Origin of the sequence: Salmonella sp. SAL00670 (assembly GCF_046552235.1) — a bacterium.
Classification (GTDB): domain Bacteria; phylum Pseudomonadota; class Gammaproteobacteria; order Enterobacterales; family Enterobacteriaceae; genus Salmonella; species Salmonella enterica.
In genome coordinates, this window is record NZ_JBGDUO010000005.1 from 171,272 (window position 1) to 286,614 (window position 115,343).

General features: G+C 54.0%; 99 protein-coding genes, 1 tRNA gene, 1 other RNA gene and 1 pseudogene (1 of these 102 cut by a window edge). 65 read left to right on the top strand and 37 right to left on the bottom strand.

What is annotated here, in order from left to right:
* Positions 1 to 18: 18 nt before the first annotated feature.
* A complete protein-coding gene (gene ghrB, locus ACLJRS_RS17130) occupies positions 19 to 993 on the bottom strand; it encodes a glyoxylate/hydroxypyruvate reductase GhrB (protein ID WP_000804692.1) in 975 nt (324 codons plus the stop codon).
* Between the two features lie 218 nt (positions 994 to 1,211).
* Positions 1,212 to 1,874 carry an OmpA family lipoprotein gene (locus ACLJRS_RS17135; RefSeq protein ID WP_000747548.1) on the bottom strand — a complete coding sequence of 221 codons (663 nt, stop codon included), beginning with the start codon at positions 1,872 to 1,874 and terminating at the stop codon, positions 1,212 to 1,214.
* A 152-nt stretch (positions 1,875 to 2,026) separates the two neighbouring features.
* On the opposite strand from ACLJRS_RS17135, the gene ACLJRS_RS17140 reads away from it, so the two are divergent.
* Positions 2,027 to 4,360 (top strand): molybdopterin guanine dinucleotide-containing S/N-oxide reductase, encoded by a 2,334-nt coding sequence (locus ACLJRS_RS17140; protein ID WP_000148465.1) that lies wholly within the window; start codon positions 2,027 to 2,029, stop codon positions 4,358 to 4,360.
* Here the strand turns inward: ACLJRS_RS17140 and ACLJRS_RS17145 are convergent.
* Both ACLJRS_RS17145 and tag read right to left on the bottom strand, forming a co-directional pair.
* Positions 4,329 to 4,769, bottom strand: a complete 441-nt coding sequence (locus tag ACLJRS_RS17145) for an N-acetyltransferase (RefSeq protein WP_000619905.1) — start codon at positions 4,767 to 4,769, stop codon at positions 4,329 to 4,331. The genes ACLJRS_RS17140 and ACLJRS_RS17145 overlap by 32 nt on opposite strands.
* Complete coding sequence (gene tag / locus ACLJRS_RS17150; protein ID WP_001188426.1) at positions 4,747 to 5,328, bottom strand: DNA-3-methyladenine glycosylase I; 582 nt, start codon at positions 5,326 to 5,328, stop codon at positions 4,747 to 4,749. Before tag ends, ACLJRS_RS17145 begins: the two co-directional genes overlap by 23 nt.
* 156 nt (positions 5,329 to 5,484) lie before the next feature.
* Between tag and ACLJRS_RS17155 the strand changes: the two genes are divergently transcribed.
* The 9 genes from ACLJRS_RS17155 (at position 5,485) to ACLJRS_RS17195 (ending at position 14,355) form a co-directional block, all read left to right on the top strand.
* Positions 5,485 to 6,189 (top strand): autotransporter outer membrane beta-barrel domain-containing protein, encoded by a 705-nt coding sequence (locus ACLJRS_RS17155; protein ID WP_000637072.1) that lies wholly within the window; start codon positions 5,485 to 5,487, stop codon positions 6,187 to 6,189.
* 432 nt (positions 6,190 to 6,621) lie between these two features.
* Positions 6,622 to 7,146, top strand: a complete 525-nt coding sequence (gene lpfA, locus ACLJRS_RS17160) for a long polar fimbria major subunit LpfA (protein WP_001519917.1) — start codon at positions 6,622 to 6,624, stop codon at positions 7,144 to 7,146.
* Between the two features lie 84 nt (positions 7,147 to 7,230).
* A complete protein-coding gene (gene lpfB / locus ACLJRS_RS17165) occupies positions 7,231 to 7,929 on the top strand; it encodes a long polar fimbrial chaperone LpfB (protein ID WP_001082123.1) in 699 nt (232 codons plus the stop codon).
* Positions 7,930 to 7,951: 22 nt separating this feature from the next.
* Positions 7,952 to 10,480, top strand: coding sequence for an outer membrane usher protein LpfC (gene lpfC, locus ACLJRS_RS17170; protein ID WP_000220311.1), 2,529 nt, complete (start codon positions 7,952 to 7,954; stop codon positions 10,478 to 10,480).
* A 17-nt stretch (positions 10,481 to 10,497) separates the two neighbouring features.
* Positions 10,498 to 11,577: a long polar fimbrial protein LpfD gene (gene lpfD / locus ACLJRS_RS17175; protein ID WP_000914255.1), complete on the top strand. Its 1,080-nt coding sequence runs from the start codon at positions 10,498 to 10,500 to the stop codon at positions 11,575 to 11,577.
* Between the two features lie 5 nt (positions 11,578 to 11,582).
* Positions 11,583 to 12,110, top strand: a complete 528-nt coding sequence (gene lpfE, locus ACLJRS_RS17180; protein WP_000792957.1) for a long polar fimbrial protein LpfE — start codon at positions 11,583 to 11,585, stop codon at positions 12,108 to 12,110.
* Positions 12,111 to 12,327: 217 nt separating this feature from the next.
* Positions 12,328 to 14,019 (top strand): kdo(2)-lipid A phosphoethanolamine 7''-transferase, encoded by a 1,692-nt coding sequence (eptB, locus tag ACLJRS_RS17185; protein WP_001269258.1) that lies wholly within the window; start codon positions 12,328 to 12,330, stop codon positions 14,017 to 14,019.
* Between the two features lie 90 nt (positions 14,020 to 14,109).
* Positions 14,110 to 14,186 (top strand) — tRNA-Pro (locus ACLJRS_RS17190).
* A gap of 35 nt (positions 14,187 to 14,221) precedes the next feature.
* Positions 14,222 to 14,355: non-coding RNA, RtT sRNA (locus ACLJRS_RS17195), on the top strand.
* Here the strand turns inward: ACLJRS_RS17195 and ACLJRS_RS17200 are convergent.
* Entirely contained in the window at positions 14,346 to 15,353 is a 1,008-nt protein-coding gene (locus ACLJRS_RS17200; protein WP_000290710.1) for a substrate-binding domain-containing protein, read from the bottom strand. The two genes, ACLJRS_RS17195 and ACLJRS_RS17200, sit on opposite strands and share 10 nt — an antisense overlap.
* A 148-nt stretch (positions 15,354 to 15,501) precedes the next feature.
* Here ACLJRS_RS17200 and ACLJRS_RS17205 point away from each other — a divergent pair, with 148 nt between their 5' ends.
* The 7 genes from ACLJRS_RS17205 to dppF all read left to right on the top strand — a co-directional run bounded on the left by ACLJRS_RS17205 (position 15,502) and on the right by dppF (position 24,264).
* A complete protein-coding gene (locus ACLJRS_RS17205) occupies positions 15,502 to 16,626 on the top strand; it encodes an aryl-sulfate sulfotransferase (protein WP_000940821.1) in 1,125 nt (374 codons plus the stop codon).
* A gap of 57 nt (positions 16,627 to 16,683) precedes the next feature.
* On the top strand, positions 16,684 to 18,009 hold the full coding sequence (locus tag ACLJRS_RS17210) for a uracil-xanthine permease family protein (RefSeq protein WP_001136079.1): 1,326 nt from the start codon (positions 16,684 to 16,686) through the stop codon (positions 18,007 to 18,009).
* A 555-nt stretch (positions 18,010 to 18,564) separates the two neighbouring features.
* Positions 18,565 to 20,172 (top strand): dipeptide ABC transporter periplasmic-binding protein DppA, encoded by a 1,608-nt coding sequence (gene dppA, locus ACLJRS_RS17215; protein WP_000028047.1) that lies wholly within the window; start codon positions 18,565 to 18,567, stop codon positions 20,170 to 20,172.
* A 156-nt stretch (positions 20,173 to 20,328) separates the two neighbouring features.
* Positions 20,329 to 21,348, top strand: coding sequence for a dipeptide ABC transporter permease DppB (gene dppB, locus ACLJRS_RS17220; protein ID WP_000938843.1), 1,020 nt, complete (start codon positions 20,329 to 20,331; stop codon positions 21,346 to 21,348).
* Between the two features lie 9 nt (positions 21,349 to 21,357).
* Positions 21,358 to 22,260, top strand: a complete 903-nt coding sequence (gene dppC, locus ACLJRS_RS17225; protein WP_000084690.1) for a dipeptide ABC transporter permease DppC — start codon at positions 21,358 to 21,360, stop codon at positions 22,258 to 22,260.
* 10 nt (positions 22,261 to 22,270) lie between these two features.
* A complete protein-coding gene (dppD, locus tag ACLJRS_RS17230) occupies positions 22,271 to 23,254 on the top strand; it encodes a dipeptide ABC transporter ATP-binding protein (protein WP_001196509.1) in 984 nt (327 codons plus the stop codon).
* Positions 23,251 to 24,264: a dipeptide ABC transporter ATP-binding subunit DppF gene (dppF, locus tag ACLJRS_RS17235; RefSeq protein ID WP_000103563.1), complete on the top strand. Its 1,014-nt coding sequence runs from the start codon at positions 23,251 to 23,253 to the stop codon at positions 24,262 to 24,264. Before dppD ends, dppF begins: the two co-directional genes overlap by 4 nt.
* Positions 24,265 to 24,364: 100 nt before the next feature.
* Here the strand turns inward: dppF and ACLJRS_RS17240 are convergent, their stop codons facing one another.
* On the bottom strand, positions 24,365 to 25,663 hold the full coding sequence (locus ACLJRS_RS17240) for an aromatic amino acid transport family protein (protein WP_001150173.1): 1,299 nt from the start codon (positions 25,661 to 25,663) through the stop codon (positions 24,365 to 24,367).
* 117 nt (positions 25,664 to 25,780) lie between these two features.
* Positions 25,781 to 25,933: pseudogene (locus tag ACLJRS_RS17245) on the bottom strand (PLP-dependent transferase); the annotation flags it as partial.
* A gap of 372 nt (positions 25,934 to 26,305) precedes the next feature.
* Here ACLJRS_RS17245 and ACLJRS_RS17250 point away from each other — a divergent pair.
* Positions 26,306 to 26,413 carry a type I toxin-antitoxin system toxin Ldr family protein gene (locus ACLJRS_RS17250; RefSeq protein ID WP_001537650.1) on the top strand — a complete coding sequence of 36 codons (108 nt, stop codon included), beginning with the start codon at positions 26,306 to 26,308 and terminating at the stop codon, positions 26,411 to 26,413.
* A gap of 81 nt (positions 26,414 to 26,494) precedes the next feature.
* Here the strand turns inward: ACLJRS_RS17250 and bcsG are convergent, their stop codons facing one another.
* The 3 genes from bcsG to bcsE are packed head-to-tail and all read right to left on the bottom strand — an operon-like array spanning position 26,495 to position 29,930.
* A complete protein-coding gene (gene bcsG / locus ACLJRS_RS17255) occupies positions 26,495 to 28,174 on the bottom strand; it encodes a cellulose biosynthesis protein BcsG (protein ID WP_000192026.1) in 1,680 nt (559 codons plus the stop codon).
* On the bottom strand, positions 28,171 to 28,362 hold the full coding sequence (gene bcsF, locus ACLJRS_RS17260) for a cellulose biosynthesis protein BcsF (RefSeq protein ID WP_000988321.1): 192 nt from the start codon (positions 28,360 to 28,362) through the stop codon (positions 28,171 to 28,173). Before bcsF ends, bcsG begins: the two co-directional genes overlap by 4 nt.
* Entirely contained in the window at positions 28,359 to 29,930 is a 1,572-nt protein-coding gene (bcsE, locus tag ACLJRS_RS17265) for a cellulose biosynthesis c-di-GMP-binding protein BcsE (RefSeq protein WP_001205776.1), read from the bottom strand. The genes bcsF and bcsE overlap by 4 nt, the downstream gene beginning before the upstream one ends.
* A 244-nt stretch (positions 29,931 to 30,174) precedes the next feature.
* Here bcsE and bcsR point away from each other — a divergent pair, with 244 nt between their 5' ends.
* From bcsR to ACLJRS_RS17310, 9 genes are all read left to right on the top strand, one after another.
* Positions 30,175 to 30,378, top strand: a complete 204-nt coding sequence (bcsR, locus tag ACLJRS_RS17270; protein ID WP_000282614.1) for a cellulose biosynthesis protein BcsR — start codon at positions 30,175 to 30,177, stop codon at positions 30,376 to 30,378.
* Positions 30,379 to 31,131 carry a cellulose biosynthesis protein BcsQ gene (bcsQ, locus tag ACLJRS_RS17275; protein WP_000996121.1) on the top strand — a complete coding sequence of 251 codons (753 nt, stop codon included), beginning with the start codon at positions 30,379 to 30,381 and terminating at the stop codon, positions 31,129 to 31,131.
* Positions 31,128 to 33,752: a UDP-forming cellulose synthase catalytic subunit gene (gene bcsA, locus ACLJRS_RS17280; RefSeq protein WP_001275337.1), complete on the top strand. Its 2,625-nt coding sequence runs from the start codon at positions 31,128 to 31,130 to the stop codon at positions 33,750 to 33,752. Before bcsQ ends, bcsA begins: the two co-directional genes overlap by 4 nt.
* Before the next feature lie 10 nt (positions 33,753 to 33,762).
* Complete coding sequence (bcsB, locus tag ACLJRS_RS17285; RefSeq protein ID WP_000823818.1) at positions 33,763 to 36,063, top strand: cellulose biosynthesis cyclic di-GMP-binding regulatory protein BcsB; 2,301 nt, start codon at positions 33,763 to 33,765, stop codon at positions 36,061 to 36,063.
* 3 nt (positions 36,064 to 36,066) lie between these two features.
* Positions 36,067 to 37,176, top strand: coding sequence for a cellulose synthase complex periplasmic endoglucanase BcsZ (gene bcsZ, locus ACLJRS_RS17290; RefSeq protein WP_000988799.1), 1,110 nt, complete (start codon positions 36,067 to 36,069; stop codon positions 37,174 to 37,176).
* Complete coding sequence (bcsC, locus tag ACLJRS_RS17295; RefSeq protein ID WP_001225189.1) at positions 37,158 to 40,700, top strand: cellulose synthase complex outer membrane protein BcsC; 3,543 nt, start codon at positions 37,158 to 37,160, stop codon at positions 40,698 to 40,700. The genes bcsZ and bcsC overlap by 19 nt, the downstream gene beginning before the upstream one ends.
* Before the next feature lie 173 nt (positions 40,701 to 40,873).
* Positions 40,874 to 42,880: a biofilm formation regulator HmsP gene (gene hmsP, locus ACLJRS_RS17300; RefSeq protein WP_001266360.1), complete on the top strand. Its 2,007-nt coding sequence runs from the start codon at positions 40,874 to 40,876 to the stop codon at positions 42,878 to 42,880.
* 157 nt (positions 42,881 to 43,037) lie between these two features.
* Positions 43,038 to 44,324 carry a C4-dicarboxylate transporter DctC gene (gene dctA, locus ACLJRS_RS17305; protein ID WP_000858228.1) on the top strand — a complete coding sequence of 429 codons (1,287 nt, stop codon included), beginning with the start codon at positions 43,038 to 43,040 and terminating at the stop codon, positions 44,322 to 44,324.
* Positions 44,325 to 44,543: 219 nt separating this feature from the next.
* On the top strand, positions 44,544 to 46,031 hold the full coding sequence (locus ACLJRS_RS17310; protein WP_001163180.1) for a M16 family metallopeptidase: 1,488 nt from the start codon (positions 44,544 to 44,546) through the stop codon (positions 46,029 to 46,031).
* A gap of 53 nt (positions 46,032 to 46,084) precedes the next feature.
* On the opposite strand, the gene ACLJRS_RS17315 is transcribed toward ACLJRS_RS17310, so the two are convergent.
* Positions 46,085 to 47,014: a sugar kinase gene (locus tag ACLJRS_RS17315; RefSeq protein ID WP_000037573.1), complete on the bottom strand. Its 930-nt coding sequence runs from the start codon at positions 47,012 to 47,014 to the stop codon at positions 46,085 to 46,087.
* Positions 47,015 to 47,242: 228 nt separating this feature from the next.
* Between ACLJRS_RS17315 and pdeH the strand changes: the two genes are divergently transcribed.
* The gene (pdeH, locus tag ACLJRS_RS17320; protein WP_000595628.1) at positions 47,243 to 48,010 is read left to right on the top strand and encodes a cyclic-guanylate-specific phosphodiesterase; all 768 of its coding nucleotides are present in this window, start codon (positions 47,243 to 47,245) and stop codon (positions 48,008 to 48,010) included.
* 109 nt (positions 48,011 to 48,119) lie between these two features.
* Entirely contained in the window at positions 48,120 to 50,180 is a 2,061-nt protein-coding gene (locus ACLJRS_RS17325) for an AsmA family protein (RefSeq protein WP_000158666.1), read from the top strand.
* Positions 50,181 to 50,219: 39 nt separating this feature from the next.
* Here the strand turns inward: ACLJRS_RS17325 and ACLJRS_RS17330 are convergent, their stop codons facing one another.
* The 3 genes from ACLJRS_RS17330 to ACLJRS_RS17340 form a co-directional block, all read right to left on the bottom strand.
* Positions 50,220 to 51,542, bottom strand: coding sequence for an MFS transporter (locus tag ACLJRS_RS17330; RefSeq protein ID WP_001148981.1), 1,323 nt, complete (start codon positions 51,540 to 51,542; stop codon positions 50,220 to 50,222).
* 350 nt (positions 51,543 to 51,892) lie between these two features.
* Positions 51,893 to 52,921 carry an inner membrane protein YhjD gene (yhjD, locus tag ACLJRS_RS17335; protein ID WP_000191231.1) on the bottom strand — a complete coding sequence of 343 codons (1,029 nt, stop codon included), beginning with the start codon at positions 52,919 to 52,921 and terminating at the stop codon, positions 51,893 to 51,895.
* A gap of 72 nt (positions 52,922 to 52,993) precedes the next feature.
* A complete protein-coding gene (locus ACLJRS_RS17340; RefSeq protein ID WP_000358042.1) occupies positions 52,994 to 53,893 on the bottom strand; it encodes a LysR family transcriptional regulator in 900 nt (299 codons plus the stop codon).
* Between the two features lie 630 nt (positions 53,894 to 54,523).
* Here ACLJRS_RS17340 and ACLJRS_RS17345 point away from each other — a divergent pair.
* The gene (locus ACLJRS_RS17345; protein WP_001196080.1) at positions 54,524 to 55,126 is read left to right on the top strand and encodes a helix-turn-helix transcriptional regulator; all 603 of its coding nucleotides are present in this window, start codon (positions 54,524 to 54,526) and stop codon (positions 55,124 to 55,126) included.
* 5 nt (positions 55,127 to 55,131) lie between these two features.
* Here the strand turns inward: ACLJRS_RS17345 and ACLJRS_RS17350 are convergent, their stop codons facing one another.
* Positions 55,132 to 55,488: a glycoside hydrolase family protein gene (locus ACLJRS_RS17350; protein WP_001120251.1), complete on the bottom strand. Its 357-nt coding sequence runs from the start codon at positions 55,486 to 55,488 to the stop codon at positions 55,132 to 55,134.
* Positions 55,489 to 55,768: 280 nt separating this feature from the next.
* Between ACLJRS_RS17350 and ACLJRS_RS17355 the strand changes: the two genes are divergently transcribed.
* On the top strand, positions 55,769 to 57,358 hold the full coding sequence (locus ACLJRS_RS17355; protein ID WP_000185011.1) for an STY4199 family HEPN domain-containing protein: 1,590 nt from the start codon (positions 55,769 to 55,771) through the stop codon (positions 57,356 to 57,358).
* Positions 57,359 to 57,370: 12 nt separating this feature from the next.
* On the opposite strand, the gene ACLJRS_RS17360 is transcribed toward ACLJRS_RS17355, so the two are convergent.
* Complete coding sequence (locus ACLJRS_RS17360) at positions 57,371 to 59,020, bottom strand: alpha,alpha-trehalase (protein ID WP_000934257.1); 1,650 nt, start codon at positions 59,018 to 59,020, stop codon at positions 57,371 to 57,373.
* Between the two features lie 325 nt (positions 59,021 to 59,345).
* Here ACLJRS_RS17360 and ACLJRS_RS17365 point away from each other — a divergent pair, with 325 nt between their 5' ends.
* The 5 genes from ACLJRS_RS17365 (at position 59,346) to fraE (ending at position 64,602) form a co-directional block, all read left to right on the top strand.
* Positions 59,346 to 60,065 (top strand): GntR family transcriptional regulator, encoded by a 720-nt coding sequence (locus ACLJRS_RS17365; RefSeq protein WP_000572570.1) that lies wholly within the window; start codon positions 59,346 to 59,348, stop codon positions 60,063 to 60,065.
* 175 nt (positions 60,066 to 60,240) lie between these two features.
* Complete coding sequence (gene fraB, locus ACLJRS_RS17370; RefSeq protein ID WP_077906483.1) at positions 60,241 to 61,218, top strand: 6-phosphofructose-aspartate deglycase; 978 nt, start codon at positions 60,241 to 60,243, stop codon at positions 61,216 to 61,218.
* 63 nt (positions 61,219 to 61,281) lie between these two features.
* On the top strand, positions 61,282 to 62,127 hold the full coding sequence (gene fraD, locus ACLJRS_RS17375; RefSeq protein ID WP_000028446.1) for a fructose-aspartate kinase: 846 nt from the start codon (positions 61,282 to 61,284) through the stop codon (positions 62,125 to 62,127).
* A 53-nt stretch (positions 62,128 to 62,180) separates the two neighbouring features.
* Complete coding sequence (locus ACLJRS_RS17380; RefSeq protein WP_000498939.1) at positions 62,181 to 63,500, top strand: anaerobic C4-dicarboxylate transporter family protein; 1,320 nt, start codon at positions 62,181 to 62,183, stop codon at positions 63,498 to 63,500.
* A gap of 58 nt (positions 63,501 to 63,558) precedes the next feature.
* Positions 63,559 to 64,602, top strand: coding sequence for a fructose-asparagine asparaginase (fraE, locus tag ACLJRS_RS17385; protein WP_000702755.1), 1,044 nt, complete (start codon positions 63,559 to 63,561; stop codon positions 64,600 to 64,602).
* 46 nt (positions 64,603 to 64,648) lie between these two features.
* Here the strand turns inward: fraE and gorA are convergent, their stop codons facing one another.
* The 3 genes from gorA to ACLJRS_RS17400 all read right to left on the bottom strand — a co-directional run bounded on the left by gorA (position 64,649) and on the right by ACLJRS_RS17400 (position 67,512).
* Positions 64,649 to 66,001: a glutathione-disulfide reductase gene (gene gorA / locus ACLJRS_RS17390; protein ID WP_000160778.1), complete on the bottom strand. Its 1,353-nt coding sequence runs from the start codon at positions 65,999 to 66,001 to the stop codon at positions 64,649 to 64,651.
* A 104-nt stretch (positions 66,002 to 66,105) separates the two neighbouring features.
* Positions 66,106 to 66,948, bottom strand: coding sequence for a 23S rRNA (adenine(2030)-N(6))-methyltransferase RlmJ (locus tag ACLJRS_RS17395; RefSeq protein ID WP_000954235.1), 843 nt, complete (start codon positions 66,946 to 66,948; stop codon positions 66,106 to 66,108).
* Positions 66,949 to 67,068: 120 nt separating this feature from the next.
* A complete protein-coding gene (locus tag ACLJRS_RS17400; protein ID WP_000209571.1) occupies positions 67,069 to 67,512 on the bottom strand; it encodes a hypothetical protein in 444 nt (147 codons plus the stop codon).
* A gap of 277 nt (positions 67,513 to 67,789) precedes the next feature.
* Here ACLJRS_RS17400 and ACLJRS_RS17405 point away from each other — a divergent pair, with 277 nt between their 5' ends.
* The 3 genes from ACLJRS_RS17405 to rsmJ all read left to right on the top strand — a co-directional run bounded on the left by ACLJRS_RS17405 (position 67,790) and on the right by rsmJ (position 71,413).
* On the top strand, positions 67,790 to 68,443 hold the full coding sequence (locus ACLJRS_RS17405) for a hypothetical protein (RefSeq protein ID WP_000469194.1): 654 nt from the start codon (positions 67,790 to 67,792) through the stop codon (positions 68,441 to 68,443).
* Between the two features lie 162 nt (positions 68,444 to 68,605).
* Positions 68,606 to 70,648 (top strand): oligopeptidase A, encoded by a 2,043-nt coding sequence (gene prlC / locus ACLJRS_RS17410; RefSeq protein WP_000184178.1) that lies wholly within the window; start codon positions 68,606 to 68,608, stop codon positions 70,646 to 70,648.
* Between the two features lie 6 nt (positions 70,649 to 70,654).
* Complete coding sequence (rsmJ, locus tag ACLJRS_RS17415) at positions 70,655 to 71,413, top strand: 16S rRNA (guanine(1516)-N(2))-methyltransferase RsmJ (protein ID WP_001165132.1); 759 nt, start codon at positions 70,655 to 70,657, stop codon at positions 71,411 to 71,413.
* A 91-nt stretch (positions 71,414 to 71,504) separates the two neighbouring features.
* Here rsmJ and dtpB read toward each other — a convergent pair whose 3' ends face one another.
* A complete protein-coding gene (dtpB, locus tag ACLJRS_RS17420; protein WP_001098275.1) occupies positions 71,505 to 72,977 on the bottom strand; it encodes a dipeptide/tripeptide permease DtpB in 1,473 nt (490 codons plus the stop codon).
* A 324-nt stretch (positions 72,978 to 73,301) separates the two neighbouring features.
* Positions 73,302 to 73,736 (bottom strand): universal stress protein UspA, encoded by a 435-nt coding sequence (uspA, locus tag ACLJRS_RS17425; protein WP_000323565.1) that lies wholly within the window; start codon positions 73,734 to 73,736, stop codon positions 73,302 to 73,304.
* 387 nt (positions 73,737 to 74,123) lie between these two features.
* On the opposite strand from uspA, the gene uspB reads away from it, so the two are divergent.
* Positions 74,124 to 74,459, top strand: coding sequence for a universal stress protein UspB (uspB, locus tag ACLJRS_RS17430; protein WP_410957867.1), 336 nt, complete (start codon positions 74,124 to 74,126; stop codon positions 74,457 to 74,459).
* Between the two features lie 139 nt (positions 74,460 to 74,598).
* On the opposite strand, the gene pitA is transcribed toward uspB, so the two are convergent.
* On the bottom strand, positions 74,599 to 76,095 hold the full coding sequence (pitA, locus tag ACLJRS_RS17435; RefSeq protein WP_410957868.1) for an inorganic phosphate transporter PitA: 1,497 nt from the start codon (positions 76,093 to 76,095) through the stop codon (positions 74,599 to 74,601).
* A gap of 230 nt (positions 76,096 to 76,325) precedes the next feature.
* Here pitA and ACLJRS_RS17440 point away from each other — a divergent pair, with 230 nt between their 5' ends.
* From ACLJRS_RS17440 to ACLJRS_RS17455, 4 genes are all read left to right on the top strand, one after another.
* A complete protein-coding gene (locus ACLJRS_RS17440) occupies positions 76,326 to 77,522 on the top strand; it encodes an NAD(P)/FAD-dependent oxidoreductase (RefSeq protein WP_000439220.1) in 1,197 nt (398 codons plus the stop codon).
* Between the two features lie 305 nt (positions 77,523 to 77,827).
* Positions 77,828 to 78,895, top strand: coding sequence for an HlyD family secretion protein (locus tag ACLJRS_RS17445; RefSeq protein WP_000359835.1), 1,068 nt, complete (start codon positions 77,828 to 77,830; stop codon positions 78,893 to 78,895).
* Positions 78,892 to 81,633: a ribosome-associated ATPase/putative transporter RbbA gene (gene rbbA / locus ACLJRS_RS17450; RefSeq protein WP_000202926.1), complete on the top strand. Its 2,742-nt coding sequence runs from the start codon at positions 78,892 to 78,894 to the stop codon at positions 81,631 to 81,633. Before ACLJRS_RS17445 ends, rbbA begins: the two co-directional genes overlap by 4 nt.
* Positions 81,633 to 82,757, top strand: a complete 1,125-nt coding sequence (locus ACLJRS_RS17455) for an ABC transporter permease (RefSeq protein WP_001214746.1) — start codon at positions 81,633 to 81,635, stop codon at positions 82,755 to 82,757. Before rbbA ends, ACLJRS_RS17455 begins: the two co-directional genes overlap by 1 nt.
* 89 nt (positions 82,758 to 82,846) lie before the next feature.
* On the opposite strand, the gene nikR is transcribed toward ACLJRS_RS17455, so the two are convergent.
* From nikR to ACLJRS_RS17470, 3 genes are all read right to left on the bottom strand, one after another.
* Positions 82,847 to 83,248: a nickel-responsive transcriptional regulator NikR gene (gene nikR / locus ACLJRS_RS17460; protein ID WP_001190057.1), complete on the bottom strand. Its 402-nt coding sequence runs from the start codon at positions 83,246 to 83,248 to the stop codon at positions 82,847 to 82,849.
* A 91-nt stretch (positions 83,249 to 83,339) separates the two neighbouring features.
* The gene (acpT, locus tag ACLJRS_RS17465) at positions 83,340 to 83,918 is read right to left on the bottom strand and encodes a 4'-phosphopantetheinyl transferase AcpT (protein ID WP_000285380.1); all 579 of its coding nucleotides are present in this window, start codon (positions 83,916 to 83,918) and stop codon (positions 83,340 to 83,342) included.
* A 51-nt stretch (positions 83,919 to 83,969) separates the two neighbouring features.
* Complete coding sequence (locus tag ACLJRS_RS17470; protein WP_000179589.1) at positions 83,970 to 85,019, bottom strand: AI-2E family transporter; 1,050 nt, start codon at positions 85,017 to 85,019, stop codon at positions 83,970 to 83,972.
* 89 nt (positions 85,020 to 85,108) lie between these two features.
* Here ACLJRS_RS17470 and ACLJRS_RS17475 point away from each other — a divergent pair, with 89 nt between their 5' ends.
* On the top strand, positions 85,109 to 86,368 hold the full coding sequence (locus ACLJRS_RS17475; RefSeq protein WP_077906106.1) for an MFS transporter: 1,260 nt from the start codon (positions 85,109 to 85,111) through the stop codon (positions 86,366 to 86,368).
* Positions 86,369 to 86,371: 3 nt separating this feature from the next.
* On the opposite strand, the gene ACLJRS_RS17480 is transcribed toward ACLJRS_RS17475, so the two are convergent.
* Positions 86,372 to 86,929, bottom strand: a complete 558-nt coding sequence (locus ACLJRS_RS17480) for a DcrB family lipoprotein (RefSeq protein ID WP_001245277.1) — start codon at positions 86,927 to 86,929, stop codon at positions 86,372 to 86,374.
* A gap of 72 nt (positions 86,930 to 87,001) precedes the next feature.
* Complete coding sequence (locus tag ACLJRS_RS17485; RefSeq protein ID WP_001519906.1) at positions 87,002 to 87,667, bottom strand: 7-cyano-7-deazaguanine/7-aminomethyl-7-deazaguanine transporter; 666 nt, start codon at positions 87,665 to 87,667, stop codon at positions 87,002 to 87,004.
* Between the two features lie 169 nt (positions 87,668 to 87,836).
* Here ACLJRS_RS17485 and tusA point away from each other — a divergent pair, with 169 nt between their 5' ends.
* Positions 87,837 to 88,082: a sulfurtransferase TusA gene (tusA, locus tag ACLJRS_RS17490; protein WP_001541054.1), complete on the top strand. Its 246-nt coding sequence runs from the start codon at positions 87,837 to 87,839 to the stop codon at positions 88,080 to 88,082.
* Positions 88,083 to 88,105: 23 nt separating this feature from the next.
* Here the strand turns inward: tusA and tcp are convergent, their stop codons facing one another.
* From tcp to ACLJRS_RS17505, 3 genes are all read right to left on the bottom strand, one after another.
* Complete coding sequence (tcp, locus tag ACLJRS_RS17495; RefSeq protein ID WP_000789681.1) at positions 88,106 to 89,749, bottom strand: methyl-accepting chemotaxis citrate transducer; 1,644 nt, start codon at positions 89,747 to 89,749, stop codon at positions 88,106 to 88,108.
* Between the two features lie 199 nt (positions 89,750 to 89,948).
* Positions 89,949 to 92,147 (bottom strand): Zn(II)/Cd(II)/Pb(II) translocating P-type ATPase ZntA, encoded by a 2,199-nt coding sequence (zntA, locus tag ACLJRS_RS17500; protein WP_000106643.1) that lies wholly within the window; start codon positions 92,145 to 92,147, stop codon positions 89,949 to 89,951.
* An 80-nt stretch (positions 92,148 to 92,227) separates the two neighbouring features.
* Complete coding sequence (locus ACLJRS_RS17505; protein WP_000964735.1) at positions 92,228 to 92,854, bottom strand: lysoplasmalogenase; 627 nt, start codon at positions 92,852 to 92,854, stop codon at positions 92,228 to 92,230.
* 141 nt (positions 92,855 to 92,995) lie between these two features.
* Between ACLJRS_RS17505 and ACLJRS_RS17510 the strand changes: the two genes are divergently transcribed.
* Entirely contained in the window at positions 92,996 to 93,367 is a 372-nt protein-coding gene (locus ACLJRS_RS17510) for a DUF2500 domain-containing protein (protein WP_000042857.1), read from the top strand.
* Between the two features lie 21 nt (positions 93,368 to 93,388).
* Here ACLJRS_RS17510 and ACLJRS_RS17515 read toward each other — a convergent pair whose 3' ends face one another.
* The gene (locus ACLJRS_RS17515) at positions 93,389 to 93,658 is read right to left on the bottom strand and encodes a DUF1145 family protein (protein WP_000906759.1); all 270 of its coding nucleotides are present in this window, start codon (positions 93,656 to 93,658) and stop codon (positions 93,389 to 93,391) included.
* The gene (rsmD, locus tag ACLJRS_RS17520) at positions 93,648 to 94,244 is read right to left on the bottom strand and encodes a 16S rRNA (guanine(966)-N(2))-methyltransferase (RefSeq protein WP_000743275.1); all 597 of its coding nucleotides are present in this window, start codon (positions 94,242 to 94,244) and stop codon (positions 93,648 to 93,650) included. The genes ACLJRS_RS17515 and rsmD overlap by 11 nt, the downstream gene beginning before the upstream one ends.
* A gap of 125 nt (positions 94,245 to 94,369) precedes the next feature.
* On the opposite strand from rsmD, the gene ftsY reads away from it, so the two are divergent.
* From ftsY to livJ, 5 genes are all read left to right on the top strand, one after another.
* Positions 94,370 to 95,845, top strand: coding sequence for a signal recognition particle-docking protein FtsY (gene ftsY / locus ACLJRS_RS17525; protein WP_001118694.1), 1,476 nt, complete (start codon positions 94,370 to 94,372; stop codon positions 95,843 to 95,845).
* A 2-nt stretch (positions 95,846 to 95,847) separates the two neighbouring features.
* The gene (ftsE, locus tag ACLJRS_RS17530; protein WP_000617729.1) at positions 95,848 to 96,516 is read left to right on the top strand and encodes a cell division ATP-binding protein FtsE; all 669 of its coding nucleotides are present in this window, start codon (positions 95,848 to 95,850) and stop codon (positions 96,514 to 96,516) included.
* Positions 96,509 to 97,564 (top strand): permease-like cell division protein FtsX, encoded by a 1,056-nt coding sequence (gene ftsX / locus ACLJRS_RS17535; RefSeq protein ID WP_001081707.1) that lies wholly within the window; start codon positions 96,509 to 96,511, stop codon positions 97,562 to 97,564. The genes ftsE and ftsX overlap by 8 nt, the downstream gene beginning before the upstream one ends.
* A 245-nt stretch (positions 97,565 to 97,809) precedes the next feature.
* Complete coding sequence (gene rpoH / locus ACLJRS_RS17540; protein ID WP_000159621.1) at positions 97,810 to 98,664, top strand: RNA polymerase sigma factor RpoH; 855 nt, start codon at positions 97,810 to 97,812, stop codon at positions 98,662 to 98,664.
* Positions 98,665 to 98,985: 321 nt separating this feature from the next.
* Positions 98,986 to 100,089 (top strand): branched chain amino acid ABC transporter substrate-binding protein LivJ, encoded by a 1,104-nt coding sequence (livJ, locus tag ACLJRS_RS17545; protein WP_001528146.1) that lies wholly within the window; start codon positions 98,986 to 98,988, stop codon positions 100,087 to 100,089.
* Between the two features lie 83 nt (positions 100,090 to 100,172).
* Here livJ and ACLJRS_RS17550 read toward each other — a convergent pair whose 3' ends face one another.
* Both ACLJRS_RS17550 and panM read right to left on the bottom strand, forming a co-directional pair.
* Positions 100,173 to 100,307: a hypothetical protein gene (locus ACLJRS_RS17550; RefSeq protein ID WP_012219321.1), complete on the bottom strand. Its 135-nt coding sequence runs from the start codon at positions 100,305 to 100,307 to the stop codon at positions 100,173 to 100,175.
* The gene (gene panM / locus ACLJRS_RS17555; RefSeq protein ID WP_000778873.1) at positions 100,285 to 100,668 is read right to left on the bottom strand and encodes an aspartate 1-decarboxylase autocleavage activator PanM; all 384 of its coding nucleotides are present in this window, start codon (positions 100,666 to 100,668) and stop codon (positions 100,285 to 100,287) included. Before panM ends, ACLJRS_RS17550 begins: the two co-directional genes overlap by 23 nt.
* Positions 100,669 to 101,089: 421 nt before the next feature.
* Here panM and livK point away from each other — a divergent pair, with 421 nt between their 5' ends.
* From livK to ugpQ, 12 genes are all read left to right on the top strand, one after another.
* On the top strand, positions 101,090 to 102,199 hold the full coding sequence (gene livK / locus ACLJRS_RS17560; protein WP_000822976.1) for a high-affinity branched-chain amino acid ABC transporter substrate-binding protein LivK: 1,110 nt from the start codon (positions 101,090 to 101,092) through the stop codon (positions 102,197 to 102,199).
* A gap of 59 nt (positions 102,200 to 102,258) precedes the next feature.
* Positions 102,259 to 103,185 (top strand): high-affinity branched-chain amino acid ABC transporter permease LivH, encoded by a 927-nt coding sequence (gene livH / locus ACLJRS_RS17565; protein ID WP_000003007.1) that lies wholly within the window; start codon positions 102,259 to 102,261, stop codon positions 103,183 to 103,185.
* Positions 103,182 to 104,459, top strand: coding sequence for a branched chain amino acid ABC transporter permease LivM (gene livM / locus ACLJRS_RS17570; RefSeq protein WP_000803766.1), 1,278 nt, complete (start codon positions 103,182 to 103,184; stop codon positions 104,457 to 104,459). The genes livH and livM overlap by 4 nt, the downstream gene beginning before the upstream one ends.
* Positions 104,456 to 105,223 (top strand): high-affinity branched-chain amino acid ABC transporter ATP-binding protein LivG, encoded by a 768-nt coding sequence (gene livG / locus ACLJRS_RS17575; RefSeq protein WP_000082083.1) that lies wholly within the window; start codon positions 104,456 to 104,458, stop codon positions 105,221 to 105,223. The genes livM and livG overlap by 4 nt, the downstream gene beginning before the upstream one ends.
* 1 nt (position 105,224) lies before the next feature.
* Entirely contained in the window at positions 105,225 to 105,938 is a 714-nt protein-coding gene (gene livF / locus ACLJRS_RS17580) for a high-affinity branched-chain amino acid ABC transporter ATP-binding protein LivF (protein ID WP_000416114.1), read from the top strand.
* A gap of 132 nt (positions 105,939 to 106,070) precedes the next feature.
* Positions 106,071 to 106,292, top strand: coding sequence for a type II toxin-antitoxin system Phd/YefM family antitoxin (locus ACLJRS_RS17585; protein ID WP_001535398.1), 222 nt, complete (start codon positions 106,071 to 106,073; stop codon positions 106,290 to 106,292).
* Positions 106,289 to 106,657, top strand: a complete 369-nt coding sequence (locus tag ACLJRS_RS17590; protein WP_000174966.1) for a type II toxin-antitoxin system death-on-curing family toxin — start codon at positions 106,289 to 106,291, stop codon at positions 106,655 to 106,657. The genes ACLJRS_RS17585 and ACLJRS_RS17590 overlap by 4 nt, the downstream gene beginning before the upstream one ends.
* Positions 106,658 to 106,915: 258 nt before the next feature.
* Positions 106,916 to 108,232, top strand: a complete 1,317-nt coding sequence (gene ugpB / locus ACLJRS_RS17595; protein ID WP_000624747.1) for a sn-glycerol-3-phosphate ABC transporter substrate-binding protein UgpB — start codon at positions 106,916 to 106,918, stop codon at positions 108,230 to 108,232.
* A gap of 104 nt (positions 108,233 to 108,336) precedes the next feature.
* On the top strand, positions 108,337 to 109,224 hold the full coding sequence (gene ugpA, locus ACLJRS_RS17600; RefSeq protein ID WP_000099303.1) for a sn-glycerol-3-phosphate ABC transporter permease UgpA: 888 nt from the start codon (positions 108,337 to 108,339) through the stop codon (positions 109,222 to 109,224).
* Positions 109,221 to 110,066 carry a sn-glycerol-3-phosphate ABC transporter permease UgpE gene (gene ugpE / locus ACLJRS_RS17605; RefSeq protein ID WP_000572196.1) on the top strand — a complete coding sequence of 282 codons (846 nt, stop codon included), beginning with the start codon at positions 109,221 to 109,223 and terminating at the stop codon, positions 110,064 to 110,066. Before ugpA ends, ugpE begins: the two co-directional genes overlap by 4 nt.
* Positions 110,067 to 110,068: 2 nt before the next feature.
* Positions 110,069 to 111,139 (top strand): sn-glycerol-3-phosphate import ATP-binding protein UgpC, encoded by a 1,071-nt coding sequence (locus tag ACLJRS_RS17610; RefSeq protein WP_000907845.1) that lies wholly within the window; start codon positions 110,069 to 110,071, stop codon positions 111,137 to 111,139.
* Positions 111,136 to 111,876, top strand: coding sequence for a glycerophosphodiester phosphodiesterase (gene ugpQ, locus ACLJRS_RS17615; RefSeq protein ID WP_000073547.1), 741 nt, complete (start codon positions 111,136 to 111,138; stop codon positions 111,874 to 111,876). The genes ACLJRS_RS17610 and ugpQ overlap by 4 nt, the downstream gene beginning before the upstream one ends.
* 12 nt (positions 111,877 to 111,888) lie before the next feature.
* On the opposite strand, the gene ACLJRS_RS17620 is transcribed toward ugpQ, so the two are convergent.
* Positions 111,889 to 112,305: a DUF2756 family protein gene (locus ACLJRS_RS17620; RefSeq protein WP_000826046.1), complete on the bottom strand. Its 417-nt coding sequence runs from the start codon at positions 112,303 to 112,305 to the stop codon at positions 111,889 to 111,891.
* Positions 112,306 to 112,430: 125 nt separating this feature from the next.
* Here ACLJRS_RS17620 and ggt point away from each other — a divergent pair, with 125 nt between their 5' ends.
* Positions 112,431 to 114,173, top strand: a complete 1,743-nt coding sequence (gene ggt, locus ACLJRS_RS17625; protein WP_000805094.1) for a gamma-glutamyltransferase — start codon at positions 112,431 to 112,433, stop codon at positions 114,171 to 114,173.
* 44 nt (positions 114,174 to 114,217) lie between these two features.
* On the opposite strand, the gene ACLJRS_RS17630 is transcribed toward ggt, so the two are convergent.
* Entirely contained in the window at positions 114,218 to 115,252 is a 1,035-nt protein-coding gene (locus ACLJRS_RS17630) for a phosphotriesterase (protein ID WP_000675710.1), read from the bottom strand.
* A protein-coding gene (locus ACLJRS_RS17635; RefSeq protein WP_001038949.1) for a DMT family transporter crosses the window boundary here: on the bottom strand, positions 115,249 to 115,343 show its final stretch. The gene runs 877 nt beyond the window's last position; the window shows 95 of its 972 coding nt (coding positions 878-972); its start codon lies beyond the right edge, outside the window; its stop codon occupies positions 115,249 to 115,251. Before ACLJRS_RS17635 ends, ACLJRS_RS17630 begins: the two co-directional genes overlap by 4 nt.

Here is a 115,343-nt window from a genome sequence, read left to right on the forward strand (position 1 = left end):
CTTATCGGGCCTGTAGCGTTATCCCGCCGCTTGCGGATTGACGCAGTTCTTCTCTATTTTTCCCTGCAGCGCATCAATCAAATTATCCACCGCACAGGCCATCATGTTGTAGCGCGTCTCATGCGTTGCCGAGCCAATATGCGGCACCGCGACGACATTAGACATGTTCAGCAGGGGCGAATCCACAGATAGCGGTTCCTGTTCAAAGACATCCAGACCTGCCGCATATATTTCACCGTTTTGCAGCGCGGCAATCAGCGCGTTTTCATCGACCACCGGGCCGCGTCCGGCATTAATAAAAATGGCGGACGATTTCATTCTGGCAAACTGTGTTGCGCCAAACAGATGTCGCGTTTCTGCCGTTAGCGGCAGGATCACGCAGACAAAATCAGCCTCCTGCAACAACGTATCCAGATCGCAGTAGCGGGCGTTAAACCGGTCTTCCGCCTCCTGATGCCGCCGACGGGCGTGATAGAGAACCGGCATGGTAAACCCAAAGTGCGCTCGCTGCGCCAGCGCCATCCCGATACGCCCCATCCCAACGATACCGAGTGTTTTGTGATGCACATCGACGCCAAACCATGCCGGGCCAATGCTTTCCGTCCATTCACCCGCCTTAACCCGTTCTGCGACGTCCACCACGCGGCGGGCAGTGGCCAGCATCAACGCCATCACCGTATCGGCAACGGTTTCCGTCAAAACGGTAGGCGTGTGCATCAGGACTATTTTGCGGGCAGTAAGGGCGTCCACCTCGACATTATCGTATCCCACCGAGATGGTCGACGCCGCGCGTAGCGCCGGCATTTTTTCCAGCAGCGCGCGGTTAACGGTTTCGCTGGTGCCCAGAAGGCCTTGCGCGCTGGCAAATGCCTGCGCGTGTCGCGCGACCGTTTCCGGATGCAGGTTCGGTACCTGGGTGACGGTAAAATGCGCCTCCAGGCGATGCAGCAAATCATCAGGCAGGGTTTTGTAGAGAATGATGGACGGCTTCATGCGACTCTCCATAAATCAAAAGGTAAGCGCGGCATGCGCCAACCGGAACAGGCTTATTATTAACCCGCTTAGCAATAATCGACCAGCCGATTTTCCCGTTGTCGGCAGCCGTATCGTGGTAAATGGTGAATGAATACCGAATAATGCGAGGTGTATCCGGTCTGGCGAGGGAATAATGCAGGCCGGGTAAAGCATGCCGCCTTACCCGGTACGGTAGTTTACTGCAATGGACTCAAGGTAATTTCGACGCGGCGGTTTTGCGCTTTACCTTCTGCCGTACTGTTGCTGGCGATCGGGTTCGCCGGACCCATTCCGCTGGTACGGATACGGCTGGCGTCGACGCCCTGGGTGATCAGCGAGCTGGCGACGGAGTCAGCACGCTGCTGCGACAGACGCATATTCAGATCGTGGCTACCGGTACTGTCGGTGTAGCCCACCACATTGACGGCGGTCTTGGGATACTCTTTTAGCACCATCGCCACGCCGGTCAGCGTGTTAGCGCCTGCCGGTTTCAGCGTCGCGCTGCTGCTGTCGAAGGTGACATTATTCGGCATATTCAGAATGATATTATCGCCGCTTCGCGTCACGCTAACACCTGTGCCCCGCATTTTGTCACGCAGTTTCGCTTCCTGTACGTCCATGTAGTAACCCACGCCGCCGCCCAGCGCCGCGCCAGCCGCCGCGCCAATCAGCGCGCCTTTACCGCGATCTTTTTTGGAGGAGGAGAGCGCGCCGATGCCTGCGCCGACCAGCGATCCAATACCCGCGCCAATGCCGGATTTACCTGCTTCGCGTTCGCCGGTGTAAGGGTTTGTTGTGCAGCCAGATACTGCCAGGGCGCCGCTCACGATGGCAGCAATCACAAATACACGTTTTTTCATCTTAAATCCTTATCACTTTTTTATTTTTACCACAGCGACCGTGGCGGTTGATTATGACGTCTGCACATGAAGAAAATTCCAGGGAAAACTCTGAAATTTGTAAGTAACATTGATCGGCAAAATAAATAATCCCAATAATTCAGGAGCGAACCTTGACCCACGCACCATCGCGTCATTCGGTATTGACCGCCGCACACTGGGGGCCAGTCCGCGTTGAAACCGACGGAGAACGCATTTTTGCCTCGTATGGCGAACTCCCGACGGCACACCAGAACTCCCTGCAAACCGTTGTGCATGACCAGGTGCACAGTAAAACGCGGGTTCGCTTCCCGATGGTGCGTAAAGGGTTCCTGGCTTCTCCCGATAAGCCGCAAGGCATACGCGGGCAGGATGAGTTTGTTCGCGTAAGTTGGGATGACGCGCTGGACCTGATCCACGCTCAGCACAAACGTATTCGCGAAAGTTATGGGCCATCGTCCATCTTCGCCGGCTCCTACGGTTGGCGTTCGAACGGCGTATTGCATAAAGCGGCTACACTATTGCAGCGTTACATGGCGCTGGCGGGAGGGTATACCGGCCATCTTGGCGATTATTCCACCGGCGCGGCGCAGGCTATCATGCCTTATGTGGTGGGTGGCAACGAGGTTTACCAGCAGCAGACTAGCTGGCCGGTGGTGCTGGAACATAGCGAGGTGGTGGTGCTCTGGAGCGCGAACCCGCTGAATACTCTGAAAATTGCCTGGAACGCCTCGGATGAACAGGGGCTCGACTATTTTGCGGCGTTGCGACAAAGCGGCAAACGCCTGATCTGCATCGATCCAATGCGATCGGAAAGTGTCGACTTTTTTGGCGATAAGATGGAGTGGATCGCCCCACATATGGGCACCGATGTGGCGTTAATGCTGGGGATCGCCCATACGCTGGTGGAAAACGGTTGGCAGGATGAAACGTTCCTTGCCCGCTGCACGACGGGTTATGACCGCTTCGCCGACTATCTTTTGGGCACGACCGACGGCACGGCCAAAACAGCGGAATGGGCGGCAGAAATTTGCGGCGTTTCTGCGGTGAAAATCCGCGAACTGGCGGAAATATTTCATCATAACACCACCATGTTGATGGCCGGTTGGGGAATGCAGCGTCAGCAGTTCGGCGAGCAAAAGCACTGGATGATCGTTACGCTGGCCGCAATGCTGGGGCAAATTGGTACGCCTGGCGGCGGGTTTGGTTTTTCTTATCATTTTGCTAACGGCGGAAACCCGACGCGCCGCGCCGCCGTGTTAGCGTCGATGCAGGGAAGCATCCCTGGCGGGGTCGATGCGGTAGATAAAATACCGGTGGCGCGTATTGTCGAGGCGCTGGAAAACCCCGGTGGGTTTTACCAACACAATGGGATGGATCGCCGCTTCCCGGATATTCGTTTTATCTGGTGGGCGGGCGGCGCGAACTTTACCCATCATCAGGATACCAACCGTCTGATTCGCGCGTGGCAAAAACCGGAACTGGTCGTTATCTCGGAATGTTTCTGGACGGCCGCCACGAAACACGCGGATATTGTTCTGCCTGCGACCACCAGCTATGAGCGCAACGATTTAACCATGACCGGCGACTATAGCAATCAGCATTTGGCGCCGATGAAGCAGGTCGTGTCGCCCCGGTGGGAGGCGCGGAATGATTTTGACGTTTTTGCTGAACTGAGCGAACGGTGGGAAGCCGGCGGTTACGCTCGGTTCACCGAAGGAAAAAGCGAGCTGGCGTGGCTGGAGACTTTCTACAATATTGCCGCCCAGCGTGGCGCCAGCCAGGGGGTGACGCTGCCGCCATTTGCCGCATTCTGGCAGGCTAACCGTTTACTGGAGATGCCGGAAAATCCCGCCAACGCGCAGTTTGTGCGCTTCGCGGATTTTCGCCGCGATCCTGATAACCATCCGCTAAAAACGGCCAGCGGCAAAATCGAAATCTATTCTGCGCGCATTGCCAGCTATGGTTATGCGGATTGTCCCGGTCATCCGATGTGGCTGGCGCCGGATGAGTGGCACGGGAACGCCGATGCGGGGCAGGTTCAGCTACTTTCCGCGCATCCGGCGCACCGTCTGCATAGCCAGCTTAACTACAGTTCGTTACGGGAGCGGTATGCGGTGGCCGGACGCGAACCGGTGACGATTCATCCGCAGGATGCGACAACGCGCGGAATCGTCGATGGCGATACGGTACGCGTCTGGAATCATCGCGGGCAGGTTCTGGCGGGCGCGGTCGTTACCGACGGAATTCGGCCTGGCGTTATCTGTATTCACGAAGGCGCATGGCCGGACCCTGAACCTACCGCAGGCGGCATATGCAAAAACGGCGCGGTAAACGTCCTGACAAAAGATCTTCCCAGTTCCCGGCTGGGGAACGGTTGTGCGGGCAACACCGCGCTGGTCTGGTTTGAGAAATATACCGGCCCGGCGCTACCGCTTACGGCGTTTGATCCGCCTGCCAACTCATAATCCAGGTGGGATGGGCGGTATCCTCCTGCCAGGCGCTATCTTCAATACGAAAACCAAGCGCATGGTAGAAGTTTACGGCGGATTGATTTTTCTGGTAAACCTCAAGGCTCAGCAGAGGAAAACGTTGCTGGACATATTCCAGAAGCGCTTTGCCAATGCCCTGTCTTAACGCGTCGGGGGCGACAAACAGCGCCCCGACAAAACGGGCTTCCAGTACGCTGACGAAGCCTTTCAGTTGTCCATTTTCCTCCCATACCCAGGTTTGCGCGGCGGGTAAATAGACGTCGCGTACAATTGCTTCGCTCTCGTGCCAGTAACGTTCTTCGATAAAGGGATGGGCATAAATGGTACTTTTCATCCACAGCGCCAGAATAGACGCCATGTCTTCACTCTGGGATTTGCGAATCATGTTTTTCTCCCGGATGGCAAAAACAGCCGGTAATATGGTCGTTGACCAGTCCGCACGCCTGCATAAAGGAGTAACAGATAGTCGTACCGACAAACTTGAAACCGCGTTTTTTCAATGCCTTAGCAAGCGCATCGGACGCAGGTGTTGAGGTGGGGATCTTATCCAGGCTGGCCGCCTGGGTGATCTGCGGCTGGCCATCAACGAATGACCAGACAAAATCGGCGAAAGACTCGCCGTTTTGCTCCATCGCAAGCCAGGCGCGGGCGTTACTGATAATGGCCTGAATTTTACCGCGATGTCGTATGATGCCCGTGTTCTGCAGCAGGCGTTCAACCTCCTCCTCCTGCATAGCTGCGATGCGTACCGGGTCAAACTGATGAAAACAGGCGCGGTAGTTCTCCCTCTTTTTAAGCACGGTGATCCAGGATAAACCGGCCTGTTGACCTTCAAGACAGAGCATTTCAAACAGCTTTCTGCTATCGGTTTCCGGCACGCCCCACTCGTTATCATGATAGGCAATATAAAGGGGGTCCTGGCTGACCCAGTCGCAACGCTGCATAGACTTCCTCGTTATTGTGGTTACCGCGAAAATTTCCTTCAACCCGCCTTGACGGGCCCGCTAAAAGGACAATAGTTAATACAGGGCTGATGCCCGACATCCTTCATTCAATGACAATAATATCGCCGAATTCGGCTCTACTCTGGAGTCGCGTTGATGATTGTAAGAAAACGCCGTGGTCGCCGGACATTGCGTTGTCTGGCGGGCCTTATGGCCTGCTCGTTTTTTATCAATACCACGTATGCCTGGCAACAAGAATATATCGCTGAAGCGGCTCCGGGGCATACGACGGAACGCTATACCTGGGACAGCGATCACCAACCGAATTACAACGACATACTGGCCGAACGTATTCAGTCTACGCAAAATACGGTGGGGCCGGTGCTTAGCCTGGCGGATGAAACCCCGCTTGATGCGACCAGCGGTATCAGTATGGGCTGGAATTTTCCGCTTTCCCGACGCGTAACCACTGGGCCGGTCGCGGCGCTGCATTACGACGGTTCGACGTCATCAATGTATAACGAATATGGCGATAGCGCGACGACATTAGCGCTTACCGATCCGTTATGGCACGCCAGCGTCAGTACGTTAGGCTGGCGGGTAAACTCGCAGTTCGGCGATGTCCGTCCCTGGGCGCAAATCAGCTATAACCAACAGTTTGGGGAGAATATCTGGAAAGCGCAGTCCGGGTTGAGTCGTATGACCGCAGGAAATCAGGCTGGAAACTGGCTGGATGTCACCGTAGGCGCGGACGTGTTACTTAACCCGCACCTGGCGGCGTATGCGGCGTTTTCCCAGGCGGAAAATAGCGCTACGGATAGCGATTATTTGTATACCCTGGGGGTGAGCGCCAGGTTTTAACTTAAAAATTACCATCGAAACGCAGTGATAACAGCTCTTGTGGCGGGAGGGGGTTAGCGAAGCGTCTGCGTAACACATGCAACACCAGGCGTACAGCGCGCCCATTTGGTGCCCTTTTTTTTATTTAGCACAAATACCTAATCAATTGTAGTTAAAAAAACGTCTAATAAATAAGGAAGACATTTAACTTATTTATGAATAGGAAGAAATAATATATTAATTATATTAATTTATTCTTAATAAAAAATTACATTTATGTACGTTGCATTTGTAACATATTGATTTCTATTCTTTTTAAGATTAACTAACAATTATTTTTATATATACTAATTATAGTATCCAATACCCACCTCTATACACTCCATTTCCTCACAGAATGCAGATAATCCTAAGGATGCGTTCTGTTATCTACCGTCATAAATGGAGTTTTTAATGAAAAAGGTTGTTTTTGCTCTGTCTGCTCTCGCTGTAGTTTCCACTTCTGCTTTCGCTGCTGAATCTGGTGACGGCACCATTAAATTCACCGGTGAAATCGTTGACGCGCCATGCGTCGTTTCTACTGACTCTCAGAACCAGGAAGTTGTGCTGGGTCAGGTTAAGAAAAATATCTTCAAAGCCATTGGCGACAAGTCTTCTTCTAAGCCTTTCCAGATCAAACTGGAAGACTGTGACATCACCTCTAATACCAAAGTTAACGTAAGCTTCAATGGCGTTGGTGATACAGACGATGCGACACTGGTTTCTGTTAACACTGAAGCAGGTGCGGCAACTGGCGTGGGCATCGGTATCTACGACAACGCTAACAAGCTTGTTGAAATGAACACCGGTAAATCCACCACTACGTTGGCTGCTGGTCAGACCGTGCTGTACTACACCGCTAACTACGTTGCAACAAAAGATACTGTAACCACTGGTTACGGTAACGCAGAAGTGGACTTCAACCTGTCCTACGAATAATCGAATTTTCGTTAATACAGACAATCATAATGGCAACGGAAATCCCGTTGCCATTTTTTCCAGCGGAGGCTCAGGAAGAGAATCATGAACCGCTCACGTTTGATATCTTGCACAGCACTGGTGCTGGCGTTGATTGCTCAAAACAGTTTTGCCGGAGGCGTGGCATTAAGCAGCACGCGTGTTATTTATGACGGTAGTAGAAAGGAAGCTTCTCTTACGGTAAATAATAAAAGCACCACGGATGAATTTCTCATTCAGTCATGGATTGATGATGCTAACGGTAATAAAAAGACGCCCTTTATCATCACTCCACCGTTATTTAAATTAAGCCCGACTAAAAATAACGTTTTACGTATTGTTAATACGACGAACACGTTACCGCAGGATCGCGAGTCCGTTTATTGGATTAACGTAAAAGCTATTCCTGCCAAAAGTGAAGACGCGGAAGCTAAAAACGTACTGCAGATCGCCGTACGTACCCGCTTAAAACTGTTCTATCGCCCGGCGGGCCTGAAAGGCAATAGCATGGACGGCTGGAACAAACTGCAGTTCACCAGCGCAGGGGCTAACCAGATCAAAGTGGAAAACCCATCTGCCTTTAACCTGACGTTTAATAAATTTTATGCCAACGGCCGTGATATTGAAAAAACGGGAATGGTTCCGGCAAAAGGCTCATTGAATATTGAACTGCCAGCCGGCACCGGCAAGGTAAGCGAAGTTAAATACAACATTATTAATGACTTTGGCACGGCTGGCGACATGTTGACACAGCGCGTTAACTAACACGTTTTAAAGGATTATTACTATGACATGGACGCATCTTCCTCTGGGCAATAAGACCTCGCGTTTCACGCAGTCTGCGCTTGCGCTGATGATAGCGGGTACGCTCCCCGCGTATGCGGGAACATTTAACCCGCGCTTTCTGGAGGATGTGCCGGGTATTGATCAGCACGTTGACCTTTCAATGTATGAATCCAATAAAGCTGAACACCTGCCAGGTAAATACCGCGTCTCGGTGGTGGTCAACGAAAAAAAAATGGAGTCTCGCACCCTGGAGTTTAAGGCAGCGACAGAGGCGCAGCGCGCAAAAATGGGTGAATCCCTGGTGCCGTGCTTAAGCCGCGTGCAGCTTGAAGATATGGGCGTGCGTATTGATAGCTTCCCGGCTCTGAAAATGGCCCCGCCTGAAGCCTGTGTTGCTTTTGACGACATTATTCCCCAGGCCGCCAGCCATTTCGACTTTGCAGACCAGACCCTGATCATGAGCTTCCCGCAGGCTGCGATGAAGCAGACAGCGCGCGGTACGGTGCCAGAATCGCAGTGGGACGAAGGGGTGAATGCCCTGCTGGTGGATTATAACTTTTCCGGCAGCAACGCCAGCTATGACGCACACGACAGTGAAACCAGCTACAACAGCGACAGCTACTATCTGAATCTGCGCAGCGGTATGAACCTGGGGGCATGGCGGTTACGTAACTATAGCACCTGGACGCGAAACGACGGTAACAACACATGGGATAACATTGGCACATCTCTAAGCCGTGCCATTGTGCCGCTGAAATCACAGCTGACGTTGGGGGATACCTCCACCGCCGGTGATATTTTTGACAGCGTTCAGATGCGCGGTGTGCAGTTAACTTCCGACGAAGAGATGCTGCCTGACAGCCAGCGCGGGTTTGCGCCCGTCATCCGGGGTATTGCCAAAAGTAACGCCGAAGTTACCGTTGAGCAGAACAACTACGTTATTTACCGTACGTTTGTTCAGCCGGGTGCGTTTGAAATTAACGACCTGTATCCAACCTCAAACAGCGGCGACCTGACGGTCACCATTAAAGAATCGGACGGCAGTGAGCAGAAGTTCGTTCAGCCGTTCTCCTCGGTGGCGCTCCTCCAGCGTGAAGGCCATCTCAAATACAGCCTTTCCGCCGGGGAATACCGTGCCGGGAACTATAACAGCGCCGAGCCGAAATTCGGGCAGCTTGATGCCATGTACGGCCTGCCGTATGGCTTTACCGTTTACGGTGGTGCGATCTTCTCTGACGACTATTACTCGCTGGCGGGAGGATTAGGTAAAAACTTCGGTTATATCGGCGCGATCTCCATCGATGTAACCCAGGCAAAAAGCAAGCTGGCAAATGAGGAGAATTCGGAAGGTCAGTCTTATCGTTTCCTCTACTCCAAGAGCTTTAACAGCGGTACAGATTTCCGTCTGCTGGGTTACAAGTATTCGACCAGCGGCTATTACACCTTCCAGGAAGCGACGGATGTGCGCAGCGATGCGGACAGCTCTTATAGCCAGTACCACAAACGTAGTCAGATTCAGGGCAACGTGACGCAGCAACTGGGCGCCTGGGGCTCGGTCTATTTTAACGTCACGCAGCAGGACTACTGGAACGATGAAGGTAAACAGCGTTCGCTGAATGCCGGTTATAACGGCCGTATTGGCCGCGTGAACTACAGCGTTGCTTACACCTGGACGAAAAGCCCGGAGTGGGATGAGAGCGATCGTTTACTGTCATTCTCCATGTCGATTCCACTGGGACGCGTGTGGAGTAACTACCACCTCACGACCGATCAGCATGGCCGAACCAACCAGCAGTTAGGGGTGAGCGGCACCGCGCTGGAAGACCACAACCTGAACTATAGTGTGCAGGAAGGCTACGGCAGCAACGGCGTGGGTAACAGCGGCAGCGTGAACCTGGATTACCAGGGCGGCGTGGGTAGCGCCAGCCTGGGTTACAACTACAACCGTGACGGCCAGCAGGTGAACTACGGTTTGCGCGGCGGTGTGATAGCCCATAGCGAAGGTATCACTCTTTCTCAACCGCTGGGTGAATCCATGGCCATTATCTCCGCGCCGGGCGCGCGCGGCGCGCACGTGATCAACAACGGTGGTGTGGAAGTGGACTGGATGGGTAATGCGGTCGTGCCTTACCTTACTCCGTACCGTGAAACGGAAGTCTCACTGCGAAGCGACAGCCTGAACAACCAGGTTGACCTGGATACCGCCTCCGTCAACGTAGTGCCGACACGCGGCGCGATTGTTCGTGCCCGCTTCGATACCCGAGTGGGCTATCGCGTGCTGATGAATCTGACGCAGGCCAATGGCAAAGCGGTGCCGTTTGGTGCTACCGCCACGCTGCTGGATACCACAAAAGAGTTCAGCAGCATTGTGGGTGAAGACGGTCAGCTTTATATCAGCGGGATGCCGGAGAAAGGTGCCCTTCAGGTGAACTGGGGTAAAGACCAGGCACAGCAATGCCGCGTGGCGTTTACGCTGCCGGAACAACAGGATAATACCGGCGTGGTGATGGCGAATGCCGTCTGCCGGTAACAGGGAAGGAAACGATTATGTTGAAAAAGTTGATAATGTTTACGGGCCTGTTGGGCGGGTCGGTGCTGTTTTCGGGGCAGGCGCTGGCAGCGGCAGATTTTGGACCATGTACTCCTGAAGGTGGAACACATATCTTCAGTGCCACCATAAATAAAACAGTTTCAGATACGTCAAAGAACACAACGGGTGCGACCTTCGTAGATTTCGATAGCTGGAATTTAGGTGGAACCTATGCGATGTCCTGTGAATGCCCTGATGATACCTCTCTTATAAATGACACCTTATTTAAGGCTGTGGTTCCTCTGGCCTTTGTTACGAATATAGAGAGTCGCTCCTATTACCAGATCAATAATAATATTGCCATTGCGAGCGATGTACTGATTTCGGGGGGACGAGGAGAATACGTTAACACACCGTTTGAGAATGTAGGTAACCTGACAAACAACCGCTCTCAGTGTTCGCAAAATGCAAGTAGTAAAGATGCAATATGGACATCCGGTGGCAAAGGTCACTTATCGCTCTATATTCTCCATCCGTTTGTGGGTGAAAGTATTATACCTAGCACCAAAATAATGGACCTTTTTGTGACAAAGAAACCCAGTGTATATGGCAGTATACCTGCGTCGTCTGTATATATCAGTGGTTCAATTACGGTACCTCAGGGCTGTGAACTCTCCAGCGGCAGCACGCTGGAAATTCCGTTTGGGGAATTTAAGGCCACTGATTTTAAAGATCGCAAAGGACAAGTTGCAAAGAACGCCACGAAATTCACCAAAGAGCTGCAGTTTAAATGCACCAATATTTCCGATGGCGTAAAGATCTTCCTGCGTATTGAGGGAATGCCAAACGCTAATGATTCGAATGCCATCGACATGGGCAACCCGGATATCGGTGCCGTCATTGAGGGCGCTAACGGTAAAATTTTGGTGCCAAATGACGCCAGTGTTAATCAGGAGCTGAGCGTATCGGGTCTTGTTGACGACACGCACCGTACCGCCTCAACGACCATTTCGGCTTACCCCATCAGTACCACCGGCAAATTGCCGGCCGCCGGGGATTTCGAGGGAATTGCCACCATGCGTATTGATGTGGAGTAAGCAGGATGAAAAACCTTCATGCTTTGATGCCAGCGTGTTTACTGCTTACCGCTTCCGCGATGGCGGCACCGTCGAATATCGGTTCTGCTGGTGATATCCACTTTACCATTACTATTAAGGCGGCTACCTGTGAACTGGAAAACGACAGTATCGACGTCAATATGGAGACCGTGGTGCTTCAGCGCCCGGTAAAAGTGGGTAAAGAGCTGAACCAGAAAAACTTTAGCATCGGCTTAAAAGATTGCGCGTATGCCACAAAGGCCAGCGTTACGATGGACGGTTCTCCGGACCCGACTGACCCCTCGCTTTTTGCCCTGGATAGCGGCGGCGCGACGGGCGTGGCGTTAAAAATTAAAACATCTGGTGGGGAGCAACAATATCCCTCCAGTACCGACTCTACGCCTGTCGAACACACTGTCTGGTTTGATGGTACGAACAAGCTGAACTATATCGCCAGCTATGTGCCTGTTAAGCCGGATGCCACCGTTGGCACAGCGAATGCGACGGTGAATTTTAGCGTCACATACGAATAATCACTGAGGGCCAGTTCGCTGGCCCTTTTCCATTTTTAGTGATTTTTTGTAAAAATCTTCTCCGATCACACTCTCCGTTGCCACTTTCCCCTCTGCTTGTGGTCTACTTAACCGTGCTTGTAGACTTTCTTACATCTGCGTTAGCCGCATATTTACCTGTTTGATTACAGAATCGTTGTACAGGTCGTTTTTATCCCGATTCCCAGGGTTTGTTTGCATGAGATACATTAAATCGATGACGCAACAGAAACTTAGTTTCTTGCTTGCGCTCTATATCGGTCTGTTTATGAATTGCGCCGTGTTTTACCGCCGTTTCGGCAGTTATGCACAAGAATTTACCATTTGGAAAGGCCTCTCCGCAGTTGTCGAACTGGGCGCCACGGTGCTGGTCACTTTCTTCTTACTTCGTCTTCTTTCACTGTTTGGCCGACGCGTCTGGCGTGTGCTGGCCACGCTGGTGGTGCTGTTTTCCGCTGGCGCCAGTTATTACATGACCTTCCTGAACGTGGTGATTGGCTACGGCATTATTGCGTCTGTTATGACCACCGATATCGATCTCTCGAAAGAGGTGGTGGGGCTGCACTTTGTATTGTGGCTGATTGCCGTGAGCGTGCTTCCGCTCATCTTTATCTGGAGTAACCACTGTCGCTACACGTTGTTGCGCCAGCTACGTACGCCGGGGCAGCGTTTTCGCAGCGCCGCTGTAGTGGTACTCGCAGGCGTAATGGTGTGGGCGCCTATCCGCCTGCTGGATATACAGCAAAAAAAGGTTGAACGGGCGACAGGCATCGACTTACCCAGCTATGGCGGCGTGGTGGCGAACTCCTACCTGCCCTCAAACTGGTTATCTGCGTTAGGGCTGTATGCCTGGGCGCAGGTAGATGAGTCGTCAGACAATAATTCGTTAATAAACCCGGCCAGGAAATTTACCTATGTTGCGCCGAAGGATGGGGATGACACCTACGTCGTTTTCATTATCGGTGAGACGACCCGTTGGGATCACATGGGGATTTTCGGCTACGAGCGTAATACCACGCCGAAGCTGGCGCAGGAAAAAAATCTGGCGGCATTCCGCGGCTATTCCTGCGATACCGCGACGAAGCTTTCTTTACGCTGTATGTTTGTACGGGAAGGTGGGGCGGATAATAACCCGCAGCGTACCTTAAAAGAGCAGAATGTTTTTGCCGTACTCAAACAGCTCGGATTCAGTTCCGATCTGTACGCCATGCAGAGCGAGATGTGGTTCTATAGCAATACCATGGCGGATAATATCTCCTACCGCGAGCAGATCGGCGCCGAGCCGCGTAACCGCGGTAAAACGGTTGATGACATGCTGTTGATTGATGAGATGCAGAACTCGCTTGCCCAGAACCCGGAGGGTAAGCATCTGATTATCCTGCATACTAAGGGGTCGCATTTTAACTATACGCAACGTTATCCGCGCAGCTACGCTCAGTGGAAGCCCGAATGTATTGGGGTCGATAGCGGCTGCACGAAAGCGCAGATGATCAACTCTTACGATAACTCCGTGACCTATGTGGATCACTTTATTACCAGTGTGTTCGATCAGCTACGTGATAAAAAAGCGATTGTGTTCTACGCGGCTGACCACGGCGAGTCGATTAACGAACGCGAACATTTGCACGGTACGCCGCGCAATATGGCGCCGCCGGAGCAATTCCGTGTTCCGATGCTGGTATGGATGTCGGATAAATATCTTGCCAGTCCGCAACATGCGCAGATGTTCGCTCACCTGAAACAGCAGGCGGAGATCAAAGTGCCGCGTCGTCATGTGGAGCTGTACGATACGATAATGGGCTGCCTGGGGTATACATCGCCGAATGGCGGCATTAACCAGAACAACAACTGGTGCCATATTCCCGATGCGCAGAAAGTCGCCGCGAAGTAGGTTGTCTGCCGACTTTCTCGCCGATTGAATTGTATTTTGCGACTAAGGGATTGACGGGCGTGCGCCTGAGCAGTAAGATGCGCCCGCATTCGGTGATTGGCGCAGCCTGGTAGCGCACTTCGTTCGGGACGAAGGGGTCGGAGGTTCGAATCCTCTATCACCGACCAAATTCAGAAACCCTGCTCAATGAGCAGGGTTTTTTTGTATCTGAAGTCTGACGAGGATGAGAACCTCCGGGGGCAAGAGGTTCGACTCGAGCGAAGCGAGAGAACGTTGCGCCAGCAACGGCCCGCAGGGCGAGCCACGCAGTGGCGAGTCATCCTCTATCACCGGCAGGTTGACGCTCGCACCACCAGTTCAGGCATGATCCCGTCGCTGTGACTGACCTTCTTGCCCGCCAGCAAATCAAATAATAGTGTGATTGCCTGTCGCGCCACCTCATCAAGATGCATATTCACTGCCGTCAGCGGCGGCAGCGATTCGCGCGCGCGGATACCGTCATAGCGAGTAACCACCCGCATTTGTTCAGGTATGGCGATGTCTTGTTCCTGGAAAGCCCGTACCGCGCCGCTGGCAAAGGTATCGATCAGCACCAGCACGCCGTCAACGTCGGGATGCGCCTGTAATAGCTGCTGCGCGGTCTGGTAGCCGGCATTTTCACCCTCGCTTTCATTGAGAGAGTAGACGACGGGGTCCTGGCGCCCCGCGCACCAGCGCTGGTAAGCCGCTTCGCTCTCCAGAACTGATGTTCGCCGTGTGTTACCGACAAATAACGCACATTTGCTGGCGCCGGAGGCCTCCAGATGCGTTAGCAGAAGTTGTGCTGTTGCCGCCGAGTGCAGCTCAACCCACGGCACAGGCGTGTCGGTCCCCGGCGTGCGGCCAATGGTGACACAGGGAATGCCCGCTTGCGCCAGCGCCTGGAGCTGCGGGTCGTTCTCCGCCGGCTCAATCAGGATCGCCGCGTCAAAGCTGACGGCATCCAGTGGATTTGCTCCCGGCGGCACCAGAATCAGCGCATGCTGCTTTTCCAGCGCCATCATCGCGGACGTTAACGCCACCTCCATCATAAATCCCAGTCGTGATGCGCCGGAGGCAATCGCCAGGGGCACCGAAGAGAGCAAGGCAATGGTATTGGTTTTGCCGGTTCGTAACTGGCGGGCGCGAATATTCGGCGTGTAGTTGAGCGCAACAATGGCCTCTTCAATACGCCGTCGCGTCTGCGGCTCGACAAAGCGGGTGTTGTGCAATGCATTGGATACCGTCCCTGGCGATACGCCTGCATGGCGGGCAACATCAATCAACTTTGCGCGTTTTTTATTTTGAACAGCCATCTGCTTCCTGACCTGCGAAAATTTGCGCACAGGGTAGCATATTTACCAGACGGTAACGTTTGCTTTTTTCGGTGAGGATCGTAAAAAACTCTTCATTAAAACGTTTTAATGGGGTATTTTGGCGCAAATTTATTCCTCAGGAGGCGATGTGGCACACTTAACTCAGGATTCGACTTTTACCCTTGGACGCCGTCCGGCGGGCCTTATCTACGCTGATAAGGCGAAGAGCTTTGGCGGCTATACGCTTTTTGCGCCGCAAACCGCCGAAGGGCGGGTTTACCTGGTGGACGAGCAGGGCGAAGTCGCGCATCAGTGGCAGCTTCCGGTTCGCGCCGGGCGTGATGCAGTGCTGCTGCCGAACGGTAATCTGGGTTATAACGGCAGCCACCGCACTTCAGCGAACCTCTATCCGGCGTGGGATCTCTGGCACGGCGGCGACTTCTACGAAGTGACGCCGGATAACGAAATCGTCTGGCATTACGAAGATATTTACCATCACCATGATGCGCAATGGTTGGCGAACGGTAATCTGCTGTATACCGCCGCGTCGCCGTTGCCTGCCGATATCGCCGCCCGTGTTACCGGCGGCGACCCGCGACGTGATGCGCCGGACGGCGTGATTCAGAGCGACGTCGTCAAAGAGGTCAATCGCGACGGTGACGTGGTCTGGGAATGGCGTGCCTGGGAGCATTTGAATCCGGAAGATTTCCCGATTCATGATATTTTCGACCGCCGCCACTGGCCGATGATTAACGGCCTGTCCGTCACCCGTGATGGCCTGGTACTGATGAGCCTGCGTACCACTTCCGGCGTCATTGCCGTGGATAAAGAGAGCGGGAAGGTTATCTGGCATGCAGGGCCGGAAGTGGTAGCGCAGCAGCACACGCCGGTTGAGATGGAGAACGGGTCGATTCTGGTTTTCGATAATGGCAACCTGCGTCCCGGCGTCACCTCGCCGCATTCCACGGTGCTGGAGTTCGATCCGCAGACCAAAGCGATTACCTGGCAGTATCGCGATATCTTCCCGCCGGCGTTTTTCTCGCCGTATATGGGGAGCGCGCAGCGGTTGGCGAACGGCAACACCTTTATCTGTGAATCGGCGTTTGGCCGCCTGTTTGAAGTCACCCCCGAAGGCGAAACGGTATGGGAATATATCATTCCGTTCTTTAATGAATATCCGGAGCACCTCAGTAAAGGCATTATTCCTGGAAAACAGAACAGCGCCTTCCGTGCGCATCGCTATGCCGCTGATGCCATTAGTTGGTTGAAATAATGCAGACCGCCAGCCCGCGCTGGCGGTTATTTTTTTGATGTTTTATGGGAGTTAATCATGCCGCAGCCTGGCCTTACTACGCCGGATAACGATGCATTACCCTGGCAAACCACCTTACTTTTGGCGCTTCAGCATGTGCTGGTCGTTGCCGCCACCCCCATTACCTCCGTCTTTCTGATCGCCAAAGCGCTCCACTTTACCGATACGGTGACCGCCTCGGTACTTAGCGCAACCTTTCTGATGTGCGGTCTGGGCGCTATTTTGCAAAGCCTGGGTGTGAAAGGGGTGGGCGCGCGTTTGCCGTTTATTATGGTACCGGGGGGCGCGCCGATTGCGATTTTCGTTGCGATCGCTTTACAGACCAATATCCAGACCGCGATTGGCGCCGTAATTCTGACTTCGCTGTTCTACTTTATCGCGTTGCCGATTTTCCGCCGCTGCCTGCACCATTTTCCCCCTTTTATCATCGGCATCATGCTGCTAATGGTGTCGATTAACCTTATTCGCCTGTACGGCGGGTTGATCATTGGCCAGCCAGGGAGCGCCGACTTCGCTCATCCAACCAGTATCATTTTATCGCTGGGGACTATTCTGATAACGCTGATTTTCGCGCTGGCGTTTAGCGGTATTTTGCGCCAGCTGGCGGTGATGTTCGGCCTTTTAGCGGGAACGCTGCTGGGAATGGCGCTGGGCAGCACCGATTTTAGCGGTGTTAGTCACGGGCCGCTGTTTAGTTTCCCACAGCTTTTGCCGTTCGGCTGGCCGATTTTTGATCTCTCCGCCTCGCTGCCGTTACTGATTTACGCGGTCATCTCTATGGCTGAAGCAACCGGGCAAACGATTGCGACCGCGGAAATAGTCAATTCCACGCAAAATGTGCAGCAGGCGATTCCACGTACCATTCGTGGTGATGCGGTAATGTCGCTGCTGGGGGGGATTTTTGGCACCTCCTTAATTATCACCTCCGGCGAAAATATTGGGGTGGTACGCACCACTAATGTGAAATCACGTTTCGTGACTGCGGCTGCCGGAGGATTGTTAATCCTGATTGCCATATTCGCACCGTTGGTACGTCTGGCGACCTGTCTGCCAGGTTCGGTGGTGTGCGGTACGGCGGTGATTGTCTTCAGCATTATCGGGGTTATCGGTATTGATATGATTGCGCGTGAGCCACTGCATACGCCGGGTAAAACCTACGCGCTGGCGATGGGGCTGGCCATGGGAATGCTACCTATACTGGTACCCGGCCTGTATCAGAATTTCCCGGCGGGCGTACAGATGGTCTTTGGCAACGGCATGGCAGCGGGGACGTTGACGGCGATTCTGGTGAACTCGTTGTTTAACTGGAGCGAAAAGCGCACGCAGGCCAGGGTCAAAAGTTAGTTTTTGTGATCGCGGTAGGCCGCACGACGGCCTACTTATTTACAATTTTGTGACATATTCGATGGTGTTTTTCAATGTCCGTATAACTCTTTTTTGCACACGGCTTATGGATAACCTCAGCATTTTCGCCTGTGCGTTTTAGCGTTAGTGGTATTAATCGCTCAGATAATCAACATATCGAAAGAAATTTTTCAATTAATGTCTAATTGTTAATCACTAACTGTTGCAAAATATTAAGTGAATAACTCTGCCTTTCTGCCTATAGCACAAATTTCCCTGCTGAAAATACCCTTCTGAACTTTTTTTAATCTTTGTTTGTTAATTCTCACCGTTGTTGTAAAAGCTGGTTACCTGTATTGACGTTTTGACATTCTATTGACAGATTGTAGGGAATGAGGGGCATTTTATGGAGAATCCGCACTGCAACTCAGTCGATTATGCGAACGGAATCCCCACCTCTCACTACTGACCTGACCAGGTAAAAAACAAAAAAGGCCGGGCGGTAAAAGCCTTTGCAAAGGGCAAAACAACATACATCACAATTGGAGCAGAAGAATGAGTATTTCCTTGAAGAAGTCAGGGATGCTGAAGCTTGGTTTGAGCCTGGTGGCCATGACCGTTGCAGCAAGCGTGCAGGCCAAAACCCTGGTTTATTGTTCAGAAGGCTCGCCGGAAGGCTTTAACCCACAGCTCTTTACGTCTGGCACCACCTATGATGCCAGCTCCGTACCTATCTATAACCGTCTGGTTGAATTCAAAACCGGCACCACGGAAGTGATCCCGGGTCTTGCTGAGAAGTGGGATATCAGCGAAGACGGTAAAACCTATACGTTCCACCTACGTAAAGGGGTGAAATGGCAATCCAGCAAGGATTTCAAACCCACGCGCGAGCTGAACGCCGATGATGTCGTGTTCTCTTTTGACCGGCAGAAAAACGAGCAGAACCCGTACCATAAAGTGTCTGGCGGCAGCTATGAATACTTTGAAGGCATGGGGCTGCCGGATCTGATTAGCGAAGTGAAGAAGGTAGACGATCACACGGTGCAGTTTGTGCTGACGCGTCCGGAAGCGCCGTTCCTTGCCGATTTAGCCATGGACTTCGCCTCTATTCTTTCCAAAGAATATGCTGACAACATGCTGAAAGCCGGTACGCCGGAAAAAGTGGATCTGAACCCGGTCGGCACTGGCCCGTTCCAACTGGTGCAATATCAGAAAGACTCCCGCATTCTCTACAAAGCCTTTGACGGCTACTGGGGCACGAAGCCGCAGATTGACCGTCTGGTCTTCTCCATCACGCCTGACGCCTCTGTGCGTTACGCCAAACTGCAGAAGAACGAATGTCAGGTGATGCCGTATCCGAACCCGGCGGATATTGCGCGCATGAAAGAAGATAAAAACATCAACCTGATGGAGCAGGCCGGTCTGAACGTGGGTTATCTCTCCTATAACGTGCAGAAAAAACCGCTGGATGATGTCAAAGTTCGCCAGGCGTTGACCTATGCCGTGAATAAAGAGGCCATCATCAAAGCCGTTTATCAGGGCGCGGGCGTTGCGGCGAAAAACCTGATCCCGCCGACAATGTGGGGCTACAACGACGATATTAAAGACTATGGCTACGATCCGGAAAAAGCGAAGGCGCTGCTGAAAGAAGCCGGTCTGGAAAAAGGCTTCACCATCGATCTGTGGGCGATGCCGGTACAGCGTCCCTATAACCCGAATGCGCGTCGTATGGCGGAAATGATCCAGGCGGATTGGGCGAAGATTGGCGTTCAGGCCAAAATTGTCACCTATGAATGGGGCGAATACCTCAAGCGCGCTAAAGATGGCGAGCACCAGACGGTGATGATGGGCTGGACCGGCGATAATGGCGATCCGGATAACTTCTTCGCCACGCTGTTCAGCTGCGATGCCGCCCAGCAAGGCTCCAACTATTCAAAATGGTGCTACAAGCCGTTTGAAGACCTGATTCAGCCTGCGCGTGCGACCGATGACCACAACAAGCGTATTGAACTCTATAAACAGGCCCAGGTTGTGATGCATGACCAGGCGCCAGCGCTGATCATCGCTCACTCCACGGTTTATGAGCCAGTGCGTAAAGAAGTTAAAGGCTATGTGGTTGATCCATTAGGCAAACATCACTTCGAAAACGTCTCTGTCGAATAATTAAAAGAGCGCTGCGCCCCGGTGTTGTGTAGGCCGGATAAGCGCAGCGCCATCCGGCGTAATGCTTTATCCGCGATGCAGTTTGCGTGGGATAAGATTTGTGAGCAATACAGACTCACGGTTCCAGGCCGTGGGTCATGAGAGAGAATTCGGGTTATGTTGCAGTTCATTCTCCGACGTTTGGGACTCGTTATCCCGACGTTTATCGGTATTACCCTTCTCACCTTTGCCTTTGTCCACATGATCCCCGGCGATCCGGTGATGATCATGGCGGGTGAGCGAGGTATTTCCCCTGAGCGTCATGCTCAACTGCTGGCTGAACTCGGTCTTGATAAACCGATGTGGCAGCAGTACCTCCATTATATCTGGGGGGTGATGCATGGCGATTTAGGCATCTCGCTGAAAAGCCGAATCCCTGTATGGGACGAGTTTGTGCCTCGCTTTAAAGCGACGCTGGAACTTGGCGTCTGCGCCATGATTTTTGCCGTCGCCGTGGGGATTCCGGTGGGCGTGCTGGCCGCAGTGAAGCGCGGTTCTATCTTCGATCACACTGCCGTTGGCCTGGCGCTGACCGGTTACTCTATGCCTATCTTCTGGTGGGGCATGATGCTGATCATGCTGGTCTCCGTCCACTGGAACCTGACGCCGGTTTCCGGGCGCGTGAGCGATATGGTGTTCCTTGATGATACCAATCCGTTGACGGGCTTTATGCTGATCGACACCGCTATCTGGGGCGAAGAGGGTAACTTTATTGATGCGCTGGCGCATATGATCCTGCCTGCGATGGTGCTCGGCACAATCCCGCTGGCCGTCATTGTGCGTATGACCCGTTCGTCGATGCTGGAAGTGCTGGGGGAGGATTACATCCGTACCGCACGCGCCAAAGGGTTGACCAGGATGCGCGTCATTATCGTCCATGCTCTGCGTAACGCCATGCTGCCAGTCGTCACCGTGATCGGCCTGCAGGTCGGGACGCTGTTGGCGGGCGCGATTCTGACAGAAACTATCTTCTCGTGGCCCGGTCTGGGGCGCTGGCTGATCGATGCGCTGCAACGCCGCGATTATCCGGTAGTGCAGGGCGGCGTGTTACTGGTAGCGACGATGATTATTCTCGTCAACCTGCTGGTAGACCTGCTGTACGGCGTGGTGAACCCGCGTATTCGGCATAAGAAGTAAGGGGCCATCATGTCACAGGTTACTGAAAATAATGTTAATGCCGCACCGGCGCCCATGACGCCATTGCGGGAGTTCTGGCACTATTTCAAACGCAACAAAGGCGCGGTCGTCGGGCTGGCGTATGTTCTCATCGTGATCCTGATTGCGGTGTTTGCCAACTTTATTGCGCCGTACAACCCGGCAGAGCAGTTCCGTGATGCGCTGCTGGCGCCGCCGGTCTGGCAGGAAGGCGGCAGTTGGGCGCATATTCTGGGAACGGATGATGTTGGTCGCGATGTCCTCTCGCGCCTGATGTATGGCGCGCGTTTGTCACTGCTGGTCGGCTGTCTGGTGGTCGTCCTGTCGCTGGTAATGGGGATCATTCTCGGCCTGGTCGCGGGCTACTTCGGCGGTCTGGTCGATAACATCATCATGCGCGTGGTCGATATTATGCTGGCCCTGCCGAGCCTGCTGCTGGCGCTGGTGCTGGTGGCGATCTTCGGCCCCTCCATCGGCAACGCTGCGCTGGCGTTGACGTTTGTGGCGCTGCCGCACTATGTCCGCTTAACCCGCGCGGCGGTTCTGGTAGAGGTGAACCGCGATTATGTGACTGCCTCCCGCGTGGCGGGCGCAGGCGCGATGCGTCAGATGTTCGTCAATATTTTCCCGAACTGCCTTGCGCCGCTGATCGTTCAGGCGTCACTGGGCTTCTCTAACGCCATTCTCGATATGGCTGCCCTCGGCTTCCTGGGGATGGGCGCACAGCCGCCAACGCCGGAATGGGGCACCATGCTCTCCGACGTATTGCAGTTCGCGCAAAGCGCCTGGTGGGTCGTGACCTTCCCGGGGCTGGCGATTCTGCTGACGGTACTGGCATTTAACCTGATGGGTGACGGTCTGCGTGACGCGCTCGATCCCAAACTGAAGCAGTAAGAGGTTCGAGATGGCGTTATTAAATGTAGATCAATTATCGGTGCACTTCGGCGACGAAGGGACACCGTTCAAAGCCGTCGACCGCATTAGCTACAGCGTGAAGCAGGGTGAGGTGGTCGGTATTGTCGGCGAGTCTGGTTCCGGCAAATCCGTCAGCTCGCTGGCGATTATGGGGCTTATCGATTACCCAGGCCGCGTGATGGCGGAAAACCTGCTCTTTAACGGACAGGATCTGAAGCGCATTTCCGAGAAGGAACGTCGCAACCTGGTGGGCGCTGAAGTGGCGATGATTTTCCAGGACCCGATGACCAGCCTCAATCCTTGCTATACCGTTGGCTTTCAGATTATGGAAGCCATCAAGGTACATCAGGGCGGGAACAAGAAAACTCGTCGTCAGCGAGCGATTGACCTGTTGAACCAAGTGGGCATTCCCGATCCGGCCTCTCGTCTGGATGTCTATCCGCATCAGCTTTCTGGCGGCATGAGTCAGCGTGTGATGATTGCGATGGCAATAGCCTGTCGACCAAAGCTGTTAATTGCCGATGAACCGACCACGGCGCTGGATGTGACCATTCAGGCGCAAATTATTGAGCTGCTGCTGGAGTTGCAGCAAAAAGAGAACATGGCGCTGGTGCTGATTACCCATGACCTGGCGCTGGTGGCGGAAGCGGCGCACAAAATTATCGTCATGTACGCCGGGCAGGTCGTCGAAACCGGCGCTGCGCAGGATATTTTCCGCGCGCCGCGTCATCCGTATACCCAGGCATTGCTACGTGCGTTACCAGAGTTTGCGCAAGATAAAGCGCGTCTGGCGTCGCTGCCGGGCGTGGTGCCGGGGAAATATGACCGACCGACGGGTTGTCTGCTTAACCCTCGCTGCCCCTACGCCACGGACAGATGTCGTGCGGAAGAACCTGCTCTTAACCAACTGGACGATGGACGTCAGTCAAAATGTCATTACCCACTCGATGATGCCGGGAGGCCCACACTATGAGTACGCATGAGGCCACCTTGCAACAGCCGCTGTTGCGGGCTATCGACCTGAAAAAACACTATCCGGTGAAGAAGGGGATCTTTTCTCCGGAACGGCTGGTAAAAGCGCTGGATGGCGTGTCGTTTAATCTCGAACGCGGTAAAACGCTGGCCGTAGTGGGGGAGTCCGGTTGTGGAAAATCCACACTGGGTCGCCTGCTGACGATGATTGAAACGCCAACCGGCGGCGAGCTTTATTACCAGGGGCAGGATCTGCTTAAACACGATCCGCACGCGCAGAAACTGCGGCGGCAGAAAATTCAGATTGTGTTTCAGAACCCCTACGGTTCCCTGAATCCACGCAAGAAAGTGGGGCAAATTCTGGAAGAGCCGTTGCTGATCAATACCAGCCTGAGTAAAGCGCAGCGTCGTGAAAAAGCGCTGGCGATGATGGCGAAGGTGGGGCTGAAAACCGAGCACTACGACCGCTATCCGCATATGTTCTCCGGCGGCCAGCGTCAGCGTATCGCTATCGCCCGCGGTCTGATGCTTGATCCGGACGTAGTGATTGCCGACGAACCGGTCTCCGCGCTCGACGTGTCGGTGCGCGCCCAGGTGCTGAACCTGATGATGGATTTGCAACAGGATATGGGGCTGTCTTATGTCTTTATCTCGCACGACCTGTCGGTGGTGGAACACATCGCCGATGAAGTGATGGTCATGTACTTAGGCCGCTGCGTGGAGAAAGGGACCAAAGAGCAGATTTTTAACAATCCACGTCATCCCTATACCCAGGCGTTGCTCTCCGCCACGCCACGGCTGAATCCGGACGATCGCCGTGAGCGGATTAAGCTGACCGGCGAGTTGCCGAGCCCGCTGAACCCGCCGCCGGGCTGCGCCTTCAACGCCCGCTGCAGCCGTCGCTTCGGACCCTGTACGCAGTTACAGCCGCAGCTTAAAGAGTACGACGGCCAGTTGGTGGCCTGCTTTGCCGTCGATCAGGATGAAAACCCGCAGAAACCGTTGAGTTAATTGCGTTTTATGCCGGATGGCGGCTGCGCCTTATCAAGCCTACACCGTACCTGTAGGCCTGGTAAGCGTAGCGCCACCGGGCATGGCTCTCCGGTACGACTTATTCAATCAATTTTAATAACGGCGACAGGCACAACAATATTCCATATAACAGAATAAGCCAGGTTTTCAGGCCGCGTAATTTTTCCAGTTGCGCTACTTTATAAATCAGGAAAAAGGGTATAATACACGCGACAATGCCATAAAGCGGACTGCCTAACTGGAAAAAGACCAATACTGAGACGCGAAACGAAACCCAAATGACCAGAGTAACCACGATAAAGACACAGATTCCAGATGTCAGTAACAGTGGGTTGATGTTTTTGACATCCATAATGCGACTCAATACATTCAGTACAATACCTTTAAGCGCTTCGTGAAAACCTAAATAAATACCAAAGAACGCGGTAAGTACGGCAAAAATATTGAGGATGGTAGAGGTAATGTGGATGATATGGCCAGGGATTACCTGAGCTGCCAGTGCAAGGGCGGAAATATTCTGCTCGAACGCTGATACCGCCTCTTCATGGCTAATCGAAAAGGTAAACGAGAACGAGAAAAAGAGAATAATGGCAATCAGCGTAATATAGCTAATGCGATGCGTGCGAATCGCCATCCGGGTGGCCAGCACACGGTCAGGTTCGCGCTTACGATAGGCGATGTTCATTGGGTTTAGCACCTGAATGAAGACCGCAGAAAAGAAGCAAAATGGGATAGTGAGCAGTACGTCGCGAAAGAAAACCGATGCGGCGGGAAAGGCGGAAATATTATCAAGATTCCAGTGTGGGATCATCGCAAAACCGAATATCAGAATGATCCCGACTTTTACCACCACCATCGGGCCGGAAATTTTAAATAATAACTTTTCCCCGCCGGAGGCAATCGCCACCAGCACGGCGAAAATCGCGACTTTATAGATAATAGACTGCGAAAGATCGGCCTCAGTAAGGCCGAAGGTTTTGATATAGGAGGCGCTATCAAACACCACCGACAGGGAGTAAATAAACACCCCGTGGATAATCATAAGAAAATAGATTACACCGAGAAAAACGCCCCAGTTTTTGCCAAGATAGTGACTGATAATATCCGTATAATCGTCACAGGTTTCGCTTTCAGATAACGTTTTTAGATAAATATCCTGCACAATATAGGTAGCGGGATAGGCGATGATAAAAGCGGTAATAAATACCCAGATCCCCTTGAGACCGATTTGCACTGGCATTAAGACGGTACCGGCGCCGATCGCCATACCGATACACAAGAGCACCCAGCCAAAATCATATTTTGTAAACGGTAATCTCGTTGAAAGCGGTGTGGTCGTAGCGTTACTGTTATTTAATGGTAATGTGTCGTCCTGCATAGAGCCCCCTGCCCAAAATATACGCAGCTCTCTCATAAAGAATGCTGCCTATAACCAGGCTATAGTGCCTTGATACCCGATGCGGCAAACCGGTGACAGCGGTTCGCCGAGCAATCGTCAGAATGCTGCTTTTCTGCTGGCGCGTTCAAGGTCATGAATAATATCGTCGGGATCTTCAGGTCCCGCTGAAAGACGGATAAGTTCGTCGGTAATACCTGCTTTTAGCCATTCCTCTGGCGCAACAGGCGAATATGTCATAGACGCAGGATGCTGAACGAGGGTTTCGGTATCACCGGGACTGGCCGCGAGGAGGCATAATTTACAGAATTGAGCGGCTGACTGCCAGCCTCAGAAATGCTGAATGTATTCTGGCAAATAAAAGTAATCGTCTGCGAAGCGTCACGCAGATTGCACGTTAGCGCCGTGCCGGGACGGGGATTTTGCCGTAATATCAGCAGCAAGCCGGGTTTACCCGGTGAGGCGCAATGTTGCGGGGGCTTGATCCCCGGCGGCATAGGTTGCTGGATAGAGAAAACCCCCGCACGTTGACTGGTATAAACCTGGCAACCTGACGGGGGCTAACTTGAACCCAAACACTTTAAGGATAGCCGCGAACGGTTGCCATTGCAACAAGGCGGCTATATGACGCTTACGCAGTTGGGCGTGGCCTTCTGGCACGATCTGGCGGCACCGATCATTGCTGGCATTATCGCCAGTGTGATCGTCAACTGGCTACGTGACAGGAAGTAACGCGTTTTGAGCGTCTGTCCGCCGTAATGGCAACATGCGCCCGAACCAGGCCGCAGGGGAAACCTTGCGGCCTTTTTCGGTTTACTGCGGGTAAGGCACCCAGTCGCCGCCATTCAGACGAACGTAGGGCTTACCCTGATACTGAATCACCACCGCATTAGCGTTTTCTGAAACCGGCGCGGTTTGCGGCAGATTGCTGGTCAGCTTGTTCCAGTTCACACTGTCTTCGGTAAAGAGCTTACCGTCCACGGCGCGTACGACCAGTTCGGAAATCGCCAGGTAGCTGCTCGGCTGGTTAATATCAATCGGCGCGCCCTCATGCGGGGCTTTCATGCCAAAAAATTTCACGCCCGCCGGGACGTTGGTGATGGAGGGGCTGGGAATATCGCGCAGGCCTGAGATCTGCATTCTGTCGCCCTTCAGCGCGCCGCCGTGCTCCGGTACGACGACTACCATCACCTTACGCCCGGATTTCTCCAGTTCGGTGAAGAAGGCGTCCAGTTCATCGAACAGTTTCTGCGCGCGGATTTTATAATCCGCCGTTTTGCTGACGCCGGGGAAGTGGTTGCCATCGTGCAGCGGCAGCAGGTTAAAGAAAGTCGCGGAGCGGGAATTGGCTTCACGTTCTTCCCCTGTCAACCAGCGGTTCAGGACCGCCAGATCGTCATATACCGGCGAGCCGTCGAATGACAGCAGGGCGGTTGGCAGGCCGGACTGGTTCATCAGTTCGCTCTGCATACCGCCGTTTTCGCGAACTTCTTTCAGGAAGCCGCCAAATTCACCGTTATGATCCATCATCAGATGCTGAGTAAAGCCCAGTTTCGCCAGATTATCAAACAGATAACATTCGTTATTGGCTGGTTGATAAAGTCGGGTATGCGAAGGTTGACCACAGCTGGCGCGCAGCAGACGAATGGCCGCCGGGCCGCTGTAAGACGTACCGGAATTAAAGTGTTTAAACAAAATGTCAAAGTGCGACCATAGCGGATGTGACATCAAGCCTGCCGCTTCGACATCCGACCAGGAGAGCGAACAAATATTGATGACCAATAGGTCGAACGGCTGCGCATCAGGCGGAAGCTGCGCCGGGAACGTCGTTTTCCGCTTTTCTTCCGCGGCATAGAAGGTGTTCAACCAGGCGTTCAGATTCGCGGTCGTCGGCGGCGCGGTTTGCGCAGGCATATCGCCGATGACCGGCTTATCGCCCGCTGTCGCGACGGTAGCGGCTGCATTACCGCCAGTCGTCGTCACCGTATCGGTTGGCTGGCCTGCCGGCCACAGCGTAAAAACCGGGCCGGTTAATGTCAGGACATTCAGCCATACCATGATGGCGACCACAAACACCGTGACCCGAATCCACTGTGATAAAAATAGCCAGGCAACCAGCAGTACGAAGATGGCGCCGATCATTTGCCAGTTAATAAAACGGGCGATCAGATCGAGCAGATAACCGGAGCTGAATTCCGCCACCTGCGTCCCCTGGCTCATAATGCTTTGCGGGCCGGGCAGCCAGGTATCATGCCAGAACAGCGCGAAGCCGACGGGAATGGCAATCCAGTGGCGCAATCGGTGAAGGCGATACTTTGGTATTGGCATGAGCAGAAACGCCATGAATACCAGATTCAGTAAAGGATGAAAATTCAGATAGCCTGCCCACAGTAGGCCAAACTTGACCAGAAAATAGAAGTTCCAGCCGGAAAGACCGCGCCAGTATTGCCAGAGCGGAGAAGGCATTGATGGAGTTTGAGTATGCTGAGTCATTTTTTGTCTGCCTTGACTTTCGTAGCGCGGCGCAGAGTTCCGGCTGGTTTTACATAACGAGGTTTGGCAAATAGCAGCCGGGTTGTATCACTGATACGGCGTAGCGAATGACGCGCCAGATACCCCAGCGGAAAGAAAATCAGCGCGCAAAAAAGAATAATTTGCACGATATCGCTGATGGTCATCATGATGCACGCTCCGCGGTGTCGTCGAGCAATCGCAGGGGTTCAGGAATACGACGCCAGATGCGGCCATCGTGTTCGGCATTTATTACCGGGTCGGCGCGTTTTGCCAGCGGTAGCGGCGTTCCCCACAGTTCCGGCGACAATAAGCGCATCTGCACCAGCTCGGCGCTGATTTGTTTATCTTCGAACCAGACCATACGATTAGAGAAAATATCGCCCGTCGGCAAAGGGAAAATATGGTTTAACGCGGTATCCAGATCGTTGACCCGGCAGAATGATAAAAACAGCACCAGACGGTTGCCGCCGATGGTCATAATATCGCCGGTTCGGCTTGGCCGACATAATGTTAACGCCTGCTCAACCCGAATGCCCGGTACCGGGCGCAGCGCGACCAGAACGCCTTTCCCGTCGGCGGGGAGCAGGGTGTTGCTCATCATCGTATGGATGGCATCGCAAAAGGTATCCCACGGCTGAAAACCGCGCAGTTTCAACGGCTGCGTCATCGACAGTAGCGTGGTGATGTCTTCCGGTACGTAACGGCTGAACTGCTGCCCCTGCACGCTTTCAATAAGCGTCAGGCAGCGTGAAAGCGGGGCGTTCCAGGGAATGATCATATTCGCGCCGCAGCCCAGCAGCAGGCGCTCATCGGTGGCGCGCAAACTGGCGATATTTTCGCGCACGACAATTTTCAGCGCGCTTCCCCGCTGGCGTCGCAAAGTATGAATGCGACGAGCAAGCGGCTCGATTTGGTTGTTCTGTGTAAGCGAAAAAATAATTGTCGCGGCCTGCGCCGTGCGCGCGTCGTTGAATAGCGCTTCGTTATTGTCGAAAAGCGTCCAGTGTTCCGAGAGCGGCGGCGCGCCTTCAAGGACGGCGACGTGGCTAAGAATACGTTTTTCGTCGCTACGCGGCTGAATTGCCGTCTCCTCCTGATGGGATAGCGTCCAGCGTTCGTCCTGCTGACACAGCAATAACTGCTGTCGGGCGCTGACGCCTTTTTCGTTACACCAGAAGGCAATATCGAACAAATGTTGGTCGCCCTGAAAACGTAAACTGGCGAGGCCGAAAAGTGAGCGATACTCGCCCATCAACAACGAGGACTGTTTATCGCTATTATTACAAGGGTTAATAACCAACAATGAACAGTGATGAAAACGAGTCCATTTATTCATTTTTTCCAGCCATTTATGCAGGCTTTCTGACGTTATATTCCGCCACGTGTTATTTGCACAAATAAGAATGAAAAAGTAATGCGTCGGGTTAACAGAACAAAGCAAATCGTGGGGCAAAGAGTATAGCCCTTTTTCTGAATCCGGCATGGTAAATAAGCGGATTTTCTCCGGACCGTGAGATTCATCTAATTTGATTACTTTGCCAGGATCGCCTTCCATGCCGATGACGACGACATTTGCATTCTCCGTTTGTGACGCAATCGTTTGATTCACCAGACTGATGGCATCTTGCTGGCGATCGGCGTTAACCCACCAGACGCCGCCGGTTGGCATATGGCGCAGTTCATCCCATAATGATGAGATGCCGAGAGAAAATACGGGGTCCACAGTGTCCCTCATGTCACTATTTTAACTGTTTATCAGTTTACTAGCGAAAGCACAGAAATAAACCTAACATTGAAATTAAAACGCATCAGATTTAGCATGTGAATCAATTTGTCCGGCAGGATGCCCTGTAACTCTGCGCTTTGCATTTTTACACATTATAAATGATGTCACGGAAAGATGAAAAATGTGCGTTCTCCCGTATTGACGACGGGGCGTAATGCTGCCAGTGAGAAATATTTAAAAAGGAGCAACCAGAATGTATAACAATGAACCTGGCGCTCAGTCCGATCCAACGTTGGGCTACACTTTTGAAAATGATTTTCTGGCATTAAGCCAGGCGTTTTCACTACCCGAAATAGATTATACCGATATTTCCCAACGCGAACAGTTGGCGGCGGCGATTAAAAGATGGCCACTTCTGGCTGAATTTGCGCAACCACATTCATTAAGGAAGCCATGAATGGCGATTCTGGGACTGCAGGGCGTGCGCGGCGGGGTGGGAACCACATCTCTCACCGCAGCACTCGCCTGGGCGTTACAAATCTTAGGGGAAAATGTCCTGGTGATTGACGCCAGCCCCGATAACCTGCTGCGCATGTCGTTTAACGTCGACTTCGTCCATCAGGGCGGTTGGGCGCGATCGTTGCTGGACGGCCAGGACTGGCGCGATGCCGGATTACGTTATACCTCGCAGCTTGATCTACTGCCGTTTGGACAGCTCACCGCGCAAGAGCGGGAAAATCCGCAGGCCTGGCAGGAGACGCTGGGAGAGATCGGATCGGCTATCCAGGCGCTGAAAGCGAGCGGGCGTTATAGCTGGATTTTACTGGACTTGCCCTACGGCGCGTCACCGCTGACACGGCAGCTGGTGAGCCTCTGCGACCATACGCTGGCGATAGCCCAGGTTGACGCTAACTGCCATATTCGCCTTCATCAGCAGGCGTTGCCTGCCGGAGCGTATATTCTGATCAATGAGTTACGCATTGGCAGTCAGTTACAAGACGATCTGTACCAGGTCTGGCTGCAAAGCCAGCGCCGGTTGCTGCCCATTGTGATCCATCGCGATGAGGCGATGGCGGAGTGCATGGCGTCGAAACAGCCGTTAGGCGAATATCGCAGCGATTCGTTAGCCGCCGAAGAGGTGTTAACGCTGGCGAACTGGTGCCTGCTGCATGATGCGGGCGACAAAACGTCCGCCGGGAGCCTGCGATGAGCGCCCTTTCCCGGTGGCTGCTTATCCCGCCGGTTAGCGCGCGTTTGAGCGAGCGCTATCAGGGTTACCGCCGCCACGGCGCGTCGCCGTTTAGCGCAGCGCTCGGCTGCCTGTGGACGATTCTGGCGTGGATAGTGTTTCCGCTTGAGCATCCGCGCTGGCAGCGTATTCGCGACGGGCATAAAGCGCTTTATCCGCATATTAACGCCGCCCGCCCGCGCCCGCTGGACCCGGCCCGTTACCTCATTCAGACCCTCTGGCTGGTGATGATCTCGTCGGCTAAAGAACGTCATGAACCGCGCTGGCGGTCATTTGCGCGCCTGAAGGACGTTCGTGGACGTTACCATCAATGGATGGATACCTTACCGGAACGGGTGCGCCAAAAGACAACGCATCTGGAAAAGGAAAAAGAGCTGGGACATCTTAGCAACGGCGCCCGGCGTTTTATTCTGGGCGTTATCGTGACCTTTTCACTGATACTGGCGCTGATCTGTATTACGCAGCCATTTAACCCGCTATCGCAATTTATCTTTCTGCTGTTGCTGTGGGGCGTTGCGCTGTTGGTACGACGTATGCCGGGACGCTTTTCCGCGCTGATGCTCATCGTGCTGTCGTTAACGGTCTCCTGTCGTTATATCTGGTGGCGCTATACCTCGACGCTAAATTGGGACGACCCGGTCAGTCTGGTGTGCGGGCTGATTCTGCTGTTTGCGGAAACCTACGCCTGGATTGTGCTGGTGCTGGGGTACTTCCAGGTGGTGTGGCCGTTAAATCGTCAACCGGTGCCGTTGCCGAAAGAAATGTCGCAGTGGCCGACGGTGGATATTTTTGTACCGACCTATAACGAAGACCTTAACGTGGTCAAAAATACCATTTACGCTTCGCTTGGCATGGACTGGCCGAAGGACAAGCTGAATATCTGGATCCTTGATGACGGCGGGCGCGAATCATTTCGTCAGTTTGCCCGACATGTTGGCGTGCATTACATTGCCCGCGCCACGCACGAACATGCCAAAGCCGGCAACATCAACAATGCGCTAAAACACGCGAAAGGCGAGTTTGTGGCGATCTTCGATTGCGACCATGTGCCGACACGCTCGTTTCTGCAAATGACAATGGGCTGGTTCCTGAAAGAAAAACAGCTGGCGATGATGCAGACGCCGCATCATTTCTTCTCCCCGGACCCGTTTGAGCGCAACCTGGGACGTTTTCGTAAAACGCCTAACGAAGGCACGCTGTTTTACGGACTGGTACAGGACGGTAACGATATGTGGGACGCCACTTTCTTTTGCGGATCGTGCGCGGTGATTCGCCGTAAGCCGCTGGATGAGATTGGCGGTATCGCCGTTGAGACGGTGACGGAAGATGCGCATACTTCGCTCCGGCTGCACCGGCGAGGTTATACCTCAGCGTATATGCGCATTCCGCAGGCGGCGGGGCTGGCGACGGAAAGCCTGTCGGCGCATATCGGGCAGCGTATTCGTTGGGCGCGGGGTATGGTGCAAATTTTCCGCCTCGATAACCCTCTGTTTGGTAAAGGCTTAAAACTGGCGCAGCGGCTGTGCTACCTCAACGCGATGTTCCATTTCTTGTCCGGCATTCCGCGCCTGATCTTTCTGACCGCGCCGCTGGCTTTTCTGCTGCTGCACGCCTATATCATTTATGCGCCTGCGTTGATGATTGCGCTATTTGTGATACCGCACATGGTCCACGCCAGCCTGACTAACTCGAAGATTCAGGGCAAGTATCGTCACTCTTTCTGGAGTGAAATCTATGAAACGGTACTGGCATGGTATATCGCACCGCCGACTCTGGTCGCGTTGATCAATCCGCACAAAGGGAAATTTAACGTCACGGCGAAAGGCGGGCTGGTGGAAGAGAAGTACGTCGACTGGGTAATCTCGCGTCCGTATATCTTCCTTGTCTTGCTTAACCTGCTCGGCGTGGCGGCGGGCGTATGGCGATACTATTACGGGCCGGAAAATGAAACGCTGACCGTCATCGTTAGCCTGGTGTGGGTCTTCTACAACCTGGTCATTCTCGGCGGCGCGGTTGCGGTTTCGGTAGAGAGTAAACAGGTCAGACGCGCGCATCGGGTCGAAATTGCCATGCCGGGGGCCATCGCCCGCGAAGATGGACATTTGTTCTCCTGTACCGTACATGACTTCTCCGACGGTGGGTTAGGCATCAAGATCAACGGTCAGGCGCAGGTGCTGGAAGGGCAGAAAGTGAATCTGTTGCTTAAACGCGGGCAGCAGGAATATGTCTTTCCAACGCAGGTGGTGCGCGTAACGGGCAATGAGGTCGGGCTACAACTGATGCCGCTCACCACCAAACAACATATTGATTTTGTGCAGTGTACCTTCGCGCGCGCCGATACGTGGGCGCTTTGGCAAGATAGCTTCCCGGAAGATAAACCGCTGGAAAGCTTGCTGGATATTCTGAAGCTGGGCTTCCGCGGATATCGCCACCTCGCGGAATTCGCGCCGCCTTCAGTAAAAGTAATTTTCCGATCGTTGACGGCGTTAATTGCCTGGATTGTATCGTTTATTCCGCGTCGCCCGGAGCGGCAAGCGGCGATACAGCCGTCGGATCGGGTTATGGCTCAGGCTCAACAATGATGATAATGCGATGAAAAGAAAATTGTCCTGGATGTGTGCGGCGGTAATAGGATTAAGCGCGTTTCCTGCTTTCATGACGGCGGCGGCGCCTGCTACGCCGCCATTGATAAATGCTGAACCCACCGAGCCTGCGCCGTCGCCCGTAACTGAGGCGCCAGTCGTGGCGCAGACCGCGCCTTCGCGCGAGGTCAAGCTGACCTTTGCGCAAATCGCGCCGCCGCCGGGCAGTATGGCGCTGCGTGGCGTTAACCCTAACGGCGGCATTGAATTTGGTATGCGCAGCGATGAAGTGGCGTCGAAAGCGGTGTTGAATCTGGAATATACGCCCTCGCCGTCGCTCCTGCCGGTTCAGTCGCAGCTCAAGGTTTATCTCAATGATGAACTGATGGGCGTACTGCCGGTGACAAAAGAGCAGTTGGGGAAAAAGACGCTGGCGCAGGTGCCTATCAATCCGCTATTTATCACCGACTTTAACCGGGTGCGGCTGGAGTTTGTCGGCCACTATCGCGACGTGTGTGAAAACCCGGCCAGCAGTACTCTGTGGTTAGACATCGGGCGAAATAGCGCCCTGGATCTGACCTATAACATGCTGGCGGTGAATAACGATCTGTCCCACTTCCCGGTGCCGTTTTTCGATCCGCGGGATAACCGCCCGGTGACGTTGCCGATAGTGTTTGCTGACGTGCCGGATCTGGCGCAACAGCAGGCGGCTTCTATTGTCGCGTCCTGGTTTGGCTCGCGGGCGGGCTGGCGCGGTCAGCGCTTCCCGGTGTTGTATAATCACCTGCCGGATCGCAATGCGATCGTGTTCGCCACCAACGATCGACGCCCCGATTTCCTGCGCGATCATCCTGCGGTTAACGCGCCGGTTATCGAGATGATGAGCCATCCGGATAATCCGTATGTGAAGTTGCTGGTCGTGTTTGGTCGTGATGATAAAGACCTGTTGCAGGCGGCAAAAGGTATCGCGCAAGGGAATATTCTCTTCCGTGGTTCCAGCGTGGTGGTCAACGATGTAAAACCGCTGCTGGCGCGCAAACCGTATGATGCGCCGAACTGGGTGCGTACCGATCGCCCGGTCACTTTTGGCGAGCTGAAAACCTATGAAGAGCAGCTCCAGTCGAGTGGGCTGGAGCCGGCGCCCATCAACGTTTCTTTGAATCTGCCGCCGGACCTCTATTTGCTGCGTAGCAACGGTATTGATATGGATCTCAACTACCGTTATACCTCGCCGCCGACCAAAGACAGTTCACGGCTGGACATCAGTCTGAATAACCAGTTCCTGCAAGCCTTTAGTCTTAACAGCACGCAGGAAACTAATCGACTCCTGTTGCGCCTGCCGGTACTTCAGGGACTGCTGGATGGTAAAACGGATGTGTCTATTCCGGCGCTCAAACTGGGGGCGATGAACCAACTACGTTTTGACTTCCGCTACATGAATCCGATGCCGGGCGGGTCGGTGGACAACTGTATTACCTTCCAGCCGGTACCGAATCATGTGGTGATAGGGGATGATTCCACTATCGATTTTTCGAAATATTACCACTTTATCGCGATGCCGGATTTACGCGCGTTCGCCAATGCGGGTTTCCCGTTCAGCCGGATGGCCGACCTGTCTGACACGCTGGCGGTGATGCCGAAGACCCCAACCGAAGCGCAAATGGAAACGCTGCTGAATACGGTCGGCGCCATTGGCGGACAGACCGGTTTCCCGGCAATTAATCTGACCATCACCGATGATAGCGCTCAGATAGCCGACAAAGACGCCGATCTGCTGATTATTGGCGCTATTCCGGGCAAGCTAAAAGACGATAAGCGTATCGATCTGTTGGTGCAGGCGACACAAAGCTGGGTAAAAACCCCGATGCGGCAGACCGCTTTCCCGTCGATTATGCCGGATGAGGCCGATCGCGCGGCGGATGCGCAGTCCACCGTCACCGCCAGCGGCCCGATGGCGGCGGTGGTGGGCTTCCAGTCGCCGTTTAATGATCAGCGCAGCGTGATTGCTCTGCTGGCTGACAGCCCGCGCGGTTACCAGCTACTGAACGACGCCGTGAACGACAGCGGTAAACGCGCCGCGATGTTTGGTTCCGTGGCGGTGATCCGCGAGTCCGGCGTTCACAGTCTGCGCGTTGGCGATATCTATTACGTCGGACATCTGCCGTGGTTTGAGCGGCTGTGGTATGCGCTGGCGAATCACCCTGTGCTGCTGGCGGTACTGGCGGCCCTCAGTGTGGTATTACTGGCGTGGGTATTGTGGCGTCTGCTACGTATTCTCAGTCGCCGTCGTCTCGACCCTGACCATGAGTAACGCATGATGACTATGCTGCGCGGATGGATAACGATGATCGTCATGCTGACGGCAATAAATGCGCAGGCGGCCTGTAGCTGGCCTGCGTGGGAACAGTTCAAGAAAGATTACATTAGCCAGCAGGGACGCGTTATCGATCCGGGCGATGCGCGAAAAATTACCACCTCCGAAGGGCAAAGCTACGCCATGTTCTTTGCCCTGGCGGCGAACGATCGACCGGCGTTCGCGCAACTGTTTAACTGGACGCAAAACAATCTGGCGCAGGGATCGCTGCGTGAACATCTGCCCGCCTGGCTGTGGGGACAAAAAGATCCCGACACCTGGTCGGTGCTGGACAGCAACTCCGCGTCCGACGGCGATATCTGGATGGCATGGTCGCTGCTGGAGGCCGGTCGCCTGTGGAAAGAGACGCGTTATACCGAGGTGGGCACGGCGTTGCTAAAACGCATCGCCCGCGAAGAGGTCGTGAATGTGCCGGGGCTGGGCTCAATGCTGCTACCTGGCAAAATCGGCTTTGCCGAGGCGAATAACTGGCGTTTTAACCCAAGCTATCTGCCGCCGCAGTTGGCGCAATACTTTAGCCGTTTTGGCGCGCCGTGGTCGACGCTACGGGAAACCAATTTGCGGCTTTTGTTGGAAACCGCGCCGAAAGGTTTCTCGCCGGACTGGGTGCGTTATGAAAGCAAGCAAGGCTGGCAGTTGAAAGCGGAAAAGACGCTGATCAGTAGCTACGATGCGATTCGCGTCTATTTATGGACGGGAATGATGCATGATGGCGATCCGCAAAAAGCGCGTTTACTGGCGCGATTTAAACCGATGGCGACGTTAACGATGAAAAACGGCGTTCCACCGGAGAAAGTGGATGTCGTCAGCGGGAACGCGCAAGGGACGGGGCCGGTCGGGTTTTCCGCCGCTTTACTGCCTTTCCTGCAAAATCGCGACGCCCAGGCCGTGCAGCGACAGCGGGTCGCAGACCATTTTCCTGGCAGCGATGCCTATTACAACTATGTGCTGACTCTCTTTGGACAAGGCTGGGATCAGCACCGTTTTCGCTTCACCGTCAAAGGTGAATTATTACCTGACTGGGGCCAGGAATGCGTAAGTTCACGTTAAGTCTCATGCACGCTTTTTTGCCGGCTGGCGGTCGAAATGCCTTACCTGGCAAAAGGGGCGTTTCTCGGGCATTGTTGGGTTTATCGCTTGGTATGGCGCTAACACCGCTTGCCGGCGCAGCGACCTCCGCGCAGCAACAGTTGCTGGAGCAGGTTCGGCTGGGCGAGGCCACGCACCGTGAGGACTTAGTCCGTCAGTCGCTCTATCGCCTGGAGCTGATCGACCCCAATGATCCACAGGTTATCGCTGCCCGTTTCCGCTATCTGTTGCGGCAGGGGGATAGCGACGGGGCGCAGAAGTTACTTGACCGGCTGGCGCAACTGGCGCCGGAGTCGACGGCGTATCAATCTTCCCGCACCGCGATGCTGCTCTCCACGCCGCAAGGACGCCAGTCTTTGCAGGAGGCGCGTTTACTGGCGACGACCGGCCATACTGAACAAGCGATCGCCAGCTACGACAAGCTGTTTAAAGGTTATCCGCCGGAGGGCGAACTGGCGGTCGAATACTGGACGACCGTGGCGAAATTGCCCGCCCGCCGTCACGAAGCGATTAACCAGCTACAGAAAATCAATGCCGTCAGTCCGGGTAATAACGCTCTGCAAAATGCGCTGGCGCAACTGTTGTTCGCCAGCGGGCGGCGCGATGAGGGATTCGCGGTGCTTAAACAGATGGCGAAATCCAGTACGGGACGCAGCGCGGCCTCCGCCATCTGGTACCAGCAGATAAAAGATCTCCCGGTGAGCGACGCCAGCGTAAAAGCGTTGCAAGACTATCTGACGCAGTTTAGCGAAGGCGATAGCGTGTCTGCCGCCCGCGCCCAGCTTAGCGAGCAGCAAAAACAGTTAGCCGATCCGGCGTTCCGCGCGCGCTCGCTGGGCATCGCGGCGGTTAATGCCGGAGAAGGCGGTAAGGCCATTGCGCAATTGCAGCAGGCGGTGAGCGCCCGGCAGGACGACAGCGAGGCGGTCGGCGCGCTGGGGCAGGCATACTCACAGCGTGGCGATCGCGCCCGCGCCGTCGCGCAGTTTGAAAAAGCGCTGGCGATGGCGCCGCACAGCAGCAGCCGCGATAAGTGGGAGAGTCTGCTGAAGGTCAATCGCTACTGGCTGTTAATTCAGCAGGGCGACGCGGCCTTAAAAGCGAATAATCTGGCCCAGGCGGAGCGTTTCTATCAGCAGGCGCGAGCAGTGGATAACACCGACAGCTACGCGGTGCTGGGGCTGGGGGATGTGGCGATGGCGCGCAAAGATAATGCCGCCGCCGAACGTTATTATCAGCAGACGCTGCGTATGGATAGCGGTAATAGCAATGCTGTACGCGGGCTGGCGAATCTTTATCGCCAGCAGTCGCCGCAAAAAGCCGCCGCGTTTATCGCTTCTCTTTCCGCCAGCCAGCGGCGCAGTATCGACGATATCGAACGCAGTCTGGAAAATGACCGTCTGGCGCAGCAGGCGGAAACGCTGGAAAGCGAGGGCAAATGGGCGCAGGCCGCAGAACTGCACCGTCGTCGGCTGGCATTAGATCCGGGGAGCGTGTGGGTAACGTACCGACTGTCACGCGATCTGTGGCAGGCCGGGCAGCACGCCCAGGCCGATGCGCAAATGCGCTCTCTGGCGCAGCAGAAGCCAAACGATCCGGAACAGGTCTATGCTTATGGGCTTTATCTTTCCGGCAGCGATCGGGACCGGGCGGCGCTGGCGCATCTCAATACCCTGCCGACCAGCCAGTGGAACAGCAATATTCAGGAACTGGCGGGCCGATTGCAAAGTAACCAGGTGCTGGAAAGCGCTAACCGCTTGCGCGATAGCGGCAAAGAACGCGAAGCGGAAGCGTTGTTACGTCAGCAGCCGCCCTCTACGCGCATTGCGTTAACGTTGGCGGACTGGGCGCAGCAGCGTGGCGATAATGCGGCGGCCCGCGCCGCTTATGACGCCGTTCTGGCGCGGGAACCGGGTAATGTCGATGCCATGCTGGGGCGGGTAGAAATCGACATCGCACAGGGCGATAACGCCGCGGCGCGCGCTCAACTGGCGGCGCTGCCTGCGTCGCAAATCACCTCTATTAACATGCAGCGCCGCGTCGCGCTGGCGCAGCTCCAGCTTGGCGATATCACGGCGGCGGCGCGGATCTTTAACCGCATTACGCCGCAGGCAAAAGCACAGCCGCCATCAATGGAAAGCGCAATGGTATTGCGTGACGCCGCCGCTTTTCAGGCGCAAACGGGCGAGCCGCAGCGGGCGCTGGAGACCTACAAAGAGGCAATGGTCGCCGCGGCGATTACGCCGGTTCGTCCCCTGGATAACGATACCTTTACCCGCCTGACGCGCAATGATGAAAAAGATGACTGGCTAAAACGCGGCGTGCGTAGCGATGCGGCGGAGTTGTACCGTCAGCAGGATCTCAATGTCACGTTGGCGCACGATTATTGGGGGTCGAGCGGGACTGGCGGCTACTCCGATCTGAAGGCGCATACTACGATGCTTCAGGTGGATGCGCCCTGGTCGGACGGACGGGCGTTCTTTCGTACTGATATGGTGAATATGGATGTTGGCCGTTTCTCTACGGATGCGGATGGAAAATACGATAATAACTGGGGTACCTGTACGCTGGAGAAATGCAGCGGACATCGTAGCCAGGCCGATACGGGCGCGAGCGTGGCGGTCGGCTGGCAGAATGAGACCTGGCGCTGGGATATCGGCACGACGCCGATGGGCTTTAATGTCGTTGATGTGGTTGGCGGCGTCAGCTATAGCGACGATATCGGGCCGTTGGGTTATACCCTGAACGCGCATCGTCGCCCGATCTCCAGCTCGCTGCTGGCGTTTGGCGGGCAAAAGGACGCCAGCAGCAATACCGGCACCAAATGGGGCGGCGTGCGGGCCAACGGCGGCGGCGTCAGCCTCAGCTATGATAAAGGCGAAGCAAACGGTGTCTGGGCGTCGCTCAGCGGCGACCAGTTGAGCGGTAAAAATGTGGAAGATAACTGGCGCGTGCGCTGGATGACCGGTTATTACTATAAGGTGATTAACGAGAATAACCGCCGTGTTACCGTCGGGCTGAATAACATGATCTGGCATTACGACAAAGATCTGAGCGGTTATTCACTGGGTCAGGGCGGTTATTATAGCCCGCAGGAATACCTGTCGTTTGCGGTGCCGGTGATGTGGCGGCAGCGTACGGAAAACTGGTCGTGGGAGTTAGGCGGCTCGGTATCCTGGTCGCACTCCCGCAACCGTACCATGCCGCGTTATCCGCTGATGAATTTGATTCCGGCGGATTATCAGGAGGATGCGCGTGACCAGACCAACGGCGGCGGCAGCAGTCAGGGATTTGGCTATACCGCGCGGGCGCTCATTGAACGCCGGGTCACTGCCAACTGGTTTGTGGGTACGGCTGTCGATATTCAGCAGGCGAAAGATTATACCCCCAGTCATCTGCTGCTGTATGTCCGTTATTCCGCGGCGGGCTGGCAGGGGGATATGGATTTACCGCCGCAGCCTCTGGTGCCTTACGCTGACTGGTAATCATTGCGTCAGGCCTACGAATTGACAGGCGTCGTAGGCCTGAGAAGCGCAGCGCCATCAGACGCTATCATTAACCGTTATTCAGAAAAGTCCTTTTCAGATACAGCCTCTCTTAATGCCGCTGCAATCGGGTATACTCAGGCGGCAGTCCGGGATATCCAGGGAGAGTCAATTTGCGCGTCAGCCGCTCGTTAACAATTAAACAGATGGCAATGGTTGCGGCCGTTGTCATGGTGTTTGTTTTTGTCTTTTGCACCGTTTTGTTGTTCCATCTGGTACAGCAGAACCGCTACAACACGGCTACGCAACTGGAAAGCATCGCGCGATCTGTTCGGGAACCTCTTTCTTCCGCGATTTTAAAAGCGGATCTCCCCGGCGCGGAAACCATTCTGGAAAGTATTAAACCTGCGGGCGTGGTGAGTCGCGCCGATGTGGTATTGCCGAATCAGTTCCAGGCGTTGCGTAAGCGCTTCATTCCTGAACGCCCCGTCCCGGTTATGGTGACGCGTCTCTTCGAACTGCCGGTACAAATTTCTTTGCCGGTTTATTCGCTGGAGCGTCCCGCCAATCCGCAACCGCTGGCCTACCTTGTATTGCAGGCGGATTCGTACCGTATGTACAAGTTCGTCATGAGCGCGCTCTCTACGTTAGTGACCATTTACTTACTTTTATCGCTGATCCTGACGGTGGCCATCGCCTGGTGCGTAAACCGCCTGATTGTGCATCCGCTGCGCAAAATCGCCCGCGAGCTGAACGACATTCCGCAGCAGGAGCTGATCGGACATCAGCTGGCGTTGCCGCGTCTGCATCAGGATGATGAAATTGGGATGCTGGTGCGCAGCTATAACCTCAACCAGCAGCTTATGCAGCGTCAACGCGAGGAGCAAACGGACAACGCGATGCGTTTTCCGGTTTCCGAGCTGCCCAATAAAGCCTTTTTAATGGCATTGCTGGAACAGGTTATCACCCGCCAACAAACCACCGCGCTTATCATCGTGACGTGCGAAACGTTGCGTGACACGGCAGGCGTGCTGCAAGAAACGCAGCGGGAGATTCTATTACTGACGCTGGTTGAGAAGCTGAAGTCGGTGCTGGCGCCGCGCATGGTGCTTACGCAGGTCAGCGGGTATGACTTTGCCATTATCGCCCACGGCGTTAAAGAGCCGTGGCACGCCATCACATTAGGTCAGCAAATACTCACTATCATTAATGAACGACTGCCCATCCAGGGTATTCAACTGCGCCCAAGCTGCAGTATTGGCATTGCGATGTATTATGGCGATCTGACCGCCGAAGAGCTCTATGGTCGCGCCGTCTCCGCCGCGTTTACCGCGCGCCGAAAAGGTAAAAATCAGATCCAGTTCTTTGACCCGGCGCAGATGGAGGCCGCTCAACAGCGCCTTACCGAAGAGAGCGATATCCTTACCGCGCTGGATAACCATCAGTTTGCCATTTGGTTGCAGCCGCAGGTCGAGATGCGCAGCGGCAACGTATTAAGCGCCGAAGCCTTGTTACGTATGCAACAGCCGGACGGTAGCTGGGAATTGCCGGAGGGGCTGATTGAGCGCATTGAATCCTGCGGCCTGATGGTCACGGTGGGCCATTGGGTGCTGGAAGAGTCCTGCCGCCAGCTTGCCGCCTGGCAGGAGCGCGGCGTGACATTGCCGCTCTCCGTCAATCTTTCCGCGTTACAGCTCATGCACCCTGGCATGGTGTCGGATCTGCTGGAATTGTTAAATCGCTATCGTATTCAACCGGGTACGCTGATTCTTGAAGCCACTGAAAGCCGCCGTATCGACGATCCGCACGCTGCCGTCGCTATCTTACGTCCGTTACGTAATGCTGGCGTGCGTATCGCACTGGATGATTTTGGCATGGGTTACGCGGGGCTGCGCCAGTTACAGCATATGAAGTCGCTACCGGTCGATATCCTTAAAATTGATAAAATGTTTGTCGATGGGTTACCGGATGATCACAGTATGGTGACGGCGATTATCCTGATGGCCCGCAGTCTTAATTTACAATTGATTGCCGAGGGCGTGGAGAACGAGGCGCAACGCGCGTGGCTGGAACAGGCTGGAGTCAACGTCGCGCAAGGCTTCCTGTTTGCTCGGCCCGTTCCCGCGGATATCTTTGAAGAACGGTATCTGTCGCACGAAAATCCTGATTACAAAAGTTAAAAAAGGTCGCGCTTGTGCGAGCCAGCTCAAACTTTTTAACATTTTTGTTTCAATTATGATCCTGGCGCATTTCTGTCATGTTGTGTGGGTGTTATTTTAAGGCCGCAGGTTACTCATAACCTTACAAGACCTGTGGTTTTTACTTCAAGGACACCCTATGAAAACCTCTCTGTTCAAAAGTCTTTATTTTCAGGTCCTGACAGCAATCGCCATTGGTATTCTCCTTGGCCATTACTATCCTGAACTGGGCGCACAAATGAAACCGCTTGGCGACGCGTTCGTTAAGCTCATTAAGATGATCATCGCTCCTGTCATTTTCTGTACAGTCGTGACGGGCATCGCAGGCATGGAAAGCATGAAAGCGGTGGGGCGTACCGGCGCGGTCGCGCTGCTTTACTTTGAAATTGTCAGTACGATTGCGCTGATTATCGGTCTTATCATCGTCAACGTCGTGCAACCTGGCGCCGGGATGAACGTCGATCCGGCAACGCTGGATGCGCAGGCGGTGGCCGTTTATGCCGCACAAGCCAAGGAGCAGGGCATTATTGCCTTCCTGATGGATGTCATACCGGGCAGCGTGATCGGCGCGTTTGCCAGCGGCAACATTCTGCAGGTCTTACTGTTTGCGGTGTTGTTTGGTTTTGCGCTGCACCGTTTGGGCAGCAAAGGCCAGCTCATTTTCAATGTGATTGAGAGTTTTTCGCAGGTCATTTTCGGCATCATCAATATGATCATGCGCCTGGCGCCGATTGGCGCATTCGGCGCGATGGCCTTCACCATCGGTAAATACGGCGTCGGTTCTCTGGTGCAACTGGGGCAGCTCATTATCTGCTTCTATATCACCTGTATTCTCTTCGTGGTGGTGGTGCTGGGGACGATTGCACGGGTAACGGGCTTTAGCATTTTTAAATTTATTCGCTATATCCGGGAAGAATTACTCATTGTGCTCGGCACCTCCTCTTCCGAGTCAGCGTTGCCGCGTATGCTCGATAAGATGGAAAAACTGGGGTGCCGTAAGTCGGTGGTAGGGCTGGTGATCCCGACGGGGTATTCGTTCAACCTTGATGGCACCTCTATCTACCTGACGATGGCGGCGGTGTTTATCGCCCAGGCGACCAACAGCCATATGGATATCTTCCACCAGATAACGCTGCTGGTCGTGCTGCTGCTATCGTCAAAAGGCGCCGCGGGCGTGACCGGAAGCGGCTTTATCGTGCTGGCGGCCACTATCTCCGCCGTAGGTCATTTGCCGGTGGCGGGACTGGCGTTAATCCTCGGTATTGACCGCTTTATGTCCGAAGCGCGCGCGCTGACTAACCTGGTGGGTAACGGCGTGGCGACGGTGGTGGTTGCCAAATGGGTGAAAGAGTTAGATCACCAAAAGCTGGACGATGTGCTTAATAATCGTGCGCCGGATGGCAAAACGCACGAAATTTCCTCCTAATCTCGCCACTTATGCCCGTAGTCCCTTCCAGGACTGCGGGTGTTTGCGCATAATTGACCCCTGCGCCCAAAGCATACAGCATGATGCTTAGGGATTATTTCACTTCTTCCGTGACATTTTTAGGTTCTCGCGGTCTAACACGAAGTGTTTTTACGTCATATTCAGGCATCCCTGCCGGGGCTGTCTTTTTATTACCAGGATTGTTGATCAGGGGTTCACATGCAGGGCACAAAAATTCGACTCTTAGCGGGCAGTCTGTTGATGTTGGCCTCTGCCGGCTATGTGCAGGCAGATGCGCTCCAGCCCGATCCGGCATGGCAACAGGGGACGCTGGCTAATGGGTTACAGTGGCAAGTGTTGGCTACGCCTCAGCGCCCCAGCGATCGTATTGAAGTTCGTCTACAGGTTAATACCGGTTCGCTCACCGAAAGTACGCAACAGAGCGGGTTCAGCCATGCGATTCCCCGTATCGCGCTAACGCAAAGCGGTGGTCTGGATGCCGCACAGGCACGTTCTTTATGGCAGCAAGGGTTTGATCCGAAACGTCCCATGCCGCCCGTTATTGTTTCTTATGATTCCACGCTCTATAACCTCAGTTTACCCAATAACCGTAACGATCTGCTGAAAGAAGCGCTGACCTATCTGGCTAACGTCTCCGGTAAATTAACCATTACGCCAGAGACGGTGAATCATGCGTTAAGCAGCGAAGATATGGTTGCGACGTGGCCAGCAGATACTAAAGAGGGCTGGTGGCGTTATCGGCTGAAAGGGTCGGCGTTATTGGGGCACGATCCCGCGGAACCGTTAAAGCAGCCGGTAGACGCAGCCAAAATTCAGGCTTTCTATGAAAAATGGTACACCCCGGATGCCATGACGCTGATTGTTGTCGGCAACATTGATGCGCGCTCCGTCGCCGAGCAGATCAATAAAACGTTCGGTACGCTGAAAGGTAAACGCGAAACGCCCGCCCCGGTGCCGACGCTTTCGCCGCTGCGGGCGGAATCAGTGAGCATTATGACCGATGCGGTGCGCCAGGATCGTCTCTCCATTATGTGGGATACGCCGTGGCAACCGATTCGCGAGTCGGCGGCGCTGTTGCGCTACTGGCAGGCGGATCTGGCGCGCGAAGCGCTGTTCTGGCATATCCAGCAAGAGCTTACTAAAAATAACGCGAAAGATATTGGTCTGGGGTTTGACTGCCGGGTTCTGTTCCTGCGCGCGCAGTGCGCCATCAACATTGAATCACCTAATGATAAGCTCAATACCAATTTGAGCCTGGTGGCGAATGAACTGGCGAAAGTACGCGATAAAGGTTTGTCGGAAGAGGAGTTTACTGCGCTGGTGGCGCAGAAAAATCTCGAATTGCAAAAGCTGTTCGCGACCTACGCGCGTACCGATACTGACATTTTGACTGGACAGCGTATGCGCTCACTGCAGAATCAGGTGGTGGATATCGCGCCGGAGCAGTATCAGAAGCTGCGTCAGAATTTCCTCAACAACCTGACCGTCGATATGCTCAATCAGAATCTACGTCAGCAGCTATCGCAGGAGATGGCATTAATTTTGCTGCAACCGCAAGGCGAGCCGGAATTTAATATGAAGGCGTTAAAGGCGACGTGGGATGAAATCATGGTCCCGACAACTGCCGCCGCTGTTGAAGCAGATGAGGCGCATCCGGAAGTGACGGAGACACCGGCGGCACAGTAAGCTGCCGCCTGTCGGCCCGGTAAGCGCAGCGCCACCGGGCAAGAGCGAATGACTTACTGCGGCATCGCGTCGTGCGGAATAATGGCCCCACGGTACTGAATCACCGTGCTGGCCGTCAGGTGTCCGCGCTTCGCGGCATCCGTCGCGCTGCCGCCCGTCAAACGAACGGCCAGATAACCGGCGCTGAAGGAGTCGCCTGCGGCAGTGGTGTCTATCACTTTCTCTTTCGGCAGTTTCACTGCCGGAACGTCAATGAGCGCCTCGCCCTGAATCGAGACCAGGCAAGAGTCCGCCCCGCGTTTTACCACCACTTCCTGCACGCCTGCCGCATGGGTGCGGGCAATGACCTCTTCCACTGGTTGCTTACCCCATAGCGCGTCTTCATCGTCCAGTGTCAGGAAGGCGATATCAGTACAGTCCAGCATCTTTTGATAGATCTGCTGCGTTTCTTCGCGACTTGTCCATAAACGCGGGCGATAGTTATTATCAAAAATGACTTTCCCGCCGTTGGCCCGGCATTCACGCAATAAAGACAGCAGCTTATCACGGCTGGTCGGGCTTAAAATCGCGAGGCTAATGCCGCTCAGGTAGAGATAATCGAAGGTCGCCAGCGCCTCGCAGATAGCCGCTGACTGCTCGCTCTCCAGCCAGAATTTCGCTGCCGCTTCGTTACGCCAGTAGTAGAAGGTACGCTCGCCAGTGTCATCGGTTTCGATGTAATAGAGGCCTGGCAGGCGATTTTCCATCCGCTGCGTTAGCGAGGTATCCACATTTTCATGCTGCCACGCCTCCAGCATCTGTTGGCTGAAACTGTCGGTACCCAGCGCCGTCACATAGTGAACGGCCAGAGCGGCAGAATCGACCTGACGGGCAATATAAACGGAGGTATTCAGCGTGTCGCCGCCGAAGCCGCGCTGAACATCAGCGCCTTTCTGCGACAGCTCAATCATGCATTCGCCAATCACGGCAATCTTTTTAGACATAGTCGTGAACCTGATCTGTAAAAATTAGCGTTAGTGTGCGCTGTGGATGTTTAGTGGTCAATAATATTAAAACATCGGTCCATTATTTTTTTGAGCAAGTGCGTATTTTTGACAAGTTTCGGGGTCTGTTTTTATTTTGCCAGGGACCGAGGGTAAAGTTCTCTGCCTGAACGCCGATAACCTTTGACGAGTCCGGACAGTCACACTCCCATTAACAGGACAACTGAGATGATAAAGCAGGTTATCCAGCAGCTACGCGTTCCTGATGCAGGTATAGAGAATTTGCAGGAACGGCGCTATTGGCTGCAATGCGAGCGTGCCTATACTTACCAGCCGATATACCAGACGGATGGCCGTCTGATGGCGGTTGAACTTCTCACTGTCGTCACCCATCCTGATAACCCTTCCAGACGTATTGCCCCGGATCGTTATTTCGCGGAGTTAGCGGTTCGACACCGCATTGACGTAGTGAAAGAACAACTTTATCAGCTTGAACAAAAAGCGGATTTTTTCACTCGCCATCACTTATTGGCATCGGTCAATGTCGACGGCCCTACGCTGATTGCCATGCGACGACAGCCGGACATTCTGGCAGCGATGGAGCGCTTACCCTGGCTGCGTTTCGAACTGGTGGAACATATTCGTTTGCCGAAAGACTCCTCTTTCGCCTCGATGTGTGAGTTCGGCCCGCTGTGGCTGGATGATTTTGGTACCGGTATGGCCAATTTTTCAGCGCTGAGCGAAGTGCGTTATGACTACATTAAAGTGGCGCGAGAGCTGTTCGTCATGCTGCGTCAGTCTCCGGAGGGACGCAACCTGTTCACTCTGCTGCTGCAACTGATGAACCGCTACTGCCGCGGCGTTATTGTCGAGGGCGTGGAGACGCTGGAAGAGTGGCGTGATGTGCAGCGTTCGCCCGCCTTTGCCGCCCAGGGCTATTTTCTTTCTCGACCCGTGCCGCTGATATCGCTCGAAGAGGTGATTCTGACCCTGTAACGCCAGACTGTTCCCGTAATACATGGTATTACGAGGCGCAGTCATCCTCCTTTTTCGTCTGGCTGAACTATCTTTAGGACAGGCAAGGGAAGAAGTGAGGAAATAACACATGACTAAAGCAGGCAAAATAACCGCCGCCATCACAGGGACTTTCTTGTTGTTGATCGCCATAGTGATTTTGTTGATCGCAACATTTGACTGGAACCGCCTCAAACCGACCATCAACCAGAAAGTCTCTACCGAATTGAACCGGCCTTTCGCTATTCGCGGCGATTTAGGCGTGGTGTGGGAACGCCAAAAACAGGAGACCGGCTGGCGAAGCTGGGTACCGTGGCCGCATGTTCACGCGGAAGACGTCATTCTCGGCAATCCGCCGGATATTCCGGAAGTCACGATGGTGCATCTGCCACGCGTTGAGGCGACGCTTGCCCCGCTGGCGCTCCTGACCAAAACCGTCTGGCTGCCGTGGATCAAACTGGTGAAACCCGACGCGCGTCTTATTCGTCTGTCCGAGAAAGCCAATAACTGGACCTTTAACCTCGCGCAAGACAAGAATACGGACCCCAATGCTAAACCTTCCGCCTGGTCCTTCCGGCTGGATAATATTCTCTTCGACCAGGGGCGAATCGCGATCGATGATAAGGTCAGTAAAGCGGATATCACTATTCTGGTCGATCCGTTAGGCAAACCGTTGCCGTTCAGCGAAGTGACGGGAACGAAAGGCAAAGCAGACAAATCCACCGTGGGTGACTATGTCTTCGGCCTGAAGGCGCAGGGGCGTTATAACGGGGAACCGTTGACCGGTACGGGGAAAATAGGCGGTATGCTGGCGCTACGCAGCGAAAGTACGCCTTTTCCTGTGCAGGCCGATTTCCGCTCTGGCAACACGCGGGTGGCTTTTAGCGGCGTGGTGAACGAGCCGATGAAAATGGGCGGCGTCGATCTGCGGCTTAAATTCTCTGGCGATTCACTGGGCGATTTATATGATTTAACCGGCGTGCTGCTGCCGGATACGCCGCCGTTTGAGACCGATGGGCGATTGGTGGCGAAAATTGACGCCGAAAAGTCATCGGTATTTGATTATCGCGGTTTTAACGGGCGCATTGGCGACAGTGATATCCACGGCTCCCTCACTTATACCACCGGTAAACCGCGCCCTAAACTGGAAGGCGATGTCGAATCGCGCCAGTTACGCCTGGCCGATCTTGGGCCGCTGATTGGCGTGGATTCCGGGAAAGACGCTGAGCAGTCGAAACGGTCTGAACAGCGCAAAGGCGAGAAGAATGTTCAGCCGGCGGATAAAGTGTTGCCTTACGATCGCTTTGAAACCGACAAATGGGACGTTATGGACGCCGATGTCCGGTTTAAAGGCCGACGTATTGAACATGGCGGCAGTCTACCGATTAGCGATCTTTCGACCCATATCATCCTGAAAAACGCCGACTTACGTCTACAGCCGCTGAAGTTTGGTCTGGCAGGCGGCAGTATTGTCTCCAACATCCATCTGGAAGGGGATAAAAAGCCAATGCAGGGGCGGGCGGATATACAGGCGCGTCGGCTGAAGCTTAAAGAACTGATGCCGGATGTGGAGCTGATGCAGAAAACGCTGGGCGAGCTGAACGGCGATGCGGATATTCGCGGGACGGGCAACTCGGTCGCCGCGCTGCTTGGCAACAGTAACGGCAATCTGAAATTATTGATGAATGATGGATTGATTAGCCGCAACCTGATGGAAATCGTGGGGCTGAACGTCGGCAACTATATTGTCGGGCAGATTTTTGGCGATGACGAAGTGCGGGTTAACTGCGCGGCGGCGAATCTCAATATTGCGAACGGCGTGGCGCGACCGCAAATTTTTGCTTTTGATACAGAAAATGCGTTGATTAACGTGACCGGTACGGCGAGCTTCGCCTCTGAACAGCTCGATTTAACCATTGATCCGGAAAGTAAGGGGATTCGTATTATTACGCTGCGATCGCCGCTGTACGTGCGTGGGACATTTAAAAATCCGCAGGCGGGCGTCAAGCCCGGCCCGCTGATTGCGCGCGGCGCGGTTGCGGCAGCGCTGGCGACGTTGGTAACGCCCGCCGCCGCGCTATTGGCGCTCATTTCGCCCTCTGAAGGCGAAGCCAATCAGTGCCGGACGATTTTAACGCAGATGAAGCAGTAACGTGAAACGTCGCGCCGGATGACGCCATCCGGCGCCCTATTACAACGCCTGATGACGCGTCTCATGGGTTAACAGCAGTGCAATCAGCGTCAGCGCCGCCATTGACGCCAGGTAAACCCCTACCGCCGCCAGCCCGTAGTGGCTTTGCAGCCATGCGGCAATATACGGCGCGACGGAAGCGCCCAGAATCGATGACACATTGTAGGAAAACGATGCGCCGGTATAGCGCACTTCCGTCGGAAATAGCTCCGGCAGCAGCGCTCCCATTGGGCCGAAGGTCAGCCCCATCAGGCTCAGGCCTAACAACAGGAACACGAATACCAGCGCTGGATTGCCTGAACCCAGCAGCGGGGTAAAGGCGAACAACGCGAAGAGAATGATGAGCGTGGTAATGATGACCATGCTTTTCCGACGGCCAAATGCGTCCGCCAGCAGGCCGGCGACGGGCACCATCACGCCGAAACCAATCACCGCCATCATCAGCATCCACAGTATTTCATTGCGTGGCAAGCCAAGCCCCACCGGCGCGGCGGCAGTGCTGTAAGTCATGGAATAGACGGTCATGATATAGAACAGCGTGTAGGTCGCCAGCATGATAAACGTGCCGAGAATGGTTACGCGGACATGCTTCGTCAGCAACGTGCCCAGCGGTATTTTCACCTGCTTTTTCGCTGCGGCGACTTTCGCAAACACCGGCGTTTCATGCAGCGACACGCGCACATACAGGCCGATAATCACCAGCACCGCCGAGAAGATAAACGGCACGCGCCAGCCCCAGCTCATAAACTGCTCGTCGGTCAGCAGCCAGGAGAGCAACAGGAAGGTGCCATTGGCAAAAAAGAAGCCGATCGGCGCGCCCAACTGCGGGAAGGAGCCATACAGCGCGCGTTTGCGCGGCGGCGCATTCTCCGTCGCTAATAACGCTGCGCCGCCCCATTCGCCGCCCAGCCCCAGTCCCTGACCGAAACGCGCCAGCGCCAGCAGCAGCGGCGCGAAAATACCTATCGTCGCGTAGCCCGGTAACAGACCGATAATGACCGTGGAGATCCCCATCGTCAGCAGCGAAGCCACCAGCGTGACTTTGCGGCCTACCCGGTCGCCGAAGTGACCGAATAGCGCAGAGCCAATCGGACGCGCCACAAACGCGATAGCGAAGGTGGCGAGCGATTGTAGCGTTGCCGCAGTGGGATCGCCCTGGGGGAAGAAGATAAGGGGGAACACGATCACCGCTGCGGTGGCGTAAATATAGAAGTCGAAGAACTCAATCGCGGTGCCGATAAGCGAGGCAATAACGACTTTATTGCGTGAGTTTACCGGAACATGTTCCTGTTCATGGTCGAGTGTTGTGGCGGTTGCTTGCATACTATTTTCTTATTTTTAGCGAACGAATAGCCATATTACGCACAGCAAAAGTTATATTTCAATGTGTAACAAAAGCCAAAAATGGTCAAAAAAAGCGCAAAAAGGGGATAATGTTTAAGCCAGCCATTTTGCGTCTATGAAATGCTTCACATAATTTTAGAATTGGTGGATAAAACTGGTTTCGGGTTAAATAAAAGTTAATTACTGGATTTATATGCTGAAACAATGAGATGAGGCGGAAGGACGTGCCTGATTGTACCGCCGGGTACGTTTTGCTTGCCCGGCCTGGGACCACACGCCAGTAGACCGAATGACGACGCCGTGCGTGCCATCCGGCAGCAAGCCGCAGACTAGCGTTGCGTTTTACCCGGCATTCGCGGGTCGTCCTTGTATTCGGCGGTGGCTATCCAGGCCGCGCAGAATAACGTCAGGCGGGCAAAAAAGTAGAAGAACGCCATCAGACCGAGTACGGAGCCAAACGCCGCGCCGGAAGGCGATTTCACCAGTGACGGCAGCGTATAAGTCATAATGATTTTAATCACCTCAAAACCGATAGCGGCGATAAATGTCCCGCGAATCAACGCTTTTTTACGGGGACGATGGCGAGGCAGTCGCCAGAAAATCCAGAAAAAAAGTAGATAGTTGGCAAAAATAGAGATGGCCAGACCGATCAAATGCCAGGCCGGTTTTAACCATTCGATGCTGTCGAGATACAAGGCGGAGATGATCATCTGCTGGGCGGAACCGGCGATGGAAGTAATGGACAGCGTAATGATTAAAGCGATTAATAATCCAATCAGCGAGATAAAATCGCGCAGATATTTGAGCCAGATTTTCTCCTGATCCTGCGGCTTGCGCTCCCAGACGTCCCGTGACTGGGCGCGAATCGCTTCCCGCAGGTTGCCCATCCAGTTAACGCCGGAATAGAGCGCGATACCCAGTCCGACCAGCCCTACCGTGGTACGCTGTTGAACCGCCGTATTAATCGTATTTTTAAGCGTGGACGCCAGCGTAGGATCGCTCACATTCATCAATATCTTGCTGAAAATATCTTCCAGTAGATTAGGGTGCGAGGCGAGGATAAAACCTGCCGCGGCAAAGGACACCATCATTATCGGGATCATCGACAGAAACGAAAAGTAGGTGATAGCCGCGCCAAACTGATTACCCAGTCGATCGTTAAAACGTTCGGTCGCGCGAATGAGGTGGGCCACCATCGGTTGACGCTGAATTTTTTGCATCAGGGTGGTGACGGAATGCAACGCCTGATTTGCCTTTTCGTTTTTTTCCGGGGCGTCATGCGGCTGCGTTTCTATTTTTTGTATCGGGTCGTGCTCCAGTTCCTGAATAGGGCGTTTTACGTCATTTTCCTGCGTCATCAGGTCGGTAGTCCTTCATCATTAATAGAATATGTCAGTATAGCTTCTCCCCGGTGGATGCTGAAAATGCGGCTACTCTGCGGCCTCTTTAATGGTTTCAGTCAGCCATACCATAAACAGGTGTACCCGGCGGGAAAGATTACGGCGATGGGGATAATGCAGCGTCACCGGCAGTGGAGCGGCGCGATATTGCGGTAAAATTTCAATGAGCGTTCCGGCGCGTAACGCCTCCCGTACAGCAATGCGCGGCGTCTGAATGATTCCTAATCCTGCCAGACAGGCCGTATGCCAGGTCTCTGTACTGTTTACCGTTAGCATTCCGCCAGTTTTTACCCACTGCATACCGTGGGGAGTTTCAAAGGCAAAACCCGGTGAAGAGACTCCCGGGGTCAATGAATAATGCACCATCGCATGTGAGGCGAGGTCGTCAAGGTTTTCTGGATACCCAAAGCGCGCCAGGTATTGTGGGCTGGCGCAGTTCACCCTTCTTAGTTTGCCAAGCGGGCGCGTCAGTATCCCTGGCGCATGTAGCGGCTCTGTGCGCACCACGCAGTCGAAATCTTCCCGTAGTAAATCGACCTGTCGATCGCTACTACAAAGTTCCAGCGCAATGCCGGGATACTGATGCAAAAAAGTGGGCAGGCGCGGCATGATAAGGCTGTTTGCGAGACATGGCGGTATATCTACCCGTATTTTGCCGCTGATACTGGCGGGATCAGGCTGGAAAAGACCTTCCAGTTCATCCAGGTTACTCAACAGATCTTTTGCCCGTTCGTAGTAAACCATTCCGTCCTGAGTAAGCTGTACCCGCCGGGTGGTGCGGTGGAGCAGGCGGATGCCCAGTTGATGTTCTAACGCTTGTATTTGCCGTGAGACGCTGCCTTTGGGAAGGCCGATATCCTCTGCTGCGCGGGAAAAACTTTCCCGTTCCGCCACGCGTACAAACAATTTCATTGCATATATTTTATCCATCATCAGGCTCTATTATTGTTCTTATTGAAACAGTGACGCTGAAGCGGCTGGTTTTATTGATTTTCTAGCACCTAATAAGCCCTTTCGCAATCATTGCTCGCGTGACGAATACGTCTGATTGCGTTGCGCGGCGGATTTATCGCCTTCCGGCCAGGCATTTTAGCGCCAAAAAGCCGATAAACGGGACGAGAGCGGTAAAACACGCTGATAGCCGCGGGTGTAGTGGGAGAGAGAAATGCATGTACATATACGGTATTGTCATTGACCCATCGTCGCGGTTTTCAGGCGGATTGGTTATTTTTTAACAAAATGTGCTACTTTATTTTTTGTAACACATCAGGTGAAAAGCAGATATTTCCTTTGTGACGCGCCAGGCGTACTCTTCATTAAATTAATATTCAAATTAGCCTTGTCTGTTTGTACTAATAAGATATTCCTTACTTTAAAACGCTAATTTTAGCGAATTCTGTAATCCCGATGTTGAAGCTGTAAATATTCATAACCTTTCTCTTCCTCAACCAATGACTATCGGTAAAATGGCCTATACCAAATGGCGACTTCTTATTTTACCCTACGGGTAATACCCTTCCTCATCTTGAGACTATTATCTTACCCAGGTGGAGAAAAGTAATGCAGGTAATCATGTTTGACAGGCAGTCAATATTTATTCATGGAATGAAAATCAGTTTGCAACAGCACATTCCAGGAATAAGTATCCAGAGTGTCGGTCAGGCAGAAGAACTCTGGCAAAAAATAGAAAGCGCGCCGGATGCGCTGGTCATGCTTGATAGCGGCCTGGATGCTGAATTTTGCCGCGAGATGTTACAAAGAACCGCGCAGCAATTTCCGGAGGTGAAGATTATTATCACGGCGATGGATGGCAGTCAAAAGTGGCTGCATGAAGTCATGCAATTTAACGTTCAGGCCGTGGTGCCACGCGATTCTGATGCCGAAACCTTTGTCCTTGCGCTCAATGCTGTCGCTCGCGGGATGATGTTTTTACCGGGGGATTGGTTAAATTCAACGGAGCTGGAGTCCCGTGATATAAAAGCGTTAAGCGCCCGCCAGCGGGAAATTTTACAGATGCTTGCCGCAGGAGAATCAAATAAACAAATTGGGCGGGCGTTAAATATTAGTACCGGGACGGTTAAAGCGCATCTGGAGTCGCTTTACCGGCGGCTGGATGTAAAAAATCGTACCCAGGCCGCCATGATGTTAAATGAATCGAATTAGCGACGTTAAATTCGCAGCCCGCTTATTTCTGGCTGTGAAATATCACCCGTATTGATTAATGATAAAAAACGCTGATGTCCGATGCTGAACATCAGCGCAATAAGCGTTTCGCGTTGAAACCGATCGTTAAGTTCCGGCAAACAATTCTGTAGCAGCATATCGCAGCTATTGAGGTCATCCAGCAAGAATGCCTCCGCCTGGTCGGGCGTAATGAACGTCAGCGTCTCATCCGGCGTCAACATATGCCCGTAACCAATCACCCAGTTACCCTGCCGATCGCGATACTTTTCCAGCGACAGACCCTGCCACTGTTTAATAAACGCGATGCAGGCGGAGCTAAAGCGAGATGAAATGTGCGGCATGGCATCTTTCTCATAAAAAGCGCGATTATAAAGTGTGCTGCACGCGTGGCTAGCGGTCAGACGGCCAAACGCAGGCAGGGAAAAGGTCTATGCCGTTCAGCGTCACGCCGCGTTGACAGAATGAAAAACTGATGTTTTCGGTTAGTAACCGATCTTCTTATAAATTTGCAATCATTAAGATTAAGTCACTGAAATGTGGCTAAATCTGTTATATCTATGAAAAAACATAATTAAAAGAAAACGAAGATCTCGTCGCGGGATCGTCTTTTTAGGGAAGATAATGACGAATAGCGCTTCGCAGGCGACACGCGCGCCTTTTGAACATAGCCTGGGGATTATCCGCCAGGCATCAATAGAAATCCTGCTGCTGCTGGGTATTCATACCACAGAGGGAAAAGAGCCCCGGTGGTTCATGGAACAACTTGAGCAGGCGCGTCTTAACCTGGGCGGTTGGGGCGCGGTGGCGAAAAAATTGCGGATAAATGACGCGCAGTTGAGCCAGTTTATGCTGCAACTGCGTCACCTTCAGCAGCATGTTCCCCAGTATGACAGCGGGCAAGAGGTGAGCGAAAATCAACTCCTTGCCGCGTTGCGTTTTGTCACCTCGCTGGAACATCTACGTCAGCAGCAGCCGCTACTGACGTATCAAACTGAGCTGGAAGACCCCGACCAGGAGGCGCATCTTGAGGCGCAGCGTCAGCTTCGGGCGATAGAACTGACGTTAAAAGCGCTTATTGCGCGCGCATGGCCGGATCGGGCGTCGCTGAATCACTACCTCAAGCAACATTTTGGCCCGGACCGTTTGCGCCAGTGGTTAAAACAGGGAGAAGATCAACATGCGCTGGAGGGCATGTTGTTCAGCGAACTGGCGCTTATGGTGGTCGATAAAAAATTGTTTGCCCGTCATTACGTCAGAATTTTTAATGACGCCTCAGCGTTAACGCTGTTCGCCGAGTCGCGCACCACCCTGCGTATGTTTCTGGATGATTGCCGCCTCGCGCGAAACGAGGTTATCGCCAGGCAGCCGCTCACCTCAGCGCAGCTTATGCTGCTAAACGTTCAGTATCAGCAAATCGTTCGGCCCATCCAGCGCGCCTATGCCGAAAAACGTACTCGCGTGAATCCCGCTTCGTTTCTGCTGGCGGATGAACGTGAATTGCGCCAGTTCTGGGAAACCGCGCGGCTTAAAGATCGGCAGGCCGGGGGAGATAAGCATGAGATTAGCGAGAGCATAGAACCACCGCGTAAGCGGCCTCCGCGTACGCCTGAAGAGCGTGAGCAACTTATTTCCGGCACTTTGTGGGCCGGGGTTGGCGTCATGACGCTGGCGATACTGGCGGGCGCGTTCTGGCTATTTAGTTCGTCGTCGCCAGGCTCCGATAACGGGCAAGCTCCCGCAATGGCGCAGGATGAACCGCCGCGCGAGGCGCCTTCCGCGCGGGAAACGCTCAATCATATGGGGATTACCTGGGATGCGTTTACCATGCGGGCGGCGATAGAGCGCAATGATACGCGGGTGACGGCGCTGTTCCTCCAGGGCGGAATGAACTGGCAGCTCGCGTGGACGGAGCAGGCGTTTGCGGCAGGACATACCGAGGTGCTGCAACTGTTGTTGCGTTATCCCGCGCTGATGGATGAGGTCAAACCCTGCCGACGATTTATCACAACGTTAAGTCATGACATGTCGAGCGGCGCGCCGCTGACCGCGATGCATAAAACCTATTTGCAAACGTTTTGCACCGTTCCGGCTGTTGTGACGCGCCAGCAGTACGATACGGAGCAGGCCCGGCTGCGCGCTCAGGCCCGGCCCAGCGCAGACAATAAAAAATGGCTGAAAATTCAGTCAGCCATTTATGATGCGATTCACTGAGCCCGGAGCAGGTTAAGGCTCTCCGTAAAGGCCAATCAGGCGGCGCACCACGCCATTGGTCCAGCCGAACCCATCCTGTAGCGGATACTCGCCCCCGCCGCCTTCGCGGGGCGTACCGCCGGAAATATGGTATTTCTCGATCAGTTTATGGTGCTCCTGATAAAAATGGTTCACTGTTTTTAACCAGTTATGGGCGATTTCATCGCCCAGCATATCGTCGCCATACCGTTTGAAGCCCTGAATCGCCATCCATTGCAGCGGTGCCCAGCCGTTCGGTTTATCCCACTGTTCGCCGGTTTCGTATTCGGTCGCCATAATCCCGCCGGGCGTTAACAGACGGCTGCGTACCACATTTGCCAGACGGTCGGCCTGCTCGTGGTTCGCCATACCGACATACAGCGGCACGATACTGGCGGCGGAAAAGAGCGCCATTTCTTCGCGTCGCCAGTCATAGTCCCGATAACAGCCGTTTTCATCATCCCACAGATAATGGTTCACGGCGGCGCGTCGATCGCTGGCTTTCTGGCGAAATAGTGCCTCGGTGTCACGTTCGCCTTTCAGTGCTGAAATATTGGCGATAGCGCTCTCCAGTTTATACAGAAAAGCGTTCAAATCGATAGGGATAAACTGGGTCGTACGTATGCTGGCAAGCCGGCCCGCATCGCGTAGCCAGCGTGAAGAATAGTCCCAGCCGGACGCCGCCCCGGCGCGCAAATCCCGGTAGACTTCATTGGGCGGACGACCGGAATGTTTTGCGGTTTCGACATCTTCCAGCCAGGACTCGTCGCGCGGCGTGTCGCGATCGTCCCAGTAGCGGTTCAGCAGGGAACCGTCCGGCATCCGCACAACGTGGCGATAAGCCTGGTTGAGCGCCAGCGATTCGGCGCCGTCCATCCAGAAGGCGTATTCCATTTTGAGATGGTCGAGATAACGCCGCGCGCCGCGTACGCCATCTTCTTCGAACAGTTCAACCATCAGGGCGAAAACCGGCGGCTGCGAGCGGCTCAGATAATAGGTCCGGTTGCCGTTGGGAATATGGCCATAGTTTTCAATCATCCAGGCGAAATTATCCGCCATACATTTAAGTAAGTCTTCGCGCCCGCTTTCCGCCAGACCCAGCATGGTAAAATAAGAGTCCCAATAATAGGTTTCGCTAAAACGGCCTCCCGGCACGATATAGGATTGCGGCAGCGCCAGCAGCGAAGACCACGGAATATGATCCTGCGGTTCGCGCGTCAGTATCGGCCAAAGCTGGTCAATATGTTCTTTGAGCGAGTTTTCGGGGTTAGAGACATACTCGCTGGATAAGGTTTCCGGTAGCCAGAAATGGTTCTCGACGAAGCGGCGTAAGTCAAAATCACGGTGGCGTCTGACCTTACGGTAGCGGATCAGGATATCAAGCGGGTCCATCTTCGGCGCGCAGTCCGGGAACGTTTTACTGTCTGGAAACAGTTTTGTTGACTGTACATGCTCGAACAGTTCGAGATACCGATCGGCAGGGGTCAGTGCGTCAGAGGCGGGAAGCCCCTCGATCATCTCCGGCTCCGGTTCCGCCTCGATCATTTCATCCAGCTTTAACTCGCACGGGTCTGTTTCATAAAGCAGATCGACATCAATAGTCAGATCTTCAGAAGGCGTGGGGTTTAATTTCTGGTTGAGCATAATGACAAGGACCTCCGGCTTGCGTCGTAAAAGATACGGGTGTTGCCCGGCTGTCTATTAAGCGTAGACATTCGCTTCGATACCTGAGTGGCAAAGTGTGCGATAGATCACATTTTGCAATTTGTCTCTCAAGAAAAACACTTCATAACTTACTGAATAGTATTGCGAAAATCCTATTTTCATGACGCCTCCCTCAGACCTAAAATCAGAACATTCGTTTCATAGTGGTATCACTACGTCACCACATGGCGTGGATTCACAAACAAAGGTAACGTAAATAGTTATAATACAAGCTATGGCACCATGATAATACAAATGGATACAAATGATCGAGCAACCCGACAGTAAAAGCGCCAAACCGCTTTATAAGCAGCTTGAAGACGCCTTAAAAGAGGCTATTGCGCGTGGAGAGTATAAACCAGGCCAGCAGATCCCGACGGAAAATGAACTGAGCGTGCGCTGGCAGGTGAGCAGGGTCACGGTCCGTAAGGCGCTGGATGCGCTGACGCGTGAAAATTTGCTGACCCGTGTCTCCGGCAAAGGCACCTTTGTCTCTGGTGAGAAATTTCAGCGTAGCATGACCGGCATCATGAGTTTCAGCGAGTTATGCCAGTCCCAGGGACGTCGCCCGGGGTCACGCACCATCAAATCCGTTTTTGAATCGGTAGACGATGAGACAAAAGCGTTACTGAATATGAACGATGGCGAAAAAGCGGTCGTCATTGAACGTATCCGCTATGCCGACGATGTGGCGGTATCGCTGGAAACCGTACATCTTCCCCCACGTTTTGCGTTTTTGCTGGACGAAGATCTTAATAATCACTCTTTGTATGAATGCTTACGCGAGAAATACCATTTATGGTTTACCCACTCCCGTAAGATGATCGAACTGGTTTATGCCAGCTTTGAAGTCGCCCATTATCTTGGCGTCAACGAGGGTTATCCGCTGATCCTGATAAAAAGTGAAATGATTGATAACAAAGGAGAACTCTCCTGCGTTTCGCAACAGTTGATTGTCGGCGATAAAATACGGTTTACTGTATGATGTCAGCATTACGCTAACGAAGAGCAGGCTGAATCGGGATCCAGATCGCGGATCCCGATTTTTTTTGGTTTCCATCTTGATCAAATGTCTTTAAATGTCATATAAAAATAATAATACATTATGAGTCATTTATGGCGAATCCTCGCCTGTATCATTGATGGAACCAGAGGAAAGCATGATGGGTATGAAAGAGACAGTTAGCAATATTGTGACCAGCCAGGCAGAGAAAGGAGGCGTTAAATACGTCTATTACGTGGCGTGCGGCGGTTCTTATGCGGCGTTCTATCCGGCGAAAGCATTTTTAGAAAAAGAAGCGAAAGCGTTGACTGTCGGTCTGTATAACAGCGGAGAATTTATTAACAACCCGCCGGTAGCGCTGGGAGAAAATGCCGTTGTGGTTGTCGCCTCCCACAAAGGTAATACGCCAGAGACAATTAAAGCGGCTGAAATCGCCCGTCAGCACGGCGCGCCGGTCATTGGTTTAACCTGGATAATGGATTCACCGTTGGTGGCGCATTGCGACTATGTGGAAACGTACACGTTTGGCGACGGTAAAGATATTGCCGGAGAGAAAACGATGAAAGGCCTGCTGAGTGCGGTCGAACTGCTCCAGCAGACGGAAGGGTATGCGCACTACGACGATTTTCAGGATGGCGTCAGCAAAATCAACCGTATCGTCTGGCGCGCTTGCGAGCAGGTAGCGGAGCGTGCGCAGGCGTTCGCGCAGGAATATAAAGACGATAAAGTCATTTACACCGTCGCCAGCGGCGCAGGCTATGGCGCAGCCTACCTACAGAGCATCTGTATCTTTATGGAAATGCAATGGATACATTCCGCCTGTATTCATAGCGGTGAGTTTTTCCACGGGCCGTTTGAAATTACCGATGCGAATACGCCTTTCTTCTTCCAGTTTTCCGAGGGCAATACGCGGGCGGTGGATGAACGCGCGTTAAACTTCCTGAAAAAATATGGCCGCCGGATTGAAGTTGTCGATGCGAAAGAGCTGGGGCTATCGACCATTAAAACCACGGTTATTGATTACTTTAACCACTCTCTCTTTAATAACGTTTATCCCGTTTACAATCGGGCGTTAGCTGAGGCGCGTCAGCATCCGTTAACGACGCGCCGCTATATGTGGAAAGTGAAATATTAATTACATCAGGATGGATAAAAAAGCAGGGACGCTTTTTATTGTAAAGACAAACAAGGAATAATGATGAGCATCAGCGTATTGAGTATTGGCGACAACGTTGTCGATAAATACCTGCATTCCGGCATTATGTACCCCGGCGGTAATGCATTAAATTTTGCTGTCTATGCGAAATTAGCAGACATCCCCAGCGCGTTTATGGGGGCGTTTGGCAATGACGACGCCGCGCAGCACGTACAGGATGTATTACACCAGCTACAGATAGACATCTCTCACAGCCGCCATTATACCGGCGAAAATGGGTATGCCTGTATCCGTCTCACGCATGGCGATCGGCAATTTGTCGCCAGCAACAAAAACGGCGTATTGCGGGAACATCCTTTTAGCCTGTCTGACGGCGATCTTCGCTATATATCACAATTTACCTTAGTCCATTCCAGTATTAACGGCCACCTGGAATCGGAACTGGAGAAAATTAAACAACAAACCGTCTTACTCTCTTTTGATTTTTCCGGGCGCGGTACAGACGACTATTTTAAAAAGGTATGCCCGTGGGTAGATTATGGATTTATCTCCTGTAGCGGGTTATCGCCAGATGAAATCAAAATAAAACTCAATAAACTTTATCGTTATGGCTGTCGGCATATTATTGCCACCTGCGGGCATGAAAAAGTTTATTATTTTTCCGGCGCGGATTATCTGGAGTGGCAACCTGCTTATATCGAACCTGTCGATACGCTGGGCGCAGGCGACGCCTTCTTAACCGGTTTTTTGCTTTCCATTTTGCAATCGGGTATGGCGGAACCCGATAAAGAAAGCGTGCTACGCGCCATGCGGCAGGGCGGGAAATCGGCGGCGCAGGTGTTATCTCATTACGGCGCATTTGGTTTTGGTAAACCGTTTGCACAATAGGTTACGTCCCTCAATGTAAAGCGACACTCACTCCAGATAACCCAGGAGGAAGTATGTTTTGGACGGAATTATGTTTTATCCTGGTGGCCCTGATGATAGGCGCCAGGATCGGCGGCGTATTTTTAGGGATGGTCGGCGGGTTAGGCGTCGGCGTGATGGTTTTTATTTTTGGCCTGACGCCTTCTACGCCACCGATTGATGTTATTCTGATTATTCTTTCTGTTGTCCTGGCGGCCGCATCTTTACAGGCCTCCGGCGGGCTGGATTTACTGGTCAAACTGGCGGAAAAAATTCTGCGTCGCCACCCTCGTTACATTACGTTATTAGCGCCGTTTATCTGTTATCTCTTCACTTTTATGTCAGGAACGGGGCATGTCGTTTATAGTTTGCTACCGGTTATTTCTGAAGTCGCACGGGATTCAGGTATTCGACCGGAACGTCCTTTATCTATTTCCGTTATCGCATCGCAACAGGCGATCACCGCCAGTCCTATATCTGCCGCCATGGCGGCGATGATTGGTTTAATGGCGCCGTTGGGCGTCTCTATTTCAACCATTATGATGATTTGCGTGCCCGCCACGTTAATCGGCGTAGCGATGGGGGCAATAGCGACCTTTAATAAAGGAAAAGAGTTAAAAGACGATCCGGAATATCAACGTCGGCTTGCTGAAGGGTTAATTAAACCTGCGCAGAAAGAAAGTAAAAATACGGTGGTCACTTCGCGCGCCAAATTGTCGGTGGCGTTATTTCTGACCAGCGCGATCGTTATCGTTCTGTTAGGACTGATTCCGGCGCTGCGGCCCATGGTGGAAACAGCGAAAGGGCTACAACCGCTTTCGATGTCCGCCGCTATCCAGATTACGATGCTCTCTTTTGCCTGCCTGATTGTGTTGTTATGCCGGCCGCAGGTCGATCAGATTATCAGCGGTACGGTATTTCGGGCAGGCGCGCTGGCGATTGTCTGCGCCTTCGGCCTGGCCTGGATGAGTGAGACGTTCGTGAATGGTCATATCGCGTTGATTAAGGCAGAAGTGCAAACTCTATTGCAACAGCATACCTGGCTTATCGCCATTATGATGTTTTTCGTGTCCGCTATGGTCAGCAGCCAGGCGGCAACGACGTTAATTCTGTTGCCGCTGGGGCTGGCGTTAGGGTTGCCCGCTTATGCGTTAATCGGCTCCTGGCCTGCCGTTAACGGCTATTTCTTTATTCCGGTGGCAGGGCAGTGTCTGGCGGCGCTGGCGTTTGACGATACCGGTACGACGCGTATTGGCAAATATGTGCTTAACCATAGTTTTATGCGTCCGGGATTAGTTAACGTGATTGTCTCGGTCATTGTCGGGCTGTTAATAGGAAAAATGGTTCTGGCCTGATTGTTATTAAATTTTTTATAGCACACGTCACTTATTATTTTTAATTCAGAGGAAGAAAATGAAAATTAGAGTTTTCATGGCCACCGTGTTGCTGCTCATCAGCCACTGTGTATTTAGCACAACGTCACTACCGCATATTGTTATTCTCGCGACAGGCGGTACTATCGCCGGGACGGCAGCCAATAATACGCAAACCGCCGGATATAAATCTGGTGAACTTGGCGTGCAAACATTAATAAATGCCGTGCCGGAAATGAATAATATCGCTCGCGTTGACGGCGAGCAGGTGGCGAATATTGGTAGCGAAAATATGACCAGCGATATCATCCTGAAACTTTCACAGAAGGTGAATGCGTTATTGGCGCGGGACGATGTTGACGGTGTGGTTATTACTCATGGCACTGACACGCTCGATGAAACCGCCTACTTTCTTAATTTGACCGTGAAAAGCGACAAACCGGTGGTGTTTACCGCTGCAATGCGGCCCGCGTCGGCAATCAGCGCCGATGGCGCAATGAACCTGCTGGAAGCGGTCACGGTGGCTGCTGACCCGAATGCGAAGGGACGCGGTGTAATGGTCGTTTTAAACGATCGTATTGGTTCGGCGCGCTTTGTAACGAAAACCAATGCCACGACTCTGGATACCTTTAAAGCGCCGGAAGAGGGCTATCTGGGGGTCATCGTTAATGGTCAGCCACAGTTCGAAACGCGGGTGGAAAAAATTCATACCCTGCGATCTGTTTTTGACGTACGTAATATCAAAAAATTACCCAATGTGGTGATTATTTACGGCTATCAGGACGACCCGGAATATATGTATGATGCGGCGATCGCCCATCACGCGGACGGTATTATTTATGCCGGAACCGGCGCAGGTTCAGTCTCGGTACGCAGCGACGCGGGGATTAAAAAAGCGGAGAAGGCCGGGATTATCGTGGTGCGTGCTTCCCGCACCGGAAACGGCGTAGTACCGTTGGATAAAGGGCAGCCTGGACTGGTGTCTGACTCGCTCAACCCGGCGAAGGCGCGAGTGTTGCTGATGACGGCACTAACTCAGACGCGTAATCCGGAACTGATCCAGAGTTATTTCAGTACGTATTAATCATGAAGGCCTGTGCGCCCACCCTCGAAGATGGGCGCACAAGATATTAACGCATGGTCACAAACTCTTCCGATGCGGTCGGGTGAATAGCGACGGTATTATCGAAGTCTTTCTTAGTAGCGCCCATCTTCAGCGCCACTGCGAAGCCCTGCAACATTTCATCCATGCCGAAGCCGATACCGTGGATACCCACAATTTTTTCTTCCGGCCCGACGCAGACCAACTTCATACGGCACGGCTGGCGGTGCGTCGTCACCGCGGTATACATAGCGGTAAACGATGATTTATAGACTTTCACCTGCTCGTCGCCGTACTGCTCGCGCGCCTGCGGCTCGCTTAACCCGACAGTGCCGATAGGCGGATGGCTAAAGACCACGGTCGGGATGTTGCTGTAGTCCAGATGCTCGTCCGGCTTGTTGTTAAACAGGCGTTCGGAGAGACGGCGACCGGCGGCGACGGCGACTGGCGTTAGTTCTACCGCGCCAGTATTGTCGCCAACGGCGTAAATGCCTTCAACGTTGGTATTCTGGAATTTATCGACAATGATGTAACCTTTTTCATTGGTTTTCACGCCCGCTGCCGCCAGATTAATATTGTCGGTCGACGGTTCGCGACCAATGGCCCAGATCAGGCAATCAACGGTTTCACTACGGCCATCTTCCAGTTCCAAAGTCAGACTGCCGTCGGCGTTTTTCACCACCGCTTTCGGCACGGCGTGAGTATGCAGTTGCGGGCCTTCGGCGTTCATCACCTCAACCAGCGTTTCGCTAATCATCGGGTCAAAACTGCGCAGCGGCGCATGTTTACGGACAAACAGATGCGTTTTCGCCCCCAGCGCGTTGATAACGCCAGCCAGTTCAACGGCGATATAACCTGCGCCTACCACCGCGACGCGCTCCGGCAAGGCAGATAGCGCAAAGAAACCGTCGGAATCAATGCCGTATTCCACGCCTGGAATGCTCGGATGGCTCGGACGGCCGCCGGTAGCGATCAAAATATGGTCGGCGGTGATGGTTTCGCCGTTCACTTCAATGGTTTTGGCATCGACAAAGCGGGCAAAGCCTTTAATCACATCCACGTTATTTTTGCCCAGCACGTTGTCGTATGAAGTATGGATGCGGTCAATATACGCGGTACGGCTGGCAATCAGCTTGCTCCAGTCGAACTGATTAATCGTGGTGTCAAAACCGTAGTCCGGGCCATACAGATGAATCGCTTCACGAATCTGCGCGGCATGCCACATCACTTTCTTCGGCACGCAGCCCACGTTAACACAGGTACCGCCCAGCTCTTTGGCTTCGATGAGCGCGCATTTCTGGCCGTACATAGCGGCGCGGTTAATCGAGGCGATACCGCCGCTGCCGCCGCCGATAGCGATGTAATCATAGTGTTTGGTCATGACCGCTCCTTTATGTTCGTTGTCGGACGGATAGATTCTGCGCTACCCGCCAAAATATTCGCGATTGTATACCTGAAGGTGAAAGGTTCCACCGATGGCTGTGATTACTCCGGCACGATCCAGCTTACCGAAGTGTGTCCGTGACCGTTTGGCGCCAACCTGCTGTGCAGCCACGGTAGCACGTTGTTCATCTGCTGCTCCAGTTTCCACGGCGGGTTAACCACGATCATACCGGACGCCGTCATCCCGCGCTGATCGCTGTCCGGGCGGATCGCCAGCTCAATTTGCAGGATTTTACGGATGCCGGTGGCCTCCAGCTCATGAATCATGCGCTTAATTTGCTGGCGGAGCACCACCGGATACCATAGCGCGTATGTCCCGGTGGCGAAACGTTTATAACCCTCGCTGATGCCGCTGACTACCGCCTGGTAGTCGGTTTTCATTTCATAAGGCGGGTCAATGAGGATCAGACCGCGGCGGGAAACCGGCGGTAATTTGGCTTTCAGTTGCTGATAGCCGTCAGCGCGTTCCACGCGGGCGCGGTTGTCTTTTTGAAACTCCGCGCGCAACAGTGGGAAGTCGCTGGGATGTAATTCCGTGAGTTGCAGACTGTCCTGCTCACGCAGCAACTGGCGGGCGATCAACGGAGAGCCCGGATAGTAGCGTAACTGCCCGCTGCGGTTGAAATGTTTTACGACGCTAATATACGGTTCCAGTTCGGCGGGCAGATCGTCCTGCTGCCAGATACGGGCGATGCCTTCCAGATACTCTCCGGTACGTTCAGCATGTTCGCTGCCCAACTGATAACGCCCCGCGCCCGCGTGCGTGTCCAGATAGAGAAACGGTTTTTCTTTCTCTTTTAGCGACTCGATGATCAGGCTCTGAACGGTATGTTTAAGGACGTCGGCGTGGTTGCCAGCGTGAAAGCTGTGACGATAACTGAGCATGGATGCAGATATTCCGGGAAGTAAACAAGTTAGCCGATAGTTTACCGCAGATCCGTAGAGATTACCGCTCTTGCGCTTTTATCGCCGTTGGCCAGGAGGAAAAACAAGTAGGCTGTGGCGTCAGAGCGTAAATAACGTCAACGAAGTGATGCAGGCGTCTGGATTGGCCTGTTTTACGGTCTTAAGGAAGGTGGCAAAATTTCGATTGAATAGGGTGTAGTTATGAAGGAAGCGCGTCTGTTTTCTTTGCCCTTCCGCTGTTATCCAGTCGACTGACCAGACTGAACGACCACTGACTCTCGTTGTTCCCGGTTTCGCCTCAATAATGCTGGTGAGTGGTATCGCGGTGGTGATACCGTCCGCGACTTCATAGAGGTACTGCATGTCAAAGTAGTAATCCGCGTTATAGCCGCGAGAACTGCCAAATTTTCGCAGCATCAGCGAAGAAGATGAAATTAATTTACGGCCATCTTGCAGATGCTTACTCCGACGGAAAATTTTTCGCCCAGGGAAAATAAAGAAAACAATAAATATCAGTACAATAACCTGTAATAACGTGGTCATATACAATCCTTGTATTCCAGAAACGAAAAAGTTGAGAATATTATACATGGGCAGTTTGCGCAAAAATGACAGCGATTGATGCCACGGCCCTGTTTTCAGAAAAACACCCATGAAAAGCCTATCTGAATTTAACGCTAATCATGCCGCGACGCGTCCACTGACTTACCCCTGTCGGGTCTTATTCTGAAATCGTTTTTATTATGATGATAGTGCTGGTTTTACCTTGTTTAATTGATTAAAACGATAGCGCTAATAATAGAAAAGAAAGGATTCATTGATGTTCCATTATGGAAAATGTGTCGTTCGCACGCTGTTTTTATTACTGGTTTGCTGTTCGCTGTCGGGCTGTCTTTCATTTGGGCTGATACTTGCCACCGATAAAGATGGCAATCGTCATCAGTCTACCTGGAAATCGGATACCGTTACCGCGCTTTCCTTAGGTAAAGATAGCAACGGGAAAACGGGCTGGGTGTTTGTTGGCGAACATTTTGACTACCTGTTGACCCAGGGTGGCGATAATGTGGTCGCGCTGTTAAAAGATGCGACTATTCGCCGGGATAAAATGCGAGTAAAGGATGGTGTTAAATTCCTGATTGATACAGATAAGAAGGAGTTTACGGGTGAAGTCAATGTGACTTACGCCTGGGTGGATGAGAAAGACAAACTGGCGGCGGTAGGCTACGGGTTTACTTGTGCAGACGGCGCGGTAAATTGCACGCTATCCGTCATGGACCTGAAAGGGACTATCCATCAGAAAAATAAAGAGCAGAGCGTTACGCAGCAGCTATCGTTCTATCATCCTTTCACCGTTGAGTTCTATCAGTATCAGCGCAGTATGTCCGGGGCAAAATTTGGCAGAGTGTTGCTGCCGGTAACTTTGGCGCTGGATATTGTCACTATGCCGCTACAACTACTGATCTTCAGTCGTTAAAATTGGATTCAGCAGCAATGCCTACGTTCGGATGCTGGCATTGCTGCACGGGTGAAATGAGCGCCCACCATCATTGAAATTCCCCCAACTATCCCCCATTCTAGATCCATAGCGAAAGCGCGATAGAGCGCTTCATTTCTTTTTTAGACCAGGACTGCGCATATGACCAATCCATTACTAACGTCTTTTTCACTGCCGCCTTTTTCTGCAATTAAACCGGAGCATGTGGTGCCTGCGGTCACCAAAGCGTTGGCCGATTGCCGGGCGGCGGTAGAAGGCGTTGTGGCGCATGGCGCGCCGTATAGCTGGGAAAACCTCTGCCAGCCGTTGGCGGAAGCCGACGATGTTCTGGGGCGTATTTTCTCGCCAATTAGCCACTTAAACTCGGTGAAAAATAGCCCGGAGCTGCGTGAAGCCTACGAACAGACGCTGCCGCTGCTGTCGGAATACAGCACCTGGGTTGGCCAGCATGAAGGGTTGTACAACGCGTACCGCGACCTGCGCGACGGCGATCATTACGCCACTCTGAATACCGCGCAGAAGAAAGCGGTTGATAACGCGCTGCGTGATTTTGAACTGTCCGGCATCGGCCTGCCGAAAGAGAAACAGCAGCGTTACGGCGAAATCGCCACTCGCCTGTCTGAGCTGGGCAACCAGTACAGCAATAATGTGCTCGATGCCACTATGGGCTGGACGAAGCTCATCACCGATGAAGCCGAGCTGGCGGGAATGCCGGAAAGCGCGCTCGCCGCCGCTAAAGCCCAGGCGGAAGCCAAAGAGCAGGAAGGTTACCTGCTGACCCTGGATATCCCGAGCTATCTGCCGGTCATGACCTACTGCGACAACCAGGCGTTGCGCGAAGAGATGTATCGCGCCTATTCCACTCGCGCCTCCGATCAGGGGCCGAACGCCGGTAAGTGGGATAACAGCCCGGTGATGGAAGAAATTCTTGCGCTGCGCCATGAACTGGCGCAACTGCTGGGCTTCGAAAATTATGCCCATGAATCGCTGGCCACCAAAATGGCGGAAAATCCGCAGCAGGTGCTCGACTTCCTGACCGATTTGGCGAAACGCGCCCGTCCGCAGGGGGAAAAAGAGCTGGCCCAGCTGCGCGCCTTCGCCAAAGCCGAATTTGGCGTTGAGGAGCTGCAACCGTGGGATATCGCGTACTACAGTGAAAAGCAAAAACAGCACCTGTACAGCATCAGCGATGAGCAGCTACGTCCGTACTTCCCGGAAAACAAAGCCGTGAATGGCCTGTTTGAAGTGGTGAAACGTATTTACGGCATCACTGCCAAAGAGCGTACTGACGTTGATGTCTGGCACCCGGAAGTACGTTTCTTTGAACTGTATGACGAAAATAACGAGCTGCGCGGCAGCTTCTACCTTGACCTGTACGCGCGCGAACACAAACGCGGCGGGGCGTGGATGGACGACTGTGTCGGCCAGATGCGTAAGGCGGACGGCACATTGCAAAAGCCGGTCGCTTATCTGACCTGTAATTTCAACCGTCCGGTGAACGGTAAACCCGCTCTGTTTACCCATGACGAAGTGATCACCCTGTTCCACGAGTTTGGTCATGGCCTGCATCATATGCTGACCCGCATTGAGACCGCCGGGGTCTCCGGTATCAGCGGTGTGCCGTGGGACGCGGTCGAACTGCCAAGTCAGTTTATGGAAAACTGGTGCTGGGAGCCGGAAGCGCTGGCGTTTATCTCCGGCCACTATGAAACCGGCGAGCCGTTGCCGAAGGAACTGCTGGATAAAATGCTGGCGGCGAAAAACTATCAGGCGGCTCTGTTTATTCTGCGTCAACTGGAGTTCGGCCTGTTTGATTTCCGTCTGCATGCGGAATTTAACCCGCAGCAAGGAGCGAAAATTCTTGAGACGCTCTTTGAAATCAAAAAACAGGTCGCCGTGGTGCCGTCACCGACATGGGGCCGTTTCCCACATGCGTTCAGCCATATCTTTGCTGGCGGCTATGCGGCAGGCTACTACAGCTATCTGTGGGCCGACGTACTGGCGGCGGACGCTTATTCCCGCTTTGAGGAGGAAGGCATTTTCAACCGTGAGACCGGTCAGTCGTTCCTTGATAACATCCTGACTCGCGGTGGTTCTGAAGAGCCGATGGAACTCTTTAAACGCTTCCGTGGCCGTGAACCACAATTGGACGCGATGCTGGAGCATTACGGGATTAAAGGCTGATTTTACGTGCAAATCTGCTTAATGGATGAAACGGGCGCCACAGACGGCGCCTTATCTGTTCTGGCTGCCCGCTGGGGACTGGAGCATGACGAAGACAACCCGATGGCGCTGGTGATGACGCCGCAACATCTGGAGCTGCGCAAGCGCGACGAACCGAAGCTCGGCGGCATTTTCGTCGATTTTGTCGGCGGCGCGATGGCCCATCGACGTAAGTTCGGCGGTGGGCGCGGTGAAGCGGTGGCGAAGGCGGTCGGTATTAAGGGCGATTATTTGCCGGATGTGGTTGATGCCACGGCCGGACTGGGGCGCGATGCGTTTGTACTGGCGTCCGTCGGTTGCCGCGTGCGGATGCTGGAGCGTAATCCGGTGGTTGCCGCGCTGCTCGACGACGGCCTGGCGCGTGGCTATGCCGATGCGGACATTGGCGGCTGGCTTCAGGAGCGTTTGCAGTTGATTCATGCTTCCAGCCTGACGGCGTTGACTGATATCACGCCGCGCCCGCAGGTGGTCTACCTCGATCCGATGTTTCCTCACCGGCAGAAAAGCGCGCTGGTGAAGAAAGAGATGCGGGTGTTTCAGTCGCTGGTGGGGCCGGATCTCGACGCCGACGGACTGCTGGAACCGGCGCGTCAGTTGGCGACCAAACGCGTGGTGGTCAAACGTCCCGATTATGCGCCGCCGCTGGCGGATGTCGCGACGCCCAACGCCATCGTCACCAAAGGGCATCGGTTTGATATTTATGCCGGAACCCCTCTGACGGAGTAACGGATTGCCCGATGGCGCTACGCTTATCGGGCCTACGATTCTCAATTATTTGTAGGCCGGATAAGGCGTAAGCCGTATCCGGCACTGAGTATTACTGTTCGGTACCTGGCGTATTAATCATCCGGTTTAACCACGGCACCATAATGGCCATCACCACGGTGACCGCCAGCGTTACCAGACCAATTTTGCTAAAGACGCCGGTATAAATGGGCAGCGTCTGTAACGGATCGGTGATGTTTTCCGGTACGGCAGTGAAGGTCGCCACATAACCGCCGAGCAGGAAGGCGGCGGCCTGGGTCAGGAACCACATTCCCAGAATAAAGCCCATCAGATGCTGCGGCACCAGAGCGGCGACCATTGCCAGTCCCAGCGCGCTAATCAGCAACTCGCCCAGACTCTGGAACAGATACACCAGCACGATAAACCACGGTGACGTCAGTCCTTGCGCATCGGCAAACCACATCCCGGCGGCGGCGGCGGTCAGAAAACCCAGCGCGCAGAGGAACATGCCGAGCGTAAACTTCATCGGCATAGTTAGATCTTTGCCTTTGCTACCCAGTCGGGTGTAAATCGCTGCCAGTACCGGACTGGCGACGACCACCCAGAATGGGTTCAGCGCCTGAAAACTCACCGGGTTAATGGCGAATCCAAGAATTTCATGATGCACGTTATTAATCGCAAAGAAGTTCAGCGAGGTAGGCATCTGCGCATACAGAATGTAAAACAGCACGGCTTCAATCATCAGAATAAACGCCACGAACATTTTATTGCGGCCGGTTTTATCCAGACGAAACGCTTCGCGAAAGAAGAAAATAGTGACGACGATAGAAAGGACGATGAGCACCAGATTGGCAATCTTAACGTTGTGCATCAGCCAGGCGCAGAGGAAAATCATGACGACGGTGCCGAGCAGTACCAGCAGCAAATTGCGAAAACGTAGCGGTTTATGATCCGGTTCAGAACCGATATTTTTCACCATGCCACGGCAGGCGAAGTACACCAGAAGCGCAACAATTAAACCAGCGCCGCACAGATTATAGGTCACCGCATAGCCAAATTTATCGGCAATCACCGGCGCCAGCGATAGCGATAACAAAGAACCGATGTTAATCGACATATAAAACAGGGTGAAAGCGCCATCCAGCCGGGGATCTTTAGGCTGATAGCATTTAGAGAGCAGGCTGGCGGGATTGGCTTTAAATAACCCGTTGCCCACGGCAATCGTACCCAGTGCGATAAAAATCAGATCGGGATTTAATAGCGACATGCCGGTCATAAAATAGCCAATCGCCAGCACAATCGCGCCCAGGACCAGGGTGCGTTTAGTCCCTAACAGATGGTCGCCAACATAGCCGCCGATGGAGATCAGGCCATAAACCAGCGCCGCAAAAGCGCCAAAGGTAATAAAGGCCTGTTCCTGAGAAAAACCCAATTGTTTAACGAAAAAGACCGCCAGGATGCCCTGGACGCCGTAATAGCCAAATCGTTCCCATAATTCTACAAAAAAGATCATGAAGAATGGACGAGGTTGCTGCAGCAAGCCCGTAGGTGCAGTTGTATTCATATTCCTTCGCCTTTTAATGCCATCCCGAAACGTATGAGCGCGTATATCAAAACGCGCCGAAAAGACTTACCCTGATATAGACTGCGGTTATTAGCCTGATCAATAGGTTATTATACAAATGATACGCAAACTAATTAGTGGATCACACTAATTATGTTTGGTGTGCTGGAATGATGTACTGAGTACTGCGAAGAAGGGGGGATAAACAAAACGCCCACATAAGCGGGCGTTGTTGTTGATAGCCGGAATTTGCCTGATGGTTCAGGCCAACCTGATTGACTATAGACCAGATGCGGTCTTAGCCGCCAGCCGGCACGGCAAGCATTACTCTTCTTCGTCGCGCAGCGGCACAATCAGCATGTCAACGTGAACGGTGTTGATCAGCTGGCGCGCAGAAGACATCAGTTTGCTCCAGAAGTCCTGGTGATGACCGCAAACGACCAGATCCATATCGTATTTCTTGATGGCGTCAACCAGCACCTGGCCCAAATCGCCGCTACCGCTCAGGGTTTCAGTGATAGGGTAGCCAGCGTTGGTAGACAGCTCGGTCAGCGCGTGGTGGGTTTCTTCGGAGATACGTTTCTGCATATCGCCCAGATTGACGTCAATCAGACCGGTGTACAGGTCTGAATAATTCACGTCAACGTGGATGAGGGAGATTTTCGCGTTGTAGGGACGCGCCATAGAGACCGCTTTTTCAACCAGAACTTTACTTTCCGGGGAGAGATCAACTGCGATAAGAATGTGTTTATAAGCCATAGTGTTACTCCTTCCATAAGTTGTCGATGACCATTGAGCTACTGGCGTTTCTTATGCCGCCGCGTCACCCGCGTCCTGCGAACTCTATGCGCGGGGCTAGCTCAGCCGTTTACCATAACTATCCTTACATTATAGCGACCAGGATAATCCGTCAATCTGCCTTGCTTGCCAGTTAGTTAAACAAAATTTTCAGGGAATTGCATTGATAGTGATTAACCTTCTGGTAAAAAAATTAACTGATCTCCTACAATGTGTATAAGAGCCGTTCGAATGCGGAGCGCTAATATGGACGGCTTTCGTAGTACTCTTTCACTGATTGTCTGGCAGGGTATCGGGGAGCGGTAGTCCCGGAGAGGAACTCCGTGGGCGGGTCGCCGGGGAGGAGATATGATAAACACCGTCTCACTATTCTGGGCTTTATGTGTCGTTTGCATTGTTAATATGGCGCGCTATTTCTCATCGCTACGCGCACTGTTAGTGGTACTTCGTGGTTGCGATCCTTTGCTCTATCAATATGTCGATGGCGGCGGCTTCTTTACCACGCATGGTCAGCCCAACAAACAGGTGCGCCTGGTATGGTATATCTACGCTCAGCGCTATCGCGATCATCATGATGAAGAATTTATTCGCCGTTGTGAACGCGTGCGCCGCCAGTTTCTGCTGACCAGCGCGTTATGCGGTTTAGTGGTGGTGAGCTTGATTGCGCTCATGATTTGGCACTGAATAAAAAAAGCGGGCCAGTTTCCTGACCCGCTCGTATTAGATAAGCCTCCGGATGACGCCGCTTGTAGCGGCCTATCAGGCCTGTGTCGTTTCATCCTGACAGGCCGGATTAGCGACAGCGCTATCCGGCCCATTTGGCTTAAATAATCTTCAGGGAAAGCCAGTACAGCACGCCGGAAAGAATAATCGCCGCCGGTAACGTAAATACCCAGGCCATCAGAATGCTGGTCACGGTTTTACGCTGCAACCCGCCGCCATCAACGACCATGGTTCCCGCCACTGAAGAGGAGAGTACGTGAGTGGTAGAAACTGGCATACCGGTGTAGCTGGCAAGACCGATAGAGACTGCCGCCGTCATCTGCGCTGACATTCCCTGCGCATACGTCATGCCTTTTTTACCAATTTTCTCGCCGATAGTGGTCGCCACGCGACGCCAGCCGATCATCGTACCAATACCCAGCGCCAACGCCACTGCCATAATGATCCACACCGGCGCATACTCAATGGTGCTTAACATATCGGTCTTCAGCTTTTTCAGCAGGCGCTGGTCATCGCTGCTTACGCCAGGCAATTTCACGACTTTGTCGGTCGTGTCGGAAATGCACAGCATAATGCGACGCAACTGGCTACGCTGTTCAACGCTTAACTTGTCGTAGCTTTCCACGTTTGCCAGCATCCCTTTCGCACGGTTAAGCGCGTTAATGGTGTTAGCCGGATGGCAGTGGAATTCAGTCGGTTCAGTCGCGCCCGGCTCCGGAGATGGAATCAGTTGGTCAACGCCGGTGACGGCTTTCAGCAGGTCAGGACGCTGCTCAAAGTACGTTTCGACATTGTTGATAGCATCGCGCGTACGGGTGATTTCGTAGCTGGAGGCATTCATATTGACCACGAAACCCGCAGGCGCGACGCCAATCAGCACCAGCATGACCAGGCCAATGCCTTTCTGACCATCGTTCGCGCCATGCGAAAACGCCACGCCGATAGCGGAGAGGATCAGCGCGATACGCGTCCAGAACGGCGGCTTTTTCTTGCCGTCTTTCTTTTCACGTTCGGCTGGCGTCAGGTGGATACGGGCGCGTTTCTTAGTACCGCTCCAGTAGCGGCGCAGCAAGAAAATCATACCGCCGGCGAATACCAGACCGACAATAGGGGAGATAATGAGTGAACCGAAAATATTGATAACTTTCGGGATGTTAAGCGCATCCACCACTGACGTGCCGGTCATCATCGCATTGGTTAAACCGATGCCGATAATGGCGCCAATCAGCGTGTGGGAACTGGACGCCGGCAACCCGAAATACCAGGTACCGAGGTTCCAGATAATCGCCGCCAGCAACATGGAAAAGACCATAGCGAGGCCGTGCGCGGAACCCATGTTGAGCAGGAGATCCGTCGGTAGCATATGCACAATGGCATACGCCACGCTGAGACCCCCCAGCAAAACGCCAAAAAAGTTAAACACCGCCGCCATGACAACCGCCAGCTGCGAACGCATCGCACGGGTGTAAATCACGGTTGCGACTGCATTGGCTGTGTCATGGAAGCCGTTAATCGCTTCGTAGAACAGCACAAAAGCCAGAGCAAGCAATAATAAAAGCCCGGTATGTAAATCCAGGCCAGCAAACAAATGTAGCATAGGACGTTACGCCATTTTGAGGACATGAACGCGGCGCATTATCAGTGACTTTGGCGGCGCGGGCAAAGTGAAATATAGACTTTTTTTGATGTACTTCGTGCTTTGTTTGATATCACTAAAGAATTATCTTATATATTTCAGATAAATACCATTTTCAGGCGCTTTTCGCGCTGGTGCGACCACTGAGGAAACTTTACAATTCCCGCCCGAATTTGAGAGAGGAAGGCGACGTGGAAAGGTTTGATGCCGTTATTATAGGCGCTGGCGCAGCGGGCATGTTTTGCGCCGCGCAGGCAGGACAGGCGGGTAGCCGCGTGCTGCTCATCGATAATGGCAAGAAGCCAGGACGTAAAATCCTCATGTCCGGCGGTGGGCGCTGCAACTTTACTAATCTTTATGTTGAGCCTGCTGCGTATTTGAGCCAGAACCCCCATTTTTGTAAATCAGCGTTAGCCCGCTATACCCAGTGGGATTTTATCGATCTGGTCGACAGGTATGGGATAGCCTGGCATGAGAAAACACTGGGACAGCTTTTTTGCGATGATTCCGCCCAACGCATTGTCGATATGCTGGTTGCCGAGTGCGACAAAGGCGGCGTAACGATGCGCCTACGTAGCGAGGTACTGAGCGTCGAGCGTGATGAGTCGGGTTTCGTACTGGCGTTGAACGGCGAGACGGTGACTACGCAAAAGCTGGTGATTGCCAGCGGCGGCCTGTCGATGCCGGGGCTTGGCGCATCGCCGTTTGGCTATAAAATCGCCGAACAGTTTGGTCTCAAGGTGTTGCCGACGCGCGCCGGGCTGGTGCCCTTTACGCTGCATAAGCCGCTGTTAGAACAGCTCCAGACGCTGTCTGGCGTCTCTGTGCCCTGCGTGATTACCGCCCGCAATGGTACGGTATTTCGGGAAAACCTACTTTTTACCCATCGTGGGCTGTCCGGCCCCGCCGTTTTACAGATTTCCAGCTACTGGCAACCGGGGGAGTTAGTGAGCATTAACTTATTGCCGGACCTCTCGCTGGAAGACGTTCTCAATGAACAGCGTAACGCGCATCCGAACCAGAGTCTGAAGAACACGCTGGCGATGCATCTGCCGAAACGGCTGGTGGAGTGTTTACAACAGTTGGGGCACATCCCGGATGTATCGCTCAGACAGTTGAACGTTCGTGACCAGCAGGCGTTGGTTGACACGCTTACAGCCTGGCAAGTGCAGCCTAACGGCACCGAAGGCTATCGGACAGCGGAAGTGACGCTGGGCGGTGTGGATACAAACGAACTATCATCGCGGACTATGGAAGCGCGCCGCGTGCCGGGTCTCTATTTTATCGGCGAAGTGATGGACGTCACCGGCTGGTTGGGCGGCTATAACTTCCAGTGGGCCTGGTCGAGCGCCTGGGCCTGCGCGCAGGATTTGGCGGCAAAACGCTAAGTACCATTACAAACAATAAGCGAATAGACATCCCGGACAGAGGTGTTAGTATCGATTTATAGCAGTTATGAGTATGCGTGTTTCATTTACGGCCAGGAACGCTGATGATGACAACATTACTCCCTCTTTTCCGGGTACCTACATCATTCACTCCCTTTGACGGCGAGCGCTTCATCGGCGTCTGTTCGTCGTCTGGCCCCTTTTCTTTTTTCATTCTTATCCCGAATGGAAACCCCCGCTGAGCGCACGCCCGGCGGACTTTGTGACACGCATGGTTAGACAACAGGGATTACGGCGGGTCGATTATGGACAAAATGAAGCGTCATCTGGTGTGGTGGGGAGCGGGGATTCTTGTGGCGGTGGCCGCGATAGCCTGGTGGATGCTGCGCCCTGCGGGAATACCGGAGGGTTTTGCCGCCAGCAACGGCAGAATTGAAGCCACCGAAGTGGATATTGCCACTAAGATTGCCGGGCGTATTGATACCATCCTCGTTTCGGAAGGGCAGTTCGTTCGTCAGGGCGAGGTGCTGGCGAAAATGGATACCCGCGTATTGCAGGAGCAGCGGCTGGAGGCGATTGCGCAGATTAAAGAGGCCGAAAGCGCGGTTGCCGCCGCCCGCGCCTTGCTGGAGCAACGCCAGAGTGAAATGCGCGCCGCGCAGTCGGTCGTCAAACAGCGGGAAGCTGAGCTGGACTCCGTCTCTAAACGTCACGTGCGTTCTCGCTCGCTGTCGCAGCGTGGCGCGGTATCTGTACAACAGTTAGATGACGATCGCGCGGCGGCGGAAAGCGCGCGCGCCGCCCTGGAGACCGCCAAAGCGCAGGTATCTGCGGCAAAAGCGGCGATTGAGGCGGCGCGTACCAGTATTATCCAGGCGCAAACGCGTGTGGAAGCGGCGCAGGCGACCGAGCGGCGTATTGTCGCCGACATCGACGACAGCGAATTAAAAGCGCCGCGCGATGGACGCGTGCAGTACCGCGTTGCGGAGCCGGGCGAAGTGTTATCGGCTGGCGGCCGGGTGTTGAACATGGTCGATCTCAGCGATGTTTATATGACATTTTTCCTGCCGACCGAACAGGCGGGGTTGTTGAAGATCGGCGGCGACGCGCGACTGGTGCTGGACGCCGCGCCGGATCTGCGGATTCCGGCGACCATCAGTTTTGTCGCCAGCGTGGCGCAGTTCACACCCAAAACCGTGGAAACCCACGATGAACGGCTGAAGCTGATGTTCCGCGTCAAAGCGCGTATTCCGCCAGAGCTGCTGCGACAGCATCTGGAATATGTCAAAACCGGTTTGCCGGGAATGGCCTGGGTTCGTCTGGATGAGCGCGTGCCCTGGCCTGACGATCTGAACGTGAGGCTGTCGCAATGACGTCGCTGACGCTGGTGCCTGTTCCTCCCGTGGCGCAGCTTGAGGGGGTGAGCCAGCATTACGGAAAAACGGTCGCGCTGAACAATATCACGCTGGACATTCCCGCCCGTAGTATGGTCGGGCTGATTGGTCCGGACGGGGTGGGTAAGTCGAGCCTGCTGTCGCTGATTTCTGGCGCGCGGGTGATTGAGCAAGGGAACGTTATCGTCTTGGGCGGCGATATGCGCGATGCGAAACATCGCCGCGACGTCTGTCCGCGCATCGCCTGGATGCCGCAGGGGTTGGGGAAAAACCTTTATCACACGCTATCGGTTTATGAGAACGTCGATTTTTTCGCTCGTCTCTTTGGTCATGACAAAGCTGAACGCGAAGCGCGTATTACCGAGCTGCTGAACAGCACCGGCCTGGCGCCGTTTCGTGACCGTCCTGCCGGGAAGCTGTCCGGTGGGATGAAACAAAAGCTGGGGTTGTGCTGTGCGCTGATTCATGACCCGGAATTACTGATTCTTGATGAGCCTACCACCGGCGTGGACCCGCTCTCCCGCGCTCAGTTCTGGGACTTAATCGACAGTATCCGCCAACGGCAGACCAATATGAGCGTGTTGGTCGCAACGGCCTATATGGAAGAGGCGGAGCGTTTTGACTGGCTGGTGGCGATGAATGCGGGCGAGATACTGGCAACCGGCAGCGCGCAGCAACTGCGGGCAAAAACCCATAGCGCGACGCTGGAACAGGCGTTTATCGCCCTGTTGCCAGAAGCGCAGCGCCAGGCGCATAAGCCAGTGGTGATCCCGCCGTATCACGCTGAGCAGGAAGAGATTGCCATTGAGGCGAAAGATCTGACCATGCGTTTCGGTAAGTTCGTCGCGGTTGACCATGTTAATTTCCGCATTCCGCGCGGCGAGATTTTTGGCTTCCTCGGTTCAAACGGTTGCGGCAAATCGACCACCATGAAAATGCTGACCGGTCTGCTTCCCGCCAGCGAAGGCCAGGCCTGGCTATTTGGCCAGCCGGTGGACCCGAACGACATCGACACCCGTCGCCGGGTCGGGTATATGTCGCAGGCTTTTTCGCTCTATAACGAACTTACCGTGCGGCAGAATCTGGAACTTCATGCCCGCCTGTTTCATATTCCGCCTGCGGAGATCCCGGCGCGCGTCGCGCAGATGATCGAACGCTTTATGCTAACGGAGGTGGAAGATACGCTCCCCGCTTCGTTACCGCTCGGTATCCGCCAGCGTTTATCGCTGGCGGTAGCGGTGATCCATCGCCCGGAAATGCTGATTCTTGATGAGCCAACGTCCGGCGTTGATCCGGTCGCCAGGGATATGTTCTGGCAGCTTATGGTCGATCTTTCGCGTCAGGATAAGGTGACGATTTTTATCTCGACCCATTTTATGAACGAAGCGGAACGTTGCGACCGAATGTCATTGATGCACGCCGGTAAAGTGCTCGCCAGCGGTACGCCGCAGGAATTGGTGCAACAGCGGGGCGCGGCCAATCTGGAGGCGGCGTTTATTTCCTGGCTACAGGAAGCTGCGGGAGCGGCGCCTGAAACCCCAATACCGCCATCCCAGACGCCCGCCGCGTCAGGTAAACCGTCGCGGCAGGGATTGAGCTTCCGGCGTTTGTTCAGCTACAGTCGCCGCGAAGCGCTGGAGCTACGCCGCGATCCGGTACGCTCCACGCTGGCGCTGCTGGGAACGGTAATTCTGATGCTGATTATGGGCTATGGCATCAGTATGGACGTGGAGAACCTGCGTTTTGCCGTACTCGACCGCGATCAAACCGTCAGTAGTCAGGCATGGTCGCTCAATCTGGCGGGATCGCGCTATTTTATCGAACAGCCGCCGCTCGCCAGCTATGACGAGCTTGACCGGCGGATGCGTTCGGGAGAGTTGGCGGTTGCCATTGAGATCCCGCCTAATTTTGGCCGCGATATTGCTCGCGGTACGCCAGCGCAGATTGGCGTCTGGGTGGATGGCGCCATGCCCAGCCGCGCCGAGACGGTGAAGGGGTACGTTCAGGCGATGCACCAAAGCTGGCTGCAGGAGGCGGCGAGTCGTCAGCCGAACCCGGTTAAACAGGTCGGGCTGCTCAATATTGAAACGCGCTATCGCTATAACCCGGATGTGAAAAGTCTGCCCGCTATCGTTCCGGCGGTCATTCCGCTGCTGCTCATGATGATCCCGTCAATGCTTAGTGCCCTGAGCGTGGTGCGGGAGAAAGAGCTGGGGTCGATGATTAATCTGTACGTAACGCCGACGACGCGCAGCGAATTTTTGCTGGGTAAACAACTGCCGTATATCGCGCTGGGTATGCTGAACTTCTTGCTACTGTGCGCGCTGTCGGTCTTTGTGTTCGGCGTGCCGCTGAAAGGCAGCTTTCTCACGCTTACCCTCGCGGCGCTACTTTACGTCATCATCGCCACCGGTCTGGGGCTGCTGATCTCCACGTTTATGAAGAGCCAAATCGCCGCTATTTTTGGGACGTCGATTATTACCCTCATTCCGGCAACACAATTTTCCGGCATGATCGATCCGGTGGCTTCGCTGGAAGGACCGGGAAGATGGATCGGCGAGATCTACCCGACCAGTCATTTTCTGACGATCGCGCGCGGGACGTTTTCCAAAGCGTTGGATCTGTCCGATCTCTGGCCGTTATTTATGCCGTTACTGATTGCCGTCCCGGTGGTGATGGGTCTGAGCATTCTGCTGCTGAAAAAACAGGAGGGGTAATGCGCGGATTACGTAATATTTATAACCTCGGCGTTAAAGAACTGCGCAGTCTGCTGGGCGACAAAGCGATGCTGGCGCTGATCGTCTTCGCCTTTACGATTTCGGTTTACTCCTCCGCTACCGTCCTGCCCGGTTCGTTGCATCTTGCCCCTATCGCCATCGCCGATATGGATCAGTCTCAGTTGTCGAACCGTATTGTGAATAGTTTTTACCGCCCGTGGTTTCTGCCGCCGGAGATGATTACGGCAACGGAAATGGATGCCGGACTGGATGCCGGACGCTATACCTTTGCGGTCAATATTCCGCCGAATTTCCAGCGTGATGTGCTGGCCGGACGTCAGCCTGATATTCAGATTAACGTCGATGCGACGCGCATGAGCCAGGCGTTTACCGGCAACAGTTATATCCAGAATATTATTAGCGGCGAGGTCAACAGCTTTGTGGCGCGCGCGCGGGGAGATAACGTTCAGCCGGTGTCGCTGGAGATTCGGATGCGCTTTAACCCAAATCTGGACCCGGCGTGGTTTGGCGGCGTGATGGCGATTATCAACAACATTACCATGCTGGCGATAGTGCTGACCGGATCGGCGCTGATCCGCGAGCGAGAACACGGCACGGTAGAGCATCTGTTGGTGATGCCGGTCACGCCCTTTGAGATCATGATGGCAAAAGTATGGTCGATGGGGCTGGTTGTGCTGGTGGTTTCCGGTTTGTCTTTGATGCTGATGGTGAAAGGCGTACTTGGCGTACCGATTGAAGGATCGATCCCATTGTTTATGTTGGGCGTAGCGCTGAGCCTGTTCGCCACCACTTCAATTGGGATTTTTATGGGCACCATCGCCCGTTCAATGCCGCAACTGGGGTTATTAATGATTCTGGTACTGTTACCGCTACAAATGCTTTCCGGCGGTTCCACGCCGCGTGAAAGTATGCCGCAGGCGGTGCAGGATATTATGCTGACCATGCCGACGACGCATTTTGTCAGTCTTGCCCAGGCTATTCTTTATCGCGGCGCAGGTTTGAGTATCGTCTGGCCGCAGTTCCTGACCCTGCTGGCGATAGGCGGCGTGTTCTTCCTGATAGCGCTGTTACGCTTCAGAAAAACGATTGGCACAATGGCGTAAACATTATTGCCGGATGGCGGCTGCGCCTCATCCGGCCTACAAACGACAGACGTGCGAGCGTAGGCCGGGCAAGCGAAGCGCCCCCAGCGTTAGTCTTCTTTCGGCAAACACTGCAAGTGGCCGTGGCGCACGCCGCGCTGGGCGATAACATCATCGGCAAAATGCTGTACGTCGCCCATATCGCCCTTCAGAACGGCGATCTCCAGACAGTCATCGTGGTTGATATGGACGTGCAGCGTGGCGACGGATAAATCATGATGATGATGCTGGGTGGAGACGATGCGGCTGGCTAAATCCCGTTTCTCATGTTCATAAACATATGAAAGTACCGCGAAACCCTGTGTACCGTGTTCCTGGGTGGCCTCCTGCGCCAGAGCGCCGCGCAAAATATCACGGATCGCTTCGGAGCGATTGTTATAGCCGCGTCGCTGGCTCAGGCTGTCCAGCGTTTCCAGTAAATCGTCATCGAGGGTGATGGTGACACGTTGCATCTGACTTAAACCTTTTGGTATGGCGCGTCGGCGCATGGGAAGCTCCGCATTTTGTAACACACGTCCGCCGCCAGAGGGAAAAATTAATGTGTCATAACGCTTTTGTTATCGTCTGCGGCGTCAGCGTAAACGGTGTGGGGGTACAGACTGCCAGACTGAGCGTATCGAGCTGACACTGGCTGACCGACAAGGCAGAGGGCAACGTGCTGTCCACGCTGACGATTTGCCAGGCGCTGCCGCCGCGTTGTTTTACGATGGCTTCTTTACGCGTCCAGATACGCCAGAAGGCCGCCAGTTGTCGCTCCGGACGTTCCGCTTCCATTTCAGCATGTTCGCCGAGGCTGAATACCGCATTTGCCAGCGAACGCCAGTTATCGCGCGGGCGGATCACTTCAATATCGCAGCCGACTTCACCTTCGTCGCTAAGCAACAGAGCAATAGTGTCGCCGCTATGGCTGAGGTTAAACCACAGCGGCGTTCCGGCGGAAAAAGCCGGTTTACCCTGTTCGCCATACACCATCTCCGGTAGTGGCGAGAGCGCACGGGAAAGCAGCACGCGTCCGGCCAGCCAGCTTGCCCGGCGAACGCCCTGCGGCGCCTGAGCGATTAACGCGTCGGGCAATTGACCTGCGCTTAATGTTGACACTTTTCCCAGAACGACCTGGTACATATCAGGACCAACGTTGCCTATGAAGAAGAGGAGATTGTAGCATCTGTCGCCTCATCCCGGTAAACGGCTTTTCGGTCGGCCTGGCCCCAGTAAGATCGCCAGTTTGCTGCCGCCTTTAGTGGTTTCCATCCAGATTTTGCAGACGCTGGTCAAAGGAACAGACAAGAGCATCCCGACCGGGCCTAATAGCCATCCCCAGACCAATAACGAAAGAAATACCACCAGCGTGGACATTCCCAGACGATGGCCCATCATGCGTGGCTCCATAATGTTGCCAATCACCATATGGACCACCAAAAAGAGCGCGCCGACCAGTACGCACTCGTAAAAACCGTTAAATAACAGCGCCTGAATCATGGGGGGAACGGCGGAAATCACCGAGCCGATATTAGGAACGTAATTGAGCAAAAAGGCCAGTACGCCCCACATTAGCGCAAACTGAATACCCATTAACGCCAGCCCCAGCCAGATAATCGCGCCCGTCCATAAACTGAGCAGCGTTTTCAGCGCCAGATAATGCGAGACGCCTTTCAGGGCGCGGTGCAGGCCGGCAATATGAATTTGTGGATTGTTTAGCGCGAAACGTAATTTATAAGGCACGTGGCGCACCTCAAATAGCATAAAAACCACGGTCATCACCAGCAGCACAATGCTTGCCATCGCGCCCGATACGCCGGTCATTAATGTTGTGGTGAAGAGCATGATTTTATCGGAATCCATCCCGCGGAGCATACGTTCCGGCGACATATGTAAATTCAGGAAGGGCATTAACTCCTGAAGGTGTAAGACTTTACGCGTCAGCTCCTTGCTGTATTTAGGCAGCATAGCGATAAATTCATTAAGCGATGCGGCAAGTACACCCACCAGCGCGGTAAGCACGATCAGCATGACGACCACCACGATAGTAATCGCCAGTGGTCGCTTCACGCCCCGACGAATAAACCAGGTCACTAATGGATTAAGAACAATGGCGAAAAAGAGCGCCAGCAAGAGTTGTACAATAATATCCGCCGCGGCATGAATCCCGGCGAGAATAATAACCAGGGAGGCCAGTTTCAGCAGAATATGCATACCCGTTTTGTCGGGTTGAGCGGTTGCCATGAAGTTTTCCTTGTTGTGTTTTTTTCTAAGTGTAGCGGCTGCCCTGATACCGATAATCTGAATCTCACTACTGATTTTCACCGCGCGCCATGATAGAAAAGAAAACATGTTGTAAAAATGCGGTGATACTCATGCCCGAACCCGTCGCTGAACCGGCGCTAAACGGATTGCGCCTCAATCTGCGTATTGTCTCCATCGTGATGTTTAACTTTGCCAGCTACCTGACTATCGGCCTGCCGCTCGCCGTCTTGCCCGGCTATGTGCATGATGCGATGGGATTCAGCGCGTTCTGGGCGGGGCTTATTATCAGCCTGCAATACTTCGCCACTCTGTTAAGCCGTCCCCATGCCGGGCGGTATGCGGATGTATTAGGGCCGAAAAAAATCGTTGTCTTTGGCTTATGCGGCTGTTTTTTAAGCGGACTCGGCTACCTGCTGGCGGATATCGCCAGCGCCTGGCCGATGATCAGTTTGTTGCTACTGGGGCTGGGTCGCGTGATTTTGGGGATTGGGCAAAGTTTTGCCGGCACCGGTTCGACACTGTGGGGCGTCGGTGTCGTCGGGTCGTTGCATATTGGTCGGGTCATCTCCTGGAACGGTATCGTCACCTACGGCGCAATGGCGATGGGCGCGCCGCTGGGCGTGCTGTGTTATGCCTGGGGCGGGTTACAGGGGCTGGCGCTAACGGTGATGGGCGTGGCGCTGTTCGCGATACTGTTAGCGCTTCCACGTCCGTCGGTGAAAGCGAACAAAGGCAAGCCGCTACCGTTTCGCGCGGTGCTGGGGCGTGTCTGGCTGTATGGTATGGCGTTGGCGCTGGCCTCGGCAGGGTTTGGCGTCATCGCGACGTTTATTACCTTATTTTATGATGCTAAAGGCTGGGATGGCGCCGCCTTTGCGCTCACGTTATTTAGCGTCGCGTTTGTCGGCACGCGTTTGCTGTTCCCTAACGGCATCAATCGCTTAGGCGGGTTGAATGTCGCCATGATCTGCTTTGGCGTGGAGATTATTGGTCTGTTACTGGTGGGAACGGCAGCCATGCCGTGGATGGCAAAAATCGGCGTTTTACTCACGGGGATGGGTTTTTCTCTGGTCTTTCCGGCGCTGGGCGTGGTGGCCGTCAAAGCCGTGCCGCCGCAGAACCAGGGCGCGGCGCTGGCGACCTATACCGTCTTTATGGATATGTCTTTGGGGGTTACCGGGCCGCTGGCGGGGCTGGTGATGACCTGGGCGGGCGTGCCGGTGATTTATCTGGCGGCGGCCGGGCTGGTAGCGATGGCGCTATTGCTGACCTGGCGCTTAAAAAAACGGCCTCCGTCTGCACTGCCGGAGGCCGCATCATCGTCGTAAAGGTTACTTAATAACCAACGTATTGATGATGTTTTCAGCCGTGGTTTGCGCTTTTTGCTGATTGTCCGCAGGCAGCGTGACCTGAATCGTCAGCAATTGGTTATCCACTTTGCCCAGCACGATGGAAGAGTACGCCGTCTGGCCCTTCGCGGAGATAATGCTGTCCAGTTGTTGCAACGTATGGCCTTTGAGCTCAATAGACTTATTGGTGACGACCTGAAGCTGCGGGTCGCGGCTACGCTGTTGCTCAAGCAGGCGGTTTGCCAGCACCGGCAACGCTTCATCGGTATTATCGCCGACGATAACAATCACCGCTTTCTGGCCCGTCGGGTCAGAATAAACGTGCATATTATTCGCTTGGGTGCCCAGCTTACCGCTTTGATCGGTCATATCCGCCGGCAGTGAGAAACTGAGTTTGCCATCCATCAGGCTGATGGGCTGACCGGAGGCCTGGCTTTCTGCGGCGGCGCTTTCTGCCGACGCTTTTGTATCATTGTTATCACAGGCCGCAAGCCCCATAACCAGCAGGCCAATACCGGCATATTTAACCAAATTGCGCATTGACTTCTTCCTTTCGATAAACGGCCATAACGGCTCATTCGCTCATCTTATCACAACTCGGAAAACGAACCTTTAACTTGCCGGTAATGGGGAAATTTCAGATTTATCTGCCAGCTTTTTCAGCAACATATTCAGTAGAACGCCGTACATCGGCAGGAAGAAAATAATGCTGATGAGCACCTTAAAGCAATAATCCACCAGCGCAATTTCCATCCAGTGTTCGGCCATAAACGCATCGGGGCTTCGCCAGAACGCAATGAAGAAAAAGGCAAGGGTATCGCTGATATTGCCAAACAGCGTTGAAGCGGTCGGCGCCAGCCACCAGCGACGATTTTGGCGCAGGCGGTTAAACACATGGACATCAAGGATCTGTCCCAGCGCGTAGGCCATAAAGCTGGCGGCGGCGATACGGGCGACAAACAGATTAAAGTTCGCCAGCGCGGCGAAACCTTGCCAGGCGCCCATATAGAACAGCGATGACACCACATACGACACCAGCAGCGCGGGGATCATGACGGCGAAGATAATGCGGCGCGCCAGCGGTGCGCCAAAAATACGCACGGTAAGATCGGTGGCGAGAAAAATAAAAGGAAAACTAAACGCGCCCCAGGTCGTGTGGAAACCAAAAATAGTGATGGGGAGCTGCACCAGATAGTTACTGGAAATGATCACCAGTAAATGGAATAGCGATAGCCAGAACAACGCTTTTACGCGCTGTGATTGTGTAAACGGAGTCATATTGTGACCTTTTTGTTGGATGGGGTGAGGGAACCCAATAAAGAACCGCCGCATAATACTGTTTTGCGCTGGCATTGCAATGGCTAATTTTCACGCAATCGTTAACCTGCCTGGCTTACTGACGAAGATGGGCGTAAAATATCGCCGTTTTTCTACCATTGAGACGAAGATGAGCGATCTGTTTTCCTCCCCTGACCATACGCTTGACGCCCTGGGGCTGCGTTGCCCTGAACCGGTAATGATGGTGCGCAAAACGGTGCGCAACATGCAAACTGGCGAAACATTGCTGATTATCGCCGACGATCCGGCGACGACGCGTGATATTCCGGGGTTCTGTACCTTTATGGAACACGATTTGCTGGCGCAAGAGACGGAGGGTCTGCCGTACCGCTATTTATTGCGTAAAGCGCATTAACCGCACGGCAGATAGCATTCTGATTAGAAGCTTTCCCAGTTCGCCTGTTCTGCGGCGGGCTGCGGCGTTAAACCTTTGCTTAACGGCGTCGGCGACGCCTCCCGACGAGGTTGTTTCTGGATGCGGAACGCGGCGACCGCCTGACGAAGTTCGTTAGCCTGATCTTCCAGCGCCGCCGCTGCTGCTGCGGATTCCTCTACCAGCGAGGCGTTTTGCTGCGTCACGCTGTCCATTTCCGATACCGCCTGCGCCACCTGCTCAATGCCTTTGCTTTGCTCATCGGAGGCAGAGGCGATTTCGCCCATAATATCGGTCACGCGGGTCACGGCGTTAACGATCTCTTTCATGGTTTCTCCCGCTTCGCGTACCTGCGTAGAGCCGGTATCAATGCGCGACACGGAGTTTTCAATCAGTACTTTGATCTCTTTGGCGGCCTGCGCGCTACGGATGGCCAACGTGCGTACCTCTCCGGCCACGACCGCGAATCCTCGCCCCTGTTCGCCGGCGCGGGCGGCTTCTACCGCGGCGTTCAGCGCCAGGATATTAGTCTGGAAGGCGATACCGTCAATCACGCTGGTGATGTCCACGATTTTTTCCGAGCTTTCGGCGATATCGTTCATGGTGCTCACTACGTTATCCACCACGCGTCCTCCTTTACGCGCGGTTTCTGATGCGGTTTTCGCCAGACCCGTCGCCTGTCGTGCGTTATCAGTGTTTTGCCGTACCGTGGCGGTTAACTGTTCCATGCTGGCGGCGGTCTCCTCCAGCGCCGAGGCCTGCTGTTCGGTACGGGAAGAGAGATCGCTGCTGCCGGCGGAAATTTCGCCTGCGCCAGTATAGATAGAGTCTGCGTTATCGCGCACCGCGCTGACGGTACGGATTAACGACTGCTGCATCGTTTTAAGACCGGCGGCCAGTTGGCCCATTTCACTGCGTCCTTCGGCCTCTATCTCATGGGTAAGATCGCCGTCGGCGATCGTTTGAATGTGCGCCATAATCCGTTGCAGCGGGCGGAGTAGAACGCGTTGCAGCCCCAGCCAGATAAACGCCAGCACGATGAGCACGATAAGTAGAATTATCCCCAGCGTCCATTGCATCTGGGTAAAACTGCTCTGATTCTGATCGCTGGCTAATTTTATTAATTGCGCATTTTGAGAGAGCCACTGGTCATATACCTGCTCCATGTCATCCTGCGCTTTTTGCGCGTCAAGGTTGCCATAGGCGGCGTAATTATCGGCTTTAAGATAGTGGATAGACTGCTGCAAAACGTCATACATCTGCTTAAAGCTGGCTTCGGCCTGGGCATCCAACGCCGGATCTTTGCCCGCGATCGCTTCGGAGTTCACGTAGTTGTTGAAATGCTTTTCCGCTTCGTTGAGCGACGCGCCAGCGTTGGTTAACAGCGTGTTCATGGCGTCCAGTGAGGCGGGATCGCGCTGATTTTTTAACATGCGTATCGCCACGCGGTTAATGGTGACGCGGGTTTCGATCAATGTCTGAAAACTGCCGCCCAGTTCCTGTTGTTGGTAACTCAGCGCGCTCGCATTCTGGAAATTCAGCCGATCGCTGCTGACGGCGGAATAAAACAGTATTCCTGTCACCAACAATAAGGCGCTAAATATGCCCAGCGTCGCGATAACGCCGGTGATGACTTTGATATTTTTCATAGTGCCTAACATTCCTTATTTTGTAGACGGTATGATCAATATCGGTTGGATAAATATTAACCTTACATCAAATCACGCTATTTCTGATTAATGGTTTGATAAGTAATAGAAAATAAATAATTTTCGCGTGAATAATATGTACAAAGAAAGGAATATCGCGGGATAACCCGGCGACACGACGCCGCCGGGCGGGAGAAGATTAGTTTTTACGCAGCAAACGTAGCGCGTTGGCGGTCACCAATACCGTGGCTCCCGTATCCGCCAGGATTGCCAGCCATAGCCCGGTAAAACCCAGTAGCGTCGTCACCAGGAAAATAGCTTTCAGCCCCAGCGCAATGGTGATGTTCTGCCGGATATTCGCGTGGGTAGCGCGCGCCAGCGTAATCATCTGCGCTAACCCGCGCAGACGGTTATGAGTAAGGGCGGCGTCAGCCGTTTCCAGCGCGACGTCAGTACCGCTGCCCATCGCAATTCCGATACTGGCGGCTTTCATCGCGGGCGCATCATTAATGCCGTCGCCCACCATCGCCAGCGGCGCTTGTTGGTTAAGGGCGGTGACTGCCCGCACCTTGTCTTCCGGCAGTAGTCCGGCTTTAAACGCCAGATCCAGCTCGCCGGCAATCGCTGCCGCCGCCCGTGGGTTATCGCCGGTCAGAATCACGCCGTTAACGCCTAACTGATGCAGTTCGCGGATGGCGTCGCGCGCATCGTCACGCAACGTATCCTGGAGGGCGAGGACGCCAACAACGGTCTCGTTACGCAGCACCAGAACCACCGTCTGCCCGGCGTTTTCCAGTTCGCTAATTTGCCCGGCAAACGCTGCCGCAGGCTGTTTTCCCGCCGCGCAAATCAGAATTCGTTCGCCGTTAACCTGCGCTTCAATCCCGGTGCCGGCCAGCGTTCGCTGCGATTCCGCCGTCGGGATCGCCAGATCGCGTGTCTGCGCTTCGCGGACAATAGCCTGCGCCAGCGGGTGCGTAGCGCCTTGTTCTACGGCTGCCGCCAGCGCCAACAGTTCAGCTTCGCTGATACCGCTTGCCGGATGAATCGCCGTCACCCGTGGTTTACCAATGGTCAACGTACCGGTTTTATCAAAGGCGACCTGCGTGATACGGCCCAGTTGCTCCAGCGCTGCGCCGCCTTTAATCAATGCGCCGCGCCGTGCCGCCGCCGCCAGCCCGGAGGTAATGGCCGCGGGCGTGGAGATCACCAGCGCGCACGGGCAACCGATTAATAGCAGCGTCAGCCCTTTATAAATCCACTCCTGCCAGCCGCCCTCGAACATCAGCGGCGGAATAAGCGTCACCAGCAGCGCGATGACCATAATGACTGGCGTATAGATGCGGCTGAAACGGTCAATAAACCGCTCAATGGGCGCACGGCGCTCTTCCGCCTCTTCAATCAGCGTCAGGATACGGTCAATCGCGCTGGCGCCAGGTTCAGATAACACCTCCAGGGTGACGAGACGGTCAACGCTGGTCGCGCCTGCCGGGACTTTGTCGCCCGTTGCGCGCTCCACAGGGATAGACTCGCCGGTGAGCGCGCTTTCATCAAAGCTGGCGAAACCGGAAACCAGTTTACCGTCGGCGGGTAAACGCCCCCCGGCGGCGACTTCGATAATATCGCCCGGTCGCAGGGTATTAATCGCGACCTCTTCCCGTACGCCGTCGCGCAGACGGGTCGCCGTTTCCGGTTTAAGCGCCATTAACGCGCTGACGCCTTTACGGGCGCGGCTGGCGGCCCATCCTTCCAGGCGCTCGCCGATGAGGAACAGCAGCAATACCATTGCCGCCTCCGCCGTCGCGCCAATAAACAGCGCGCCAATGGCGGCGACGCTCATCAGCGTTTCAATAGCGAACCAACTGCCGCTTTTCATCAGCCGCAGCGCCTGGCGGGCAATAGGATACAGACCGACCAGGGTGGTGGCGATAAAGGCCAGTTGGCCGAACGGGTGGTTAAATTGCTCCAGCCCCCAGCTTATCGCCATCATAATGATCAGCGTAATAAGCGGCAGGTTCTCTTTAAGACGAGATTCAGGTGCGGCGTCGCGCGAATCTTCACTACGCAAGGTATAACCCGCCTTCTGTACGGCGTGTTCAATTTGCGCGCGAAGGTCGGCGTCGGCATCGACCACTAACTTTTCGGTGGCGAACAGCACTTGCGCCTGGTTGACGCCGCGAATTTGGCGTACCGCATTCTCCACTTTTCGGGCGCAGGCGGCGCAGTCCATGCCGGAGATTTTCCAGGTATAGCGCGTGCCTGCCACGGCAGTAGAAACAGGCGCGCTGGACGCGCAATGTTCTTCGCAGCAGCAGCTATCGGCCTTCTGTATTGCCGGGGCTAATCTGAAGGAGGTAAAGGGCGGGACTTTTTTGCCATCGGTATCAGGGGTCGACATAACGTCCTCCGGTTGATGATAATTTTCTCATTAACCGGAGGATACACTCTGGAGTCGACTCCAGAGTCAAGCGCTATTATTTACAGGTACAGCGAGCGAACAATCAGGAAGTGTCCGGCAAAGTAGCAGGCGGCGGCAATTGCGTTATCCGCCCGGAAACGGCGGCGGTAATGGCTACCCAGCCAGACGATATTGCCGATAAACAGCAGCGTCGCGCCGGTAAAGGCCGAAAGGGCTGGCGCCGTTGGACGGAAGAACCACAGTTCGCCCGCCAGCCAGACCATGACCAGCGTCATGGCGATAAAAGTACATACCGGCCAGCGTAGCTCCTCCAGTCGCGTCCAGATAACGGCGATAAGCAACGCGCCGACTATCAGTAACGCCAGCGGCAGCGGCCAGAAGAACGACAACGTCATTTGGCTGGCAAAGTAAATGGTGTAGAGCAGATGCGATAAGAAAAATGCCCCGACGGCGTACAGCAGGCGTTGACGCGGCAAGAGCGTTAACGCATCGCCGACCAGCGAGGCGCACAGTCCGGCCAACACAAGATAACTGATGGCGTCAAACATCGGCGCTTGCCAGGCCAGTAACAGCAACAGTAATAACGTGACGGGCTTAAAAACCCAGCGTTGCCAGGCTGGCCCGCGATAGGAGGCGTCCACATACAGCCATGCGGACAGGCAGACAGCGATAAACGACCAAAGCATCTTAATTCCTTGAATTCGTTATTTTTTCGCAAACGGTATGCTTGCGGCTCTATTATTCAGTGTAGAGGCCGTGACGGTCAGATGACAACACTATAACGGGCAGGGTATGCTTATTTCCGCATTTTCTGACAGGTTAACAGTATGAGTAAGCCACCGCTTTTCTTCATTATAATCATTGCATTAATCGTAGTTGCCGCGTCGTTCCGCTTCGTTCAGCAACGGCGGGAAAAAGCCGCTAATGAGGCGGCGCCGTTACAGCAAAAGCAGGTCGTGGTCAGCAATAAACGGGAGAAGCCGGTCAACGACCGACGCTCTCGCCAGCAGGAAGTGAGCCCGGCGGGAACCAGTATGCGCTATGAGGTCAGTTTTAAGCCGCTCAATGGCGGTCTGGAAAAAACGTTCCGTTTACAAGCGCAGCAGTACCACGCTTTGACGGTGGGCGATCAAGGTACGCTGAGCTATAAGGGAACGCGGTTCGTCGGGTTTGTTAGCCGTACCCCGGATAACGAATAAACCGTCATCCGGCAGCAAACGTTATTTTTTGTTCTTAAACTTCTTCTGCCAGACCAGCAGCTCAAACACGCCGAACAGGAAAATGCGGATTTTTTCTCCCGTCGTCATCTGCGGACCCTCTTTCGGTATCGTTGATTTCAGCAGCGCCAGTTGCATACCGTGCATCAGCGCCATGAACACCAACGCCACGTTGACGAAGATATTGAGCGGGCGCGGGAAGGGATGCACCAGATTAAGAATCAAAAATGCCCACACGAAGAGCATTAATAAGCGGCCCAGATTAATCAACATCATTTTCTCCTTGCGCGTCGCGCTGATACAGACGATAAGCAACCTGTCCGGCCACCTTTTCTCGATACAATGCCCAGTTCGCCGGAACGGGCGGCAGACCGTTTTCCACCTCGCTTTCTACGTAGATTAGCGCGTCGTCGGCCAGCCATCCCTGGGTTTCCAGCAATTGTAACGTCTCTTCCAGCAGCCCTTTACGAAACGGCGGGTCGACAAAGACGACGTGATGCGGCGTCCCCGGCTGGCTGAGGAAGGCCAGAGTATTGGTATTGACGACGCGAGCATTGTTGGCTTTCAGCGTCGCCAGATTTTTTTGCAACTGCTGCGATACGGCGCGATCCATTTCCAGTAACGTTGCCTGGGCCGCATAACGCGATAGCGCTTCCAGACCCAGCGCGCCGCTGCCGGCAAAGCAATCCAGACAATGGGCGTCTACCATTACCGGAGCCAGCCAGTTAAATAACGTTTCGCGCACGCGATCGGTGGTGGGACGCAGACCCGGGCTGTCCGGAACCGGTAATTTACGGCCACGCCATTGCCCGCCAATAATGCGGATTTGGCCGCTGCCAGAGTGAGTCGGTTTTTTCATTTCTCTTGCTCGAACCGCCTGTTGCAAGTTATTCCAGGCGGTGATGTGAATTAAGTTAAGTGATAGACTATTTCATCATTTTTTTAGCTTCCATGTATATAGCGCCGCGAGGGGTGTAGTCGCAGATGGCAAAACAGAAAAAACGTGGCTTCTTTTCCTGGTTGGGCTTCGGTGATAAAGAGCAGAAGCAGGAACAGACCGAAGAACAGCAGATTGTTGAGGAACAACGACCGGTTGAGCCCCCTGTTGAAACGGCGGCAGACGTAGACGCGCAAACGCCCGCACACAGCAAAGCAGAAACCGAAGCCTTTGCGGAAGAGGTGGTGGACGTTACTGAGAAAGTTCAGGAGAGCGAAAAACCGCAGCCGGTAGAGCCGGAGCCCGCGACGGCCATTGAGATGGCAGCGCCGCAGATCGCGGTGGAACGCGAGGAATTGCCGCTGCCGGAAGAGGTCAAAGACGAGGCTATCTCGCCGGAAGAGTGGCAGGCCGAAGCGGAAACCGTAGAGGTTATTGCTGCGGTAGAAGAAGAGGGCGAAAACGCGGCGAAATTCACCGACGAAGAGCTGGAAGCGCAGGCGCTGGCCGCTCAGGCGGCGGAAGAGGCGGTGATGGTTGTTCCGCCGGCGGAAGAAGACGCGCCGGTGGAAGCGATCGTTCAGGAGCAGGAAAAACCGACTAAAGAAGGTTTCTTTGCCCGCCTGAAACGCAGTCTGCTGAAAACCAAAGAAAATCTCGGTTCCGGATTTATCAGTCTGTTCCGCGGCAAGAAAATCGACGATGATTTGTTCGAGGAGCTGGAAGAGCAGTTGCTCATCGCTGATGTCGGGGTGGAAACCACGCGTAAGATTATCGCTAATCTGACGGAAGGCGCCAGCCGCAAACAGCTTAAAGATGCTGAGGCGCTGTATGGTCTGTTGAAAGACGAGATGGGCGAGATTCTGGCGAAGGTAGACGAACCGCTTAATATTGAAGGTAAAACGCCTTTTGTTATTCTGATGGTTGGCGTGAACGGCGTGGGTAAAACCACCACTATCGGTAAACTGGCGCGCCAGTTTGAGCAGCAGGGTAAATCAGTGATGCTGGCGGCGGGGGATACTTTCCGCGCGGCGGCGGTCGAACAGCTACAGGTCTGGGGACAGCGTAACAACATTCCGGTTATCGCCCAGCATACCGGCGCGGACTCCGCCTCGGTGATTTTTGACGCTATCCAGGCCGCGAAGGCGCGTAATGTGGATGTGTTAATTGCCGATACGGCAGGGCGTCTGCAGAACAAGTCGCACCTGATGGAAGAGCTGAAAAAAATCGTTCGCGTCATGAAAAAGCTGGACGAAGAAGCGCCGCATGAGGTTATGCTGACCATTGACGCCAGTACCGGACAGAACGCGGTAAGCCAGGCCAAACTGTTCCATGAAGCGGTAGGCTTAACCGGTATTACCCTGACCAAGCTGGACGGTACGGCGAAAGGCGGGGTGATTTTCTCGGTAGCTGACCAGTTTGGCATTCCTATCCGTTACATTGGCGTGGGCGAACGTATCGAGGATTTGCGTCCGTTTAAGGCGGACGATTTTATTGAGGCACTTTTTGCCCGAGAGGATTAACAATGATTCGCTTTGAACATGTCAGCAAGGCCTATCTCGGCGGGAGACAAGCGCTGCAGGGAGTGACATTCCATATGCGGCCAGGCGAGATGGCGTTTCTGACCGGCCACTCCGGCGCGGGGAAAAGTACCCTGCTGAAGCTAATCTGTGGGATTGAGCGGCCCAGCGCCGGCAAAATCTTCTTCAGCGGGCATGATATTACGCGCCTGAAAAACCGCGAAGTGCCGTTTTTGCGCCGCCAGATTGGGATGATTTTCCAGGATCACCATCTGCTGATGGATCGCACGGTCTATGACAATGTGGCGATACCGTTAATCATTGCCGGCGCCAGCGGCGATGATATCCGCCGTCGTGTGTCGGCGGCGCTGGATAAGGTTGGACTACTGGACAAAGCGAGAAACTTCCCGATTCAACTCTCCGGAGGCGAACAACAGCGCGTGGGCATCGCCCGCGCGGTGGTCAATAAGCCAGCGGTATTGCTGGCGGATGAACCGACCGGGAACCTGGACGACGCGTTGTCGGAAGGGATTTTACGTCTGTTTGAAGAGTTTAACCGCGTAGGGGTGACGGTACTGATGGCGACGCACGATATTGGACTTATCTCCCGTCGTTCCTATAGGCAGCTCGTCCTGAGCGATGGACATCTGCATGGAGGCCTGGCCAATGAATAGGCGCGACGCGATTAACCAAATCAGGCAGTTCGGCGGACGGTTGGATCGACTACGTAAGTCTCGCGGCGGAACAGGCGGCGGGCGCAACGCGCCAGGACGCCAGAAGCCGACGCCGAAACCGAACTCACGTAAAACGAACGTCTTTAATGAGCAGGTGCGCTATGCCTGGCACGGCGCGCTGCAGGATCTGAAAAGCAAACCGCTGGCGACGTTTCTAACGGTGATGGTGATCGCTATCTCCCTGACGCTGCCCAGCGTCTGTTACATGGTCTATAAGAACGTCAACCAGGCGGCGACTCAGTACTATCCGTCGCCGCAGATCACCGTTTATCTGCAAAAAACGCTGGATGATGATGCGGCGGCGCGGGTCGTTGGGCAGCTTCAGGCCGAGCAGGGCGTTGAGAAGGTCAACTACCTGTCCCGTGAGGACGCGCTGGGCGAATTCCGCAACTGGTCGGGTTTTGGCGGCGCGCTGGATATGCTGGAAGAGAACCCGCTGCCAGCGGTGGCGGTGGTGATCCCCAAGCTGGACTTCCAGAGTACCGCCTCGCTTAATACGCTGCGCGACCGTATCTCGCAGATTAACGGCATTGACGAAGTCCGCATGGATGATAGCTGGTTTGCGCGCCTGGCGGCGCTCACTGGGCTGGTGGGCCGCGTGTCGGCGATGATTGGCGTGCTGATGGTCGCGGCGGTCTTCCTCGTTATCGGCAACAGCGTGCGCCTGAGCATTTTTGCCCGTCGCGATACCATTAACGTGCAAAAGCTGATTGGCGCGACCGATGGCTTTATCCTGCGTCCGTTCCTCTACGGCGGCGCGTTGCTCGGTTTTTCCGGCGCGTTTCTTTCACTGATATTGTCTGAAATTTTGGTGATGCGTTTATCATCGGCGGTGACTGAAGTGGCGCAGGTCTTCGGCACGAAGTTTGATCTCAATGGCTTATCGTTCGATGAGTGCCTGTTGCTGCTGCTGGTCTGTTCCATGATTGGCTGGATCGCCGCCTGGCTGGCCACGGTGCAACATTTACGTCACTTTACTCCCGATTGATAAAATCGTGGTATAATCTTTCCCTGCAATGGGCTTCCGTTCGCAGGGAAAGAGTCCCTGTTGTCTCTTCCCCGCGCGTCATCTTTATGTCACAAGATTTGTGCAAATTATGCACAGTGTTACATTGAACTTGTGGATAAAATCACTGTCTGATAAAAGAGTGGGTGATATTCTCGTTGCTCATCGGCTTTGGCACGGTTGTTGCTCGCTGACGGTGCCAGGCAATACTGATTGAGAGGATTTGAATGACCAAAGAAATGCAAAATTTAGCTTTAGCCCCTGTTGGCAACCTGGAATCTTATATCCGGGCGGCGAACGCGTGGCCGATGTTATCGGCTGACGAGGAGCGGGCATTGGCTGAAAGGCTGCATTACCAGGGCGATCTGGAAGCAGCTAAAACGCTGATCCTGTCTCACCTGCGCTTTGTTGTTCATATTGCTCGTAACTATGCGGGCTATGGTCTGCCGCAGGCGGATTTGATCCAGGAAGGCAACATCGGCCTGATGAAAGCCGTACGCCGTTTCAACCCGGAAGTAGGCGTGCGCCTGGTTTCCTTCGCCGTACACTGGATTAAAGCAGAAATTCACGAATACGTGCTGCGTAACTGGCGTATCGTTAAAGTCGCAACCACGAAAGCGCAGCGTAAGCTGTTCTTTAATCTGCGTAAAACCAAGCAGCGTCTGGGCTGGTTTAATCAGGATGAGGTTGAAATGGTGGCGCGCGAACTGGGTGTTTCCAGTAAAGACGTGCGTGAGATGGAGTCGCGTATGGCGGCGCAGGACATGACGTTTGACATGTCTTCGGACGATGAGTCCGACAGCCAGCCAATGGCGCCGGTGCTGTATCTGCAGGATAAATCGTCTAACTTTGCCGACGGCATTGAAGACGATAACTGGGAAGAGCAGGCCGCCAACCGACTGACCGACGCGATGCAGGGGCTCGACGAGCGTAGCCAGGATATTATCCGCGCTCGCTGGCTGGACGAAGACAATAAGTCTACGTTGCAGGAGCTGGCCGATCGTTACGGCGTCTCCGCTGAGCGTGTGCGCCAGCTTGAAAAGAACGCCATGAAAAAGCTTCGCGCTGCGATCGAAGCGTAATCTTCGCGAATTGCCAATGAACCCTCGAATGTGAATTCGGGGGTTTTGTTTTTTGTAGGCCGGATAAGGCGTTTACCCTGCCATCCGGCAACACGTTTGCCCGATGGCGCTTCGCTTATCGGGCCTACGGGCCCTTCCTCTCCCCCACCGACACAAATCTGTTATCTGGATGTAAATTTAGCTATTCCAAAATAATAAAAATCGGGTATGTTTTAGCAGAGTATGCTGCTAAAGCACGGGTAGCTAGCCAATAATCGAAATAAAGTGCTGAACAATAACACCACAACACACGTAACAACCAGAATAATGGGGATTATCAGGATGAATATGAAGGGTAAAACGTTATTGGCAGGATGTATCGCCCTGTCATTAAGCCATATGGCATTCGCCGAGGACATTAAAGTCGCGGTTGTCGGCGCGATGTCCGGTCCGGTGGCGCAGTATGGCGATCAGGAGTTTACCGGTGCGGAACAGGCAATTGCCGATATCAATGCGAAAGGCGGTATTAAAGGCGATAAGCTCGTCGCGGTGAAATATGACGACGCCTGTGACCCGAAACAGGCGGTAGCGGTCGCTAACAAAGTGGTGAACGACGGCATCAAGTATGTTATCGGTCACTTATGCTCCTCTTCCACACAGCCAGCGTCTGATATCTACGAAGACGAAGGCATCCTGATGATAACCCCGGCGGCGACCGCGCCGGAGCTGACCGCACGCGGCTATAACCTGATTTTGCGCACGACCGGCCTGGACTCTGACCAGGGGCCAACGGCGGCAAAATATATTCTGGAGAAGGTAAAACCGCAGCGCATCGCGATTATCCACGATAAGCAGCAGTACGGCGAAGGGCTGGCGCGCGCGGTGCAGGACGGTCTGAAGAAAGGCGGCGTTAACGTCGTATTCTTTGACGGCATCACCGCCGGCGAAAAAGATTTCTCCACTCTGGTAGCGCGTCTGAAAAAAGAGAATATCGACTTTGTCTACTACGGTGGTTATCACCCGGAAATGGGGCAGATTTTGCGCCAGTCCCGCGCCGCAGGGCTGAAAACCCAGTTTATGGGGCCGGAAGGGGTGGCGAACGTGTCGCTGTCTAACATCGCCGGAGAGTCGGCGGAAGGCTTACTGGTCACCAAACCGAAGAACTACGATCAGGTGCCAGCGAACAAACCGATTGTGGATGCCATCAAAGCCAAGAAACAAGATCCTAGCGGTGCATTCGTGTGGACCACCTACGCCGCGCTGCAATCGTTGCAGGCGGGGCTGAACCACTCCGACGATCCGGCGGAAATCGCCAAATACCTGAAAGGCGCCACGGTCGACACCGTAATGGGACCGCTGTCGTGGGATGAGAAAGGCGATCTGAAAGGATTTGAGTTCGGCGTGTTTGACTGGCATGCGAATGGTACGGCGACGGACGCCAAGTGATTTTCCTGGCGCCTTTCGCGCTGCAGGTGCGTTGGCTACGTTATTCAACCCCGGTCACTTACTTATGTAAGCTCCCGGGGATTTCATAACTTGCCGCCTGCCTGCAACGCGAAATTCCTGGAAAATTGCGAGGTGGTTTTTATCTTTTCTCCCGGCATGTAGGCCGGATAAGCGTCAGCGCCATCCGGCTTTCTTTTAGCGCTTCTCCCAGCCGTCATGCTGGGCGGTAAAACCTAACGCCTGCATAAACGCGGCCATCACGCTGCGGTCTTCAACACCGACATCCGCCATCCACCACGACGAGACGTTGGGATTATCGCGGATGACTTCTTCTACCAGGTATTGCCCGACGCCGCGACGACGGGTGATTTCACGCACGCGTAAGGAATCCAGCGCGCCCTGCGTTCCGCTCAGCGTCACTCTTACGGCGCCCAACAAACGCTCGTTAAACCGCGCGGCATAAATCCGGTGCGTTTCATCTACGCTTAATGAGGAGGCGGAATATTCCGGCCAGATTTTGCCCAGATCGATCTGATCCTGAGCGCTAAAGTGTTCTAAACGAAGAATGGTCAGCTTCATCGACGGCTTGTCCCGATTTCAAAAGATGCGATCAGTGTACCGAAACAGGCAGGCCAGATGCTTTCTCTTTTTTGTGTCATTTACCAGGTTATTAATTTTTTAACAACGATAATTACAGTTTGAAGCATTAGAGAATGGAAAACAGGCAGCATAATTCCCTGAATGCTAGTGAATTATTCCGCTTAATGTGCCGTTATTTTATGCTGACAAGCGTGCTTTTTTTTGTTTATCTATAACGAAAAGCAGAATATTATCTTTTCTTAATAGACTGAAAAATAGAGATTTTAATCTTATTATGCTTTAAATGCTGCGCTAACTCATTAATGAGTCAGTAAAAAGCGCACCATTTATAAAAAGTACAGTCTGCTTTTTAACCAGCAAAAAACAAAACATATAACATCACGAATGGGGATACAGGCACATGAAACGGAAAGCGAAAACAATAATCGCAGGGATTGTTGCATTAGCAGTCTCGCAGGGGGCAATGGCAGATGATATTAAAGTCGCCATAGTCGGGGCGATGTCCGGCCCGGTAGCGCAATGGGGCGATATGGAATTTAACGGCGCGCGCCAGGCCATTAAAGACATCAACGCTAAAGGCGGTATTAAAGGCGATAAGCTGGTCGGCGTAGAGTACGATGATGCCTGCGATCCAAAACAGGCGGTGGCGGTGGCCAACAAAATCGTTAACGACGGTATTCAGTACGTTATTGGTCACTTGTGTTCTTCTTCTACTCAGCCAGCATCCGATATCTATGAAGATGAAGGTATTCTGATGATCTCCCCGGGGGCGACTAACCCGGAGCTGACCCAGCGCGGCTATCAGTACATTATGCGTACCGCCGGCCTGGACTCCTCCCAGGGGCCAACGGCCGCGAAATACATCCTGGAAACGGTGAAACCGCAGCGCATCGCTATCATTCACGATAAACAGCAATACGGCGAAGGACTGGCGCGCTCCGTGCAGGATGGTCTGAAGCAGGGCAATGCCAATATTGTCTTTTTTGATGGTATTACCGCCGGCGAAAAAGATTTCTCCGCCCTGATTGCCCGCTTGCAAAAAGAGAATATCGACTTTGTGTATTACGGCGGCTACTACCCGGAAATGGGGCAGATGCTGCGCCAGGCGCGGGCTAATGGCCTGAAAACGCAATTTATGGGGCCGGAAGGCGTGGGTAACGCGTCGCTGTCCAATATTGCGGGCGGTGCGGCGGAAGGCATGTTGGTGACGATGCCAAAACGTTATGACCAGGACCCGGCGAATAAGGCGATTGTTGAGGCGCTGAAAGCCGACAAGAAAGATCCCAGCGGTCCGTATGTCTGGATCACCTACGCCGCCGTCCAGTCGCTGGCGACCGCAATGACGCGTAGCGCCAGCCATGCTCCACTGGATCTGGTGAAAGATCTTAAAGCGAACGGGGCTGATACCGTTATTGGGCCGCTGAAATGGGATGAAAAAGGCGATCTTAAGGGATTTGAATTTGGCGTCTTCCAGTGGCACGCCGACGGCTCGTCAACCGTCGCGAAGTAATGCCAGAAGATAAGTTATCCCACCGCCCGCACGCCGGGCGGGTTTAAAAAGGTTACCTTATGTCCGAGCAGTTTCTCTATTTCTTGCAGCAGATGTTTAACGGCGTCACGCTGGGGAGCACCTACGCGCTGATTGCTATCGGTTATACGATGGTGTACGGCATTATCGGCATGATCAACTTCGCTCATGGCGAGGTGTATATGATCGGCAGCTACGTCTCTTTTATGATCATCGCCGCGCTAATGATGATGGGAATAGACACCAGTTGGCTCCTGGTGGCCGCTGGATTTATCGGCGCGATTATTATTGCCAGCGCCTACGGCTGGAGTATCGAGCGAGTCGCTTACCGGCCCGTGCGCAACTCCAAGCGCCTGATCGCCCTGATTTCCGCCATCGGGATGTCCATCTTCCTGCAAAACTACGTCAGCCTGACGGAAGGTTCGCGCGACGTGGCGTTACCCAGCCTGTTTAACGGCCAGTGGATTGTGGGCAGCAGCGAAAACTTTTCCGCGTCCATCACCACCATGCAGGCGGTTATCTGGATAGTCACCTTTCTGGCTATGCTGGCGCTCACCATTTTCATTCGCTACTCCCGGATGGGCCGCGCCTGCCGCGCCTGCGCGGAGGATCTGAAAATGGCCAGCCTGCTCGGCATTAATACCGACCGCGTTATTGCGCTAACGTTTGTTATCGGCGCGGCAATGGCGGCAGTGGCGGGCGTACTGCTCGGTCAGTTCTATGGCGTAATTAACCCCTACATCGGTTTTATGGCCGGGATGAAAGCGTTCACCGCAGCGGTACTGGGCGGTATAGGCAGCATTCCGGGCGCGATGATCGGCGGTCTGATTTTGGGCGTCGCCGAAGCGCTCTCGTCTGCATATTTAAGTACCGAATATAAAGATGTCGTGTCGTTCGCTCTGCTGATTCTGGTACTGCTGGTGATGCCGACCGGTATCCTGGGGCGTCCGGAGGTAGAGAAAGTATGAAACCGATGCATATTGCGATGGCTCTGTTCTCTGCGGCGATGTTCTTCGTTTTGGCTGGCGTCTTCATGGGCGTACAACTGGAGCTGGACGGCACCAAACTGGTGGTGGATACCGCCGCCGACATCCGCTGGCAGTGGATCTTTATCGGTACGGCAGTGGTTTTTTTCTTTCAGTTGCTGCGTCCGATGTTCCAGAAAGCGGTGAAGCACGTCTCCGGACCGAAGTTTATTCTGCCGGCGATCGATGGCTCTACCGTTAAGCAAAAGCTGTTTCTGATGGCGCTGCTGGTTATCGCCGTGGCGTGGCCGTTTATGGTGTCGCGCGGTAGCGTCGATATCGCCACTATGACCATGATTTATATCATCCTCGGTCTGGGGCTGAACGTGGTGGTGGGGCTGTCCGGCCTGCTGGTATTGGGCTACGGCGGCTTTTACGCCATCGGCGCTTATACCTTTGCGCTGCTCAACCACTATTATGGTTTGGGTTTCTGGACCTGCCTGCCGCTGGCGGGACTGGTCTCCGCCGCTGCTGGTTTCCTGCTCGGCTTCCCGGTACTGCGTCTGCGCGGCGACTATCTGGCGATTGTGACGCTCGGCTTCGGCGAAATCGTCCGTATCCTGCTGCTCAACAACACGGAAATTACCGGCGGCCCGAACGGCATCAGCCAGATCCCGAAACCGACGCTGTTTGGTCTGGAGTTTAGCCGCAGCACCCGCGAAGGCGGCTGGGATACCTTCAGCAATTTCTTTGGCGTGAAGTACGACCCATCCGACCGGGTCATTTTCCTCTATCTGGTGGCCCTGTTGCTGGTGGTCCTGTCGCTGTTTGTCATTAACCGCCTGCTGCGTATGCCGCTGGGCCGGGCGTGGGAAGCGTTGCGTGAAGATGAGATCGCCTGTCGCTCATTAGGTTTAAGCCCGACGCGCATCAAGCTGACCGCTTTTACTATCAGCGCCGCGTTTGCCGGTTTCGCCGGGACGTTGTTTGCCGCCCGCCAGGGCTTTGTCAGCCCGGAATCCTTCACCTTCGCCGAATCCGCCTTCGTGCTGGCGATTGTGGTGCTGGGCGGAATGGGCTCGCAGTTTGCGGTGATCCTGGCGGCGGTTCTGCTGGTGGTGTCGCGCGAGTTGATGCGCGATTTCAACGAATACAGCATGTTGATGCTCGGCGGTTTGATGGTGTTGATGATGATCTGGCGCCCGCAGGGATTGCTGCCGATGACGCGTCCGCAGTTGAAGCTGAAAAGTGGTCAGGCGAAAGGAGAGCAGGCATGAGTCAGCCATTATTAGCGGTTAACGGCCTGATGATGCGCTTTGGCGGTTTGCTGGCGGTCAACAATGTATCGCTGGAATTGCGTGAGCGGGAAATTGTGTCGCTGATTGGCCCTAACGGCGCGGGTAAAACGACGGTGTTTAACTGCCTGACCGGTTTTTATAAGCCGACAGGCGGTACGATCACGTTGCGCGAGCGGCATCTGGAAGGATTGCCGGGCCAGCAGATCGCCCGCATGGGCGTGGTACGCACTTTCCAGCATGTGCGCCTGTTTCGCGAAATGACGGTGATTGAAAATCTGCTGGTGGCGCAGCACCAGCAACTGAAAACGGGCCTCTTTTCCGGCCTGTTGAAAACGCCCGCTTTCCGCCGCGCGCAAAGCGAAGCGCTGGACCGCGCGGCGACCTGGCTTGAGCGTATTGGCCTGCTGGAACATGCCAACCGCCAGGCCAGTAATCTGGCCTACGGCGACCAGCGCCGGCTGGAGATTGCCCGCTGCATGGTGACGCAGCCAGAAATTCTGATGCTCGACGAACCGGCGGCTGGCCTTAACCCGAAAGAGACCAAAGAGCTGGATGAGCTGATTGCCGAACTACGTAACCATCACAACACCACTATCTTGCTGATTGAACACGATATGAAGCTGGTGATGGGCATTTCCGATCGCATTTACGTGGTGAACCAGGGCACGCCGCTGGCGAACGGCACGCCGGAAGAGATCCGCAACAACCCGGACGTCATCCGCGCTTATCTGGGTGAGGCATAAGATGGAAAAAACGATGTTAACGTTTGAAAAAGTCAGCGCCCACTACGGCAAGATTCAGGCGCTGCACGACGTCAGTCTGCACATCAACCAGGGGGAAATCGTTACCCTGATTGGCGCTAACGGCGCGGGGAAAACGACGCTGCTTGGCACCTTGTGCGGCGATCCGCGCGCCTCCAGCGGACGGGTGGTGTTTGACGGTAAAGACATAACCGACTGGCAGACGGCGAAAATCATGCGTGAAGCGGTGGCGATAGTGCCGGAAGGGCGGCGCGTCTTCTCGCGGATGACGGTAGAAGAGAACCTGGCGATGGGCGGTTTTTTTGCCGAGCGCGATCGGTTTCAGGAGCGTATCAAATGGGTGTACGAGCTGTTTCCGCGCCTGCATGAGCGCCGTATCCAGCGAGCGGGCACCATGTCCGGCGGCGAACAGCAGATGCTGGCGATTGGCCGCGCGCTGATGAGCCAGCCGAGGCTATTGCTGCTGGATGAACCGTCGCTGGGGCTGGCGCCGATCATCATCCAGCAGATCTTCGACACCATTGAGCAGTTGCGCGAGCAGGGTATGACTATCTTCCTTGTCGAGCAGAACGCCAACCAGGCGCTGAAGCTCGCCGACCGCGGTTATGTGCTGGAAAACGGCCACGTGGTGCTATCCGATACCGGTGATGCACTGCTGGCGAACGAAGCGGTGCGCAGCGCCTATCTGGGCGGTTAGACTGTGCCAGGGGGGGAAGCGCGTGCGCCGCCCCCGGTAACGGCAAGCGGTAAAATTTTTCAAAAGAGCCTGATGGCTCTTTTTTTGTACATGTTTGTTGTACAATAAACATGTACAACTGGGGAGGTGTTTATGCGTACGGTTAACTATAGCGAAGCGCGGCAAAATCTGGCCGAAGTCCTGGAAAGCGCGGTAACGGCGGGCCCTGTTACCATCACGCGTCGTGGGCATAAGTCCGCAGTGATCATCAGCGCCGAGGAGTTTGAGCGTTATCAGACGGCGCGAATGGATGATGAGTTTGCTGCCATTATGGCGGTTCATGGCAATGAGCTCAGGAAGCTGGCGGATAAATGACCCTACAACTTATCTCAGCGGAAGAGATAATTCAGTTTCACGACAGGCTTCTCCGCGTTACGCCTGGTGTAACAGGCATGCCTGATCCTGGCCGCGCGGAAGCGCTAATGTATCGGGTACTCAATCAAATCGAATATGAAGGGGTGACCGACGTGTGGCTGCTGGCGGCAATGCATTTGCTCACTATATCCCGTGGGTATATCTTCAATGATGGTAACAAACGCACCGCCTTATTTATTACGCTGCTGTTTTTAAAGCGTAACGGGATCTCACTCGCTGCGAATCCGGATTTTGTCGATATGACAGTCGATGCGGCGGCAGGGCGGCTTACGCTGGAACAAATTGCCGTTCGCTTACGTGCCTGAGACGTTAATCCCGGCGACGCTCCGTCTGGTTGGGTTACGGCGTGTGCGCCACCCCCGAGAATAACGTCGTACCTATTCGTGCCGTAGCTCCCACTTTTCTTTTCCGGCGCTTTCACTGCCTTGCCATCTCTCTGTCGCCTTACTATCTTTTTTTTGTAATAAAAAAGTTATTTTTCTGTCATTCGAGCATGTCATGTTACCCCCGCGAACATAAAACGCGTGATATCGCGCATCCCGGCACAAAAAGAGAGATAACCGATGATATCGTTACGACATACAGCTTTAGGACTGGCGCTGAGTCTGGCATTTACGGGTCAGGCGTTGGCCGTCACCACTATTCCATTCTGGCATTCAATGGAAGGGGAGTTAGGCAAAGAAGTTGATTCACTGGCGCAACGTTTCAACCAGGCCAATCCGGATTACAAAATCGTTCCGGTCTATAAGGGGAACTATGAACAGAACCTGAGCGCCGGGATCGCGGCATTCCGTACCGGCAACGCGCCGGCAATATTGCAGGTTTATGAGGTTGGGACAGCGACCATGATGGCCTCGAAAGCCATTAAGCCGGTTTATGAAGTGTTTAAAGACGCCGGTATTAACTTTGACGAGTCCCAGTTTGTACCGACCGTTGCAGGCTACTACACCGATGCTAAAAGCGGGCATCTGCTCTCCCAGCCCTTTAACAGCTCCACGCCGGTACTGTACTACAACAAAGACGCCTTTAAGAAAGCCGGTTTAGATCCGGAACAGCCGCCGAAAACCTGGCAGGAGCTGGCTGACTATACCGCGAAACTGAGAGCGGCAGGCATGAAATGCGGTTACGCCAGCGGCTGGCAAGGCTGGATCCAACTGGAAAACTTCAGCGCCTGGAACGGTCTCCCCTTCGCCAGTAAAAACAATGGTTTTGACGGTACAGATGCGGTGCTGGAGTTTAATAAGCCAGAGCAGGTGAAACATATCGCGCTGCTGGAAGAGATGAATAAAAAAGGCGACTTCAGCTATGTTGGGCGTAAGGACGAGTCTACCGAGAAGTTTTATAACGGTGACTGCGCGATGACAACCGCGTCCTCCGGCTCGCTCGCCAATATCCGCCAGTATGCCAAATTTAACTATGGCGTGGGTATGATGCCGTACGACGCTGATATCAAGGGCGCGCCGCAAAACGCTATTATCGGCGGAGCCAGCCTATGGGTCATGCAGGGTAAAGATAAAGAAACCTATACCGGCGTCGCCAAATTCCTCGACTTCCTGGCAAAACCGGAAAACGCTGCTGAATGGCATCAAAAAACCGGCTACCTGCCGATTACCACCGCCGCCTACGAGCTGACCCGCGAGCAGGGTTATTACGATAAAAACCCCGGTGCGGATATCGCCACTCGCCAGATGTTGAATAAGCCGCCGTTACCCTTCACCAAAGGCTTGCGTCTGGGCAATATGCCGCAGATTCGTACCATCGTGGACGAAGAGCTGGAAAGCGTCTGGACCGGGAAGAAAACCCCACAACAGGCGTTGGATACCGCGGTGGATCGCGGGAATCAGTTACTGCGTCGTTTTGAGAAAGCGAGCAAATCTTAAGTGTATAAGTGCCTGATGGCGCTGCGCTTATCAGGCCTACAGCGTTTGTAGGCCTGATAAGGTGCTTGCACCGCCATCCGGCACCTTCCAGGAAAAGAATCTTCATGTCATCATCCCGTCCGGTGTTCCGCTCGCGCTGGCTGCCGTATTTACTGGTTGCTCCGCAGTTGGTTATCACCGTTATTTTCTTTATCTGGCCTGCGGGCGAAGCGCTGTGGTATTCGCTGCAAAGCGTCGATCCGTTTGGTTTTTCCAGCCAATTTGTCGGGCTGGAGAATTTCGTCGCGCTTTTTCACGACAGTTATTATCTCGATGCCTTCTGGACGACGATTAAATTCAGCGCGCTGGTCACGTTTAGCGGCCTGCTGGTCTCGTTGTTTTTCGCCGCCCTGGTGGATTACGTGGTGCGCGGCAGCCGTTTTTATCAGACGCTGATGCTGCTGCCTTATGCCGTCGCGCCCGCCGTCGCCGCCGTATTGTGGATTTTCCTGTTTAACCCGGGGCGGGGATTAATCACCCATTTCCTTGGCGAATTCGGCTATGACTGGAACCACGCGCAAAACAGCGGTCAGGCGATGTTCCTGGTGGTATTTGCGTCAGTCTGGAAGCAGATTAGTTACAACTTTTTATTCTTCTTTGCCGCGCTGCAATCCATTCCCCGCTCGCTGGTGGAAGCGGCGGCCATTGACGGCGCCGGGCCGATTCGTCGTTTCTTCCGGCTTTCTTTGCCGCTTATTGCGCCGGTCAGTTTCTTCCTGCTGGTGGTCAACCTGGTGTACGCCTTTTTCGACACCTTCCCGGTGATCGACGCCGCGACCGCCGGCGGGCCGGTACAAGCCACCACGACGCTGATTTATAAGATCTATCGCGAAGGGTTTACCGGCCTGGATCTCTCGGCGTCCGCCGCGCAGTCGGTGGTGTTGATGTTCCTCGTCATCATTCTGACGGTGGTGCAGTTCCGCTATGTGGAAAGTAAGGTGCGTTACCAATGATAGAGAATCGTCGCGGGCTGACAATATTCAGCCATACCATGCTGATTCTGGGGATCGCGGTCATTTTGTTTCCGCTGTATGTCGCGTTTGTCGCGGCGACGCTGGACGACCGCGCGGTGTTTGAGACGCCGATGACGCTGCTTCCCGGCACGCAGTTACTGGAGAATATCAAAACTATTTGGGTCAACGGCGTCGGTGTTAATAGCGCGCCATTCTGGCTGATGATGCTTAACAGTTTCATTATGGCGTTCAGCATTACGGTAGGCAAAATCACGGTATCTATGCTTTCCGCATTCGCCATCGTCTGGTTTCGTTTTCCCCTGCGTAACCTGTTCTTCTGGATGATTTTTATCACCCTGATGCTGCCGGTTGAAGTGCGTATCTTCCCGACGGTGGAAGTGATCGCCAACCTGAAAATGCTCGACAGCTATGCTGGTCTGACGCTACCGCTGATGGCGTCCGCTACCGCCACTTTCCTGTTTCGTCAGTTCTTCATGACGCTTCCGGATGAACTGGTGGAGGCGGCCCGTATTGACGGCGCGTCGCCGATGCGCTTTTTCCGCGACATCGTGTTGCCGCTGTCAAAAACCAACCTGGCGGCGTTATTCGTCATCACCTTTATCTACGGCTGGAACCAGTATCTGTGGCCGCTGTTGATTATCACCGACGTGAATCTTGGCACTGCCGTAGCGGGTATCAAAGGGATGATCGCCACCGGCGAAGGTACCACGCAATGGAACCAGGTGATGGCGGCAATGCTGCTCACCCTTATCCCTCCGGTCGTTATCGTTTTAGCCATGCAACGGGCGTTTGTGCGTGGTTTAGTGGACAGTGAGAAATAAAAATGGCTGGTTTAAAACTACAGGCAGTAACCAAAAGCTGGGACGGCAAAACCCAGGTCATTCAACCGCTGACGCTGGACGTGGCGGATGGCGAATTTATCGTGATGGTCGGGCCGTCCGGCTGCGGCAAATCAACGTTGTTGCGGATGGTGGCCGGTCTGGAACGCGTGACCAGCGGCGATATCTGGATTGATCGCAAACGTGTCACCGAGATGGAACCCAAAGATCGCGGCATCGCGATGGTATTTCAGAACTATGCTCTCTATCCCCATATGAGCGTAGAGGAGAACATGGCGTGGGGACTAAAAATTCGCGGTATGAGCAAAGCGCATATTGAAGAACGCGTGCGGGAGGCGGCGCGCATTCTGGAGCTGGACGGCCTGCTTAAACGCCGTCCACGCGAGCTTTCCGGCGGTCAACGGCAGCGCGTGGCAATGGGGCGCGCGATCGTCCGCGAGCCGGCAGTCTTCTTATTCGACGAACCGCTCTCTAACCTCGACGCCAAGCTGCGCGTGCAGATGCGTCTGGAGTTACAGCATCTGCATCGTCGTCTTCGTACCACCTCGCTCTATGTTACTCACGATCAGGTAGAGGCGATGACGCTGGCCCAGCGGGTGATGGTGATGAATAAAGGTGTCGCAGAACAGATTGGCACGCCGGTAGAGGTATATGAAAAACCGGCCAGTCGCTTCGTGGCGAGCTTTATCGGCAGCCCGGCGATGAACCTGTTGGATGGCGTTATCAGCGCTTCCGGCGACCGTTTCGAATTGCCTGGCGGTCTGGCGTTACCGATAGGTACGGACTATCGGGGGCATGCCGGACGTAACATGACGCTGGGTATCCGACCGGAGCATATTGCGTTAAGCTCGCAGGCGGAAGGCGGCGTGCCGCTAACGGTAGATACGCTGGAGATTCTGGGCGCGGATAATCTGGCGCATGGGCGCTGGGGCGATCAGAAACTGGTGGTGCGGTTGGCGCATCAGCAGCGCCCGGCGGCGGGCAGTACGCTATGGCTGCATCTGCCGGAACATCAGCGGCATCTTTTTGATGGCGAAACAGGACAACGTGTATGAGTAACTGGCCTTATCCCCACATTGTCGCCCATCGCGGCGGCGGTAAACTGGCGCCGGAAAACACTCTGGCGGCGATTGACGTGGGCGCGCGATACGGGCACACCATGATTGAGTTTGATGCCAAGCTGTCGAAAGACGGCGAAATTTTCCTGCTGCATGACGATAACCTGGAGCGCACCAGCAACGGTTGGGGCGTGGCGGGCGAGTTGAACTGGCAGGATTTATTGCGTGTGGACGCTGGCGGTTGGTTTAGCGGCGAATTTAAAGGCGAGCCGCTGCCGTTGCTCTCGCAGGTGGCGGAGCGCTGCCGTAAACACGGCATGATGGCGAATATTGAGATCAAACCGACAACGGGGAGCGGAAGGCTAACAGGACGCGTCGTGGCGTTGGCCGCCCGCGAACTGTGGGCCGGGATGACGCCGCCGCTGCTTTCTTCCTTTGAGATAGAGGCGCTGGAAGCGGCGCAGGCGGCAGCACCTGAACTGCCGCGCGGGTTACTACTGGATAAATGGCGTGAAGACTGGCGTGAACTGACGATCCGTCTGGGCTGTGTTTCCCTCCATCTCAACCATAAATTACTCGATGAGATGCGAGTGCAAGAGATTAAGGCCGCGGGTCTGCGGATTCTGGTGTATACCGTCAATCAGCCCCAGCGGGCGGCAGAGCTGCTGCGCTGGGGCGTGGATTGTATCTGCACCGATCGCATTGATGACATCGGCCCTCACTTTCAGTTTTAAGGGCCGTCAATTTTAAGGGCTGATGGTTTTCAGCGGGATGTCAGGCTGCGGCGTCCCGCTGTCCTGCTGCAACATTGGCTGGGAATGGTTTAGCATCCGGTCCGGGTTTCCGCTGCCGCTGAGCATTCCGCCCTGCGTATTGGGCAGCGTTTGCTGACCGAGCATACCGTTGCCCGGCTGTCCCTGCTGAACCCGCTGCGTATTGGCATTCAACTGTGACTGTAGATTTTGCTGCTGGCTGCGCGCCTGCGTTTGCATCTGTTGTTTCAACATACCCTGCCGCTGAATCTGCTGCGTTTGCATCTGCGTCTGCATACGCTGCTGGCTGGGGATCTGATAACCTGGCTGATTAGGATTATTCATAGTGTTAATTGGCTGGGCCAATACAGCAAAGGGTAACAAAGCCGTAATAAGTAGTAAGCGTTTCATTGTCGTCTCCTCCCGATGAGGCCTCTTTTTAAGTGTACCTCTATTTCGCCATGATGATGATTTTTTAAGCGTTGTGGACCAGGATTAAACGGGACATACACCCATTTATCTGGAGAAAAACAACGATGAAACCAACGTTTATGCGCTGGGTGGCGATCGCCGCTCTGCTGGCCGGGGGGACGTTTAGCGCGGTGGCCAATCCTCCCGTCGCGCCGCCAGTCTCCTATGGTGTTGAAGAAGATGTCTTTCATCCTGTGCGGGCGACGCAAGGGATGGTGGCGTCCGTGGATGCAATGGCGACGCAGGTTGGCGTGGATATCTTAAAGCAGGGCGGTAATGCCGTGGATGCCGCCGTCGCCGTGGGCTATGCGCTGGCTGTCACGCATCCGCAAGCCGGAAATCTGGGCGGCGGGGGATTTATGCTGCTGCGCACTAAAGATGGCGCTACCACGGCGATCGATTTTCGTGAAATGGCGCCTGCTGGCGCGACCCGTGATATGTTCCTCGACGATCAGGGTAACGCCGATGCGAAAAAGTCGCTGACGTCGCATCTGGCATCCGGTACGCCGGGTACCGTGGCGGGGTTCTCGCTGGCGCTGGAGAAATACGGCACGATGCCGCTGAATAAAGTGGTGCGTCCGGCGATGAAGTTGGCGGAAGAGGGTTTTGTGGTTAACGATGCGCTGGCCGACGACTTAAAAACTTACGGCAGCGAAGTGATCCCCAACCATGAGAACAGCAAAGCCATTTTCTGGAAAGACGGCGAGCCGCTGAAAAAAGGCGATAAGCTGGTCCAGAAGAATCTGGCGAAAAGCCTGGAAATGATTGCCGAAAACGGCCCGGATGCGTTTTATAAAGGGGCGATTGCTGACCAGATAGCCGGAGAAATGCAGAAGAACGGCGGTCTGATGACCAAAGAGGATTTAGCCAGCTATAAAGCCGTTGAGCGTACGCCAATCAGCGGTGACTATCGCGGGTATCAGGTCTTCTCCATGCCGCCGCCATCCTCGGGCGGTATTCACATCGTACAGATCCTTAATATTCTTGAAAACTTCGACATGAAGAAGTACGGCTTTGGCAGCGCCGATGCCATGCAAATCATGGCGGAAGCGGAAAAATACGCCTACGCTGACCGCTCAGAGTATCTGGGCGATCCGGACTTTGTGAAAGTGCCGTGGCAGGCGCTGACCCACAAAGCCTATGCGAAAACGCTGGCCGATCAAATTGATATCAACAAGGCCAAACCTTCCAGCCAGATAAAACCGGGCAAGCTCGCCCCGTATGAAAGCAACCAGACCACCCACTTCTCGGTGGTGGATAAAGACGGCAATGCTGTGGCGGTGACCTATACCCTGAACACCACCTTCGGCACAGGAATTGTGGCGGGAAATACCGGTATTCTGCTGAATAATCAAATGGATGATTTTTCTGCTAAACCCGGTGTACCTAATGTTTATGGCCTGGTGGGCGGCGATGCTAACGCGGTCGGTCCGAAGAAGCGTCCGCTGTCGTCGATGTCGCCCACTATCGTCGTTAAAGAGGGCAAAACCTGGCTGGTGACCGGCAGTCCTGGCGGGAGTCGAATCATCACTACCGTGCTGCAAATGGTAGTGAACAGCATTGATTTTGGCATGAACGTCGCCGAAGCGACCAACGCGCCGCGTTTCCATCATCAATGGTTGCCGGACGAACTGCGGGTAGAAAAGGGCTTCAGCCCCGATACGCTGAAGTTGCTGGAACAGAAAGGGCAGAAAGTCGCGCTGAAAGAAGCGATGGGCAGTACCCAAAGTATTATGGTTGGACCGGATGGCGAACTGTATGGCGCGTCTGACCCGCGTTCGGTGGATGATTTAACGGCGGGATACTGATTTTTAATTCCAGGCCCGGTGTCAGACACCGGGCTATTTGCAGATTATGCCGTGAGTAATCGGGCTGGATTATCAATACAAAGCTTGCGCAGAGTATCGTTGTCTACTCCGCGAGCAGCCAGATAGGCGAGGAAGACATTCGGGACAAACCCCCAGCCATTTCCGCCATTTTTCGCCCACATCTGTTTGAGAAAAACATCATGGCTTAAAACGATTTGGTCGGCGTAACCCAGTGCAATCAGATTCGCTACTGCATCTGCGGTCTCCTGAACGCCCGGCGCGACACCTTCTTTTGGAAAGGTGATGTCCAGACCAATCATGTCAAATTCAAGCCATACGCCACGGTCGAGCATTTTACGTTGATAGACGACATCTTTTCCTGAAGGGTCCGAATGCGCCAGCGAGACTTTTGCCGGAGAGACGTTCATTTCTTCCAGCACGATATCCAGCACCTCATCACCCAGTCGCAGCCACCCTGGCATATGGATATTCATCGCCGTGTGGGGGTTGTTACATTGTGCCAGAGACGCTGCCCGCAGGCTGTTACGCTCCGCTTGGGTAAACGCGGGAGATACGCCGATTTCACCGATCATGCCAGCGCGAATATCCGTCTCGCCAATACCCTGATTCAGTTCTTTATCAATGAGTGAGGCTAACAGCTCAACAGGTTTATGGATCCGGGTACTTTCAAATTTCTCCAGATAAGGTCCGGATGACGCAACGATATTCAAACCCGTTTTTAAGGCAACTTCTCGCAGCGCTGAGGCGTCCCGTCCAATGGATTCTGATCCGGTGGCGTCGACAATCGTCCTGCCGCCCAAAGACATAAAGTTATTGATTTCGAAGATAACATCATCAATCTCTTTGCGGTCCATGTTATCGGCGCAGCAGTATGGGTCGTGTTTCAGCCCCCACTGCAGGTCAGCACTGACTTTCTTTCCCACCAGTTGCTGTGAAAAAGCATAATGTGGCTCGTCTACGACCGAAGACAGATCGTTAAACAGATGTTCATGCGGTAGCGTCAGCCCCATATCCGTATGCGCCACCGGGCCTGTTACGGTTTGCAGGAAACCTTTCATTCTGACACCTCCATTCTTTGCGCCATTTTGGATGCTCTGTATTCAGGGATGGTGGTCACAATCGCACCGACTAACGCGAACAGCGTACCGA

Coding starts and splice junctions, on each gene's coding strand:
- ACLJRS_RS17590 (WP_000174966.1), top strand. CDS start 106,289: ATGACCCTACAACTTATCTCAGCGGAAGAGATAATTCAGTTTCACGAC.
- fraD (WP_000028446.1), top strand. CDS start 61,282: ATGAGCATCAGCGTATTGAGTATTGGCGACAACGTTGTCGATAAATAC.
- ACLJRS_RS17485 (WP_001519906.1), bottom strand. CDS start 87,667: ATGACTCCGTTTACACAATCACAGCGCGTAAAAGCGTTGTTCTGGCTA.
- bcsQ (WP_000996121.1), top strand. CDS start 30,379: ATGGCGATTCTGGGACTGCAGGGCGTGCGCGGCGGGGTGGGAACCACA.
- lpfB (WP_001082123.1), top strand. CDS start 7,231: ATGAACCGCTCACGTTTGATATCTTGCACAGCACTGGTGCTGGCGTTG.
- ACLJRS_RS17155 (WP_000637072.1), top strand. CDS start 5,485: ATGATTGTAAGAAAACGCCGTGGTCGCCGGACATTGCGTTGTCTGGCG.
- dppD (WP_001196509.1), top strand. CDS start 22,271: ATGGCGTTATTAAATGTAGATCAATTATCGGTGCACTTCGGCGACGAA.
- ACLJRS_RS17315 (WP_000037573.1), bottom strand. CDS start 47,014: ATGTCTAAAAAGATTGCCGTGATTGGCGAATGCATGATTGAGCTGTCG.
- eptB (WP_001269258.1), top strand. CDS start 12,328: ATGAGATACATTAAATCGATGACGCAACAGAAACTTAGTTTCTTGCTT.
- livJ (WP_001528146.1), top strand. CDS start 98,986: ATGAATATGAAGGGTAAAACGTTATTGGCAGGATGTATCGCCCTGTCA.
- ACLJRS_RS17330 (WP_001148981.1), bottom strand. CDS start 51,542: ATGCAAGCAACCGCCACAACACTCGACCATGAACAGGAACATGTTCCG.
- livM (WP_000803766.1), top strand. CDS start 103,182: ATGAAACCGATGCATATTGCGATGGCTCTGTTCTCTGCGGCGATGTTC.
- ACLJRS_RS17360 (WP_000934257.1), bottom strand. CDS start 59,020: ATGCTCAACCAGAAATTAAACCCCACGCCTTCTGAAGATCTGACTATT.
- ACLJRS_RS17400 (WP_000209571.1), bottom strand. CDS start 67,512: ATGACCACGTTATTACAGGTTATTGTACTGATATTTATTGTTTTCTTT.
- dppA (WP_000028047.1), top strand. CDS start 18,565: ATGAGTATTTCCTTGAAGAAGTCAGGGATGCTGAAGCTTGGTTTGAGC.
- ACLJRS_RS17310 (WP_001163180.1), top strand. CDS start 44,544: ATGCAGGGCACAAAAATTCGACTCTTAGCGGGCAGTCTGTTGATGTTG.
- bcsR (WP_000282614.1), top strand. CDS start 30,175: ATGTATAACAATGAACCTGGCGCTCAGTCCGATCCAACGTTGGGCTAC.
- panM (WP_000778873.1), bottom strand. CDS start 100,668: ATGAAGCTGACCATTCTTCGTTTAGAACACTTTAGCGCTCAGGATCAG.
- tcp (WP_000789681.1), bottom strand. CDS start 89,749: ATGAAAAATATCAAAGTCATCACCGGCGTTATCGCGACGCTGGGCATA.
- uspA (WP_000323565.1), bottom strand. CDS start 73,736: ATGGCTTATAAACACATTCTTATCGCAGTTGATCTCTCCCCGGAAAGT.
- bcsG (WP_000192026.1), bottom strand. CDS start 28,174: ATGACTCAGCATACTCAAACTCCATCAATGCCTTCTCCGCTCTGGCAA.
- ACLJRS_RS17505 (WP_000964735.1), bottom strand. CDS start 92,854: ATGCTTTGGTCGTTTATCGCTGTCTGCCTGTCCGCATGGCTGTATGTG.
- pitA (WP_410957868.1), bottom strand. CDS start 76,095: ATGCTACATTTGTTTGCTGGCCTGGATTTACATACCGGGCTTTTATTA.
- fraB (WP_077906483.1), top strand. CDS start 60,241: ATGATGGGTATGAAAGAGACAGTTAGCAATATTGTGACCAGCCAGGCA.
- lpfC (WP_000220311.1), top strand. CDS start 7,952: ATGACATGGACGCATCTTCCTCTGGGCAATAAGACCTCGCGTTTCACG.
- ACLJRS_RS17620 (WP_000826046.1), bottom strand. CDS start 112,305: ATGAAACGCTTACTACTTATTACGGCTTTGTTACCCTTTGCTGTATTG.
- dctA (WP_000858228.1), top strand. CDS start 43,038: ATGAAAACCTCTCTGTTCAAAAGTCTTTATTTTCAGGTCCTGACAGCA.
- livG (WP_000082083.1), top strand. CDS start 104,456: ATGAGTCAGCCATTATTAGCGGTTAACGGCCTGATGATGCGCTTTGGC.
- dppB (WP_000938843.1), top strand. CDS start 20,329: ATGTTGCAGTTCATTCTCCGACGTTTGGGACTCGTTATCCCGACGTTT.
- ACLJRS_RS17445 (WP_000359835.1), top strand. CDS start 77,828: ATGGACAAAATGAAGCGTCATCTGGTGTGGTGGGGAGCGGGGATTCTT.
- ugpQ (WP_000073547.1), top strand. CDS start 111,136: ATGAGTAACTGGCCTTATCCCCACATTGTCGCCCATCGCGGCGGCGGT.
- ACLJRS_RS17210 (WP_001136079.1), top strand. CDS start 16,684: ATGCCGCAGCCTGGCCTTACTACGCCGGATAACGATGCATTACCCTGG.
- ACLJRS_RS17515 (WP_000906759.1), bottom strand. CDS start 93,658: ATGTTGATTAATCTGGGCCGCTTATTAATGCTCTTCGTGTGGGCATTT.
- ACLJRS_RS17550 (WP_012219321.1), bottom strand. CDS start 100,307: ATGACGGCTGGGAGAAGCGCTAAAAGAAAGCCGGATGGCGCTGACGCT.
- ACLJRS_RS17340 (WP_000358042.1), bottom strand. CDS start 53,893: ATGGATAAAATATATGCAATGAAATTGTTTGTACGCGTGGCGGAACGG.
- livK (WP_000822976.1), top strand. CDS start 101,090: ATGAAACGGAAAGCGAAAACAATAATCGCAGGGATTGTTGCATTAGCA.
- ACLJRS_RS17480 (WP_001245277.1), bottom strand. CDS start 86,929: ATGCGCAATTTGGTTAAATATGCCGGTATTGGCCTGCTGGTTATGGGG.
- ACLJRS_RS17630 (WP_000675710.1), bottom strand. CDS start 115,252: ATGAAAGGTTTCCTGCAAACCGTAACAGGCCCGGTGGCGCATACGGAT.
- nikR (WP_001190057.1), bottom strand. CDS start 83,248: ATGCAACGTGTCACCATCACCCTCGATGACGATTTACTGGAAACGCTG.
- bcsB (WP_000823818.1), top strand. CDS start 33,763: ATGAAAAGAAAATTGTCCTGGATGTGTGCGGCGGTAATAGGATTAAGC.
- ugpE (WP_000572196.1), top strand. CDS start 109,221: ATGATAGAGAATCGTCGCGGGCTGACAATATTCAGCCATACCATGCTG.
- bcsE (WP_001205776.1), bottom strand. CDS start 29,930: ATGAGGGACACTGTGGACCCCGTATTTTCTCTCGGCATCTCATCATTA.
- ACLJRS_RS17585 (WP_001535398.1), top strand. CDS start 106,071: ATGCGTACGGTTAACTATAGCGAAGCGCGGCAAAATCTGGCCGAAGTC.
- yhjD (WP_000191231.1), bottom strand. CDS start 52,921: ATGACGCAGGAAAATGACGTAAAACGCCCTATTCAGGAACTGGAGCAC.
- ACLJRS_RS17345 (WP_001196080.1), top strand. CDS start 54,524: ATGCAGGTAATCATGTTTGACAGGCAGTCAATATTTATTCATGGAATG.
- ACLJRS_RS17250 (WP_001537650.1), top strand. CDS start 26,306: ATGACGCTTACGCAGTTGGGCGTGGCCTTCTGGCACGATCTGGCGGCA.
- prlC (WP_000184178.1), top strand. CDS start 68,606: ATGACCAATCCATTACTAACGTCTTTTTCACTGCCGCCTTTTTCTGCA.
- ghrB (WP_000804692.1), bottom strand. CDS start 993: ATGAAGCCGTCCATCATTCTCTACAAAACCCTGCCTGATGATTTGCTG.
- rpoH (WP_000159621.1), top strand. CDS start 97,810: ATGACCAAAGAAATGCAAAATTTAGCTTTAGCCCCTGTTGGCAACCTG.
- lpfA (WP_001519917.1), top strand. CDS start 6,622: ATGAAAAAGGTTGTTTTTGCTCTGTCTGCTCTCGCTGTAGTTTCCACT.
- ACLJRS_RS17510 (WP_000042857.1), top strand. CDS start 92,996: ATGAGTAAGCCACCGCTTTTCTTCATTATAATCATTGCATTAATCGTA.
- bcsZ (WP_000988799.1), top strand. CDS start 36,067: ATGATGACTATGCTGCGCGGATGGATAACGATGATCGTCATGCTGACG.
- rbbA (WP_000202926.1), top strand. CDS start 78,892: ATGACGTCGCTGACGCTGGTGCCTGTTCCTCCCGTGGCGCAGCTTGAG.
- livH (WP_000003007.1), top strand. CDS start 102,259: ATGTCCGAGCAGTTTCTCTATTTCTTGCAGCAGATGTTTAACGGCGTC.
- livF (WP_000416114.1), top strand. CDS start 105,225: ATGGAAAAAACGATGTTAACGTTTGAAAAAGTCAGCGCCCACTACGGC.
- ACLJRS_RS17240 (WP_001150173.1), bottom strand. CDS start 25,663: ATGCAGGACGACACATTACCATTAAATAACAGTAACGCTACGACCACA.
- ACLJRS_RS17325 (WP_000158666.1), top strand. CDS start 48,120: ATGACTAAAGCAGGCAAAATAACCGCCGCCATCACAGGGACTTTCTTG.
- ACLJRS_RS17395 (WP_000954235.1), bottom strand. CDS start 66,948: ATGCTCAGTTATCGTCACAGCTTTCACGCTGGCAACCACGCCGACGTC.
- ftsY (WP_001118694.1), top strand. CDS start 94,370: ATGGCAAAACAGAAAAAACGTGGCTTCTTTTCCTGGTTGGGCTTCGGT.
- bcsA (WP_001275337.1), top strand. CDS start 31,128: ATGAGCGCCCTTTCCCGGTGGCTGCTTATCCCGCCGGTTAGCGCGCGT.
- lpfD (WP_000914255.1), top strand. CDS start 10,498: ATGTTGAAAAAGTTGATAATGTTTACGGGCCTGTTGGGCGGGTCGGTG.
- ftsE (WP_000617729.1), top strand. CDS start 95,848: ATGATTCGCTTTGAACATGTCAGCAAGGCCTATCTCGGCGGGAGACAA.
- bcsC (WP_001225189.1), top strand. CDS start 37,158: ATGCGTAAGTTCACGTTAAGTCTCATGCACGCTTTTTTGCCGGCTGGC.
- dtpB (WP_001098275.1), bottom strand. CDS start 72,977: ATGAATACAACTGCACCTACGGGCTTGCTGCAGCAACCTCGTCCATTC.
- uspB (WP_410957867.1), top strand. CDS start 74,124: ATGATAAACACCGTCTCACTATTCTGGGCTTTATGTGTCGTTTGCATT.
- ACLJRS_RS17610 (WP_000907845.1), top strand. CDS start 110,069: ATGGCTGGTTTAAAACTACAGGCAGTAACCAAAAGCTGGGACGGCAAA.
- ACLJRS_RS17475 (WP_077906106.1), top strand. CDS start 85,109: ATGATAGAAAAGAAAACATGTTGTAAAAATGCGGTGATACTCATGCCC.
- ggt (WP_000805094.1), top strand. CDS start 112,431: ATGAAACCAACGTTTATGCGCTGGGTGGCGATCGCCGCTCTGCTGGCC.
- ACLJRS_RS17380 (WP_000498939.1), top strand. CDS start 62,181: ATGTTTTGGACGGAATTATGTTTTATCCTGGTGGCCCTGATGATAGGC.
- pdeH (WP_000595628.1), top strand. CDS start 47,243: ATGATAAAGCAGGTTATCCAGCAGCTACGCGTTCCTGATGCAGGTATA.
- zntA (WP_000106643.1), bottom strand. CDS start 92,147: ATGTCGACCCCTGATACCGATGGCAAAAAAGTCCCGCCCTTTACCTCC.
- dppC (WP_000084690.1), top strand. CDS start 21,358: ATGTCACAGGTTACTGAAAATAATGTTAATGCCGCACCGGCGCCCATG.
- ACLJRS_RS17200 (WP_000290710.1), bottom strand. CDS start 15,353: ATGGCTGTTCAAAATAAAAAACGCGCAAAGTTGATTGATGTTGCCCGC.
- bcsF (WP_000988321.1), bottom strand. CDS start 28,362: ATGATGACCATCAGCGATATCGTGCAAATTATTCTTTTTTGCGCGCTG.
- ACLJRS_RS17145 (WP_000619905.1), bottom strand. CDS start 4,769: ATGATTCGCAAATCCCAGAGTGAAGACATGGCGTCTATTCTGGCGCTG.
- ugpB (WP_000624747.1), top strand. CDS start 106,916: ATGATATCGTTACGACATACAGCTTTAGGACTGGCGCTGAGTCTGGCA.
- ACLJRS_RS17365 (WP_000572570.1), top strand. CDS start 59,346: ATGATCGAGCAACCCGACAGTAAAAGCGCCAAACCGCTTTATAAGCAG.
- ACLJRS_RS17350 (WP_001120251.1), bottom strand. CDS start 55,488: ATGCCGCACATTTCATCTCGCTTTAGCTCCGCCTGCATCGCGTTTATT.
- ACLJRS_RS17470 (WP_000179589.1), bottom strand. CDS start 85,019: ATGGCAACCGCTCAACCCGACAAAACGGGTATGCATATTCTGCTGAAA.
- tag (WP_001188426.1), bottom strand. CDS start 5,328: ATGCAGCGTTGCGACTGGGTCAGCCAGGACCCCCTTTATATTGCCTAT.
- dppF (WP_000103563.1), top strand. CDS start 23,251: ATGAGTACGCATGAGGCCACCTTGCAACAGCCGCTGTTGCGGGCTATC.
- ACLJRS_RS17405 (WP_000469194.1), top strand. CDS start 67,790: ATGTTCCATTATGGAAAATGTGTCGTTCGCACGCTGTTTTTATTACTG.
- ftsX (WP_001081707.1), top strand. CDS start 96,509: ATGAATAGGCGCGACGCGATTAACCAAATCAGGCAGTTCGGCGGACGG.
- ugpA (WP_000099303.1), top strand. CDS start 108,337: ATGTCATCATCCCGTCCGGTGTTCCGCTCGCGCTGGCTGCCGTATTTA.
- tusA (WP_001541054.1), top strand. CDS start 87,837: ATGAGCGATCTGTTTTCCTCCCCTGACCATACGCTTGACGCCCTGGGG.
- lpfE (WP_000792957.1), top strand. CDS start 11,583: ATGAAAAACCTTCATGCTTTGATGCCAGCGTGTTTACTGCTTACCGCT.
- rsmD (WP_000743275.1), bottom strand. CDS start 94,244: ATGAAAAAACCGACTCACTCTGGCAGCGGCCAAATCCGCATTATTGGC.
- ACLJRS_RS17135 (WP_000747548.1), bottom strand. CDS start 1,874: ATGAAAAAACGTGTATTTGTGATTGCTGCCATCGTGAGCGGCGCCCTG.
- gorA (WP_000160778.1), bottom strand. CDS start 66,001: ATGACCAAACACTATGATTACATCGCTATCGGCGGCGGCAGCGGCGGT.
- ACLJRS_RS17355 (WP_000185011.1), top strand. CDS start 55,769: ATGACGAATAGCGCTTCGCAGGCGACACGCGCGCCTTTTGAACATAGC.
- fraE (WP_000702755.1), top strand. CDS start 63,559: ATGAAAATTAGAGTTTTCATGGCCACCGTGTTGCTGCTCATCAGCCAC.
- acpT (WP_000285380.1), bottom strand. CDS start 83,918: ATGTACCAGGTCGTTCTGGGAAAAGTGTCAACATTAAGCGCAGGTCAA.
- ACLJRS_RS17455 (WP_001214746.1), top strand. CDS start 81,633: ATGCGCGGATTACGTAATATTTATAACCTCGGCGTTAAAGAACTGCGC.